The sequence below is a fragment of the Clostridium chromiireducens genome, from assembly GCF_003575225.1.
Classification (GTDB): Bacteria; Bacillota; Clostridia; order Clostridiales; family Clostridiaceae; genus Clostridium; species Clostridium chromiireducens.
On the sequence record NZ_QXDJ01000003.1, the window covers coordinates 809,850 to 925,192 of the forward strand.

105 protein-coding genes and 2 other annotated features (2 of these 107 cut by a window edge) are annotated in these 115,343 nt (G+C 29.2%); of the genes, 14 read left to right on the plus strand and 91 right to left on the minus strand.

Annotated elements, in window-relative coordinates; translation table 11 throughout:
- The 4 genes from D2A34_RS15270 to nifJ all read right to left on the minus strand — a co-directional run.
- Nucleotides 1-116, minus strand: partial view of a superoxide dismutase gene (locus tag D2A34_RS15270; protein WP_119367207.1) — the beginning only. The gene continues 499 nt to the left of window position 1, outside the view; 116 of the gene's 615 nt are visible here — the first part of the coding sequence; it begins with the start codon at nucleotides 114-116; the stop codon falls past the left edge of the window.
- Between the two features lie 284 nt (nucleotides 117-400).
- Nucleotides 401-2,389, minus strand: a complete 1,989-nt coding sequence (locus tag D2A34_RS15275; RefSeq protein WP_119367208.1) for a flagellar assembly protein A — start codon at nucleotides 2,387-2,389, stop codon at nucleotides 401-403.
- Between the two features lie 132 nt (nucleotides 2,390-2,521).
- Nucleotides 2,522-4,402, minus strand: coding sequence for a S8 family peptidase (locus D2A34_RS15280; RefSeq protein WP_079442234.1), 1,881 nt, complete (start codon nucleotides 4,400-4,402; stop codon nucleotides 2,522-2,524).
- 141 nt (nucleotides 4,403-4,543) lie between these two features.
- The gene (gene nifJ / locus D2A34_RS15285; protein WP_079442233.1) at nucleotides 4,544-8,056 is read right to left on the minus strand and encodes a pyruvate:ferredoxin (flavodoxin) oxidoreductase; all 3,513 of its coding nucleotides are present in this window, start codon (nucleotides 8,054-8,056) and stop codon (nucleotides 4,544-4,546) included.
- A gap of 187 nt (nucleotides 8,057-8,243) precedes the next feature.
- Here nifJ and D2A34_RS15290 point away from each other — a divergent pair, with 187 nt between their 5' ends.
- On the plus strand, nucleotides 8,244-8,567 hold the full coding sequence (locus D2A34_RS15290) for a hypothetical protein (protein WP_079442232.1): 324 nt from the start codon (nucleotides 8,244-8,246) through the stop codon (nucleotides 8,565-8,567).
- A gap of 83 nt (nucleotides 8,568-8,650) precedes the next feature.
- Here D2A34_RS15290 and D2A34_RS15295 read toward each other — a convergent pair whose 3' ends face one another.
- From D2A34_RS15295 to D2A34_RS15415, 25 genes are all read right to left on the minus strand, one after another.
- Nucleotides 8,651-9,199, minus strand: a complete 549-nt coding sequence (locus tag D2A34_RS15295) for a hemerythrin domain-containing protein (protein WP_119367210.1) — start codon at nucleotides 9,197-9,199, stop codon at nucleotides 8,651-8,653.
- Nucleotides 9,200-9,260: 61 nt separating this feature from the next.
- Nucleotides 9,261-9,899 carry a hypothetical protein gene (locus D2A34_RS15300; protein WP_119367211.1) on the minus strand — a complete coding sequence of 213 codons (639 nt, stop codon included), beginning with the start codon at nucleotides 9,897-9,899 and terminating at the stop codon, nucleotides 9,261-9,263.
- 192 nt (nucleotides 9,900-10,091) lie between these two features.
- Nucleotides 10,092-12,017, minus strand: a complete 1,926-nt coding sequence (locus D2A34_RS15305; protein WP_119367212.1) for a PTS fructose transporter subunit IIABC — start codon at nucleotides 12,015-12,017, stop codon at nucleotides 10,092-10,094.
- A 111-nt stretch (nucleotides 12,018-12,128) separates the two neighbouring features.
- The gene (gene pfkB, locus D2A34_RS15310) at nucleotides 12,129-13,034 is read right to left on the minus strand and encodes a 1-phosphofructokinase (protein ID WP_079441588.1); all 906 of its coding nucleotides are present in this window, start codon (nucleotides 13,032-13,034) and stop codon (nucleotides 12,129-12,131) included.
- The gene (locus tag D2A34_RS15315; protein ID WP_079441587.1) at nucleotides 13,027-13,782 is read right to left on the minus strand and encodes a DeoR/GlpR family DNA-binding transcription regulator; all 756 of its coding nucleotides are present in this window, start codon (nucleotides 13,780-13,782) and stop codon (nucleotides 13,027-13,029) included. Before D2A34_RS15315 ends, pfkB begins: the two co-directional genes overlap by 8 nt.
- 153 nt (nucleotides 13,783-13,935) lie before the next feature.
- Nucleotides 13,936-14,772 (minus strand): pyridoxamine kinase, encoded by an 837-nt coding sequence (locus D2A34_RS15320; protein ID WP_119367213.1) that lies wholly within the window; start codon nucleotides 14,770-14,772, stop codon nucleotides 13,936-13,938.
- Between the two features lie 291 nt (nucleotides 14,773-15,063).
- Nucleotides 15,064-15,555: a mannose/fructose/sorbose PTS transporter subunit IIB gene (locus D2A34_RS15325; protein ID WP_079441585.1), complete on the minus strand. Its 492-nt coding sequence runs from the start codon at nucleotides 15,553-15,555 to the stop codon at nucleotides 15,064-15,066.
- Between the two features lie 448 nt (nucleotides 15,556-16,003).
- The gene (locus D2A34_RS15330; RefSeq protein WP_119367214.1) at nucleotides 16,004-17,491 is read right to left on the minus strand and encodes a UxaA family hydrolase; all 1,488 of its coding nucleotides are present in this window, start codon (nucleotides 17,489-17,491) and stop codon (nucleotides 16,004-16,006) included.
- A 138-nt stretch (nucleotides 17,492-17,629) separates the two neighbouring features.
- Nucleotides 17,630-19,078, minus strand: coding sequence for a tagaturonate reductase (locus tag D2A34_RS15335; protein ID WP_079441583.1), 1,449 nt, complete (start codon nucleotides 19,076-19,078; stop codon nucleotides 17,630-17,632).
- A gap of 252 nt (nucleotides 19,079-19,330) precedes the next feature.
- Complete coding sequence (locus D2A34_RS15340) at nucleotides 19,331-20,281, minus strand: sugar kinase (protein WP_119367215.1); 951 nt, start codon at nucleotides 20,279-20,281, stop codon at nucleotides 19,331-19,333.
- Nucleotide 20,282: 1 nt separating this feature from the next.
- Nucleotides 20,283-20,441: a hypothetical protein gene (locus D2A34_RS15345; RefSeq protein ID WP_419258076.1), complete on the minus strand. Its 159-nt coding sequence runs from the start codon at nucleotides 20,439-20,441 to the stop codon at nucleotides 20,283-20,285.
- A gap of 572 nt (nucleotides 20,442-21,013) precedes the next feature.
- Complete coding sequence (locus D2A34_RS15350) at nucleotides 21,014-22,423, minus strand: glycoside-pentoside-hexuronide (GPH):cation symporter (RefSeq protein ID WP_079441581.1); 1,410 nt, start codon at nucleotides 22,421-22,423, stop codon at nucleotides 21,014-21,016.
- Nucleotides 22,424-22,474: 51 nt separating this feature from the next.
- On the minus strand, nucleotides 22,475-22,897 hold the full coding sequence (locus D2A34_RS15355; RefSeq protein WP_079441580.1) for an HIT family protein: 423 nt from the start codon (nucleotides 22,895-22,897) through the stop codon (nucleotides 22,475-22,477).
- 79 nt (nucleotides 22,898-22,976) lie between these two features.
- A complete protein-coding gene (locus tag D2A34_RS15360; RefSeq protein ID WP_119367216.1) occupies nucleotides 22,977-24,425 on the minus strand; it encodes a tagaturonate reductase in 1,449 nt (482 codons plus the stop codon).
- Between the two features lie 80 nt (nucleotides 24,426-24,505).
- Nucleotides 24,506-25,906 carry a glucuronate isomerase gene (gene uxaC, locus D2A34_RS15365; RefSeq protein ID WP_079441578.1) on the minus strand — a complete coding sequence of 467 codons (1,401 nt, stop codon included), beginning with the start codon at nucleotides 25,904-25,906 and terminating at the stop codon, nucleotides 24,506-24,508.
- A 192-nt stretch (nucleotides 25,907-26,098) separates the two neighbouring features.
- A complete protein-coding gene (locus D2A34_RS15370) occupies nucleotides 26,099-27,097 on the minus strand; it encodes a LacI family DNA-binding transcriptional regulator (protein ID WP_079441577.1) in 999 nt (332 codons plus the stop codon).
- A gap of 352 nt (nucleotides 27,098-27,449) precedes the next feature.
- On the minus strand, nucleotides 27,450-28,001 hold the full coding sequence (locus tag D2A34_RS15375) for a phosphoglycerate mutase family protein (protein WP_079441576.1): 552 nt from the start codon (nucleotides 27,999-28,001) through the stop codon (nucleotides 27,450-27,452).
- A gap of 50 nt (nucleotides 28,002-28,051) precedes the next feature.
- Nucleotides 28,052-29,833, minus strand: a complete 1,782-nt coding sequence (locus tag D2A34_RS15380; RefSeq protein ID WP_119367217.1) for a bifunctional homocysteine S-methyltransferase/methylenetetrahydrofolate reductase — start codon at nucleotides 29,831-29,833, stop codon at nucleotides 28,052-28,054.
- Nucleotides 29,834-30,023: 190 nt separating this feature from the next.
- Nucleotides 30,024-31,151: an anti-sigma-I factor RsgI family protein gene (locus tag D2A34_RS15385; RefSeq protein ID WP_119367218.1), complete on the minus strand. Its 1,128-nt coding sequence runs from the start codon at nucleotides 31,149-31,151 to the stop codon at nucleotides 30,024-30,026.
- Between the two features lie 9 nt (nucleotides 31,152-31,160).
- Nucleotides 31,161-31,826, minus strand: a complete 666-nt coding sequence (gene sigI, locus D2A34_RS15390) for an RNA polymerase sigma factor SigI (protein WP_119367219.1) — start codon at nucleotides 31,824-31,826, stop codon at nucleotides 31,161-31,163.
- A 475-nt stretch (nucleotides 31,827-32,301) separates the two neighbouring features.
- Complete coding sequence (locus tag D2A34_RS15395) at nucleotides 32,302-32,802, minus strand: J domain-containing protein (RefSeq protein ID WP_079441572.1); 501 nt, start codon at nucleotides 32,800-32,802, stop codon at nucleotides 32,302-32,304.
- Between the two features lie 142 nt (nucleotides 32,803-32,944).
- The gene (gene recQ, locus D2A34_RS15400) at nucleotides 32,945-35,395 is read right to left on the minus strand and encodes a DNA helicase RecQ (protein ID WP_119367220.1); all 2,451 of its coding nucleotides are present in this window, start codon (nucleotides 35,393-35,395) and stop codon (nucleotides 32,945-32,947) included.
- 213 nt (nucleotides 35,396-35,608) lie between these two features.
- Complete coding sequence (locus tag D2A34_RS15405; protein WP_119367221.1) at nucleotides 35,609-36,478, minus strand: methionyl aminopeptidase; 870 nt, start codon at nucleotides 36,476-36,478, stop codon at nucleotides 35,609-35,611.
- Between the two features lie 72 nt (nucleotides 36,479-36,550).
- Nucleotides 36,551-37,159 (minus strand): hypothetical protein, encoded by a 609-nt coding sequence (locus D2A34_RS15410; protein ID WP_119367222.1) that lies wholly within the window; start codon nucleotides 37,157-37,159, stop codon nucleotides 36,551-36,553.
- Nucleotides 37,160-37,241: 82 nt separating this feature from the next.
- Nucleotides 37,242-38,678 carry a DEAD/DEAH box helicase gene (locus tag D2A34_RS15415; protein ID WP_119367223.1) on the minus strand — a complete coding sequence of 479 codons (1,437 nt, stop codon included), beginning with the start codon at nucleotides 38,676-38,678 and terminating at the stop codon, nucleotides 37,242-37,244.
- A gap of 438 nt (nucleotides 38,679-39,116) precedes the next feature.
- Here D2A34_RS15415 and D2A34_RS15420 point away from each other — a divergent pair, with 438 nt between their 5' ends.
- Nucleotides 39,117-40,340, plus strand: coding sequence for a DEAD/DEAH box helicase (locus D2A34_RS15420; protein ID WP_079439661.1), 1,224 nt, complete (start codon nucleotides 39,117-39,119; stop codon nucleotides 40,338-40,340).
- 108 nt (nucleotides 40,341-40,448) lie between these two features.
- On the opposite strand, the gene D2A34_RS15425 is transcribed toward D2A34_RS15420, so the two are convergent.
- The 12 genes from D2A34_RS15425 to leuA form a co-directional block, all read right to left on the minus strand.
- Nucleotides 40,449-41,255 carry a Cof-type HAD-IIB family hydrolase gene (locus D2A34_RS15425; protein ID WP_119367224.1) on the minus strand — a complete coding sequence of 269 codons (807 nt, stop codon included), beginning with the start codon at nucleotides 41,253-41,255 and terminating at the stop codon, nucleotides 40,449-40,451.
- A 197-nt stretch (nucleotides 41,256-41,452) separates the two neighbouring features.
- A complete protein-coding gene (locus D2A34_RS15430) occupies nucleotides 41,453-42,241 on the minus strand; it encodes a TIGR03943 family putative permease subunit (protein WP_119367225.1) in 789 nt (262 codons plus the stop codon).
- 56 nt (nucleotides 42,242-42,297) lie between these two features.
- Nucleotides 42,298-43,293: a permease gene (locus tag D2A34_RS15435; protein WP_119367226.1), complete on the minus strand. Its 996-nt coding sequence runs from the start codon at nucleotides 43,291-43,293 to the stop codon at nucleotides 42,298-42,300.
- Nucleotides 43,294-43,331: 38 nt separating this feature from the next.
- On the minus strand, nucleotides 43,332-43,955 hold the full coding sequence (locus D2A34_RS15440) for a GTP-binding protein (RefSeq protein WP_119367227.1): 624 nt from the start codon (nucleotides 43,953-43,955) through the stop codon (nucleotides 43,332-43,334).
- 106 nt (nucleotides 43,956-44,061) lie between these two features.
- Nucleotides 44,062-45,003, minus strand: a complete 942-nt coding sequence (locus D2A34_RS15445; protein WP_079439656.1) for a GTP-binding protein — start codon at nucleotides 45,001-45,003, stop codon at nucleotides 44,062-44,064.
- Between the two features lie 264 nt (nucleotides 45,004-45,267).
- Nucleotides 45,268-46,746, minus strand: coding sequence for a leucine-rich repeat domain-containing protein (locus D2A34_RS15450; protein WP_079439655.1), 1,479 nt, complete (start codon nucleotides 46,744-46,746; stop codon nucleotides 45,268-45,270).
- Nucleotides 46,747-47,001: 255 nt separating this feature from the next.
- A complete protein-coding gene (locus D2A34_RS15455; RefSeq protein WP_119367228.1) occupies nucleotides 47,002-47,631 on the minus strand; it encodes an HAD family hydrolase in 630 nt (209 codons plus the stop codon).
- 219 nt (nucleotides 47,632-47,850) lie between these two features.
- A complete protein-coding gene (locus tag D2A34_RS15460) occupies nucleotides 47,851-48,093 on the minus strand; it encodes a hypothetical protein (protein ID WP_119367229.1) in 243 nt (80 codons plus the stop codon).
- Between the two features lie 245 nt (nucleotides 48,094-48,338).
- Entirely contained in the window at nucleotides 48,339-49,376 is a 1,038-nt protein-coding gene (locus D2A34_RS15465) for a M42 family metallopeptidase (protein ID WP_119367286.1), read from the minus strand.
- A 25-nt stretch (nucleotides 49,377-49,401) separates the two neighbouring features.
- Nucleotides 49,402-49,908, minus strand: a complete 507-nt coding sequence (locus tag D2A34_RS15470) for a GNAT family N-acetyltransferase (protein ID WP_079439651.1) — start codon at nucleotides 49,906-49,908, stop codon at nucleotides 49,402-49,404.
- A gap of 101 nt (nucleotides 49,909-50,009) precedes the next feature.
- On the minus strand, nucleotides 50,010-51,074 hold the full coding sequence (gene hisC / locus D2A34_RS15475; RefSeq protein WP_119367230.1) for a histidinol-phosphate transaminase: 1,065 nt from the start codon (nucleotides 51,072-51,074) through the stop codon (nucleotides 50,010-50,012).
- 248 nt (nucleotides 51,075-51,322) lie between these two features.
- On the minus strand, nucleotides 51,323-52,993 hold the full coding sequence (gene leuA, locus D2A34_RS15480) for a 2-isopropylmalate synthase (RefSeq protein ID WP_119367231.1): 1,671 nt from the start codon (nucleotides 52,991-52,993) through the stop codon (nucleotides 51,323-51,325).
- Nucleotides 52,994-53,315: 322 nt separating this feature from the next.
- Here leuA and D2A34_RS15485 point away from each other — a divergent pair, with 322 nt between their 5' ends.
- The gene (locus tag D2A34_RS15485) at nucleotides 53,316-53,939 is read left to right on the plus strand and encodes a manganese efflux pump (RefSeq protein ID WP_079439648.1); all 624 of its coding nucleotides are present in this window, start codon (nucleotides 53,316-53,318) and stop codon (nucleotides 53,937-53,939) included.
- A 105-nt stretch (nucleotides 53,940-54,044) separates the two neighbouring features.
- On the opposite strand, the gene D2A34_RS15490 is transcribed toward D2A34_RS15485, so the two are convergent.
- From D2A34_RS15490 to D2A34_RS15545, 12 genes are all read right to left on the minus strand, one after another.
- On the minus strand, nucleotides 54,045-55,532 hold the full coding sequence (locus tag D2A34_RS15490; protein ID WP_119367232.1) for an ABC transporter permease: 1,488 nt from the start codon (nucleotides 55,530-55,532) through the stop codon (nucleotides 54,045-54,047).
- Complete coding sequence (locus D2A34_RS15495; protein ID WP_079439646.1) at nucleotides 55,523-56,260, minus strand: ABC transporter ATP-binding protein; 738 nt, start codon at nucleotides 56,258-56,260, stop codon at nucleotides 55,523-55,525. The genes D2A34_RS15490 and D2A34_RS15495 overlap by 10 nt, the downstream gene beginning before the upstream one ends.
- Before the next feature lie 12 nt (nucleotides 56,261-56,272).
- Nucleotides 56,273-57,760 carry an HlyD family secretion protein gene (locus D2A34_RS15500; RefSeq protein WP_079439645.1) on the minus strand — a complete coding sequence of 496 codons (1,488 nt, stop codon included), beginning with the start codon at nucleotides 57,758-57,760 and terminating at the stop codon, nucleotides 56,273-56,275.
- A 1-nt stretch (nucleotide 57,761) separates the two neighbouring features.
- Complete coding sequence (locus D2A34_RS15505; protein ID WP_079439644.1) at nucleotides 57,762-58,916, minus strand: TolC family protein; 1,155 nt, start codon at nucleotides 58,914-58,916, stop codon at nucleotides 57,762-57,764.
- Nucleotides 58,917-59,122: 206 nt separating this feature from the next.
- Nucleotides 59,123-59,821 carry a response regulator transcription factor gene (locus tag D2A34_RS15510; RefSeq protein ID WP_079439643.1) on the minus strand — a complete coding sequence of 233 codons (699 nt, stop codon included), beginning with the start codon at nucleotides 59,819-59,821 and terminating at the stop codon, nucleotides 59,123-59,125.
- A gap of 109 nt (nucleotides 59,822-59,930) precedes the next feature.
- Nucleotides 59,931-61,391 (minus strand): sensor histidine kinase, encoded by a 1,461-nt coding sequence (locus D2A34_RS15515; RefSeq protein ID WP_119367233.1) that lies wholly within the window; start codon nucleotides 61,389-61,391, stop codon nucleotides 59,931-59,933.
- On the minus strand, nucleotides 61,388-61,717 hold the full coding sequence (locus D2A34_RS15520) for a hypothetical protein (protein ID WP_119367234.1): 330 nt from the start codon (nucleotides 61,715-61,717) through the stop codon (nucleotides 61,388-61,390). Before D2A34_RS15520 ends, D2A34_RS15515 begins: the two co-directional genes overlap by 4 nt.
- 129 nt (nucleotides 61,718-61,846) lie before the next feature.
- The gene (locus D2A34_RS15525) at nucleotides 61,847-62,704 is read right to left on the minus strand and encodes a pseudouridine synthase (RefSeq protein WP_119367235.1); all 858 of its coding nucleotides are present in this window, start codon (nucleotides 62,702-62,704) and stop codon (nucleotides 61,847-61,849) included.
- Between the two features lie 41 nt (nucleotides 62,705-62,745).
- Nucleotides 62,746-63,501, minus strand: coding sequence for a YdcF family protein (locus tag D2A34_RS15530; RefSeq protein WP_119367236.1), 756 nt, complete (start codon nucleotides 63,499-63,501; stop codon nucleotides 62,746-62,748).
- A gap of 146 nt (nucleotides 63,502-63,647) precedes the next feature.
- Nucleotides 63,648-64,532, minus strand: coding sequence for an Hsp33 family molecular chaperone HslO (hslO, locus tag D2A34_RS15535; protein WP_079439638.1), 885 nt, complete (start codon nucleotides 64,530-64,532; stop codon nucleotides 63,648-63,650).
- Between the two features lie 25 nt (nucleotides 64,533-64,557).
- Nucleotides 64,558-65,295, minus strand: coding sequence for a class I SAM-dependent DNA methyltransferase (locus D2A34_RS15540; RefSeq protein WP_119367237.1), 738 nt, complete (start codon nucleotides 65,293-65,295; stop codon nucleotides 64,558-64,560).
- A gap of 94 nt (nucleotides 65,296-65,389) precedes the next feature.
- Nucleotides 65,390-65,614, minus strand: coding sequence for an alpha/beta-type small acid-soluble spore protein (locus D2A34_RS15545; RefSeq protein WP_079439636.1), 225 nt, complete (start codon nucleotides 65,612-65,614; stop codon nucleotides 65,390-65,392).
- 429 nt (nucleotides 65,615-66,043) lie between these two features.
- Between D2A34_RS15545 and D2A34_RS15550 the strand changes: the two genes are divergently transcribed.
- The 3 genes from D2A34_RS15550 to dapB are packed head-to-tail and all read left to right on the plus strand — an operon-like array spanning nucleotide 66,044 to nucleotide 68,709.
- Entirely contained in the window at nucleotides 66,044-67,036 is a 993-nt protein-coding gene (locus D2A34_RS15550; protein ID WP_079439635.1) for an aspartate-semialdehyde dehydrogenase, read from the plus strand.
- 29 nt (nucleotides 67,037-67,065) lie between these two features.
- A complete protein-coding gene (gene dapA / locus D2A34_RS15555; RefSeq protein ID WP_119367238.1) occupies nucleotides 67,066-67,944 on the plus strand; it encodes a 4-hydroxy-tetrahydrodipicolinate synthase in 879 nt (292 codons plus the stop codon).
- Between the two features lie 9 nt (nucleotides 67,945-67,953).
- Entirely contained in the window at nucleotides 67,954-68,709 is a 756-nt protein-coding gene (dapB, locus tag D2A34_RS15560; protein WP_119367239.1) for a 4-hydroxy-tetrahydrodipicolinate reductase, read from the plus strand.
- Between the two features lie 221 nt (nucleotides 68,710-68,930).
- On the opposite strand, the gene D2A34_RS15565 is transcribed toward dapB, so the two are convergent.
- Nucleotides 68,931-69,266 carry a DUF6054 family protein gene (locus tag D2A34_RS15565; protein WP_079439632.1) on the minus strand — a complete coding sequence of 112 codons (336 nt, stop codon included), beginning with the start codon at nucleotides 69,264-69,266 and terminating at the stop codon, nucleotides 68,931-68,933.
- Between the two features lie 289 nt (nucleotides 69,267-69,555).
- On the opposite strand from D2A34_RS15565, the gene D2A34_RS15570 reads away from it, so the two are divergent.
- Nucleotides 69,556-69,936, plus strand: coding sequence for an RrF2 family transcriptional regulator (locus D2A34_RS15570; RefSeq protein WP_079439631.1), 381 nt, complete (start codon nucleotides 69,556-69,558; stop codon nucleotides 69,934-69,936).
- 165 nt (nucleotides 69,937-70,101) lie between these two features.
- Nucleotides 70,102-70,731 carry a class I SAM-dependent methyltransferase gene (locus tag D2A34_RS15575; RefSeq protein ID WP_079439630.1) on the plus strand — a complete coding sequence of 210 codons (630 nt, stop codon included), beginning with the start codon at nucleotides 70,102-70,104 and terminating at the stop codon, nucleotides 70,729-70,731.
- Nucleotides 70,732-71,050: 319 nt separating this feature from the next.
- Here the strand turns inward: D2A34_RS15575 and D2A34_RS15580 are convergent, their stop codons facing one another.
- From D2A34_RS15580 to D2A34_RS15595, 4 genes are all read right to left on the minus strand, one after another.
- Nucleotides 71,051-72,019: an alpha/beta fold hydrolase gene (locus D2A34_RS15580; RefSeq protein WP_079439629.1), complete on the minus strand. Its 969-nt coding sequence runs from the start codon at nucleotides 72,017-72,019 to the stop codon at nucleotides 71,051-71,053.
- A gap of 49 nt (nucleotides 72,020-72,068) precedes the next feature.
- Complete coding sequence (locus D2A34_RS15585) at nucleotides 72,069-72,503, minus strand: alpha/beta fold hydrolase (protein WP_119367240.1); 435 nt, start codon at nucleotides 72,501-72,503, stop codon at nucleotides 72,069-72,071.
- A gap of 92 nt (nucleotides 72,504-72,595) precedes the next feature.
- Nucleotides 72,596-74,503, minus strand: coding sequence for a threonine--tRNA ligase (thrS, locus tag D2A34_RS15590; protein WP_119367241.1), 1,908 nt, complete (start codon nucleotides 74,501-74,503; stop codon nucleotides 72,596-72,598).
- Between the two features lie 87 nt (nucleotides 74,504-74,590).
- Nucleotides 74,591-74,823: a binding site (T-box leader), on the minus strand.
- A 542-nt stretch (nucleotides 74,824-75,365) separates the two neighbouring features.
- Complete coding sequence (locus D2A34_RS15595) at nucleotides 75,366-76,358, minus strand: hypothetical protein (protein ID WP_119367242.1); 993 nt, start codon at nucleotides 76,356-76,358, stop codon at nucleotides 75,366-75,368.
- 338 nt (nucleotides 76,359-76,696) lie between these two features.
- Between D2A34_RS15595 and D2A34_RS15600 the strand changes: the two genes are divergently transcribed.
- Complete coding sequence (locus D2A34_RS15600) at nucleotides 76,697-77,518, plus strand: nitroreductase family protein (RefSeq protein ID WP_119367243.1); 822 nt, start codon at nucleotides 76,697-76,699, stop codon at nucleotides 77,516-77,518.
- Nucleotides 77,519-77,709: 191 nt separating this feature from the next.
- Here the strand turns inward: D2A34_RS15600 and D2A34_RS15605 are convergent, their stop codons facing one another.
- The 3 genes from D2A34_RS15605 to D2A34_RS15615 all read right to left on the minus strand — a co-directional run bounded on the left by D2A34_RS15605 (nucleotide 77,710) and on the right by D2A34_RS15615 (nucleotide 80,294).
- Nucleotides 77,710-78,300 (minus strand): TetR/AcrR family transcriptional regulator, encoded by a 591-nt coding sequence (locus D2A34_RS15605; RefSeq protein ID WP_243128350.1) that lies wholly within the window; start codon nucleotides 78,298-78,300, stop codon nucleotides 77,710-77,712.
- Nucleotides 78,301-78,750: 450 nt separating this feature from the next.
- A complete protein-coding gene (gene ppnP, locus D2A34_RS15610) occupies nucleotides 78,751-79,068 on the minus strand; it encodes a pyrimidine/purine nucleoside phosphorylase (protein WP_079439624.1) in 318 nt (105 codons plus the stop codon).
- 80 nt (nucleotides 79,069-79,148) lie between these two features.
- Nucleotides 79,149-80,294 (minus strand): pyridoxal phosphate-dependent aminotransferase, encoded by a 1,146-nt coding sequence (locus tag D2A34_RS15615; RefSeq protein WP_079439623.1) that lies wholly within the window; start codon nucleotides 80,292-80,294, stop codon nucleotides 79,149-79,151.
- A gap of 158 nt (nucleotides 80,295-80,452) precedes the next feature.
- Between D2A34_RS15615 and dapD the strand changes: the two genes are divergently transcribed.
- Nucleotides 80,453-81,163, plus strand: coding sequence for a 2,3,4,5-tetrahydropyridine-2,6-dicarboxylate N-acetyltransferase (gene dapD / locus D2A34_RS15620; protein ID WP_079439622.1), 711 nt, complete (start codon nucleotides 80,453-80,455; stop codon nucleotides 81,161-81,163).
- 143 nt (nucleotides 81,164-81,306) lie between these two features.
- Here dapD and D2A34_RS15625 read toward each other — a convergent pair whose 3' ends face one another.
- The gene (locus D2A34_RS15625; protein ID WP_079439621.1) at nucleotides 81,307-81,957 is read right to left on the minus strand and encodes a single-stranded DNA-binding protein; all 651 of its coding nucleotides are present in this window, start codon (nucleotides 81,955-81,957) and stop codon (nucleotides 81,307-81,309) included.
- Between the two features lie 232 nt (nucleotides 81,958-82,189).
- Nucleotides 82,190-82,954 (minus strand): polysaccharide deacetylase family protein, encoded by a 765-nt coding sequence (locus D2A34_RS15630; RefSeq protein ID WP_079439620.1) that lies wholly within the window; start codon nucleotides 82,952-82,954, stop codon nucleotides 82,190-82,192.
- 171 nt (nucleotides 82,955-83,125) lie between these two features.
- Between D2A34_RS15630 and D2A34_RS15635 the strand changes: the two genes are divergently transcribed.
- Nucleotides 83,126-83,650, plus strand: a complete 525-nt coding sequence (locus D2A34_RS15635) for a DUF4364 family protein (protein WP_079439619.1) — start codon at nucleotides 83,126-83,128, stop codon at nucleotides 83,648-83,650.
- On the opposite strand, the gene D2A34_RS15640 is transcribed toward D2A34_RS15635, so the two are convergent.
- On the minus strand, nucleotides 83,636-84,547 hold the full coding sequence (locus D2A34_RS15640) for a YncE family protein (RefSeq protein WP_119367245.1): 912 nt from the start codon (nucleotides 84,545-84,547) through the stop codon (nucleotides 83,636-83,638). The two genes, D2A34_RS15635 and D2A34_RS15640, sit on opposite strands and share 15 nt — an antisense overlap.
- A 178-nt stretch (nucleotides 84,548-84,725) precedes the next feature.
- On the opposite strand from D2A34_RS15640, the gene D2A34_RS15645 reads away from it, so the two are divergent.
- Nucleotides 84,726-84,977, plus strand: a complete 252-nt coding sequence (locus D2A34_RS15645; protein WP_079439617.1) for a TIGR03905 family TSCPD domain-containing protein — start codon at nucleotides 84,726-84,728, stop codon at nucleotides 84,975-84,977.
- Nucleotides 84,978-85,210: 233 nt separating this feature from the next.
- Here the strand turns inward: D2A34_RS15645 and D2A34_RS15650 are convergent, their stop codons facing one another.
- The 6 genes from D2A34_RS15650 to D2A34_RS15675 form a co-directional block, all read right to left on the minus strand.
- Nucleotides 85,211-87,193, minus strand: coding sequence for an HIRAN domain-containing protein (locus D2A34_RS15650; RefSeq protein WP_119367246.1), 1,983 nt, complete (start codon nucleotides 87,191-87,193; stop codon nucleotides 85,211-85,213).
- Between the two features lie 68 nt (nucleotides 87,194-87,261).
- On the minus strand, nucleotides 87,262-88,569 hold the full coding sequence (locus D2A34_RS15655; protein WP_119367247.1) for a bifunctional folylpolyglutamate synthase/dihydrofolate synthase: 1,308 nt from the start codon (nucleotides 88,567-88,569) through the stop codon (nucleotides 87,262-87,264).
- A gap of 194 nt (nucleotides 88,570-88,763) precedes the next feature.
- On the minus strand, nucleotides 88,764-89,603 hold the full coding sequence (locus tag D2A34_RS15660; RefSeq protein ID WP_079439614.1) for a TerC/Alx family metal homeostasis membrane protein: 840 nt from the start codon (nucleotides 89,601-89,603) through the stop codon (nucleotides 88,764-88,766).
- A gap of 207 nt (nucleotides 89,604-89,810) precedes the next feature.
- Nucleotides 89,811-92,456, minus strand: a complete 2,646-nt coding sequence (locus tag D2A34_RS15665) for a valine--tRNA ligase (RefSeq protein WP_119367248.1) — start codon at nucleotides 92,454-92,456, stop codon at nucleotides 89,811-89,813.
- Nucleotides 92,457-92,698: 242 nt separating this feature from the next.
- Nucleotides 92,699-92,997 (minus strand) — a binding site (T-box leader).
- 109 nt (nucleotides 92,998-93,106) lie between these two features.
- Nucleotides 93,107-94,585: an Lsa family ABC-F type ribosomal protection protein gene (locus D2A34_RS15670; protein WP_119367249.1), complete on the minus strand. Its 1,479-nt coding sequence runs from the start codon at nucleotides 94,583-94,585 to the stop codon at nucleotides 93,107-93,109.
- A gap of 478 nt (nucleotides 94,586-95,063) precedes the next feature.
- Nucleotides 95,064-96,254 carry a MalY/PatB family protein gene (locus tag D2A34_RS15675; protein WP_119367250.1) on the minus strand — a complete coding sequence of 397 codons (1,191 nt, stop codon included), beginning with the start codon at nucleotides 96,252-96,254 and terminating at the stop codon, nucleotides 95,064-95,066.
- 166 nt (nucleotides 96,255-96,420) lie between these two features.
- Between D2A34_RS15675 and gloA2 the strand changes: the two genes are divergently transcribed.
- A complete protein-coding gene (gene gloA2 / locus D2A34_RS15680) occupies nucleotides 96,421-96,801 on the plus strand; it encodes an SMU1112c/YaeR family gloxylase I-like metalloprotein (protein WP_119367251.1) in 381 nt (126 codons plus the stop codon).
- A 109-nt stretch (nucleotides 96,802-96,910) separates the two neighbouring features.
- Here gloA2 and D2A34_RS15685 read toward each other — a convergent pair whose 3' ends face one another.
- From D2A34_RS15685 to mntA, 11 genes are all read right to left on the minus strand, one after another.
- A complete protein-coding gene (locus D2A34_RS15685) occupies nucleotides 96,911-97,288 on the minus strand; it encodes a phage holin family protein (RefSeq protein WP_079439609.1) in 378 nt (125 codons plus the stop codon).
- Nucleotides 97,289-97,387: 99 nt separating this feature from the next.
- Nucleotides 97,388-98,233: a metallophosphoesterase gene (locus D2A34_RS15690; protein WP_079439608.1), complete on the minus strand. Its 846-nt coding sequence runs from the start codon at nucleotides 98,231-98,233 to the stop codon at nucleotides 97,388-97,390.
- Nucleotides 98,234-98,408: 175 nt separating this feature from the next.
- On the minus strand, nucleotides 98,409-99,608 hold the full coding sequence (locus D2A34_RS15695; protein WP_119367252.1) for an Mbeg1-like protein: 1,200 nt from the start codon (nucleotides 99,606-99,608) through the stop codon (nucleotides 98,409-98,411).
- A 263-nt stretch (nucleotides 99,609-99,871) separates the two neighbouring features.
- The gene (locus D2A34_RS15700) at nucleotides 99,872-100,870 is read right to left on the minus strand and encodes an inorganic phosphate transporter (protein WP_079439606.1); all 999 of its coding nucleotides are present in this window, start codon (nucleotides 100,868-100,870) and stop codon (nucleotides 99,872-99,874) included.
- Nucleotides 100,863-101,489, minus strand: a complete 627-nt coding sequence (locus D2A34_RS15705; RefSeq protein WP_079439605.1) for a DUF47 domain-containing protein — start codon at nucleotides 101,487-101,489, stop codon at nucleotides 100,863-100,865. Before D2A34_RS15705 ends, D2A34_RS15700 begins: the two co-directional genes overlap by 8 nt.
- 543 nt (nucleotides 101,490-102,032) lie before the next feature.
- Nucleotides 102,033-103,973 (minus strand): [FeFe] hydrogenase, group A, encoded by a 1,941-nt coding sequence (locus D2A34_RS15710; protein WP_119367253.1) that lies wholly within the window; start codon nucleotides 103,971-103,973, stop codon nucleotides 102,033-102,035.
- Between the two features lie 261 nt (nucleotides 103,974-104,234).
- Nucleotides 104,235-104,897 (minus strand): HAD family hydrolase, encoded by a 663-nt coding sequence (locus D2A34_RS15715; protein ID WP_119367254.1) that lies wholly within the window; start codon nucleotides 104,895-104,897, stop codon nucleotides 104,235-104,237.
- A 143-nt stretch (nucleotides 104,898-105,040) separates the two neighbouring features.
- Complete coding sequence (locus D2A34_RS15720; protein ID WP_119367255.1) at nucleotides 105,041-105,712, minus strand: nitrite/sulfite reductase domain-containing protein; 672 nt, start codon at nucleotides 105,710-105,712, stop codon at nucleotides 105,041-105,043.
- 333 nt (nucleotides 105,713-106,045) lie between these two features.
- Nucleotides 106,046-106,228 (minus strand): DUF1858 domain-containing protein, encoded by a 183-nt coding sequence (locus D2A34_RS15725; protein ID WP_079439601.1) that lies wholly within the window; start codon nucleotides 106,226-106,228, stop codon nucleotides 106,046-106,048.
- Nucleotides 106,229-106,434: 206 nt separating this feature from the next.
- Nucleotides 106,435-106,866: a HepT-like ribonuclease domain-containing protein gene (locus tag D2A34_RS15730; RefSeq protein WP_079439600.1), complete on the minus strand. Its 432-nt coding sequence runs from the start codon at nucleotides 106,864-106,866 to the stop codon at nucleotides 106,435-106,437.
- The gene (gene mntA / locus D2A34_RS15735) at nucleotides 106,863-107,282 is read right to left on the minus strand and encodes a type VII toxin-antitoxin system MntA family adenylyltransferase antitoxin (protein WP_079439599.1); all 420 of its coding nucleotides are present in this window, start codon (nucleotides 107,280-107,282) and stop codon (nucleotides 106,863-106,865) included. Before mntA ends, D2A34_RS15730 begins: the two co-directional genes overlap by 4 nt.
- Before the next feature lie 137 nt (nucleotides 107,283-107,419).
- On the opposite strand from mntA, the gene D2A34_RS27670 reads away from it, so the two are divergent.
- Nucleotides 107,420-107,494: a Spo0E family sporulation regulatory protein-aspartic acid phosphatase gene (locus D2A34_RS27670; protein WP_423243121.1), complete on the plus strand. Its 75-nt coding sequence runs from the start codon at nucleotides 107,420-107,422 to the stop codon at nucleotides 107,492-107,494.
- Nucleotides 107,495-107,637: 143 nt separating this feature from the next.
- Here the strand turns inward: D2A34_RS27670 and D2A34_RS15745 are convergent, their stop codons facing one another.
- The 10 genes from D2A34_RS15745 to D2A34_RS15790 all read right to left on the minus strand — a co-directional run.
- The gene (locus tag D2A34_RS15745) at nucleotides 107,638-108,117 is read right to left on the minus strand and encodes a rubrerythrin family protein (RefSeq protein ID WP_119367256.1); all 480 of its coding nucleotides are present in this window, start codon (nucleotides 108,115-108,117) and stop codon (nucleotides 107,638-107,640) included.
- 183 nt (nucleotides 108,118-108,300) lie between these two features.
- A complete protein-coding gene (locus D2A34_RS15750; RefSeq protein ID WP_119367257.1) occupies nucleotides 108,301-108,933 on the minus strand; it encodes a DUF4004 family protein in 633 nt (210 codons plus the stop codon).
- Complete coding sequence (locus D2A34_RS15755; RefSeq protein ID WP_079442238.1) at nucleotides 108,918-109,622, minus strand: hypothetical protein; 705 nt, start codon at nucleotides 109,620-109,622, stop codon at nucleotides 108,918-108,920. Before D2A34_RS15755 ends, D2A34_RS15750 begins: the two co-directional genes overlap by 16 nt.
- 80 nt (nucleotides 109,623-109,702) lie before the next feature.
- Nucleotides 109,703-110,311: a bactofilin family protein gene (locus tag D2A34_RS15760; protein WP_119367258.1), complete on the minus strand. Its 609-nt coding sequence runs from the start codon at nucleotides 110,309-110,311 to the stop codon at nucleotides 109,703-109,705.
- Nucleotides 110,312-110,529: 218 nt separating this feature from the next.
- A complete protein-coding gene (locus D2A34_RS15765) occupies nucleotides 110,530-110,901 on the minus strand; it encodes a zinc ribbon domain-containing protein (protein WP_079442240.1) in 372 nt (123 codons plus the stop codon).
- A 270-nt stretch (nucleotides 110,902-111,171) separates the two neighbouring features.
- Nucleotides 111,172-111,882 carry an ABC transporter ATP-binding protein gene (locus D2A34_RS15770; RefSeq protein WP_079442241.1) on the minus strand — a complete coding sequence of 237 codons (711 nt, stop codon included), beginning with the start codon at nucleotides 111,880-111,882 and terminating at the stop codon, nucleotides 111,172-111,174.
- Nucleotides 111,875-112,645: an ABC transporter ATP-binding protein gene (locus tag D2A34_RS15775; RefSeq protein WP_079442242.1), complete on the minus strand. Its 771-nt coding sequence runs from the start codon at nucleotides 112,643-112,645 to the stop codon at nucleotides 111,875-111,877. Before D2A34_RS15775 ends, D2A34_RS15770 begins: the two co-directional genes overlap by 8 nt.
- Nucleotides 112,645-113,703, minus strand: coding sequence for a branched-chain amino acid ABC transporter permease (locus D2A34_RS15780; protein ID WP_079442243.1), 1,059 nt, complete (start codon nucleotides 113,701-113,703; stop codon nucleotides 112,645-112,647). The genes D2A34_RS15775 and D2A34_RS15780 overlap by 1 nt, the downstream gene beginning before the upstream one ends.
- Nucleotides 113,704-113,706: 3 nt before the next feature.
- On the minus strand, nucleotides 113,707-114,600 hold the full coding sequence (locus D2A34_RS15785) for a branched-chain amino acid ABC transporter permease (RefSeq protein ID WP_079442244.1): 894 nt from the start codon (nucleotides 114,598-114,600) through the stop codon (nucleotides 113,707-113,709).
- Between the two features lie 10 nt (nucleotides 114,601-114,610).
- A protein-coding gene (locus tag D2A34_RS15790) for an ABC transporter substrate-binding protein (protein ID WP_079442245.1) crosses the window boundary here: on the minus strand, nucleotides 114,611-115,343 show its 3' portion. The gene runs 437 nt beyond the window's last position; 733 of the gene's 1,170 nt are visible here — the last part of the coding sequence; its start codon lies off the right edge, out of view; the stop codon is at nucleotides 114,611-114,613.

The following is a 115,343-nucleotide window of genomic DNA, read 5'->3' on the forward strand; positions in this document are numbered from 1 at the left end:
TTTAGTTTATTTACATATCCTTGAAGATGCTTTGTATAGTGTATTCTTACAGTTTCTTCGTCAATGTAAGGTTCTAAAGCATTATATGAATATGGTAGTTCAATTTTGTCATACATCATACATCCCCCCTCTCTACCGAACAAATAGTATTTACCTAAATAAAATATGATTATATATAAAAATTGTTACTATTTCAAAATGCATATTAATATAAAATTTAAATTTAATTTTAATCACTTTAATTTTTACCTAATAAAATAATTAACATTAATAATTTGTAATAAATTAATTTCCTATTAACCTTTTAATTATAAAAAAAGAGGAGATTAGTTCCCCTCAAAATTCATTATTTCTTTACACTAAATCCTTTAATATTTAGATGTAATTTAAATCTATATTATTATAATACAAACTTTTCAATAATTATTTCCCCATCCCTATCCATGTATGCCTTAACATTTTTACCTGAAACATCTAATATTTTTGATTTTTTTCCAAAGTAAAAAACAGTATTATTATAGGCAACCTTGGCTGTTATAATCCCAGTAGGTAACACTTCTAATTTAGTCACGACTCCAGAAGGACTACCAACTAGTCCAAGTTTAATGTTTCCTCTCGCAGATAAGACACCTCCTCTAGCTACAGAATCTTCTCGCATAAACACTATATCTTTTAATGCTATTAAATTAGATACGTATTGACCTTTACCAGTAATAATAATATTTCCTGTAGATTTAACTAAGCAATCTTGGCAATAACCAACGTAAATATCTGCATGTATAATCATATCATCCTCTAAAAAGTCAATTTCATTTTCTATCAATTCCTTAAATTTGTTTAAATCCCTTATAGATTCTATTTTTGATATATTCAATCCCATGATTTTACTTCTAATAAACTCAACTAATTCACTTTTCTCACTATCGTTACATATACTATGGGTTATAATACCAAGTGATAGTTTTGGTATATTTTTATATCTATTTTCTATTAGTATTTTAACTAGCTCGGATATCTTTTTAGTGCTATTACTCGATTCATTCAGTTTCTCGACAGCGTTGATTAGTTGGATTATATTTTCTTTATATTCATTCAATTGCTCTAAATACATCTTTTTTTCCATATCAATCTGACCTGTTAAAATTGTCGAATTAATTGCATTTCCCTTAATGTTAATTTCTCCTCCTGCAATAATTTTTGATATATCAACACTCTTTTCGATATAAAGAGAATTACCGGATTTAACTGTCATATTTTCTTTAACGTTTCCTATAATATTAACATCTCCTATGAAATTAATATTTCCAGACTTCATATCTACATCTTTTATCTTATAAATATTATTTACACTTAATACTCCATTTTTAGAAGACGGCCTTCCTGTTCTAGTAGCAATTATATTATTTCCTTCAATTCTACATCCTTCTCCTATTCTTATAGGTTTACTTTTTATTATTTTTCTTTTCAGAATTTCACTTATAACATTTTTTCCGTCTTTTCCAGTTTCACCGGGTATTATCTCGGCTAACACTTGACCTTCCTCAATATTTGAGATTGAATATAAATTTCTATAATCTATTTTTTCATTTGAAGATTCATCAATAATTTTCTTTTCTCCAAGATCAAATAAAATTTTAATCTCGCTGGGTATATCATCAATAGCAGGAACTCCCTTTGCTATTAAAACATTCTCATTTATGCCTGCTGCACAAGCTTCAATAAGGCTTTTATATATTATTCCTTCAGTAACCTTATTTTGTCTTAATATTTCTTTTATTTCTGTACCAGTATATTTTACAGGTAACTCACCTTGAATTTTCATTGCTTTAAGTGCTAAATTCATTAAGTTTGGTTTATCTTTAAGCTTATATATATACTCAGGAATATATTCAATGCATATATATGCTTCCATCTTATCTTTTGAAATTGTAATTTTTACATTTTTTGAAGCTTCTGTTTTTACACCCTTGTAACTAATTTTATCAAATTGTGTTACTTTATATGCCCTCTTCTCATTGCAAAGTTCTCCATTAATATAAAGCTTTATATTATCACAAGATTTTATTGTTATTTCTCCAAGATCATTATCTGTAACTATTATTTTTCCACTTTCGACTTTTGCACCATTTTCCACACTACTCCTAATTAATTGATTATCTAAAATGCTATTATGTTCTTTATTATTAGTTTTAATATCGCCTTTAAAGGAACTCTTAAAATTTGATGAGTCTAACTGAAATTCTTCAACTTGAATTTCGAACTTTTTACTAATCAATGAATGTTTTTCTTTTATTATCTTATATTTTATTTCTTCTTTTAAAAGATTCAATTCTTTAGAAGCATTATCTAAACATTCATCTAAAGATTTTCCTGAATAAATTAAACTCATTTTCATCATCCCCTAAAACCCTTTTATTTTATTATAACATTAATCGATTACATTTGATACTTTATTGCCTTTATTGTTTTATTCTACAAAAAAAGACTTATTCATTAATCAATTGAATAAATCTTTTTAATATTAATTTAGCTTTATTATATTAAGATTATTTCTTCTAATTATTCTTTTTGTTATCCCATCTGGAATTCTAACAAATAATTTATTAACATAATATTCATTAAACTCTCTTCTTCCGTTAATAAATTCTAAATCCGTTCTATAGCTTCTACTAATTATATTAAATGTGCCCAATAAATCAAAGAAACCATATCCAATTTCTCTATTGGGATACCTATAAATTGTATTACTCCTATCAGCTCCAAGTATTAAATATGCTATTACTTTAGTCGAAAACATTGTTCTATCATTCCCATTAATAATCCCCCATTGTAAAAGAAGGGCACAAGCACCAGCAATTATGGCTGCTGCTACAGAACTTCCGGATACAGTTACAGTTCCACCTAAAGGTTTAGTTGTTATAATGTCTACCCCTAAAGTAGCAATATCAGGATTAATAATATATTCATTTAAATTAGGTCCTTTTCCTGATGCAGCGATTAAAGCATTATTATTCCCATAATATGCTACAGTTGCAACATTTCTTCCTGTAGAAGGTACTGTTAGCGTTGTATATGGATTGGATTGAAGAAATCGTGTATTTTCCGGTAATGTTTTTTGGGGTGGTAACCATATATTATATCTTCCATCTGTTATATAATCTCCTCTTAATTGAAATGTCCATATACCTGCTTTTATATTATTAAAATTAATCGCTATTAGCTCATGCCCAGTAAAATGTTCTGGCATATAATATTTAATCACCATCTGTGTTCTAAAGAAAACAAAATTAATTGTTTCAACCTGTTTAGATTTAGCTTTAATAAAATTTGATGCTTCTCCGTTAGGTGAAATTACATTTAGCGATACAATATTAGGCTTCGTTATCCATATACCAAAAGAAAAATATTTAATCTCTCTAGGAATTCTTAATTCTACAGTTGATATTCCACCTACTTGTTGAATAATTCCAGATGCATGGCCATCTGATGCGCCTTCGTTTCCAACCCCATTTACAGGAATAAGTCCTCTTATCCTGCCAATTGAAGTGATATATCTTGATATTATATTATTTCCATCATGACTTCCTTCTGTAGTTCCAACTCCTATATAGATTACCATAGGCCTATTTACTGCTACAGAATAATTTTTCAAATAATCTATTGCTGCTAAGATCTCAGAAACATCATAAATTGGAGTATATGGTACACCATTCGCCTCAAGTTCATTTCTAAAACTTTTCGATTCCATTAATTTAACAATAACATACTCAGACCCAGGAGCAATTCCTTGAAAGTCTTGATTGAATCCTCTTGCGCCTATTATTCCTGCCATTTGTGTTCCATGCCCTATATCATCCTTTGTGGGGACAATGGAATATGGAACTTGATTATTTCTATATGCCTGAATCGCATTATTGATTTCAGCGTTTGAATATGTTTTTCCTATGTATACTGAAAGATCCGTGGTATCTTGAATAGTTTGATCCCATATGCTAACTATTCTTGAAGTGTCATCTTCTCTAATAAATTCATCATTGAGATAATCTATTCCCGTATCAACCATCCCAATTAGCACTCCTCTTCCAGTCAAATCCAAGTAAGGATTGATTTTGATAGCATTTATATTATCTACACTGGATGGAGAAACAGCTTGTAGCACATATTTACTTCTTGGATCAACATAAAGTATCGATGGAACATCTCTATATAATTGATCAATGTATTCAGTTGGAACTGATATTACACCGATTGTATCAGTTATTATATCTCCACAAGCATAAGAAACTCTATCTATTTCTTCTTTGAAATTTCCTCTATATGCAACCAAATAATTAGGTGCATCTCCATAATATAAACTGCATTTTCTTGGTACTGGCACATTTATCTCCTTAGTAGTACTCATATTTAATAATATTTACAATTGTTTCAAATTATTCATAAGGAAAGAATTAATAAAAGTAGCATACCAGCATTTTTATTCTTTTCTTTAACTGGTATGCTACATTTTTACTAAATATAATAAAGTTATTGATTTTACTACTTTCTATTGCGATGCTAATTTCTTATAGATTTCTAATCTTTCTTTCGCATCGTTCTCAGTTTTCTCAAATAATTTATCAGCTTCCTCTGGAAAAGCTTTAGCTAAAGATGCATATCTTACTTCTCCCATCAGGAAGTCCTTAAATTCACCTTTTGGCTCTTTTGAGTCTAATGTAAATGGATTTTTTTCTCCTTTTAATGTAGGATTGTATCTATAAAGATGCCAATATCCACAATCAACTGCTTTCTTTTCTTCATCTTGCGAATTAGACATTCCTACTTTAATACCATGACTAATACATGTTGAATATGCTATTATAAGTGATGGTCCATCATAAGCCTCAGCTTCTTTTATAGCTTTAATAGTTTGATTCTTATCTGCTCCCATGCAAATCTGAGCAACATAAACATATCCATAAGTCATTGCCATTCTTCCTAAATCTTTCTTCTTAGTTCTCTTACCAGATGCAGCAAATTTTGCTATGGCTGCTGTAGGAGTTGATTTTGATGATTGCCCACCAGTATTTGAATAAATTTCTGTATCAAATACCAACACATTTACATTTTCATTGCTTGCAAGTACTTGATCAAGTCCACCATATCCAATATCATAAGCCCAGCCATCTCCACCAAATATCCATTGAGATCTCTTAACAAAGAATTCTTTATCTTTTAATATTTCTTTAGCAATTTCACTATTATCATTTTTAAGAACTTCAGTTAATCTATTAGCTCTTTCTCTAGAACCTTCACCAATATCTTTATTGTCTAACCAATCTCGCAATACTGCTTTAGCTTCTTCTGTCATACCACTTTCAAGGGCAATTGAAACATTATTAGCTATTCGTTCTCTTATAGTTTTAACACCTAGATACATTCCGTATCCAAATTCAGCATTATCTTCAAATAATGAATTAGCCCAAGCTGGTCCATGACCTTGTTGATTTTTAGTATACGCAGTAGCTGGTGCTCCTGCTGCCCAAATAGAAGAACATCCAGTTGCATTTGCAATCATCATTCTATCACCAAATAATTGAGTGACTAACCTTGCATAAGGGGTTTCACCACATCCTGCACAAGCGCCATTATACTCAAGCAATGGTCTTTCAAATTGACTTCCTTTAAGCGTATACTTATCCATTGGATTTTTAGCAATTACTTTTTCTATTGTGTAATTCCAAGCTTCTATTTGTTCATGCTGGCTGTCTTGTGATTTCATTACTAATGCCTTGCCAGGTGCTGGACAAACTTGAGCACAATTTCCACATCCCGTACAATCAAGTGGAGTAACTCCAATTGAGAAATACAATTTCTCATCGCTTTTAATTCCTTTAACATCAAGTAATTTAACACTCTTCGGTGCTTTATCTTTTTCTCCTTCATTTAACAAAAATGCTCTAATTGTTGCATGTGGACATACAAATGAACATTGGTTACATTGTATACAATTCTCTGGTATCCATTCTGGAACAGTCACAGCTATTCCTCTCTTTTCATAAGCTGTTGTTCCGTGCATGAATGTACCATCTTCCATACCTGCATTTATAAAAGTTGAGACAGGCATAGCATCTCCTTCTAATCTGTTCATTGGCCTTGTAATTTCTTTTATAAATTCCGGAAAATCTTCATTATGTTCAAGTTTATCATCTTGTGTATTGCTCCAATCAAGTGGAACTTTAATTTTAACTATTCCATTAATACCTTCATCTATTGCACCATGGTTCATATTAACAACTTTTTCGCCCTTTTTGCCATATGAACTTACTACTGCATCCTTCAAATATTTGACTGCATCTTCTACTGGTATTATATTGGCTATTTTAAAGAAAGCCGCCTGCATTATCATGTTTATCCTGCCGCCAAGTCCAATGTCTTGAGCGATTTTAACAGCATTTATTGTATAAAATTCAATGTTATTTTGAGCAATATACCTTTTCATTGCTGCCGGCAATCGCTCTTCTACTTCTTCTGGTGACCAAATTGTATTTAATAAGAACTTACCATCTTTCTTTAATCCTCTAAGTACATGATATTTATATACATATGATTGATTATGGCATGCAATAAAGTCAGCTCTATCAATTAAATAACGAGACTTTATTGGCTTATTACCAAATCTTAAATGAGATACTGTTATACCTCCAGATTTTCTAGAATCATAATCAAAATATCCTTGAGCATACATGTCTGTATGATCTCCAATGATTTTAATTGCACTTTTATTGGCTCCAACTGTACCATCAGATCCCAAGCCCCAGAATTTACATGAAGTAATGCCTTCAGGTGTAGCATCTATATCATCAAGTGGTCTAAGAGAAGTATTTGTAACATCATCTATTATGCCAATTGTGAAATTATTTTTAGGTTCATCTAAAATTAGATTATCATAAACCGCAGCTATATGTACTGGAGTTGGGTCCTTTGAACCAAGTCCATATCTTCCTCCTACAATAGTCGGAGCATTTTCCTTACCAAAAAAGCTTCTTACTACATCTAAATATAAAGGCTCACCTACTGAACCTGGTTCCTTTGTTCTATCTAAAACCGCAATCTTAGTAACTGTTTTAGGAATAGCTTTCAGCAATTTTTCCATAGAAAATGGTCTATAAAGTCTAACTTTAACTAACCCTACCTTCTGTTTATTTGAATTTAAATAATCTACAGTTTCCTCTACAACATCATTAACAGCACCCATGGAAATTATAATTCTATCAGCATCATGTGCTCCATAGTAATCAAAGCAATGATACGTTCTACCTGTTAATTTTGTTATTTCACTCATATAATCCTCAACTATATCCGGGATCACATCATAATATTTATTTACAGCTTCTCTGGTTTGGAAATATATATCTGGATTTTGAGCTGTTCCCCTCGTAACAGGATGATCTGGATTTAAAGCTCTTTTTCTAAAATCGTCAAGTGCTTTATAATCTATTAATTTAGCAAGTTCTTCTTGTTCTATTACCTCTATTTTTTGTATTTCATGAGAAGTTCTAAATCCATCAAAAAAGTTCATAAATGGCATTTTTGCTTTTATAGTGGCTAAATGTGCAACTCCACTTAAATCCATGACTTCTTGAACAGATCCTTCTGCAAGCATTGCAAATCCAGTTTGCCTAGCTGCCATAACATCTTGATGATCGCCAAATATGTTTAATGATGATGTTGCGAGAGCTCTTGCTGCGACATGTATTACACATGGAAGCAACTCTCCTGCTATCTTATACATATTAGGTATCATAAGTAATAACCCTTGTGATGCTGTATAAGTAGTTGACAGTGCACCTGCTTGAAGGGATCCATGTAGTGCGCCTGCAGCTCCTGCTTCTGATTGCATTTCAACAACTTTTACTGGCTGATTAAATATATTTTTTTTACCTTGTGAAACCCACTCATCTACATGTTCAGCCATTGGAGATGATGGAGTTATTGGGAAAATTACTGCCACTTCAGAAAATCCATAGGATATATATGCTGCAGCAGTATTGCCATCCATAGTTTTCATCTTTCTCATTGCATTTACCTCGTTTTCTTTTCTTCTAAACTTTTAATTGTCATTCTAACTTTTTTATTATCTGCTAAGAATATCTTACTTATTCATTTACAGGATAAATTGTAACCCTAGAATAAATAATAGCTTTCAAATGTATGATTCTAAATGCTATGATTAGGATAGAATAATAAAAAAGGAGGCATTTTTTATGTTTAAATTAAGAAATTTATACTTATATCTTGTTTGCTTTGTTTCATTAATGATGGTTCTAGCCGGTATAATCTTCACTGTACAAAATATTACTGATTTAATGTTCCCCACAAATTATTACTATGAAGGGATATCGCCAGATAAATCAGGCAGTTTATCGGAGTATGACAAAAAAATTTATGAGGAGAATCAAATAAGATATGAACAAAACCGTAGTATTGAAAGTAAAAAAAATGTTGCAAAATCAGTAGCGGTTGTTGTAGTTGCTTTGCCGACCTTTCTATATCACTGGCGAAAGGTTGAAAAAGAGAAAAATATTTAATTAATAATCACAAAATATAAAAGCAGTACCTGATATTAAAAATCAGATACTGCTTTTATCCTTCACTCTTAAAACGTTATTTTCTATTTATATTTCTCTTCTAATTTCTCCAATATAGCTATATTTTCATCTTTTACATTTGTATTGGTACTTTCAAACTCACTACATTGTTCATCAATATTATTTAAAGTTTCTTTATTTAATTCTCTTTGTGCAAATTTATAAATAACCTTGTCTTCTTTATCAATATGTCTTTCTAACAAATGAGTATATGAAATAGCATTTGATATAACGTCTAAGACAGATTCTTCATTTCCTTTTTTCAAGTTATCTAAAGCATCACTTAAGCTAGTTATATATAATCGTCCAAAATCATGCTCAACTAGCATACCATACTTTACTATTTTTTCTGCTGTTTCGCCTATTTCATCAACCATTTTGTTAAAAAGCATTACTTCTTCTTTTTTATGATGATGTGAATCGGCATAATTCCTAATAAAAGCAATCATAGAATAAAAATCTTCATAGTTAATGTTATCACCTTTAAATACTCTAAAACAGGCCTTTCTTACAACTACTAACATACGTTTAATGTATTGATGCTCTTCCATCATTAAATCTATTGCATTCATACCTTCCCTCCTATACAAATTAATTTTTTATTAAATATAAGTATTTCTTATTCTTAATTATTTATTTTTTATTTATAGCTTTTATTTCATCGTCTCTTTCTATATATTCGAAATCTGTATTTACCTCACTTACAAAAGCCTTAATCCATAGGCTTCTTAACTTATAGAAATAGTCTACATCGCCCTCTTCCTTACTCCAAATATCTTTGTGAACACAAACTCTTCTTACCCACTCAATAGAGTTCTCCTCTGCTTTAACTATTTCATTTACTCTATCACATGGCATACCATCCAATATATAGTCATTTACACTATTAAAAATGTCCTCGGCTGTTGTTAGTTCAATCCCTTTTTCTTTAACTTCTTTTGCAGCTTTCACACCTTGATTTGTATAAATATCCTCCATTTTTGCTTTAACACTTGCATTGTTATCTATAATCTTAGTAGTCCAAGCTGCCATTCTTCCTTCAGCCGAATTAATTTTAGATTGTAACCATCCATGAATATTACTTGTATCTATCATTTCTTCTAGTGGAATATCTGGAGTTGGTTCTCCATATTTACTATTGATTTCTTTCGATAATTTATCTATATCTAACCCTTCCTCTTGAGCTAGCTCAATTATTTCTTTTTCTAATTTTTCAAACCATAAAATTTTACTAAATAACCAGTAATGTATTTTTCCTAAATATAGACTCATTGTATCTCCTCCTATAATTAAATCTATTAATAGTATTTTGCTTCTATAAATAAATAATACAGTATTTGTCGTACTTTTTCTGTAACATTTGATACAAGAGATGAAAAATCCACCAATTTTTTAATAATAAAAAAGTTATCTTCAAACTTACACATTCGAAGATAACTTTTTTATTTTACTAAATTTTAAATTCTATTGTTGAACTGGCTTCTTTAATATTCCTAATATTACTGCTCCAACGATAGATCCTGCAACTATTGCTGCTATATAAGCAAGTGGATTACTTACAATTGCGATAACGAATACTCCACCATGAGGTGCTCTTAATGCACATCCGAAAGCCATTGAAAGTGCTCCAGCTACTGCTGAACCTACAATGCATGATGGCAATACTCTTATTGGATCTGCTGCTGCAAAAGGTATTGCACCTTCTGATATGAATGACAGCCCCATTATATAGTTTACAAGTCCTGCTTGCCTGTCTTTTTCTGTAAATTTATTTCTAAAGAATGTAGTAGCTAATGCAATTACAAGTGGTGGGACCATACCACCAGCCATAACAGCTGCCATTATATCAAAGTTTCCACTTGCAAGTGATGCAGTTCCAAATAAATACGCTGCTTTATTAACCGGACCACCCATATCAACTGACATCATACCACCTAATACAATTCCTAAAAGAATCTTACTTGTACCACCCATTGAGTTAAGACCATTACTGATACCTGTATTGATAACTCCCATAACTGGATTTATGAATAAAATTATAACACCAATTAATAATGTTCCTAGTAAAGGATATAATAAAACTGGTTTAATACCTTCTAAACTATTAGGTAAATTTGCAAATAATTTTTTAAGACCAAGAACTATATAACCTGCGATAAAACCTGCAAGTAAAGCGCCTAAGAAACCAGAGCTAACTGCTGGAATCTTTGAATCAAATGCACTAGCAAAAGTAACTCCTGAACTAGCTAATGCTCCACCAACAAACCCTACCGCAAGACCTGGTCTATCCGCAATACTCATTGCAATAAATCCTGCTAGAACTGGTAACATGAATCCAAATGCACTACCACCAATTTTCATTAATACTGCAGCAAGTGGTGTTCCCGAACCAAATCCTCCTGGATTTGCTGGGTTAAATGTATCAAATAAGAATGCAAGTGCTATAAGTATACCTCCACCTATAACAAATGGTAACATATGTGATACACCATTCATAAGATGCTTATATATTTGACGTCCTACAGATTCATTTCCAGTATCAATACTTCCTTCATCAGCTTTTCCACTATGATGATATACAGGAGCATTTCCGCTAATAGCTTCATTAATTAAGTCTTTAGCTTTATGAATTCCATCTGAAACCTTTGTCTTAATTACTCTTTTGCCATCAAATCTAGCCATTTCAACATTTTTGTCAGCTGCAATGATTATGCAGTCCGCATTTGCAATTTCCTCTTTACTTAAAACATTTTTAGCTCCCCCAGAACCATTAGTTTCAACTTTTATTGAAACCCCTAACTCTTTAGCTTTGTTTTCTAAACTCTCTGCTGCCATATAAGTATGTGCAATTCCAGTTGGACATGCAGTAACAGCTAATACCTTATAACCTTTATTACTCATTTCTTTTCCCCCTATAACTTCATTTGGAAATTTCTCCATTTCCTTTTTATCTATTAATTTGAGGAATTCATCTTTATCAGAACAACTTAATAAATTATTCCTAAAAGTTTCATCCATCAAAATAGTTGACAATCTTGCTAAAACCTCTAAATGTAAATTATCACTATTATCAGGTACCGCAATCATAAAGAAAAGGTTTGCAGGAGCCCCATCAAGAGAATCATAATCAACACCTTCTTTTGAAATTGCTGCTGCTAAAGTTGCTTTTTTAACAGCTTTTGTTTTCCCGTGAGGAATTGCTATTCCATCACCAATACCTGTTGTACTTAACTCTTCTCTTGCAAGTATTGCTTTTTTGAATTCTTCTTTATTATTTAAATTCCCTGTCTTGTCCATTAAGTTAACTAATTCATTAATACATTGTTCTTTTGAGCCAGGATTAAAATTTAAATTCATACCCTGTTTGTGTAATAAATCAATAATTTTCATCTTTCACCCTCCGTTAATTTAAAAATATATTCCTTTTATTCTGTAATTTAATGAAAAGATATTAATATCTTTTCATTAAATTAATATAGTACTAAAAAATATTTCAACATTCTATACAATTTGTTTCAACAAATTATCTACTTCATCCTTGGTTGCTAGTTCTTCAGAAAATGCACTTGCGCTACCAGTAGCAATTCCCATCTTGAAAGCTTCATCTATATCTTTATTTCTTAGATAACCACACAAGAAACCTGCTACCATTGAATCTCCCGCACCAACTGAATTTTTAAGTTCACCTTTTGGCACTTCCCTTTTTATTGCTTCACTATTTTCTGGTAAAAGAATCGCACCATCACCAGCCATTGATATAAGCACATTTTTTGCTCCCATTTCTTGAAGCTTTCTACCATATTTTATTATGTCTTCATCACTTTTTAATTCAACATCGAACATTTCTGCTAATTCATGATGATTAGGCTTTATCAAAAATGGCTTAAACTTTAGCACTTTAAGAAGTAAGTCTTTTGTTGCATCTACAATAAATTCCACGCCTCTGTCAGCTAAGCTGCTCATAATACTTTCATAGATATCATCCGGCACACTATTTGGTATGCTTCCTGATAATATCAGAAAATCACCTTTTGTTAAATGTGAAAGCTTTTCGTATAAAATTTTAAGGTCTTCATTTTTAATATCTGGTCCAGACCCATTAATTTCTGTTTCACCATCACTTTTAAGTTTTACATTTATTCTTGAAAAACCTTCTTTTAATTTAATAAAATCACAAGTTACTCCATGACTTTCAATTTGACGTAGTATTTCATCCCCGGTAAAACCTGCAACATAACCAAGAGCAGTATTCGCTACACCTAAGTTTTTAAGTACTATAGATACATTAATTCCTTTACCACCTGCATATATCCTTTCTTCCGCAATTCTGTTCAAAGAATCAACTTTAAAAGAATCAACTTTAACTATATAATCCAAAGAAGGATTGAGCGTTATTGTGTTAATCAATTTTTATCACCTCTATTACGTTAGTATCATAACTAATATTATTTCTATCGATTTTAGTTGTTATTAATATTGAATCTGCTATTGCTCCAAAAGTTATAAAACTAACTTTTTCCAATTTAGATTGATCTGCTAATACATATGACTGTCTGCACATTTTTATTGCCTGAGCCTTAACCATAGCCTCATTTACATCAGGAGTAGTATATCCACTTTGATTGCTCACTCCATTAACACCAAAAAAGCCTTTTGAAAAATTATATTTTTTCAATTCTTCAACGGTAGTATTGCCAATAATAGCCTCTGTAATAGCTTTGACTTCACCTCCTAAAATAAAGGTTTTAAATCCTCTTTCTAAAAGTTTCTTAGCATGAACAATACCATTTGTAACAACTGTTATATTTTTAGCATCTATAAATTCAATAATAAGCTCAGTTGTTGTACCTGCATCTAAGTAAATTACATCTCCTTCTTCAATTAGAGAAGCTGCATATTTTGCTATTTCGTATTTTTCATCAACATTTAGAGATTGTCTAACATTTACTTTATAATCATGCTTTGATGTGCTTTCGCCAATTGCTATTGCTCCACCATGTATTTTCTTAAGTAGTCCTTCATTATCAAGTGCATTTAGATCTCTTCTTACTGTAGATTCGGAAGCATCTAGCAACTTCACTAGATCTGTAACAGATACTATTCCCTTAACTTTAAGTTCTTGAAGAATGATATTGAATCTTTCTTCTGTAAACATTATCACCACTCCTCTGATATTATAATAACTCATATCTTATAATAAATCAATCATTTTCTTTCAAAATAATTCATTTAAATTCACTTTCTTTTATTTTTTAATTGTTTTTGGTTTATTCTAAAAGTTTTTTTATTGTTTTTGCTCATTTTAAAGTTAATATAAATACTTTAACGCATATTCAAGCAAAAGACCTTCTTTTGTAGGGTAATCAAATCTCTTACTTTCAATAATTGCTTTTTCCACAAACTCACATGACATTTTAGCACTTTCTAATAGAGAGTTTCCTTTTAATAGCATTCCTAAAAGAACTGATGTAAATACATCTCCTGTTCCTGGATAAGACCTATCTAATCTATCTGAAACAATTATTTCTATAGAATCTTTTTTCCAATCATATATTGCAGTTCCAATTTTACTCCTATCAGGCATAGGGATACTTGTGATAACAATATCTTTACTTCCTAATTTGCGTAGTTTCCTACTAATCATTAATATGTCGTCTTTATTACCATCATTTTTTACATCTTCATCTGCTAAAATACATGCTTCTGTAAAGTTAGGTGTAATTATATCTGAATAGCACATTATTTCTTTTAATCTTTCAGCATAATTTTTATCAAAATTACTGTAATAATGTCCATCATCCCCAAAGATAGGGTCAAATATAATTAAAGGATTATCGTTATTTAAATATTCCAATGAAGTTATAACTTCATTAACACATGATTCATTTCCTAAGTAACCAATAAACACTCCTTCAAAAGTGATATCTATACTTCTATAGTGCTCAATTGCTTTATTTATATATCCATCTAATTTTAATATTCTTGGTGTGCCAAATCCTCCAGTGTGTGTCGATAAAATCATAGTTGGTACAGGGCAAACTTCTACTCCTAGTGTTGCTAGAACCGGAATTACATTAGTTAAAGCAGCTTTTCCGATTCCACATAAATCATGAATAGCTGCAACCCTTTTTATTGGTTTTTTCATTTTTCTCTCCTTTTCTAAATAAATTTCAATACTAACTTTTGTAATTAAAAATATAATTGTAGTATTTAGTAATTATATCCTATTTACATAAGAAGATTATAATATTAACAAAAACATCTAGCAATTAATTTATTCCAAAAATAATCATTTACGACAATAAAATATCACTTTTGAGTGTTTATAATTATTAATTCAAACATCAAAAGTGATTTTATATTTTATAATAGATTTTAATTTAGATATTATTACAATCTTTAAGTATCTCTTTTACTCAGACTGAATTATTATAAGTTATATAAGATTTAAATCTTTTAATCTATCTATCAAGTTAATTTTATGATCCTTGGCAACTTGCCTTATTTCTAATTCAATTCCCATTGAATGAAGTCTTTTAAATGCATCAATATCTGTATTACTAACAGATATTGCACCTGTTATTTGTTTTTTACCTTCTTTATAACACATTCCACCAACATTTACTGATTTTATATCAACCCCACCTTCAATCATTCTAAGCACGTCTAAGGGATTTGTTAACAAGAATAATGTTTTGAAACTTTCAAATTTAGGGTCATTATATGCTTCAATAGCCTTATCAATACTAATAACATAAGCTTTAATTCCCTTAAGAGCTACCTGAAGCAACAATTGCTTTCTAAGATCATCTTTTGCCACCTCATCGCTGCAGGCCATGATTCTATTGCATCCGCTTTCCTTAGACCAAATCGTAGCAATTTGTCCATGTATTAACCTATCATCAATTCTTACAAAACTAATTTCCATAACTTAAAAACCCCCTTATTTATTAGTCTTACCTATGCTTAAACATGCCAAAACGCTGCTTTTTTATAGCCTTATATAAATTAAAATATAATCATGTTAAATCCTTTTCATAGTGAGTATCGACATGACATAATACAAGCAAATCTATTATTGTATATATTAAGAATACTTATAGAAACTTTCAACTTGCATTAACAGCACTTTATTTGACACCAATTGTATCACAGAATGTACTCATTTTCAATCATATTCATTCATAAAAATCCACACTTAACCTATAATAATCGTTTTCTCATTTTATCTTCTATACTTATTTTTAGTATAATATCATCACTTAGCAACAAAAAGCATATTAAAACTTTATGTTTTAATATGCTTAAAATTTCGTATATTTACGTTATATTGTTAAATACCTATACAATAACAGTAATTCAATTATAATTTATTCTTATAGCGTAACCCCTTGCTTAAGAATAGATATTTCTTTAAACTTATTTATTTCATTGTTTACTAATTTTCCACTTGAAACTTCTATTATATATTTCAATAATTTTTCAGTTGTTTCTTCTAAATTTTTATCTTCAACTAAACATCCTGCATTAAAATCCATCCAATGAGGTTTCAAGTTATAAATTGCAGTGTTTGTTGATATCTTAATAGTTGGAACAAATGTTCCAAATGGTGTTCCTCTTCCTGTTGTAAATAAAACTATATGACAACCTGCTGCTGCAAGTGCTGATGCTGCAACTAAGTCATTTCCTGGTCCACTTAATAGATTTAATCCATTGACTTTCAATGTTTCCCCGTATTTTAGAACATCTACAACTGTTGCATTACCTGATTTTTGTGTACATCCTAAAGATTTATCTTCAAGAGTTGTGATTCCACCTGCTTTATTTCCTGGCGATGGATTTTCGTATATTGGTTGATCATATGCCATGAAATATTCTTTAAAATCATTGATTAAGTGTACAGTTTTATCAAAAGTTTCTTCGTCTTTAGCTCTATTCATTAGTATTGTCTCTGCTCCAAACATTTCTGGAACTTCAGTAAGAATAGTAGTACCACCTTGAGCTATTAATAAATCAGAAAAACTACCTACTAAAGGATTTGCTGTTATTCCTGATAGTCCATCTGAGCCTCCACACTTCAATCCTACCTTTAATTTAGATAATGGAATGGATTCTCTCTTATCGTTCTTCATGTTTTCATAAAGTTCTTTTAATATTTCAACTCCTATTTCCATTTCATTTGAAACTTCTTGTGTAACTAAGAACTTAATTCTTTTTTCATCAAAATCTCCTAATGATTTTTTGAAATCTTCCATTGTATTATTTTCACAGCCAAGTCCAAGCACTAACACACCGCCAGCATTTGGATGTTTCACTAAATTTCCAAGCATTGTTCTTGTATTAACATGATCATCTCCTAGCTGAGAGCAACCATAATTATGCTTAAATACTTCGAGACCATCTAACCCCACTGGTTGAACTTCTTCTCTAAACTTTTCAATTATTCTTTCTCCAATACCATTTACACAACCTACTGTTGGTACTATCCAAAGTTCATTTCTAATTCCTACATTTCCATTTTCTCTTTTATATCCTTCAAAATTAATATTTCTGTTATCTAATGAACTTTGTATTAATTCCTGATTGAAAGTATATTCCATTATCCCATTTAAATTAGTTTTTATATTATGTGTATGTACCCAATCTCCAATTTCAATATTTTTTGTCGCATGTCCTATTGGATACCCATACTTAATTACATTTTCTTCTTCTTTAATATTTCCAATTGCTATCTTATGACCTCTCTTTATGTCCTCTTTTACTTCTATTTTATTATCTTCTACTTCAATAATCTCATTTTTTAGAATATCTCTAAGTGCTACAACAACATTATCTTTTTCATTTATTTTAATAATTTCTTTCATTAATTCTTTACCTACTTCCATTAAATTTTTATTTTGAATCTAACAGTTATTAGTTATTTATAAGTGGTTTTAGTATTATATATTAAAACCACTTATAAATTTTATATAGATTTAATTATAGGGCTTTACTTATAACCTTTATAGAACTTCTTTGATAGCTTCTTTCATTCCTAATGTTTCAATAAGTATTAAGTATTTTGTAATTTCTTCTGTTAGGTTTGGTATTCCATTTAGGTCCATCCCCCAGTTTTTTTCATACGCTAATACCGAAGTTACTATTGTCTTTAATCCTTCATTACTTCCATCAAAATTTGACCATAATTCCTTATAAAGTTCTAGAATATCTTCATCATCAGCTAATTGAATAACTTCTTCTCCTCTTTTTCCTTTGTAGAATTCAATTAATGCTGCAAGAGAGAATACTAATTTTTTAGGAAGGACTCCTTTTCTATTTAAATATTCAGTTAAGCTTGGTAAATCTCTTGTCTTATACTTAGACATTGAGTTTAAAGCTATACTCATTAAATAGTGTTTAACATAAGGATTTTGGAATCTTTCAATTATTGCATCTGCAAATTCAACTAATTCTTCATGTGGTAAATCTAACGTTTCAACTATCTCTTCATAAATTACATCATGAACAAATTCTCCAATCACTTCATGTTCTACAGATTCTCCTACAGTTTCTAATCCGTAAAGATAAGCTACTGGAACCATTGCTGTATGAGGACCATTAAGTATTCTAACCTTTCTAGTTCTATATGGTGTCATATCATCAACAACTTTTATATTTAATCCTGCTTTTTCAATTGGCAGTTCCTCTTTTATTGATTGTGGTCCTTCGATAACCCATAGATGGAATATCTCACCAACATCAACAAGATCATCATCATATCCAAGTTCTAATCTAACTTCATCAATTGTATCTCTTGGATATCCTGGAACTATTCTATCAACTAGACTACAACAAAATGTATTTCCATTATGTAACCAGTCTATAAAAGGTTGTCCAAGATTCCAAATCTCAGCATACTTCAATATTATTTCTTTAAGTTTTTCACCATTTCTATCTATAAGTTCACAAGGTATTATTATAAAACCTTTACTATTATCTCCATTAAATATTCTAAATCTTTCATATAAGAAAGCAGTCAGTTTACCCGGAAAACTTTTTTGACAGCCTTCATTCAATTTATCATTCTCATCAAAAGCAATTCCAGCTTCAGTTGTATTAGATACGATGAATCTTAACTCTGGATTCTCAGCGACCTTTAAATATTCATCATAATTCTTATATGGATTGATACCTCTGCTGATACTATTTATAATTTTGTGTGTTTTTATCGCTTTTACATTCTGAACACCTTGAAGATATAGTGTAAATAGACAATCCTGCTCATTTAATTTATGAACTAACCCGCCTTCTTGTGGTTGAATAACTACAACACTACCATTGAAGTTTGCTTCTTCATTCATTTTATCAATTTGCCAATCAACAAAAGCTCTTAGAAAATTCCCTTCACCAAATTGTAAAACTCTCTCTGGGTATGTTTTAAATTCTTTGTACAATTCTTTACTTAATTTCATTAATTATTCCTCCTAAGTAGTGCAATACTTTTTTTAACATACTAATTCAATACACAATTCACAATGCAAAGCCTCTCAAAATGTTATACTGTACATTGTCAATTATTCATTGATATATTCTTGTCCAATATTTTTGAGGGTAAGTAAAAGCCTATTTCCAAAGTTATTTTAAAGTTTATTTTTAGAGATAGAATACACTTAAAATTTCATTATTTAAAATAGCCTTCTTACTTACCCACATTGATTAATATATTATCTTTCAATTCCTTGCTTTTTACCTATAAATTCCATAAGTTGATCAAAATAAGGATACCCCTCCATATCACCTTGAACTAATGTAGCCATAGCTCCAACCCCATTAGCATATTGTCCTATTTCGTTTAATGGTAATTTTTCTAGATATCCGGCTAAGAACCCAGCTGCAAAACCATCGCCTGCTCCAGCTGTATCTTGAATTAAATCAGAAACATTATAACCGTGAACCTTTACTCCTTCTTTTCTATCTTTTATGTAACATCCTTCTGCCCCTAATTTTATTGCAACAATTTTCGCTTCCTTACTTAAGAAATAATCTGCAACTTCATCTTTATCTGTTAATCCTAAAAGAATTTCGGCTTCATCTAATCCCGGCATAACTATATCAGCTCTACACGCTATATCTACTAATACCTTCGTTGCTTCCTCAACTGGCCATAGTTTTAACCTTATATTTGGATCAAAAGATACTAATATGTTATTTTCTTTTGCTATCTCTATTGCTCTGTATACAGTTTTTCTGCAGCTTTCTGATAAAGCTGGAGTTATTCCTGTTAAATGAAGAATTTTGGTTTGCTTTATGTATCCTTCATCCAAGTCTTCTGGTGATAGGCTACTTGCCGCTGAATCTTTTCTATAATAATAAACATTTGGATTACTTCTTTGATAACGTTCTTTAAAAAGAATACCTGTATTTCTATTTTTATCTACTACTACTCTTGACGTATCTACTCCTTCAGCTTTAATTGCATTAATTACAAATCTTCCAAACTCATCATCAGATACTTTTGAAAACCAACCTACACTATGATTTAATTTTGCAATAGCAGTAGCAACATTTGATTCTGCTCCACCAAGTGATTTAGTAAAAGTATGAACATGTCTTATTGGTCCATTGTTATTAGGGCTAAATACAACCATTGACTCTCCAAAAGTTAAAACATCCATATTACCTATTCTCCTCCGCTTTTCTATGAGCATAAACAAATTCTTTAGCTATTTTTTCGACTAAATCATAATCGCCAGTTTTAGCACCTTTAGTTAAATCTCCACCAGTTCCAACAGCAACAGCTTCCTTAACACTCCTTGATACTTCTTCACATCTCATTTTTATACCTCGATTACTTTTATATAATATATATATGAAATTATTATTTTCTAGTTTAATTATGCTCTTTATTAATAATTAAATGCACAGTTCTCAAAAGGTTAACTTAAAATATTTTTAATAAATTATAGTATGAAAATTATGTGTTTGAAGAAATTCTCCATTATGGTTAAGTATATGTTTGGTCGTTTTTTATTGAGAACTGTGCTATATATAAAATAAGTTATTAACTTATTTACATATCAAAATATTGTTTTCTTATCAAACTTTTAAACCTTTTATTAAATTTTTATGGTGTATATATCTTTGTATAAATTCAAATTAATTAGCCTGTTTATTAATTGTTAACGTGAACAATTTGCAACAGAACGCATTAACTGGTTAAGTTTATTATAATACTATTTTAAAAATCATGCAACACTTTTTTGTGAACGTTAACAACTTTTTTTCTTAACTTATTTAATGTTATAAGTTAAGCACCACGGATTCTAAATGGATCCATGATGCTTAACATTTTTATATTCATTTAGGTAGATGACTTAAGTATCAACTAGTGAATAATATATTTAATATTATTCTAATATACCATTTTCCCATCTTCCTTCTTGTAAATCTTGTGCCACTTTTCTATATTTATCATCTGGTAAGTTGTGTAATACACCTACTACAATAGCAGCTATAGCTAGTGCAACTGCTGGATATAATGTCATTGCACCTTTGATTCCTAGTAGAGTTTCTGCACTTTGTTGTGCATTTGCAACATATCCAGTCATACCTAATACCGCTGCACTTACAAGAGCAGCCATAGATTGTGCGATTTTTCTTGAGAAGTTAAAAGCCGCATAAGTTACGCCTTCTTTTCTTATTCCTGTATGCCAGTGACCATAGTCAATCGCATCTGTTACGAATGCCCAAGTAACTCCGTTTGGAATAGCTAGAGCTACATATCCAACAGTAACAAGAACTGTGAAAGTTGTAGGATTTGTTGGTATGATAAAGTTTAATCCATTAGCTATAATTCCGATTATTAATCCTGTAATTGCAGTTTTCTTTTTACCAAATTTCTTTACTAAGAATGGAATAGCGAATATACCAATTACAGAACATCCGATCATTATACCATTAACTTTTGGTTGAAGTTTAATATCTCCTAAATTATATTGACAGAAGAATATCATCATTTGGTTATTAGTATTCATAGCTGATATTGTAAATAATTGCATAAGAATTAAGCATAATAGCGGTCTATTTGTAAATACAACTTTGAAATAATCTTTAGCACTAGCTTTTTCTGATTTACCTTCTCTGTTAACAACTACGTGCTCTTTACAATTAACAAAACAAATATAGAATGAAATAACTCCTATAACAGCCATAACTGCTGCTGCAACTGGATAACCAACTTTTTTATCACTAAACATCATTAAAATAGGTACAAAAGCTACACCTGTTATTAATTGTGCTCCTAATGAACCCGCTTGTCTAAATGTAGCCAATTGACTTCTGTCTTCTACATCTCTTGTCATAACAGATGCCATTGATCCATAAGGAACATTAGTAAATGAATACACAAGTCCCCAAGCCATGTAAGTTGCATAACCATATATTATCCTAGTTGAAAGTGATACATCCGGCATTGTAAATGTGATAACTGTAAGTATTGCGAGAATTATACTTGAAATCATCATTACTGGTCTAAACTTACCTTGTTTACCTGCTTTTCTACGATCTATTGTTGATCCTGCTAATGGATCCATAAATGCATCAAATATCTTCGTAAATGCGAATATACCTCCAACTGCTCCTGCACTCATTCCACATGTATCAATAAAGAATTTTGTAAGATATGATTGACCTAAGTCAAACATAAAACCATTCCCAAAATCTCCAAAACCGTAAGAAATTTTTTCTTTTAAACTTAATTTAACGTTTCCATCTTTAGTAGAATTAGTTGATGCGTTGTTTTTAACAGAATTTTGCATTCCTTTTCCTCCGTATCTTTAATTTTATTTCTTATAAATAAATTGCAAATTTTATAGATTACTATTAATTTTCTCTATTAGATTTAGGTATTCTTCATCACTTAAGTATACTTTTTGTGGATTCATCTCAAAAGTTTTCCCCCAAGTTGTACCACCTTCATATTTAGGGACTATATGAAGATGAAGATGTTTCATTGTGTCAGCAAATGCTCCATAATTTACTTTATCAGGATTAAAGGCTTTATGAATAGCCTTCGCTACTTTACGAGCATCATTTATGAACGCTGCTGCTTCTTCTTCAGTTAAATCTGAAATCTCACTTTTGTGTTCCTTATAAACCACATTACATCTTCCGCTGTAAGTTTGTTCTTTAAATAAGTATACTGTTGATACATCTAAATCACAAATCTTAATCATTAAAGAATCTAAATCTTGATTCTTTGAGCAATAAAAACAGTTTGCATCAAAACTCATGTTTTTTCCTCCTTATTAATTATTTATATTTATTTATCATACAATTAAGCAATGCTTAATTGTATAATAATAAATTTCATTATAGAACTTCTTTAACAGCTTCTTTCATACCTACTTTTTCAATTATTTCTAAGTATCTTGAAACTTCATCAGTTAAGTTAGGGATATCATTTAAATCGCTTCCCCAATTCTTTTCATATGCAAGAACAGAAGTCACAATTTTATTTAAACCTTCTTTTGTTCCATCATAATTTGACCATAATCCCTTGAATAATTCTAAAATATCTTCATCATCAGCTAATTGAATATCTTCTTTTCCTCTTTTTCCTTTATAGAATTCAATTAATGCGGCAAGCGAGAACACCAATTTTTTAGGCAGTACACCTTTTCTTTTTAAATATTCAGTTAAACTTGGTAAATCTCTTGTTTTATATTTTGACATTGAATTTAATGATATACTCATTAAAAAGTGTTTTACATAAGGATTTTGGAATCTCTCAATGATTGCATCTGCAAATTCTACTAATTCTTCATGTGGTAAATCTAATGTTTCTATTATTTCATCATATATAACATCATGCACATACTTTCCTATTACTTCATGATCCACAGATTCTCCTACAGTTTCTAATCCATAAAGATAAGCTACTGGAACCATTGCTGTATGAGGTCCATTTAAAATTCTAACTTTTCTTGTTCTATATGGTGTCATATCATCTACAACTTTAATATTTAATCCTGCTTCTTCTATTGGTAATTCATTTTTTATAGATTGCGGACCTTCAATTACCCATAGATGGAACATTTCTCCTACGTCTACAAGATTATCATCATATCCAAGTTCTTCTCTAACTTCATCTATTGAATCTCTTGGATATCCTGGGACTATTCTATCAACTAAGCTACAGCAAAAAGTATTAGCATTATCTATCCAATCCGCAAATGCTTGTCCTAAATTCCATTTTTCTGCATACTTTAATATTATTTCTCTTAGTTTTTCACCATTTCTATCAATTAATTCGCATGGAATTATTATAAACCCTTTACTATTATCTCCTTTAAAGAAGTTAAATCTATGATATAAAAGTGCAGTTAATTTTCCTGGATAACTTTTTTGACATCCTCCGTCTAATGTATCGTTTTCATCAAATGCAATACCTGCTTCTGTTGTATTAGATACTATAAATCTTAATTCTGGATTTTCTGCAACTTGTAAATATTCATTATAATCTCTATAAGGGTTAATTCCTCTGCTTATGCTGTTAATTACTTTATGAGTCTTTGACGCTTGGCCATTTTGAATACCTTGTAAATATAGAGTGTATAAGCAATCTTGATCATTAAGCATATCTATAAGACCATTTTCTAACGGTTGTACGACTACAATACTTCCATTAAAACCTGCTTCATCATTCATTTTATCTATTTGCCAGTCAACAAATGCTCTTAAGAAGTTACCTTCTCCAAATTGCAACACTTTTTCTGGGTATGTTTTAAATTCTTTATATAATTCCTTATTTAATTTCACAGTGATTCCTCCCTAGCTTATGATTTGTTTTATCTTTGCGTATGAAAATAAGTTATTCACCTATTTTCATACATATAAAATTACATATTGAAATATTTATCTGCGTTATTATAACTAATATCAGCTACAATTTGTCCTAAATGTTCGATGTCATTAGGTAATTCACCATTTTCTACCCATTCACCAATTACATTGCAAAGGATTCTTCTAAAATATTCATGTCTTGTGTACGATAAGAAGCTTCTAGAATCTGTTAACATTCCAACAAATGTACTTAACATTCCTAAGTTAGCTAGAGTTCTAATTTGATCTTGCATACCAATCTTATGATCATTAAACCACCATGCTGATCCAAATTGGATTTTACCTTTTATTCCATCGCCTTGGAAACATCCAAGTAATGTTCCTATTGTAGAATTATCATTTGGATTTAAACTATATATAATGGTCTTAGGTAAAGCTTTTTCACTATTTAATGCATCTAATAATCTTGATAGCGGAATTGCAACTTCTGTATCATTCAGCGAGTCAAATCCTGTATCAGGGCCTAATTTTTCGAACATCACTTTGTTATTATCTCTAACACAATTCATGTGAAATTGCATTACCCATCCTAAATCATGATATAATTTTCCAAAGAACTTTAATATATATACTCTTAATTTATTTTCATCTTCAAAAGATACTTGTCCATCTTTAAGTACATTAGCAAAAATTTCTCTAACTTCTTCTAATGACGAATTTCCTACTGGAACAAAATCTAATGCATTATCTGATACTCTGCATCCAACTTCATGGAAATATTCTACTCTCTTTTTTAACGCTTCTAAATATTCATCAAAGTTTGAAATTTTAGAACCAACTACTTCTTCTAGCTTGTTAAACCAATCTTTAAATGTATCTTTATTAACTCCTAGAGCTTTATCAGGTCTAAAAGCTGGTAATACTTTTACATCAAAACTTTTATCTTCTTTAATTGCTAAATGATATTCTAATGAATCTATTGGATCATCAGTTGTGCATATTGCTTTTACATTTGATTTTTTAATAAGATTTCTTACCGTAAAGTCATCGCTGCTTAACATCTTATTAACTTTTTCCCAAATAGCTGGAGCACTTTTTTCATTTAAAACTTCATCTACACCAAAGAATCTTTTAAGCTCTAAGTGCGTCCAATGATAAAGTGGATTTCCTATTGCAAATGATATAGTCTTTGCCCAAGCTAAGAACTTTTCATAATCACTTCCATCTCCTGTGATATATTTTTCATCTATGCCAAAAGTTCTCATTTGTCTCCATTTATAATGATCACCATAAAGCCATACTTGAGTTATGTTCTCAAACTTCTTATCATCTAATATTTCCTTCGGATTAATGTGACAGTGATAATCAATAATTGGCATTTTCGCTGAATAATCATGATATAGTTTTTCTGCTGTTTCATTACTTAAAATAAAATTTTCATCCATAAACTTTTTCATATCAAATCCTCTTTCCTTCTTGTTCACGTTAACAAAAACATCAGCCAAACTCTGTTAACGTGAACAATTTAATAGTATCTACTCGATGTCTTTATTATAATATCATATTATAAATAATGCAATACTTTTTTGTTAACGTTAACAAGTTTTTTTTAAATAATTAGCGATATTTTACCACTAATTATTTATTTATCAAAGTTTTTTCACAGATTTTCTTACAACAAGTTTTGATTGTATATATAACTTTTCTTTGCTAACTTCTTTATTTTTTATAATATTTAACAGATTTATTCCTCCATATTGACTCATAGTTAAAGAATCTTTTTTTACGCTAGTTAATGGCGGAGTTACATAATTACAAAAATTACTATCATCAAATCCTATAATTGAAACATCATCAGGCACTCTTAATCCTTCTTCAGCGATAGCCTTCATAGCACCGACCCCTATATCATCATTAGAACAAAATACAGCTGTTGGTCTATCTTCTAATCCTAATAGCTTTTTCATATTCTCATATCCGCTTTGTAAGTTATATCTACCACTTATAATATAATCTTCATTAATAGGAATATTATTCTCTTCTAATGCTTTTATATATCCTTTTTTTCTATAAAAACTTGATTCGAATTCCTTGTTTCCTTCTAGTAATGCTATTTTTCTATGGTTATTTTCAATAAAATATGTAACCGCATCATAAGCACCCTTAGTATCATCAGACATTATGTTTACTAATCCTTCATTGTCTATGTATCTATTAATTACAACAGTTGGGATATTCTTTTCAAGAATAGTATGTATAAATTTATCATCATTTTTGCTTTGACTTACCACAATTATTCCATCAAAATTTTTATTATCTATAGGATGAGAATATTCACAATCGTCAATTCCTCTAATAACTAAGTTATACTCTTTATCAATAACCTTGTTTATTCCTTTAACAATCTCATGGAAAAATGTATCTGAAGTCCCTTCACTAATTGATGAAAAGAATACACCTATTACATATGATTTTAATAATACTAGACTTTTCGCACTATAATTTGGTACATAATTTAATTCTTTTGCTAATGCTTTTATTTTAATTTTAGTCTCTTCATTAATATATGGACTATTATTAAGAGCCCTCGACACCGTTGTATGTGAAACATTGGCAATCTTTGCGATATCTTTTATAGTAACACTCATTTTTTCTTTACACTCCTTATTTATGTAAATCTCTATCAATATATATTTATACTGTGTAAAAAATTACTTTCTTTATTCTATATAATATTTTAATAATTTATATCCATTTTTGCAATAATGTACATTTAAAACACCTTTTAACTTATCTATTTATAATTATATTTATTTATATATTTCAATTTATCTCATAATTGAATAATTTATTATTTTGTTCACAATAGTTATACTAACTTAAATTATGTATTATTTCAATAATTTATAGCAAAATATGCTACCTTTTTATTTAAAAAAGGTAGCATATTTCAATAATTTTCATATAAATTATATATTTTTTCATAATATGCTATATCTTTTAATTGATTTTATTATACATATATAATAACCCATTTTTAGGACTATAAATTAACTTGCCAACAAATTTTCTTTTTCTAAGTTCTTTTTGAAGACTATACATAAAGAAACCATGTGTAACTATAAGAATATTATTGTTCCCTTCTTTTATTGCTTCATCTAACAACATGTCAACAAATTGTCTGGCCTTTTCAATTGTTATTTTTTTATTTTCCTCTTGTGATTTATGGTTAAAATACCAAGCAAGTCTTCCGCTAACTGCCCAAAACCAATAAGGAAGTTTTATATCACTGTGAAATATAGGGTCTATTATAGTCTCTCTAATAAGATCATTATGTACAATATTTTCCTTATAAACATGCTGTGCTGTTATCATTGCTCTTATTAACGTGCTAGAATAACATTTATCCCACATTACCCCCATAAGTTCCACATCTTTTATAATAACATCACTATTATTATAATTTTCTTCCCATTCTTTAAACTCTTTCGATGTCATAAATAATTTCTTTTGATAATTAACTTTAAAATGCCTTATAAGACCTATTATCATAAAAATCCCCCCGGTCTCTAATTGTAAAATTTAACCATCACAAAACGTTTTTAGCCTTTAATCTGCTTAATTATCTCAACAAGCATATTGACCCTATTAAATGGAGTTATAAAATATAATCCGTCACAGAAGTCTTTTAGCTTTTTCCCAATTTCAACTGTTATTTTCACTCCTACTTCCTGTGCTTCTTCTTTAGTCATGTCCTCATTAAACATCTTTATGTATTTATCAGGAATTGTAACACCTGGAAGTTCGTTGTTTAAAAAAACAGCATTTCTATAGCTAACTACAGGAAGAAGCCCAGCAAGAATTTTTATATCTGTTCTTTCTTTAATTTTCTTTAAAAATTCAATTGCATCATCATCATATATAGGTTGAGTTAGAAAGAATTTCGCTCCTTTTTCTATTTTCTTTAACATACGGTTATATTCCACTTCTTTATTCCGAACATTTAAATTTAAAGCTCCACCTACTAATATATTTTCTTCTTTAAAAAATTCTTCATTCATATCCTGAATTAATTCCATTAGTCTAAATGAATTCAAGTTAAATACGCTCTTTGTCTCAACTTTACTTGCGTCAGAAATAGGGTCGCCAGTAATTGCTAATACATTTCTTACATTTTCAATATGTGAAGCAATTAAGCTCGATCTTATTGCATTTGTATTCTTATCTCTACAGCAAATATGTGGCATTGCTTCAATTCCTATTTCTCTTTTAATTTTCGCAGCTATAATCGTTGAATCTGCTCTAACTTTTGACATTGGTGAGTCAGGAACTGTTACTAAATCAATATTATTTTCTTTACAAATCTTAGCTCCAACAATAAGCTTTGATATGTCTATATCTATTGGTGCAGATAACTCTATAGCAACAACAAACTCATTATTATCTAACTTATTTTTAAAAGCATTTTCAGTTTTATTTTCATATTTTTTAATCTCTTCTTCATTTTTAACAATGTTTTTAATTTTTTTTGATTTGTCATCAATTAAGGAAGCTAATTGTCTAATGTAATTTGGATTTGTTCCACAACATCCTCCAACAATAGATACTCCTAATGATTTAATTTCATTGACCTTTTTAGCAAAATATGCTGGGTTATTAGGATAAACGGTTCTTTCATGAATGATTTCAGGATATCCAGCATTAGGCAGAGCTGAAACAATATCGCTTCCTATATTTATTTTTTTTATTATTTCAGAAATATAGTTAGGTCCAGAACCACAATTAAATCCATAAGCATCTAGATACTGTATATTCTTTATTAGTTTTATTATTTTTCCTACGCTTAATCCATCTCTTGTAAATCCATCTGGTTTAACAGCAAATTGCGTTAAAATAAAGCTGCTTGAATCTTTGCTTTTAATGTATTCACTAATTTCTTTTAAATAATTACAATTACTAAAGGTTTCAAATATAAACACGTTTATTTTACTGCTCAAAAAGCAATCAACAATAAATTTATATTCATCTAAAATACTACTGTGAGATTCATCTAAATTAAGTTCCTTTATAGGCCCAATACTTGCTCCTATAAAAACATCATTCCCAATTGCTGCTTCTTTAGCTATATCTACTCCTGATTTAATTATATCCTTTAATCTTTCAAAGGATACTCCTAAATCATACGTGTTAGCAGAAAAAGTATTAGTTCTAATTAACTTAGCCCCTGCTTTAATATAATCAGTATGTATTCTTTTGATAGTATCTTTATCATTTAAATTACCAAATTCGCAATAAGATGCATCATTTCCGGTTAACTCTGAATAATACGTTCCCATTGCTCCATCTGATATCAATACATTGTTCTGTAAATATTTTTTTATCATTTTAATCTCCCCAACTTCTTTTAATAATACTTAATAGTAAGTATACTATAAAATTTTAATCTAGTCCTCAATTTTTATGTTTAAAATGTTTATTGTTAATTAACATTTTTTTATTCACCTATTTTTCTTCAAAAAAAATAGGCTTACCTTTTTTCAGATAATCCTATTTTATACAATCAAAGTTGTTTTATTATTTCACAACTTTGTCTATTACACTTTGTTGATTTTTTGATGGTTCAAGTTGTGTTGTATTAGGAGATTCATCAATCTTTCCCGAAGTTTGATTGTTTTGAATAACACCACCATTATTAGGTTCAATATTTATGACATCATCCTTTTTAGGCGGAGTAGAAGTTCCATCTTTATCAGTTTGAGCTGGTACTTCTGGATCTAATTCTAAAACATCATTGTTCTTTTCAGGTTTAGAATTTCCTTCACTTCCTTTATTTGCATCAGTATTAGTATCTTTATTATCACTTGGTGCATTAATTACTGGTTTATCTGTCGAAGGTTTTTCAGTTATCGCATCAGAACTTGGCTTTGTAACTGGAGTTAATTTAACATCCTTCTCATCTTTTGCATCCCACTGAGTAACATTATCCTTATCTTTTATACTTGCAGTTATCTCTTTTACTGGTGCTACATCTATCTTTTTCTTAGTTTCATCATCAACTTTTAATGATGCTTCATATCTTCCTAAGCTTATTCCTTTTGTCTTCGCCTCATCAACTGCTTCCTTATCACCCTTAACATATGTTAAGGTAACATCTTCTGTACTAAAAGTCGATTGAATAGCAACCTTTAAGTTCTCTTCATAATTACTATTGTCTCCATTTTGTACAAATGCAATGCCAACTAATACATCCTTATTCGTTTCCAAATATTTTTTTTCAATAAGCTTTTCTTTTATTTTTTTTATTCCATCATCTAGAGTCATATCCTTCATATCAGTAAAGTCTATATTCTTACCATCTGTATTAACCCCTTCAACTTTGATAATCTTCAAATTACTATCAGCCTCTATTTGTATACTAGGATTAATATCTAAACTTACAACTGCATACGCAGTTTCAGATTTCATTGTATGAAAGAAGGTGAATACTATTAAAAATAATGCAGCAATTGATCCAATTGCTTTCATAAAACTATTATACCTGCTAATATTGCTTGTTGTTGCTTTTATAATATCATCATCAAAATAAAAAATCTTCTGTCCAACCCTCATATTCTGCTTTGATGCTATTTTATCCATTATGCCTTCATCACTTAATGCGATAGCATAATTTCTTTTAATTTCCATTATTATTCCCTTATTCATTCTTTTCACCTACTTCCTGATCCAATTCTTCAAAGCACTAAGATTTTTATCAATTATTATAACTACAGAAATTATGAATTTTTTACTTCTTTTAATTACTTTTTCAGTAACTAAAAATTTTAATACAATCCTTTTGATAGGTAATCTCTTCTTCAAATACATAAAGGATAGAAATTCCTCTTCTTTACTAATCTCTTCTGATAGCATAATTGCATTTTTTCTTGTTGCTTGTTGTTTGGGAGCTTCATTAACTAAATCTTCCAAAGTAAAACCAAATGAACTTATTTCAGATTTCAATCTATTGATCTCTTCGACCAATATACTATTATCTTCTTTTTGTTCTAAATACTCATCTTTAATTTCTAACCCCTTGTCCACTAATTCTTCAAAGGATGAATGCTGATGCTTATTTTCACCTTTTAAATAATTTTTAATTCTACTTGATATAACAAGTTTCGCAAAAGACATGAAATGACCTTTTTCATTATCATATCTTTCAATAGCTTCATGAAACCCAAGCAATCCAACGCTTAGTTCCTCATCATTTTCACATGATACATATCTACCTGTTACATCTGAAATACTTTTTATTATAAAAGGCATATGATTTTCTATAAGTTCATTAATATTTGTGTTCTTGTCAACATTTAAATCTATTAAAACACATTCGAGCATTCCATACGCTCCCTTCCCCGGTCATTATAATATACAAAAAAAACAATAAGTTTTGGTACTTTTTATTAAATAAATGAAAAACTTTTATGTTAAGTTTTATTTTAACATTTTTGACTGTTTTCCTAAATTTATAAACCACATTTTTTTCAATACTAGATTTCGGTACAAATTTATAATCACTATTCTTTATTATAGCATGTATTAAAAGTTTTTTTAATTGCATTAATTGAAAAATATTTATTATATCATGTAATTTTTCTGTTGATTTTCTAAATTTATAACTTATTAATTAATATATCTCTAAAATAATCAAATTTTAATTCACTAATCAATTAATTATAGTCAAAAAAAAGGAGCTTAGAGACCGGCGAAGGACACTCTAAGCTCCACATTAGCACTTTACGTACCAACTGCTCTTTTATAATAACATAATTATTCTTCAATATCAACATTAATAATAAATAAAAAGTTATTGCTAACACATTCCCCCATTTCCACCAGAATCATTTCCGCCACACGCATTCATATTATTACTGTTAGGTTTAACATCCTTATTCGAATATTTTTTCATGTAATCAATAACTCGTGATTGTAATTTATTCAAACTATCTAGATATTCATTATTATTGGGTTCTAATTCTACAGATTTCTTTAAATAATTTAGTCCACTATCAAACCAGCCCTTCTGCACTGATATAAATCCTTGAAGATAGTTCCATTCAGCAGAATTTGCATTATTAATTAAATTCAATTTTGCTTCAGCTTCCACAAATTTTTTATTATCGATTAGATTCCTAATTTCTTTATATAGATTTCCATTAATAATACGTTCATAGGCTGCGCTAATAACTAGTACTTTTTGTCGTGTATTTTGATCCTGATTTTGTGAGTATTCTTCAAGCATTGACTTAAATTTATTTTTAATTTCATCTTCTGAAGCAGTTTCATCAATATCTAAAACTTCATATGGATTCAATATAGTTACACCTCTTTATAATACTTTTATTCCATTATTATTTATATTTTTAAAAGTCACTAATATTCTTATATAATAACTTAAATTTAATATTTTTATATACATAATAATTAGAGGTTATTACTATATGTCTGAAAAATAGTTACAAATAATACTTTATTAATATTACTGCTCTTATACTTTCATATTTAATATACGATGGTAGTTCTTTTTTCAAAATATTTATCTTATCATACCCACGCTTTTCACATGCGCTAATAATTAATTCTTCTTCTTCTTCGTTATAAAATTCTTCTAATTTTATATCAAATATATTTTCTCCAAATTCCTTTATATATTCAGTTACATATCCTAAGATAGTTGAAACTGAAAGTTCTATCTTTTCAGAAATCTCATGAATATTAACTTTTTCTTTGAGCATATCTAAAACTATTTGATTACTGTCTCTATATTCACCATCAATTATAACTTTTTTTCTTTTCCTTTCAACCCATTCAACATTCTTATCATTCTCTAGTAAATAATCATTTACTATCTTTACTATGACTTCACCATAATCGCTTATCTTTTTAGGCCCCATCCCACTAATATCTTTTAACTTATCTAAACTATCTGGATATCTACCACTTATTTCTTTTAATGTATTCATTGTTAAAACTGCTTGAGGTAATATCCTTTCCTTCTTCGCAAAATCTTTTCTTACTTTATTTAGCTTTTCATATAGTTCTAAATCGGTAGTTACTTCCAACCTAAAGTCTTCATCGGTTCTTTCACGATTCTTAGTTTCTGATAAAGGTTCTATAATAGCTGGCACTTCAATATTATTATCTTCTACAAAAAGCTTAATTGCCTCTTCAAATGCCTTACCATATTTATTATATTTAACTTCTCCAACCCCTGAAATTCTAAGCATTGCATCTTTTGATATTGGATAATTTACTGTCATCTCTTTCAATGTAACATCACCAAAAATGATGTACGGCGGAACCCCGTTGTTTTTTGCTAATTCTTGTCTTACCCCTCTAAGAATCTCAAATAATTCATTATTTTCCTTAGCCTTCTTTTCTACCTTGAATTCTTTTAATTCAACTTTCTCTTGGGATGTCAATACCATTCTTGATTTCTCATTTAAATTCAAAACTGGGTAAGTACCTTCTAAAACATTAATATAACCATGAGAAATTAGTGTATTAATAAATGTTTTAAGTTCTTCAGCCGAATATTCCTTCATTAATCCATAAGTGGATAGTTTATCAAAATCAAATTGAATTACTTTCTTATTCTTAGATCCTCTTAGCACATCCACAAGCATTCCAATTCCAAATTTATGTTTCATTCTATATATGCATGATAAAACCTTTTGAGCTTCTATAGTTTTATCAACAAATTCACCCTCACTTAAGCAATTGCTGCAATTATCACATTGTGAATTGTATTCCTCTCCAAAATACTCAAGTATGTATTTTCTATAGCAATCATTACTATATACAAAATCCATCATTTGTTGGAGTTTTCTGTATTGATTATTTTTTCTTTCAATATCTTCTATGGAATTTTCAATTAAATACTTTTGTACCTGAACATCTTGAGGCGAAAATAATAAAACACATTCACTTTTTTCTCCGTCTCTTCCTGCTCTACCAATCTCTTGATAATAACTTTCTATATTTCTTGGCATATTATAGTGCATCACGTATCTCACATTAGGTTTGTCTATTCCCATTCCAAAAGCATTAGTTGCCACCATTATATTATCTCTATCATATATGAAACTCTCTTGATTTTCTCTTCTATTTTTCTCAGGCAGCCCAGCATGATAATACGTTACATTATGCCCCCTAGATAGCAAATCCTCATATATATTATCTACTTCTTTTCTTGTTGCACCGTATATAATACCGGAAACTTCCTTGTTATTTTCAATATAACTATGTAAGTATTCTTTTTTACTTCCACTTTTAATAACATTTATAATTAAATTTTCTCTATCAAACCCGGTAATAAACACCTTTGGGGTTCTTAGCTTAAGGAGCTTAATAATATCGTCGCGCACTTCCTCAGAGGCTGTTGCTGTGAACGCTGTTATTATAGGACGCTTTTGTAATAAACTAATAAAATGAGAAATCTTCCTATAACTACCCCTAAAATCATGTCCCCACTGTGAGATACAATGTGCTTCATCAACTGCTATTTGAGAAATATTACATTTAGAGATCATATTAATAAATTCAAAAGATTCAAGTCTTTCTGGAGCTATATAGAGAATTTTAATTTCTCCTCTCTCAAGATTATTTATTACTTCATTTTCCTGAGCCGCAGTTAAGGTACTATTAATTATTGCACCTTGAATTCCCATATCCTTTAATGTATCAACTTGATCTTTCATTAATGATATAAGTGGAGATATTACTATAGTAATTCCCTCTAACACAAGTGCTGGAATCTGATAGCAGATTGACTTTCCTCCACCAGTTGGCATTATAGCAAGTACATCTTCACCGTTTATTATTTTTACTATTATATCCTCCTGACCTTTTCTAAAAGTTTTATATCCATAATATTTTTCTAAAACATTACGAGCTAAACTAGTCATTAATTCTTACTCCTTATATCAATCAATTCTTTAACTTATTTAATCTTAATACATTATATAATAATATCATATTTAATTATTGACTTAATTCTTTATTATTTAATCATTTAAGTTTAATACTTGAAAATAAAGTAGGATTGATATTTCATTTATAATGTATCAATCCTACTTTAAATTTAATTCAACAATTCTAATAATAAAAATTTAATTATTTTACTTAGCTAAGATTTCAACTCCAGTTTCAGTAATTAATACTGTATGCTCCCATTGCGCTGACAACTTATCATCTGCTGTATAAATAGTCCATTCATTTACTTCATCCACAAAAACATCGTAAGTTCCTTCATTAACCATTGGTTCTACTGTTAGAACCATACCCGGAACCAAAAGCATTCCGGTTCCTTTTTCACCTATGTGTGGAACAAAAGGGTCTTCATGAAATTGCCTTCCGATTCCATGGCCGCCTAATGCTCTAACTATAGTATATCCATGCTTATGGGCATGTTCAGCACATGCTGCACCTATATCTCCTAAAAATCCCCATGGTTTTATGGCTTCAATGCCTTTTATCATACATTCTCTAGCCACTGTCACAAGTTTTTTCGCTTGTTCATTAACTTCACCTATCATAAACATCCTTGACGCATCCGAATAGTATCCATTTAAAATTGTTGAAACATCAACATTTACAATGTCCCCATCTTTAAGAATAATACTTTCATCTGGTATCCCATGACAAACTTCATTATTGATCGATGTACACACACTCTTTGGAAATCCTTCAAAATTTAGTGGTGCCGGAATTCCTCCCTGCTCTACAGTATAGTTATATACTAGTTTATCAATATCATCTGTACTCATACCAGCTTTGATTTTAGAAGCAACTAAATCTAACACACCATCATTAATTCTAGCGCTTTTTTTAATTCCTTCAATATCCTCTGAATTTTTGATAATATCTCTTTGTGGTACCAGATGACCTTTTCGTCTGAAACTTTCTAACTTTTCATCAAATTCCAAATGACACTTTTTATACTTTACTCCACTACCACACCAACATTTCTCATTTCTATCTAAAACCATTATTGTTATAACACCTCTTTAAAATCATATTATCTTTATTATTTAAATTTAGAATATATTAATTATAATACTCTAAACCAACTTAAATGCTCTTCCAATTAACTCTTCTTCATCAACAATCGGATATTTTAAACCTAATTTTCTCATAAAATCTACTGCTTGCCAATTCATTCCATATGTAAATTCATCATTTGAATATGCTTTTTCTTGGCTTTTTATAAGTTTTTCAGTCCAAGGTTTATAATACTCTCTTATTTCATCAAATTGAATAGCTTCTAAAAATTTGCATACTATTTTAGGATTTCCCTTATACAACTTTATTTCTTCTATTTCGATGTCTTCTATATATCGAGGTAAAGGACAAAATCTATCAATAATTTTACCATCACAAAATAATTCATACATCCATAAATCAACATCATAAATGTAGAAATTAAAAATTGGACTATCCAATTTCTTTCCTAAATATAACGCAACCTCATTAATCTCAGAAAATAATTCTGGATATAAAATAACAGAACTATTATTACTCTCACTCAAAAGAAATAATTTATATATTTCTGTGTTTAATGCAGTTTCTTTTAACACTTTAGAATTTTTATTAAAATATGAGTTTAATACTCCTAACACCTCATCTTGGCTTTTCCCAACAATACCAGACATTGATATTAATGCTCTCATATTAACCTCTCCCCCATAATAGTTACTTCGTATAACATTATATATTAAACTTGATTTATTGTAACTATGTAATTCCCAAAAATTATTTATTTCTTGCCTTTTCTACGCTTAACTTTTTACCCTTTATTGTCATGTTATTTAATTCTTCAATAACTTTCTTACCTTTTCCATTTAGTATATCAACATATGATACAGAGTCTTGAACATCAATAATTCCAATATCATCTGAATTTATACCTTCTATCTTACATATCGCACCAACAATATCACCTGGACGAATTTTCTTTTTCTTTCCTCCATTTAGATAAACTTTGGTGATGTTGGTGTTTATAACCGTAGATTTATCTTTTTTCCTTTTTGGCTTACATTTTAGTAGCTGTATACTTTCATTACTTACTAATTCATTAATAGGAATATTACTTACTGGAATTTTAAATCCTATATATTCTTCAATATCTTTAAGGAGTTTATCTTTCTCGTTCATACAAAAACTTATTGCTTTTCCTTCCGCTCCTGCTCTTCCCGTTCTACCAATCCTATGAACATAAGCCTCTTTCTCTACAGGTAAATCATAGTTTATTACATGAGTAATTCCTTCAATATCAATTCCTCGTGATGCTACATCAGTTGCTACTAACACCCTAAAGTCCCCCTGTCTAAAACTTTCCATAGTGTTTAGTCTTTCTTTTTGAAGCAGTCCTCCATGTATCTTATTAACTGAATATCCTTTAGAATTTAAATATTCAAAAACTTCATCCACTGTTTCTTTAGTCTTTCCAAATATTACAGCTGTTTCTGGCTTTTCAAATAATAATATTTTATTTAAATTTTCAAGTTTATCTGCATAATCTACATAATATAAATTGTGTTCAATATTATCAGTAATAAGTTTTTGATTTTTAATGCTAATATCAACTGGTCTATCCATATATTTTTCACATAAAACTTTTACTTCTTCCGGAATTGTTGCAGAAAATAACATTGTAGTTTTTTTCTTTGGGATTCTTCTAATAACACCTTCAACTTGACCTATAAATCCCATATTAAGCATCTCATCTGCTTCATCAATAACAAAATATTTTATTTTTGATATATTAAAACTTCCCCTATCTATAAGGTCTAAAACCCTTCCCGGAGTCCCAACTACCATGTGAGTTTTTTGCTTTAATTTTCTTTCCTGCTCCGAAATCGGTTCTTTACCAAAAACAGAAACCGCCTTTATTCTTTTAAATCTTCCAATATTAGATATATCTTCACTTACCTGCACTGCTAATTCTCTTGTTGGAGTTAAAACCAAAACTTGTGGACTATTTTCATCCCAGTCTACTTTTTCACACAAAGGAATACCGAAAGCTGCTGTTTTTCCACTTCCTGTTTGCGATTTTACTATTACATCCTTATTTAAAAGAATCTCCGGAATTACTTTTTCCTGAACCTCAGAAGGTTTATCGTATCCTAAACCTTCGATGGATTTTAAAATTTCATCACTTAACTTAAATTTAGTGAATTTGTTATTCATAAATTATATTTTCACCTCAATTAATACTATTAATTTATTTTCATTCGTTGATATATAAATCTTTCTTATTATACCATTCTTATCTATTATTCAAACACAATCTTTATATAATTTAAAAAATAGTTCTTTATATAGCTTATTTTTCTTCCTTAATCTCTGTAATTTTCAAAAATTCCTCTTACTTTGATTTTGATTTCTATCAATACCACATTTTCAGTAATCAAAATTCATGAAAAACTTAGATATTATACTCCAAATAAATCATCTTCATATATTATATTCAATAACATATTGCACATTATTTATTCTATCTTCATAATAACTAAAGAGGAACATGTAACTTTAGCTAGAAAAATGAACATAATAAGGATATAATTAATTGTCAATATAGAGAGTAATCTATAATATTAAAAATGATAACTATAAAAGGAGAAATAAATGAGTATTTTATTTAGTGATCTTAATTTGAATTCAAATATAATCGAAGGGCTTAAAATTCAGGGTATAACTGAACCAACAGCCATACAATCAACATCAATTATACCCGCTCTTGAAAATAAGGATATAATTGGTGAAGCTTATACTGGAAGTGGAAAAACCTTAGCTTACCTTCTTCCCTTATTCCACAAAATTGATGTTTCAAAACGAGAAATGCAAGGACTAATATTAGTACCAACTCATGAACTTGCCATACAGGTTGAAAATCAGATCAAGCTTCTTGCTGAGAATTCATCAATTCCAGTTACTTCTCTATCAATTATTGGAGAGGTTAATATAAATAATCAAATAAAAAAACTTAAAGATGTTAAACCTCATATAATTGTTGGTTCTACAGGTAGAATTCTTGACTTAATAAAAAAGAAAAAAATCACTGCACATACCATTAAAACCATAGTAATCGATGAAGGAGATAATTTGCTTGATCCTAAGAGAGCTAGTATAACAAAGGATATAATAAAGACAACTATGAAAGACAGGCAACTTATGTTATTTTCAGCTTCTATTAAAACCGAAACTTTGGAAACTGCTAAATCATTAATGAAGGAACCTGTGATTTTAAAGACTGAAACAAAACCTACAATAAATCCAAATATTGAGCATATGTTTATGGTTTGTGAAAGACGAGATAAATTCGAAACTTTAAGAAAACTTCTTGTTGCTGTCAAACCAGAGAAAGCAATTATTTTTGTCAATGATAATGAAGATATCGAAATAACTACAGCTAAACTAAATTATCATAGTAAAGATTGCTTTGCCATGACAGGAAAGCTATCTAAAGAAGATAGAAAACTTGCTATTGAGAGTTTCAAAAATGGGAATATAAAGATACTTGTTTCCTCTGATGTTACTGCTAGAGGGTTAGATGTAGAAGGGATAACTCATGTCTTACATTTGGATTTACCTTTGAAATTAAATGAATATTTACATAGATCAGGTAGAACTGCACGAGGAAATGCACATGGTGCTTCTATTTGCTTAGTTACAGTTAAACAGCTTAGCATAGTAAAAAAATACGAAAAAGAGTTTAACATTAAATTTATTCAAAAGAAAGTATTTGGTGGAATTTTAGAAGATTATAACTTTTCTACTGAGAATAATGAATTAAAAATCAGAAGTAAATCACATAATAATAAAATAAACAAATCAACGTTCCATAATTAAATTTAATGCTAGCTTAAAAACTAATTTTAAGCTAGCATTCTAAAATACAAAATAAAATTATCTTAGCAAAACATTAAATGTAACAAAATATGTGTAGAAAAACCTCCACTAATTAATTTTAGATTCAAGCCACTCTACTATGTGGTATATCATATGATTATCATTACTTGGTCCTATAAAATCCGCATATTCCTTTAATTCCCTTGAACTATTTTCTGGACAGAAAGAAATAGTTGATTCTTGTAACAGTTCTAAATCATTCATATTATCACCAACGCATATTATCTTTTTAGATTCCAAATTACACATTTCAATTATTCTCTTCAAAGCTTGTCCTTTAGATTCCCCTATTGGCAGTAACTCATAAGAGGTCTTTCCACTTCGTGTTCCATTAATTTTATATTTATCATAAAAATTATTTTCAATATTATCAATTATATCACTTTCACCAACTACTAGAATCTTGTGCCATTGCCTTGAAGATAATTCTTCTTTTACTTCATATATTATATCAAGCATTTCTGTTGCAGATCTTTTTGAATGTCCTGAGTCTTTAAGAACATATAATTTTCTATCGGCATATATTTCTATACCAATATTTTCAAAGTCTTCATTTAGCCTATTTACTATCTCCTTTTGCTTTTCATCAACAAAACTTTCACTAATAATTTTATTATTCTTATAATCATAAATAACTCCACCATTATAAACTATTATAGGTAGATTGATTTTAATATTTTCTAAATATCCAACCGTTGCTTCAATAACTCTTCCTGTAGCCACAGAGAACCTTCCGCCATTATCAGTAAAATAATTAATTGCTTGTAAATTTTCCTTTGATATCTCTTTATTATTATTTAATAATGTTCCATCTAAATCTGAAATAATAACATAATCACTAAACTTGTCTTTCATACTTCTTCATCTCCTTAACAATAAGTACTTATCCCCTTTTTAATTTGTTTTTATAGTTATGTAAACAGTAAATACAATTAATTTTACCATGAATCATATTTATAAAATATAGTTGAATATTGACTAATAAGTTTCTAATCAAACTGGAAAAACGAAGATAAAGCACATATCAAACTTTAATCGATATGTGCCTTATCTTATTTTTCTATTTCTATCTTTTCAACTTTTACTACAGGTATTCTATGAATTACATTGTTCTCATCTTTTATTGTTGAAGTACTTAAGGTGCCTAAGATCTTTACATTTTCACTTTCACTTAAATTTTCTATCTGATCATATTCTCCAACTAAACCAACAGCTTTAGAATCTGCGGCACAGCAATTCATGATTATTTTTCCTATAATGAATTGATTTTTATTTAAATATGTTTCCTTGCATATAAAACCATGAATCTCTAATTTTCTACCTATATATTTTTCTGGCTTTATTCTTATATCCTCTATGGTCATAGGATTATTATCATCAATTATAATTGTTTCTTGTTTATTGCCATTTATATCGCTTTCTTGATTTCTTTTGTAGTCTTTATTCACATTACCTTTGTTTTTATTAAAAGTATAATTGAATTCATGCTCATACAAAGATCGTCTATCTATTTTACTTGTCCTATTTTCTCTTATGTCTTCATCTAATTCAGAGTGCCTAAATGTTTGCAGATTATTAACAGAAATTATACCTAATATAATAGTTAATATAATCGGTATTAATTTCATTTTAATATTACCGTTTCCTTTACTTGTAAATATATTTTTTATTTGTGCTACTGTAATAATACTTATCATAATTATAGTAATATACATATATTTAATTAAACTATTTCCTATATAAGAACTTATCTTCCCCGTATAAACCAAATAAATCACTGATAAATCGAGTAAAATAAGCGTTATAAACCATAAGAATTCTTCAAAATTAAATTTTTTCATCTATTATACTGCCTCCTTTCACGCATCTAATAATCTTTCATTTATTATATAATGTGTTATAATCCACACAGCATAAATAAAAAAGCTATTAAAAATACAACTCCTAGTGTACTTATACATAACTTAAGTACAAAACTCTTCTTGAAGGCTCCCATAATCATAAAAAGATTCTTTAAATCCAGCATCGGGCCAAGGATTAGAAATGCTAAAACACCACTATATGAGTAATTAACTAAAAAACTTCTTCCAACAAATGCATCAACTTCAGAGCAAAGCGATAGCAGGAATCCTAGCAGCATCATAATAATTATTCCTAATAATTTATTATTAGAAATATAATTAAATCCACCATGAGATACAAAAACCTGAAATATACTAGATATAAATGCTCCAAAAATCAGATAACCCATTATTTCTAAAAACTCTTTATTTGTATGCTCAATTATAGCAATATACCTATTTTCACTCTCAATATAAGAACTACACCCACAACTGCAATAACCCTCGACTTCTACATAATCTTCAATTAACGAGTTTTTGTTTTTTTCAATTGCATTAACTATCATTCCAATTAAAATTGATGCTACAAACCCTCCTACTACCCTAAGTAGTACCATAATTTGTTTATCGTAAAACGCATAATACGTAGACATTATAACAACAGGATTTATTATTGGAACGGCGAGCATAAAGGTAACGCCAAATCCAATCGGTACTCCTTTTTTTATAAGCCTCCTTGTTATTGGGACAATCGCACATTCACATACTGGAAATATCATTCCTATTAGAGCTGCTCCTACGTAGCCAAATACGCTAGCCCTTGGTATAATTTTTGCTATAAATTTCTCCGAAATACAAGTTTGAATTATTGCAGAAATTAGAGAACCTAAAATTATAAAAGGCATTGCCTCAAGGACTATGCTCGTAAATATACTAGCAACATCCCCGACTTCATGAATATACAGATTGGGTATATACTTTTTACCTATATACCCAATCACAATTGTACTTATAACCAAGAAAGTTACAACTCTGTTTTTCCAACGATTCATAGTACTTCCTCATTTCAAACGTATTTTGGTATGTTCTATTAATATCTTTTATAATTTGATATTTTAATTCTCAGTTTCTTAATATATCCATTATCTATAACCTTTGACTCTCTAAGGGCTGTTCTCAGTATATATTTATTATTTACCTTTAATATATAAGCTTTAGGATTAATCTGTCTAACGCTGTTTACTCCTTCTACCAAATTATCTTTGCTACAGTAATCTATATTATTTATAATCACCATGTTAGCAGATTGTATAAATGGAATCATAAAACTTCCAATATTATCAATATATTGTCTGAGATTTTTTCCATCAGCTACAAAAAATATAGTAGTAATTTTACAACATTCTCTATAAATCTTTTGATTTAGTATATCTATTAATTCCTTCAAGTCAGAGGTACCATTATATTCAATTATTATTCTATTGGGATTGTACTCATCTATTGAATAAATCATTTCTTCATTTAAATCACGTACATCGTTAACCGCCTGTACTATAATTGAATTATTAAATTCTGAAATTCTCATCTTTCCTTGTTCAAGTTGAAAAATTAAAACTTTTTCACCTTCCACTTGACTTTCATTTAACAGTGAATTTATAAAAGTAGTTTTTCCTGAACTTAAAAAACCTGTTACAATCTCAATATTTATTTTCATTTTTACACCACCTATCTATATATAGCATTTAATATGCCACTAATTTCAAATCAGAACTAACTAATATTTTAGTAAATACTATAAAAATACATCGTCTACAGATTATTTACTTAAATAACTGTAGTAACTCATGTTTGTTCAATTTACTCCCAATAATTGAAACAACTTTTTTATTAGACCACCTAATTTTTCTACTTTTAAATTCATTTGGAACATAGTCAAATTGATAGTATAGACCATCTAATCCTTTTAAAATTCCCTTTGCTCTTAGTATATTACCAAACTTTTCATTATTAGCAATAAACTCGAATTTTTTCTGAAGCTCTTGAATACTCGTACTTTCAATAAGCTCAATTGGATAGCTTTCAAAAATTTCTTTAGCATCATGTTCTTTCTCACGTCTCAAAAATTTATTTGTATTAGATTTAGTTAATTCTAAACTTAACTTACTTTCAATGTTTCCTGCCAAAAAGAAATCTTTTGCTTTTAAATTTTCCCATGGCTTAAATATTATTTCGGCTTTGGAATTAAGGTTTCTTAAGGATTCAATTGTAGTCTTTATCTTTTCACTATCAACGAATTGACTTCGACTTAATACTATTGTGTTTGCTTTCCTTATTTGGTTCTCGTAAAATTCTTTAAAATTCTTTAAATACGTATCATAATTCCGAATATCAATTAAAGTAAAAATATATCTTACCTCTATCTTATGCTGAAACTTTATTCCTTGTAGAATGTTCAAAACTTCACTTAATTTTGCTACTCCTGATGGCTCGATAATTATGTTGTCTGGATTATATTTATTTATGACCTCAAAAACCGCTTCTCCGAAGTTACCCGACACCTGACAACATATACATCCTGAATTGATTTCCTTTATTTCAACATTACTTTCTTTTAATATATCTCCATCAATTCCTACCTCACCGAACTCATTTTCAATTATTATTGTATTTTTTCCATACGCTTTTTCACTTAATAACTTCTTAATTAGCATGGTTTTTCCGGCTCCTAAAAAACCCGAAAATATATCAACATTAATTTTCATAAGAACTCACCTTTCATTCCTTCAATTATACTCATATTTTTATTTATACTATGTTACTTATATATATATGATTAAAAATCTTTACAATATTTTTTAATAAAAAAACATCCACGATTAATAGTTTCCTATCAATCATGAACGTCTCAAATTATTGTCTAAAATTTCTTTAATACATATTAAAATATGTTATTACAATGTATCTAGTATAATTCTTTTAAAACATATGAAATATTTACTTAGATTAATCATTAATTAACAATAAACTTAATATGGATAATAGAAGAAGTGAGTTGCTCTATCAGTGGTTGCCGTATCTTCAAGTACTTTCCTTCTATGAAGAACTGAATTACCAAAGCTTGCCCCTTGATTATCTACAATATAAGCATACCCATCTTTATCCCAGCACATAAATATATATACATGTGAATAATTATTTGTGAAAACAATATCTCCTGGTTTTATTTGTGAAAAATCATAACTATATGCAAAACCCATACTCTTTAATATATTTTCTAGTTGATATGTATTTGATGCAGATACTGGAATATTAACGCCTATTCTTCTTAATGCTTCCGAACTAAAATATACACAATTATTGCTTGTTATTCCTCCATGTAAAGCTATTGCTTTGCTATCAACACTCCACTGATTATTTACATCAGTCATATATTTAAATAATTGATAGTTTGTATTAGAATGTGAATAATTATAGTATGTGTTTACTGTTTCACCGTTAGCTTGTACATATGTGTAATTATCTAACCATACATTTTTTATTAATGAACCATCACTATTAAACTTATATTTTTTGCCATTAATAACTCGATCCCCTGTTACCATAACCCCTGTACTTTCATCTAGATAAAATACTTTATCACTTAGATTTAACCAACCATACTGCATTCCACCAGTACTACAAAAATAATAATTGTTATTGTTTATTTTCTGCCAGCCAGTAACCATAGCTCCACTATCGCTTAAATAATATTTTACACCTTTTATTACTTGAGATCCTTTTTGCATTATTCCATCTTCATTAAAGTAATACCATTTTCCAGAAACTAACTTCCAGTCATTTTTTATGAGTCCATTTATTCTATCATAATAATACCAATTTTTATCCTTATCGCTTTCCCAACCTTCTCTTACATTACCTTCTTCATTAAATTCATAAAACTTTCCATTTATCCTTATGCTTGTCCCTTTAATTCTACTTCCATTTCTATCTAAATAACACCATTTTCCCTTTAGAAAATACCAACCTTCATCAAGTCTGAATTTATTTCCTTCTACATCGCAATATGTATAATTACCATTAATTATTTTTTGCTTAACTACATCTGGTAATTCTTCAATCTTATTATCTCCTAAATCTAAATAAGTTAACTTAGGTAAATCTCCTAACGCTTCAGGAACTTTTCCTTCTATCTTTGAGTAATTTAAATCTAAGTATTCCAAATTCTTCAATAACTTTATTTCTTGTGGAATCACATCGTCATATTTTTCGTATTTCAAGTCAATTTTAGTAATACTTAAAAAATCCAATTCTGTAAGATCACTAACTTTCTTTTTTAATTGATTAGCAACTTCCTTTGTTAACCAATTTTCTTCAATTATAACTTTACTTTGTTCAGCTATTTCCCCATTAATTCTTGCATCCTTTGCATAAGTAACCACTGGAACACTGCTAATGCATAAAAATACAGCTAATACTACTAATTTTTTCAACTTATTATGTCGCATCTAATCGTCTCCTTTTCATTTTTACATATAAATTATACCATTTAAGATATATAATCTCAAATAATTATAAAACATTCTATCTTTATACATCTTCTAGCAAATAATTTACATAAAAACATACAATTATTTTACCAATTTTAGGGCCTTTTACAAAGTAAAACTACATATTTTTTCAATTTCAATCTAATATCCATTAACCAATAAAATTAGGCAGAATTTTTAACAATAAAAAATTCTGCCTATATCATTAATAAACTAAAAATTCACTTCAGTAATTGAATGAACAATAACATCAGCATTAGATAAATCTTGATTACCTGAATTTACATTTTGAAAACCAATGCATTTCATCCCTGCTGCTTTAGCTGCTAAGACACCATTTCTAGAGTCTTCAATAACAATACATTCCTCTGGAGACACTCTTAATTTTTTAGCAGTCTCAATGTAAATATCCGGATCAGGTTTCCCATGCTTAACTTCTTCACCACTTATAATATACTCAATGTAATTTTCAAGCTTAAATTTTGATACAACCAATTCAATAAAATCTCTAGGCGATGATGAGGCTATCGCTGTATTAATATTTTTGTTTTTTAATTCTTTTAATAACTCTCTAATTCCTTCAATAGGTTCTAAATCTAATTCAATTATTTTCTTTTTAGTAAGTTCTACTTTATAATGTATTATTTCTTCCAGTGATTTACTGATATTAAATTTATTTTTAATATCTGTATACATATATTCATTAGTTGTTCCAACATATTTTTCTAAATCTTCTTTTGAAATATCACCTCCTAATTCACTTATTGTTTGTAAATCTACATCAAAATGTATTGGTTCACTATCAATAATTACTCCATCCATATCAAAAATAACTGCTTTCATAAATCTTTCTCCTTTATTTATTTATAATTTCTAATATTTCATAATTCGTATAATTTAAGTAATTACTTTAATTAATTACTTAAATTATATTTTCTCATAATATTAATTATTTATTTTGTTCACTTAATAAATAATTAATATTATATACAACTATAATTAAAAAAGGTAAAAGCTGTTTTATTAATGTAAACAAAAAAATAGCTCTAGATTTTTCTAAAGCTATTGATTCATAAGTTTTAAAAAGCTGTCTTTTTTCATTAGTAATGAAACATATGCACTTGATATTGCAAAAAATATGTTTAATATTGGTACAATACATACTATTAATAATGTTATTAATAATTTAAGTTTATCTTTACTGTTATCAATGTTTATTCTTTTCATATTCATAAATAATCTAACTAAAATTAGTGCTAACGATAAGTAACTTAATTTTACTGATATCAAATATACATATAACATTTTATTCACCTCTTTTAAGTGTAAATCTTTTATACTTGCCCCCCTATTATTTTAGTATACTCCATGGCAAAAATATACATTTTATTTCTATCTTTTTTCTCACTTTTTTGACACTTTTTATAAACAATTATCATCTTTTTAACAAACTTTCATGTACTTAATTAAAATATTCTATTTCACTATTACAAGATCATTTTAAATATATGACAATTTATCCTTATTAAGAATCTAACTATATTTCTTCATTATTCATTTAAATATAGATATAGAAGCTTAATTGTATTTTCAAGTGCACTATAATGAGTTCTTTCCATTCCATGAGATGCATGTACTCCTGGCCCTATTAACGCTCCTCTTATATCATTCCCACCTCTTAAAGCAGCACCAACATCTGAACCATACATTGGGTAAATATCAACCACATATTTTAAATTATTATCCTTTGCTAAATTTACCAATTTAGTTACCATGTTGTAATCATACGGTCCACCAGAATCTTTCGCACAAATTGAAACATCGTATTCAGTACAACTTAAATCATCACCAATACACCCCATATCAACTGCTATCATTTCACTTATATCACTTGGAATATACGAAGATCCATGACCTACTTCTTCATATGTTGAAATCAAAATTTTAATTGTGTATTTAGGTATAATTTTTTCTCTATTAAATAATTCTAGCAATCCTAGAAGGCAGGAAACACTTCCTTTATCATCTATAAACCTTGATTTAATAAATCCGCTTTCTGTAACTGTTGTTTTAGGATCAATAAATATGAAATCACCTGGACATATACCGAGCTTTAAGGTGTCATCCTTCGAGAATACATTCTCATCAATCCTTATTTCCATATTTTTAGGTTCTCTTATTTTACTTGAACTATCTTCATATACATGCGCCGCCGGGCTAGTGCTTAAAAACGTTCCTGTGTACTTCTTTCCTTCTCTAGTTCTTATAGTACAATACTCTCCATCTAGCGTCGGAACAATTGGCCCTCCAAGTAAAGAAAATTTTAATTTCCCATCAGAAGTTATTGATCTGACCATGGCACCTAAAGTATCAACATGAGCAGATAATCCTATAACTCTTTCATTAGACACTCCATTTACCGTTATTATCCCACAACCTTTATTGGTCAGCTCAAAACTATACCCAAAACTCCCTACAATGTTTCTTATCTTTTCAATTATTTCAAAGCAGAAGCCTGTTGGGCTATCAAACTCTAAAATTTCTTTAGCTGTTGATAAAATAAATTCTTTATTAATACTTAGTTCCATAAACAATCACATCTCTCTTTCAAATTCAAAATTCATTAGCAAGTTTGGATAGTTCTAAATCATCAACTCTATAAACAGTCCATTCATCCATTGGTTTAGCTCCCATCCTTTTGTAAAATTCTATTGACGGTTCGTTCCAATCTATACACCACCATTCAAGTCTACCGCAATTACGCTCGACTGCAAGCTTTCCAAGAAATGATAGCATAACTTTTCCAAGCCCTAATCCCCTCATTTCAGGTTTTATGTACAAATCCTCAAGATATATTCCTGGTCTTCCAAGAAAGGTTGAGAAATTATGAAAGAATAATGCAAATCCAACTGGCTTATCTTCATACTCTCCAATAATAACTTCTGCTTTTTTTCTAACAAAAAGTGAATCGTAAAGAATTTCTTCTGTTGCTACAACTTCATTTAGCAATTTTTCATAATCTGCCAACTCTTTTATTAAGGCTAATACTAATCCTGTATCTTTTTCCTCAGCAAATCTAAGCTTAAAATTACTTACTTTCGTATCTATAGTTTTCCTCATACTTATTCTCCATTTCCACAAAGAAATTAGCTACATATCCTATACTTTCTCCTAGGACATATAACTAATATTCTAATTACTATCTTTATTAAATTTTAATTCTAGATTTCACCTAATATTAAGTTAAGCTTTTCAACTAGTATACTCATTTCTTCATCAGTTCCTATTGTAATTCTTAAAAAATTATCAATTCTTTCTTTATTGAAGTATCTAACTAATACCCCATTATCTTTCAACTTTTCATAAATAAGTTTCCCCGAAACTCTATTATGACTAGCAAATACAAAATTTGATTTTGATTCTAATACTCTAAAATCTAGTTTTTCTAAATCACTTACTACTTTTTCTCTTGTATTTATTATTTTCTTTGTTATTTCTTTAAAATATTCATTATCTTGAATTGCAGCTTTTGCACCTGCAAGTGCTACTCTATCAATCGTATATGAATTTATACTATTTTTAACTCTGTTTAATCCTTCAATTAAATCTTTATGCCCCAATGCAAATCCAACTCTAAGACCTGCTAGTGATCGTGATTTAGATAAAGTTTGAATAACTAAAAGATTTTCATAATCTTTTATAAACTTAACCATTGATTCTCCGCCAAAATCTACATACGCTTCGTCTATTATAACAACACTATCTTTGTTTGCTTCGACTAATTTTTTTAGTTCCTCTACAGCAATATATTTTCCTGTTGGTGCATTAGGATTTGGTATTATAACTCCACCATTTGGCTTTTTTAAAACATCTAGCGGTATATCAAAATTATCATCCAATTTTACTAACTCGTAATTTAAATCAAAAAGCTCTGCATAAACTACATAAAAAGAATAGCTTATATCAGGAAATAGGATTTTTCTATCCTTTGAAAAATAGGTCATAAATGAAAATGCTAGAACTTCATCGGATCCATTTCCAATAAATATTTGATCTTTATCCAAATCATAATAATTTGCTATTTCATTTATAAGATCACTACAAGTTGGATCTGGATAAAGTTTCAAGTCATCATTAACAGCAATTTTCATGGCCTCTATAACTTTATCAGATGGTGGGTATGGATTTTCATTTGTATTTAATTTTATGTACTTTTTATCCTTAGGCTGTTCCCCAGGCACATAAGGTTCTATTTCTTTAACTTTATCATTCCAATATTTACTCATTCACTTGCCCCCTAGTATAATTTGCTTTTTAGTATATTATACCTTAAATTTATTATATCTTCTATTCCTTAACTACTTTAAATATTATTTTCAATAATAAAAAGTATTACAACTGCCATGAATTTAATATTTATTTATGATATAAATATAGAATTCTTTAGATCTACATAAAAAATAACTGTCAACATGTTCCTGAACATACTTGACAGTTATTTTTTATACTGTAATTATTTATATCTCATAATAAATTACTTAGAATATAGACGATTAATTGCACTTATCATTGATTTAATTGATGCTCTGGTAATATTACTATCAACACCAACCCCAAAAGTCTTTATTCCTATATCGTTTCTTTCCATGTATACATAAGCTGCTGCTTTCGCTTCAGAACCAGTACTTAATGCATGCTCAGTATAATCAATAATTCTAACATTAATTAGGCTGCTGCCAGATAATGCTGATTTGAATGCATCAATTGGTCCATTTCCGATACCTTCTAACTCTTTAGATAGTCCATTATATACTATTGTAACATTAACTCTAGTATCTCCATTACTATTCTCATCAGAAATATCAGAAATTGTACACTTAACCAATTTGAAAGGTATTTCTAAATTTAAATATTCCCTTTCAAAAGCTTCCATAACTTCTACTGGAGATACTTCTCCTTTTCCCTCTGATATCCTTTGGATTATATCTGCAAATTCTTTCTGCATTGTTTTTGGAAGCTTAAATCCATAGCAATGATCCATAACAAATGCAATTCCACCTTTACCTGATTGACTGTTAATTCTAACTAAAGCTTCATATTCCCTACCTAGATCACTTGGATCAATTGGTAAATACGGTACTTGCCATATCTTATCATGTCTTTCTTCATATCTCTTCATACCTTTATTAATAGCATCTTGATGAGAACCTGAAAATGCCGTAAACACAAGATTTCCTGCATAAGGGTGTCTAACATGAACTGGTATTTTAACACACCTTTCATAAACTTCTATTATCTCATCAATATTTTCAAGGTTTAACTCAGGATTTACTCCATGAGAAAACATATTATATGCAATAGTTAAGATATCTACATTTCCTGTTCTTTCACCATTACCAAACAATGTTCCTTCAACTCTGTCAGCACCAGCGAGCATTGCAAGCTCTGCATCTCCAACTCCTGTTCCTCTATCGTTATGTGGATGAACACTTACAATAACTCTTTCTCTATCCTTAAAGTTTCTACACATCCATTCTATTTGATCTGCATATACGTTTGGAGTATCCATTTGCACTGTCGATGGAAGATTAATAATTACTTTGTTTTCCTTACTTGCTCCCCATGTATCTAAAACTGCATCACAAATCTCTACTGCATATTCAACTTCTGTTCCTGTAAAACTTTCAGGAGAATATTCAAGTAATATTTCACCTTTAAAATCACTTGCATATTCTTTCACTAGTTTAGTTCCTTCTACTGCAATCTCTTTTATCTCATTCTTACTCATATTAAATACAACATCCCTTTGTAACACTGACGTTGAATTATATATATGAACAATGGCTTTCTTAACATCCTTCAAAGCTTCAAAAGTCCTCTGTATTAGGTGCGGTCTAGCTTGTGTTAATACTTGTATAACAACATCATCTGGAATGTGTTTTTCATCAACTAGCTTTCTTAAAAAGTCATATTCTATTTGCGACGCTGAAGGAAATCCAATTTCGATTTCTTTAAATCCAAGTTTGACAAGAAGGTTAAAAAATTCTACTTTTTCCTCAACAGTCATCGGATTTATAAGTGATTGATTTCCATCCCTTAAATCAACGCTACACCAAATAGGTGCCTTTATAATTTCATTATCTGGCCATCTTCTGTCCTTTAATTTTATTGTTTCAAATCTTTTGTATTTTTTATAATTTAACATTTTTATATGCCCCCCAAATATATTTATTATAAATTTAGCTTCCAATTTATATTAATTCAGATACAATATATCAAATATATCTCCGCCTTCATAATAAATACAATTTACTTATCTACTTTGCTTATTAACCCCAACCAAATTATCTCTTTATCTTTTTAAACATTAAAAGTATTTTACCACACGACTTATTATATGTAAATATTTCAAGCTATTTTCAAATAAACGCTTAATTTTTTTGATATTTTCTTATAAATTTATCAATTTTTAACCTTTTTTATGTTCTTCGAATATATTATATTAAAATAATTTTTAGGAGTTCCATATGATTTTTTTATCACCATTTTTATTCTCTATTTCTTCTAATACTGACAATTTATCTGTAGCTTTATCTTATGGAATCAAAAAAATAAATTTGCCTAAATCAAGTATGATTTTGCTTTCAATTCTGACATCAATTAGTACATTTATTTCAATGTATATTGGTAGATTAATTCAACCTTTATTTGGTTTTCGATTAGATAATATATTTGGAGGAGTTCTTTTAAGTTTTATAGGTGTATCTTTCATTGTTGAATACATTAAAATCGTGCAAAATCGCTCTGGATATGATATTTCTTACTTCTATCAAAGTCCTTTTGAATATAAAAATATATTAGATAATCCTATAATTATTGATTCAGATAAATCTAATCATATTGATATTAAAAAATGTATACGTCTTTCTTTAGCTATTGCAATCAATAATTTTTGCACCTCTTTTGCTGCAAGTATTACTGGCATTAATATCCCTCTTAGCGTATTTTTCTACTTCACGATATCAATATTGATGATTTATTTAGGCTACTATTACAATAATACAAGTTTAGGCAAATACTTAAAAAATCATGCATATTTAATTTCTGGAATAATATTAATTGTTTTGGGAATATATGAATCAATTATATAGTTAAAATAAGTCATAGATAGATCAAAAATTTTAATCTATCTATGACTTATATAATTATCTAAGTTTATTTAGATAAAAGTACTACTTAAATTATTAATTTATTTATTATTCATATCTTAGTGCTTCAATTGGATCAAGTTCCGCTGCTTTCTTTGCAGGATAGTATCCAAAGAAAACACCAATAAACATTGAAAATGAGAAACTAATTAAGATAACTACAGGTGACACCGTTGTTGCATATCCCATAGTTTTTGAAGCTAGAGTTCCTGCTCCTAAACCAAGCAATATTCCTAATATACCACCAATGGAACATATTATAATAGATTCAACAATAAATTGCATTTTTATATGGCCGCTTTTTGCTCCAAGCGCTTTTCTAGTTCCTATTTCTCTTGTTCTTTCAGTAACAGATACAAGCATTATATTCATTACACCAATTCCACCGACTACAAGTGAAATTCCTGCAATAGCAGATATAGCCAAAGCAACTGTCGTCATCATTGATGTCATAGATTCAAGCATACTTTCCATATTACTTGCTTGAGCTTCAAACTTTGGATTCTTCACATAAAGCTTAGATAAATAATCAGATACCTCACTTGTAAATGTTTGTACATTAACACCATCCTTAGCTTTTATTTGGAATGTCTGATAATTTTTATTTGTTGATGTTTTCTTCGTAACAGTTACTGGAACATATAACTCAGTAGTTAGATTATCATCAGATGAAGTTCTATTACCACCTTGGGCTTTATATTTATAAACGCCAATAATTGTATATGTGTGAATTGCATTTGATGTATAGACTTTTATGTTCTGGTTTATTGGATCTACATTGCTTCCAAAGATTTTTGTAACCAATTTATCAGAAACAACTGCTACATCTTTTGCTCCATCAATATCATTTTGTGAAATATATCTTCCTTCTGAAATTTCAATATTTTTAACATCTTTATATCCAATATTAGTACCTATTGTACTTATATTTGAATATGTTGTATCATTTTTCACTTTTCCAGAACTACCGTTTTCAGACACACTTAGAGAACTAATCTTATCACTAAAATTTTCTTCTAATTCATTTATCTGTTGCATAGTCATTAGATCTGTATCCTTTGTACTACTACTTGATTTTCCTTGTCTACCAGAACCGCCAGGCATGCCACCGCCACTTGCTGCTCTCATGGCACCTCCTGCTGGTATACCACCACCGCCTTGTGGTGCACCTCCGCCAGGCTGTCCGCCTTGTCCACTGATTTGGTTTCCATTTTGTCCATTCTTTGAGTTATTACCACTTGTATTATTTGAATTTGTTCCGTTATTTTTATTATTACCTGTACTGTTATTCTTGTTATTTGTACCGTTATAAGTTGAATTACTTGTTGAACTTCTTTCTTGGACATTAACCGTAATATTAGTAGCACCCATTGACGCCATATTACTTGTCAAAGAAGATGTCATAGCATTTCCCACCGAAACAACACCTATTACTGATGCTATTCCTATTATTATACCGAGCATTGTAAGTAATGCTCGCATTTTATTAGCTCTAAGGCCTGCTACTGCAAGCAATATATTCTCCTTTATAAACATAACTCTTCCTCTTCTCGGAATCTTCTATAATATTTTTTATTTTCTTCTTCTGCTACTATGTTACCATCTTTTAGAGTAATAATTCTTTGAGTCTCATCTGCAAGTTCGTTATTGTGGGTTATTAGTACTATTGTTTTTCCCTCTTTTTCATGAATTTTATGAAATAGATCCATAACCATCCTTCCCGTTGCAGAGTCAAGTGCTCCTGTTGGCTCATCTGCAAGTATTATGCTCGGATCATTAACAAGAGCTCTGGCAATCGCTACTCTTTGTTTTTGTCCACCTGAAAGTTCATTAGGTTGATGAGACATTCTATCTTTCATTCCAACAAGTTCCAGTAATTGTTCTGCACGCTCTTTTCTCTCTTTTTTGCCCATTCCAGAATAGAGCATTGGTAATTCAACATTTTTCAAAGCCGAACTTCTCGGTATTAAATTATAAGTTTGAAATACAAATCCTATTTGCTTATTTCTAACTTCTGATAATCCATTGTCTGATATTTCATCAATATTTGTTCCATCTAATACATAATTACCTGAGGTTGCTCTATCAAGTGCACCAATAATATTCATCAAAGTACTTTTACCAGACCCTGATGTTCCAATAATAGACACAAATTCGCCTTCCTGTACTGTAATATCAATACCTTTTAATATATTTAATTCATTAGGAGTTCCGACGTAAAAGCTTTTCTTAATATTTTTCATTTCAATTATATTTTTCCCCACAAAACTCACCTCCTATTTATTTGTTTTTCGATTATACCCTTCTGTATTAATTGTTATAATGTCACCAACATGGTAAGATGCTGGATCAGTAAGTATAAACATTCCATCCGAAAGATCTGAACCATCAATTTCAACATTAGTAGCTGATTCTATACCTTTTGTAACTGATATTTCTTTAACAACATATTGTTTGTCTTGTTGTACTGCTACATATACTACATCTTGTCCTTTACTCTTTGTTACAGCTCCATATGGTACTGAATATACATCTTCCTTTTCATCTGTGATAATATTTACTACAGAATTCATACCAACTTTAACCTTATCGTTATGATCAGTTAATTGCACTTTGACATTAAATGATACATCGCTACTTGTCGAATTACTTGTTGTACTTGTAGATGTACTTGATTTGCCGCCACTTGTACTGGTACTGCTTGTACTTGCACTTGCAGTACTAGAAACAGGTTCTACACTAACAACTTTTCCAGCGATAATATCACTTCCTGACGCATCTGTTGTTATTTCAACTCTTTGCCCAACTTTAACTTTTGCTACATCTGTTTCATCAACGCTTGCATTTACTATTAAATTGTCTAGATTCTGTATTACAAATAATGCTCCTGAAGCTTGTACTCCAACTACAGAATTAACATTAGTTACAGTTCCATCAACAGTCGCAACTACTTGAGCATCTTGTAATTTCTTTTTCTTATCTTCATATGAAAGTCTACTACTTTTATCATTAGCACTTGCTTGAGCAGATTCATATGATGTTTTAGCCTCAGCTAATGATTGTTCAGAATTAACCTTTGCAGCTTCTAATGCTACGGAAGCTTTATCGTAAGCACCTTTAGCATTTTCATAATTAGTTTGTGCCGTATTTAAATCTTCTTTTGAAATTTCACCATTCTGAAACATTACCTTATCATATTCATAAGTTCTGCTTTTACTCTCCATATCAAGTTTTGCGCTATCAACAGATTTTTCTGCATTTATAACATCACTTTGTAAATTATTATCATGTAAATATTTTAGGTTTTCATATTTCTGCTTTGCACTAGCTAGTGATAATTGATTTTTTTGTTCATTTGCAGCAAGAGTTTGTTCAGATTCAGAAAGCTGTTCTTGTAAAGTAGACGTATCTATTGTTGCAAGAACATCGCCTTTTTTTACAACATCACCAATTTCAACGTTAATTGAAGAAACATTATATTCTAAATTTGAATAAATATTTGTAGAGTCTCCACTTTTTATCGCCCCTGATGAACCAATTGATGATGATATATTAGTTTTTTTAAGCACCATATATTTAACATTGCTTTGGTTTGTATTTGTTTTAGCAAACTTGACCTTATATATGGTAACACCTAATATTATCACTAGCACTAATGAGATAATACTTATAATATTTTTTTTAGTAAGGAACCTTTTCTTCATTATTCCTTTTTCTTGTATTTCATTATTTCCTAAACTTTTCTTATCAAATAATAACTTCAATTTAGTAACCCTCTTTCATTTCAATATACTTTAGATACTTTAGATAGCATTCATTTCTCTTATTAATAAAATCTGCATTATCATTATCTAAAGTTAATTTAGCAGCATCCATATCATTTTTTGAAACAAAACCATAATCATATTTTGTTTGAGTTATTTCATATTCTACTTGCTTTTGATTAATTACATCATAGCTGCTTTTCACTGAATTATATGAAGTTATAAGATCATTATATTTTGATTTAAAACCTGTTTCTGTATCATTGATCAGTTTTTTTAGTTCCATATTTGCATTGTCAACTTGATAATCGTAAACATCAGTATCGTCATCTTTATCATCTAAATCACTAATTTCATCATTTTGCACTTGTATTTCAATATTATTATCAAGCATTTTTTTCAAATCATCTTCATAATTTATCTTTGATATAACTTGAAAGTCTTGAGTTATATCTGTATTAAATATCACTTTTTCTTCTGGACTAATTCCTAAAGTATTGCACAGTTTAATTCTATCAAGCTCTACAGTATCCTTTGACGAAGCCGCATCATTAGTAGATGTGTTTCCTTGTAATAGAGAAGTGTATTTATTTTTCGATATAAATCCACTGTCATATTGAATTTTATATATCTGATCTTTTCTTTCATTTTGGTTTTTGGTCTCTTCTAATATGTTTTTTTGGGATAAGTCATATAAATAAGTAATATATGCTTGTTGGGCTGAGTAAACTTGATCTTCTACACCCTTATCATAATTATTCCTAGCTGTCTTTAAGTCATTTTTATATGATTCATATTTATCCTTATATGAATCATACTCATCCTTAGCCTTTTTATAGGCTACAGTATCGTCATTACCATTAACATCCTTATAATCTTCTTGTTTAGGCTCAGTCTTTGATGTATAGCTAGATTTAGCATCATCATAATTTTCTTTAGCAATTTTCAGCTTATTATCTAGAATCTTAATATCCAAATTATTTTCTGTCATAATATCCCTTATATTTTCTAAAGATACTTTAATAGTGCTGTCGTCTAATGTTTCTGCTGAACTGGTGTTAGCTGAATCAGCATATACCTTCTGTGTATTGAATGCTGAAATGCAACTTGATGCTATCAAAGTCATTATTAGAAAACTAATCAATGTTTTTTTCAATCTTGTCTCCTCCTCAATTTGTCATTATAAAATTTTGAATTATAATTTATTCCATTATAGTTGAAAATTCTAACTTTCACGTAACACATATCTAAACAAAGTATAAACCTATGTTAAATTTATGTTAAATTTGTTTAAAAAAATACTTATAACTAGCTTTAGCAAAACTTCAAGCCATCTAGTCATAAGCATAATTATCAAATTGTTTATATGTTGAATCTGTATCCAGCTCCCCAGACTGTTTCTATATATTCAGGGTTACTACTGTCTAATTCAATTTTTTCTCTTATTCTATTAATATGCACAGTAACTGTAGAGCTATCTCCTAGAGATTCTTCTCCCCAAATTCTATCTAATAAAGTATCCTTTGAAAATACAATATTGGGATTTGAAGCTAAAAAAACTAATAACTCAAATTCTTTATTTGCAAATTTAACTTCTTCCTCCCCAACATAGACTCTTCTCGCTTTCAATAGTATCTTAATTCTTCCAATTATAATTGAGCTTTTATCATTATCATTACTCTTTTCAACTGTTGTTAAACGTTCATACCTTGAAATATGAGCGTTAACTCTTGCAACAAGCTCGCTAGGACTAAAAGGCTTTACTATATAATCATCTGCTCCAATTCCAAGTCCCTGTATCTTGTAAATTTCTTCTTTTTTTGCAGTAACTAATAATATTGGAATCTCCTTAACTTCCCTTATTTCTTGGCAAATCTTAAAACCATCTTTACCAGGCAGCATAACATCAAGGAGAATTAAGTCAAATTCTTTATTTAATGCAAGCTCTAATCCTTTATATCCATCTTGAGCTATCTCTGTTTTAAACCCTGTTATTTCAAGATAATCTCTTTCTAATTCTGCTATGCTTTCATCATCTTCTATAATTAATATTGTTTTCACTATAATCACTCCAATTATCCCTTTTATAAAGTCATAAATTTCCAATCATTACTTAATTCAAAATTGTGATATACGCTATATAATAAAATTGGCTTAAAAATTAATTATTCTAGCCAATTTTATTATAATTTTTAGGAAGTGTTATTTTGATAGTTAGTCCCTGCATGTTATATGCTGATATTTCACCATCATGTGCTTCAACAATGTGCTTTGCAATAGCTAGTCCCAGTCCACTTCCTTCATTGGGTTTTGTACGAGAAACATCCCCTCTATAAAAACTTGTAAATAGCTTTACAAGCTCCTCCTCCTGAACGCCTCTACCATTATCACTAATTTCTATTACAACAAAATCTTCTTTCTCACAAAGTCTAATTCTAATAAAAGCTTTATTTTCCGCTTTATACTTCATACTATTATCCAATATATTAAGGAGAACCCTATTCATTTCTTTTTGATCAAGTTTTACCATAATTGAATTATTACAATTACTTTCAAATATAATTTCTACATCTTTGCCGTAAAATTCATTTTTTGCACATTCGTAAAAATTTAAAAGATAATTTTTAATACTTATAATATCAAACTTAAATGGGAATCTTCCTGTATCTAATTTTGAAAATAGAAATAAACTATCTACTAGTGCATCCATATCACAAGCTTTAGTATAAATAGTATTTAGATATTTTCTTTGCCTTTCAGGAGTATTTGCTACTCCATCTCGTAATCCTTCCACATACCCCTTTATAGCTGTTAATGGAGTACGCAAATCATGAGAGATTCCTACTACTAACTGCTTCCTGTTCTCTTCATATTTGAGCTGCATTTCAATTGAATCTTTTAAACGTAATCTCATTTCATCAAAATCACTGCATACTTGTTTAAATTCATCATCACCACCATAATACATTTCAAAATCAAGATTTCCATTCTTAATTTGTTCAGCCCCATAGCTTAAAAGTTCGAGAGGCACTACTAACTTTTTATAAAGTTTACTAGATAAAATGGCATTTGTCACAGTAACAACAATAAAAGATATAATAAAAACTATTACTATATAACTAATTACAAACATAGACATTTCATTTTTCATGTCAAATTTTAAAGGTTTGTAAGAAGAATTAATAGCAATTATATTTACGATTTTATTATCCTTCTTAAAGCTATTTTTAACTAAAGATGTTGTATTCATCTCTAAAACTAAAGAATGGGATTGAAAAAGTATATCATCTCCAATTATTGAAATAGCTTCTTTATCTTTATCCGTGATATTTGAAGATATTATTTCTCCGTCATAAGTTATTATCAAATTATATCCTCTTGGTTTAAGAAATTTTTGTAAATCTTCAGGTAACTGTGCAAAATCATCTTTATCTTTAAAATTTTTCATATCCGGTCTCAAATTCCCTTGGATCAGATATGCATTAGGGTCTCGTTCTCTCTCACTTGCAAATTTATTTTCATAAGCCTTTGAAAATGGCACGCTCATTATTAAAGCGATGATAAGAACAATCACCACTGGAATTATCAGCATAAGTATATTCGATATTGTAAGCCTTTTTTTTATTCTCATAAAAATTCCTCAATCAACTTTTTGCTTACAACTAAGCTTGATAAATCGATTTTACTTGGATTCTCAAGCAAAGAATAATCTTTTATCCATATATTCCCATCAACTATTTTATTTTCATGAATTACTTCAGTCGGATTTTCATCATAGACTTCCTCTAAATCCTTGCTTTTTGTAAGAACAACAATTCTTCTACATGGTTCTTCGGACTCATCATATATGTTAAAAAAACTATTGTATGAATCAAAACTTTTAACCGAAGTTACAATCTTTAAAAACAAATTATATTTTCCTGCTGCATCTTTTGCGTTAATATAAACTTTATCCATTATTCTTCTCTCCCAATTCATTAATATGTTAAATTATCTCATAGGGTAGTATTGTTTTCAATATGGATAATTCTATTATCTAGTATTTAAATAGTTATATTTTTCAAATGTTAACAAAGTTATTATTTGCTACTTAATTTCTTCTAAATTAAAATTTAATTTTCTTTTTAAATCTTCTATTTCATCTTTACTAAGATATCTCCACTCTCCAACGTCTATATTCTCAATATTTATATTAAGAATTCTGATTCTCTCTAATTTTGTTACTTTAAATCCAAAAGCTCCACACATCTTCCTTATTTGTCTGTTTAGTCCTTGAGTTAATATTATTTTAAATGAATTACTACTTATTCTGTTAACTTTACATTCTCTTGTTCTAATAAAATCTTTTTTGTTTTTTACATTTATATCTTTTAAATTAACTGCATTTATATTCCACAAATCATCGCTAGATAGTAACGTATTTTTATTAAATTCATCTTTACAAACACCTAGATTATCACTTATTCTTCTAATTCCCGAACTTACATTACTTAAAATATCAACCCCTTGAGATAATTCAGCAATAAATTCATCATTAAAGTCTCTATCCACCTCAACTATATATTCTTTTTCATGCATGTTCTCACATTCTAGAAGTTCATTAGCAAGTTTACCATCATTCGTTAAAATAATAAGTCCTTGAGAATCTTTATCTAATCTGCCAACCGGAAATATATATTGTGGATATTTCATGAAATGAATTATATTATCTTTATCGTTATTTTCAGCTGTACAAGTTATTCCAACTGGCTTATTTAGTGCGATATACACCTTTTCTTTCATTAGGATAGGCCTGTCATCAAGCAAGATTTCATCTGCATCTTCTACCCATTGGCCTAAAACACATAATTTCCCATTTACCTTAACTCGTTTTTCTTCAATTAATTTATTCGTTTCCTTTCTTGAGCAAATTCCGTAATTACTAAATAATTTATTAATTCTCATTTTATAAGCTTATCCTCTCAATATGAATTACTCATTTATCATTAATCAAATAATATGCTTTTAACTATAGCAAATGCTTCCCTAGTATAAGTAACAGGGATTAAATACCAAACAGTTGAACTTGAGTAGTTACTATAATAAACAAATCCATTTTTTTTAGCTAAGATACTACTTCTCAATGCATGAAAATCAGTTGTAATAATCTTAACATTTATTTGATCCATGTTTTTTTTACTGTAACCTTCTATTTTTTCTTTTGAATACTTGAAATTTTCATTTGTATCTCTAGATTTATCTTCAATTATTATTTTTGACTTGTCTACTCCTTTTTCCTGCAAATACTTACTCATAGCATGGGATTCAGGTATATTTTCATCCGAACCTCTTCCACCGGATAATACTATAATTGCACTGTTATTATCTTTTAAATAATCCAATGCTGCATCTAACCTGCCTTTAAGTATTGTGCTTGGAGTTGTTTTATTAGCTAGCCCTGCACCCAATACAATAATATAATCTGATTTTCTATCATCATTCTTAGGATAAGTAATTATTGCAGCCTCTATTCCCAAAAAGAATATTAAACCAATGTACATAAGAATCTTTGCAATTTTTAAATACTTACTCCAAAAGATGCTCTTTTGATTTTTTATTCTAAGAAAATGAAATAAAATCAATAAAATACCTAAGATTAAAATTGGGAAACTAAATGCGACTTTTGCATCACTAATAAGGTTAATACTAATTATGTATGAAATCAGAAATACGCCTAATACTGCATCCAAATATTTTTTCATTGTTGCCTCCTGCTTAGAACTCGTTATACATACATACATACATACATACATACATACATTCATAAATAAATATGTACATTAAAATAGGGAATAAGTTAGCATTTGAACCATACAATCTTATTCCCTATTAATATGTTTATAATTTTTTATTTTTTACTATTATTTAATAATTCCCCTATTTCTTCATTGGTGAATTCATATTTTGTGTTACAGAAATTACAAACAATTTCTTCTGTCTTTTTATCGTCATATATTTCTTGAAGGGTTTCTTTTCCTATAGAAATTAATGCTTTTTCTACTCTGTCTTTTGAACAATCGCATTTATACTCTGGATTAATTGAATCTAAGATTTTTAGATCCATATCTTCAAAAATATATTCTAATACTTCTTCAATAGACTTTCCTTCACTAATTAGTGAAGTTATTGGAGGAATTTCTTCTAATCTATATGTAATTACGTCTGCAAGAAGTTCATCTGCTCCTGGCATCATCTGCACAATAAATCCACCTGCTGCTTTTATTGATAAATCCCTGTCAACTAATACACCAAGAGATACTGCAGATGGTGTTTGTTCTGATACAGTAAAATAATATGCAAAATCCTCAGCAATTTCTCCTGTTTGTATTGGCACTTGTCCTATATAAGGATCCTTAAGACCTAAATCTTTTATTACATATAAAAGACCATCAGTTCCAACAGCACCTCCAACGTCCAATTTTCCTTTATCATTAAGAGGTCTATCAATATACGGATTACCTATAAAACCTTTTACAGATGCATCATTGTGACCTGTAACAGTTATTCCATTCACTTCACCATTTCCATTTATTTTTAATGTAATAACCTCTTTATCATTTTTTAGAGTAGTTCCCATTAGTGCTCCAGCCGTTAACATTCTTCCAAAAGCGGCCGCAGCTACCGGTGTACACTCATGTAATTTACTTCCCTCATTTACCAATTCAGTTGTAATTCCTGCAATTATTCTAACCATTCCATTTTTAGCAGTTGCCCTAACTATTTTATCTTGCATTGTTATTTCATCTCCTATTTATATATTATTTGCTTAAGACATAAAGTATTCTTTCACTATTTTTTTTAACTTCATTATTAGAGTATCCTTCAAATTTAGAAAGGACTTTAAATTTACACTCTTTCAAAATTTGCTCGATATAATGTTCAGTATATGCTCTTTCAAAATGTTCTTCTTCGAATTTTTCATATAAACCTGTTTCATTCCTAACAAAAAATGTTAAAAACATGTTTAATATATCTTCTTCAAAAGAATTCTCCCATGTATAAAAAATTTCTTCTGAACTATATGTATATATATTATTTCCAAGAACTGTAGATAATTTATAATATGAATTAACATCAAAAATAAACAATCCATTATCTTTTAAATGTTCATATACATTAGAAAAGTAGCTAAATAACTCTTCATCTTCAGTTATATAATTTGTGCTGTCAAGAACAGATGTTATAAGATCAAATTTCTTATTTAAATTTAACTCGCACATATCCTGACATATTACTTTAGCTTTAATCTTATTTCGTTTAAATTTATCAAAAGCTATGTTTAGCATATCATTTGATAAATCTACTGCATATATATTCTTAAAGAATTTAGCTACATTTATTGCAACATTACCTGTTCCACATGCTAAATCTAAATAGTCTTCAAAATATAAATTATTTTCATTGCACAATTCTATAATCTTTTCTGCAACTTTTTCATAATTAATATCTTCATATATTAATTCATCATATATATTTGCAAACTCTTTATATGCCATATAATTTATCACACCCTTAATAAAGTATACTAATTCATCTAGTATATTATATCGTAATTATTTACTTAGTCAAATTAGCCACTCTTTCCAGGTTTTATTTTGTATTCTTTTTCTTTCTTTTGGCCATAATTCCACCTATCCTTCCTGTTTCCACAGAGGATAAACCTCCCCATCCTTCACTTTTAACTTTATCAGTTAATCCTAGTTCCTCAGCTATTTCATATTTGATTTTTTCTCTCATCTTTTCATCTGCTGTTAACTCTTTATTAGCTTTAATTTTTGCTTTTATTATTTTTTTTACAGATTTGTTATTACTCATATTCAATCCCTACCATTCTTAGTAATTTTATGCTTCTACAACTTTTTAGTTAATCTTTTGTTTTAAATAACATTTTCTCTTCACTAACTCAAACTTATCAGCTTAACTTAAAATTCACTTTAAGAGTCAAACTATATTAATTTATTATTTCCCTATGCTTTGGTACTATTCTTAATAAAAAGATTTCCTTTAAAATTTCTATATTTTAATTATTTTTAATTACAGATTCGGTATTACTATTCAATTTTATGGTATAAATATGCACAATCATGTGCTATTGACACCCATTTTGCCAATTAGTGGCATATTATTCAATTTTGAATAGTTTTTTTCAACTTATTTTGCTCATTCACTTGATATTTATTCAATATTTAACTATAGTATTTGTATATATAAAAATTATTATAAATAAATTTAGGAGGGATTATTGTGTATAATGTTGCAATAGTTGGGGCTACTGGAAATGTAGGAAGAAAGTTTTTAGAAATCTTAGAAGAAAGAAATTTTCCAGTAAATAATTTATATCTTTTCGCATCAAAAAGATCAGAAGGAATTACTTTACCATTTAAAGGAAAGGACTATGTGGTTGAAGAAACTTGTGAAAAGAATATAAAAAATAAAAAAATAGATTATGCACTATTTTCAGCAGGTGGAGAGGCTAGTAAAGTATTTGCACCTATTTTTGCACAGTATGGGGCTGTAGTAATTGATAATAGTAGTACTTGGAGAATGGATCCTGAGGTACCACTTGTAGTGCCTGAAGTTAATCCAGAAGATATTAAGCTTCATAAAGGAATAATTGCAAATCCAAATTGTTCAACAATTCAAGCAATGCCTATAATGAAAGCATTAAATGATAAATACGGAATTAAGAGAATAGTTTATTCTACATATCAAGCTGTATCTGGTGCTGGTGTCCAAGGTATCAAGGATTTAGAAGATGGCGTTAAAGGAATTGCACCTAAGAAATTCCCTTACCCAATAGCTGGTAATGTATTACCTCATATAGATGTTTTCTTAGAAGATGGCTATACTAAAGAAGAAGAAAAAATGATTAAAGAAACAAGAAAAATACTTCATGAGCCAAATTTAAGAGTAACTGCGACAACTGCTAGAGTTGCTGTACTTAATGCTCACAGTGAAAGTATCAATGTTGAACTTAATTCAGAATTTGATATAAAAGATATCTTTGAATTATTAGGAAACACTCAAGGTGTAACTGTATATGATAATGTTAAGGAATTAAAATATCCAACAGCTCTTGAAATGTCTGGTAAAGATGATGTTTACGTTGGAAGAATCAGAAGAGACTTCAGTGTAGATAACGGATTAAACTTATGGGTTGTTGCTGATAACATAAGAAAAGGAGCAGCTCTTAACGCTATTCAAATCGCAGAAATAATGATTAAAGACAACAAATAGTTTGTAGTAATTAAGTTGGAGGAATCTAAATGTCAATATTTCAAGGCTCAGCTGTAGCTATAGTTACCCCATTTGATGAAAATGGGGTCAATTATGAAAAACTAAGATCACTATTAGAATGGCACGTTCAAGAAGGAACTGATGCTATTGTAATTTGTGGTACTACAGGTGAAGCAACTACAATGACAGAAAAAGAGAAAAAAGAAACTATTAAATTTACAGTTGATGTAATAAATAAGAGGATACCTGTAATCGCAGGTACTGGATCGAATAACACTTCTTCTGCCATATCTATGAGCGAATATGCAGAAAGTGTTGGAGTTTCAGGACTTCTTGTTATTACTCCATATTATAATAAAACATCTCAAAATGGTTTAATAAAGCATTTTAAATCTATAAATGATGCAGTGAAAACTCCTATCGTACTATACAATGTACCAAGTAGGACAGGAGTTAATATTACTCCAGCTACTCTAGTTAAACTTGCTGAATTAAGTAATGTTGTTGCAATAAAAGAAGCTAGTGGAAACATTAGTCAAGTTGCACAAATGAAAGCATTATGCAGAGATACCATAGATATTTATTCTGGGAATGATGATCAAATCATTCCAATAATGTCTCTTGGTGGAATAGGAGTGATATCTGTTTTAGCTAATATAATGCCAAAAAAAGTTCATGATATAGTTTTAAATTGTTTAAATGGTAATTTTAAAAAAGCTTTGGATATTCAATTAGATACTTTATCTTTAGCTAATACTTTGTTTATAGAACCAAATCCAATCCCAGTTAAAACAGCCATGAATCTTATAGGACTAGATGTTGGTCCTTTAAGACTTCCTCTTTGTGAGATGGAACATCACAATGAAGAAATACTAAAAGCTGCTTTGATAGATAATAAATTGATGTAAGGTGATAAGATGATTAAAATAGTATTAAATGGTTGCTCAGGTAAAATGGGTAAGATGATTACAGAGTGCGCTGATAAATTTAAGAACTTAGAGATAGTTGCTGGAATTGATAAATTCCAAACTAATGCTCCGTATCCTATTCTTGAAAGCGTTCAAGATTTAAACATCGAATATGATGTTTTATTAGATTTTTCAAGATCCGATGCTCTTCATAGTCTTTTAGAAATAACAGAAAAAACTAACAAACCATTAGTAATATGTTCAACTGGTTTTACACAAGAAGATTTAGCCCTAATAGATGAAAAGAGTAATACTCTTAAGCTATTTAGATCAGGCAACATGTCTTTTGGTATTAATTTAATTAATTCTCTTTTAAAGAAAGTAACTCCTCTACTCTATGGAAACTATGATATAGAAATAATAGAAAAGCATCATAATCAAAAAGTGGATGCTCCAAGTGGAACTGCAATTATGCTTGCTGATTCCATAAAAAACTCTATAGAAGATACAACAAAGTATATCTATGGAAGAGAAGGAAATTCCAAAAGAGAAGAAAATGAAATTGGTATACATGCAGTTAGAGGCGGCGGTATCATTGGAGACCACGATGTTATTTTTGCCGGAACTGGTGAAGTAATAGAATTAACTCATAAAGCAATTTCAAGAGAAGTTTTTGCAGTTGGTGCTCTAAAAGCATGTGAATTTATGGCTTCTGTGACTAATCCAGGTTTATATGACATGAATGACGTTATAGGAATTGAATAAATTAGTTACTAACCAAAACAAATAACTGTATTCTTGTTTCTAGGAATTTAGATGGCTGATTCAATAATAATGACCATCTAAATTCCACTGAAACACACTACTCAATATATCACTTATTTTTAGTATCTAAGTATTTACATACCATCTCTGTCTATTATTAAATATTCTAATCTGCTATTTATTTTTACTACGAAGATTGTGACTGAATTGTTTAATACGTATTATACCATTCGTTCTACACTTTTTTCTACTATAGCCACCATATCACTTTCAGCTCCGAGACTGAAGTTAAAAAGAATACCTTGTCCTCCTCCAGAACCAATTGCAGAAACAAAAATATCCCTACCGTTCCCTACTACCGTTAGGCTTAGACTTGCTCTATTGCCATTTCTCATAAAATATTTATCATATACCCTAACTGCTACATTGGTATCTCCAGAAGTGTAGTTGCTTTTATCCACTAAATTCATAGTTATTCCACTACCAGCAATATCATTTTCTAAACGATAAAGTACTTTCTCAAATTGACCGCTAATAGTCTTTTCATACTTTGCCATAATGACTCCTCCATAATATTAGTTTAATATTTTACTACCATAATTAATTATAGCATATTTTAAAATATCACATTACTCAACTTTCAAAGAACATTTTTATAATTTACTGCACAAAATCTTCATTTCATGCACATTATCAGATCAATTGGTATATTTTAATAACGTTTAATAGATTATCATATGAAGTATATTTCCTTATCGCTAATAAGTATTGACTAAAAATATGAATAAGTGTATTATAGATAAATACAGTCTGTAATATCTTATTAATAGTACATGGAGGATTAGTATGAAATATACCAAAGCTACTAATTATGCATTACATATAGTTGCATATATGATTAAGTATGATAAAAGAGATAATTTAAGTTTGCAGCCTTTGGCAACCCATTTAAATATTGCGCCGAGTTATTTGTCAAAGATTCTAACACAGTTAGTAAAAGCTGATATAATTCAATCTACTCCTGGTGCAAATGGTGGTTATGTTTTACGTAAAAGCAAAGAAGATATTTCACTTTTAGATGTAATTAGGGCAACAGAAGGAAGTAGCCCTATGTTTACGTGTGAAATGGATGAAAATCATGAATGCAAAATCCAAAAAGCAATGGAAGAAGCAGAGAATATGATGGAAACTTATCTTAAAAATAAGAAACTATTTGAAATTATATAAAAACACCTTAATTTCATAAGTGTTCTTATACTTTAATTATAGATAAATACACTCTGTAATGTATTTGATTGAAGTATTTATATTTTGATTATAAATAGTTTATCACTAATGTTTAATCTAAAATATGATTTATACTAATAATAAAATTATAAAGGAGATGTTTATATGTCAGAATTCTGGGAAAAAAGTTTTGCAGAAAAACAAGCAATGTGGGGCTTTGAGCCATCAAGCACTGCAATTATAGTAGCAGATTACTTTGCTCAAAATAATCTAAAGGATATCTTAATACCAGGTATTGGATATGGAAGAAATGTAAAACCATTTATTGATAATAACATGGAGGTTACAGGAATCGAAATTTCTCAAACGGCAATTAATATAGCAAGGCAAAATGGAATTAATAATAAAATTTATCATGGATCAGTATCAGATATGCCTTTTGAAAATAAACTCTATGATGGTGTAGTTAGCTTTGCACTTATTCATTTGTTAAATGAATATGAAAGAAAAAAGTTTATTAATGATTGCTATAACCATTTAAAACCAGGTGGATATATGATTTTTACGGCTGTTTCAGAAAAAGCTCCAATGTATGGTAATGGTACGAAGCTTGCTGAAAATTATTATGAAACAACATATGGGGTAAAACTGTTTTTCTATAATTCTAAGTCAATACAGAAAGAGTTTGGAAATTATGGTCTTGTAGATTTTGTAGAGATTGATGACATATATAAGGATAATCCAGATAAACCTCCAGTAAACTTTTTAATGATAAAATGCAGAAAAAAGATATAAAGCTGATAAAGTTCTGAGATAAAATCATAGAATATAGATAAAACCTATTATAGGATAATCATATAAGAAAATAAAAAAATAGAACAAATGTTGTTCTATTTTTTTATTCTAAATCTATCCGCTAAATTATAATTTATCTTTAAATTAATCCTTATAACATATTTTTAAAACATCATACTACTCAATTCTCAAAGAACAAGCTTTATTTACCGTTCCCAATCTCAGCTTCACATTATTAGCCTAATTAGAATCATTACAACATGTCCAATTATATAAATAACGAGAAGTCATCTCTTACTTGTACAACTGATAATTGTATTTATTCAGCTATAAGTCCCTTTATTTTTTCGACTATATAATCAGTATTAGTCCAATGAATATAATGACTAGAATTATGCAATGTTTCCTGAGAACTATAGTTTGACCAATTTAATAGTTGTTGCTGAGTTTCTTCCCAACTTTCTCCACTATCGGAGGATATCATAACTAATGGAATATTATAAAGATGCCCATTCTCCACTACTTCCCTAGCATTTTCATTTATATTTTTAATATATTCTAAATTGCTTGTATTGCCCAGATATTTATAATACATAGCTATATCTATCTTCTTTATATCACCTGACAGCGCATTATAACGTAAATTCTCACCAAGCAAAGGAAGTTTAATACCTAAATTTCCAAGTGCTCTTGCGATTCCTATTACTCTTAATCCAGCACTAAATCGATTTAATATATATGATTTTATCTCAGAGTCATTTGCATAAAATTCTGGACTTCCTCCATCTAGCAAAACAATTCCTTTAACTTCAGCAGGGTATTTTTGTGCAAAGCTGATTACTTCCAAAGAAGCCAACGAATGTCCCACTAATATATAAGGTGATGATTGTCCTGATTTTTCAAGCAGTTCATGTAGCTCCTCAGTTAATACATCGATTGTTCTAGGTACATCAGTTTTTTCACTCCATCCAAATCCTGCCTTGTCAAAACTTATCGTTCTTACATACGGCTGCAGTTTCATTTGTATTCCATAAAAATCCGTAAACGAACTTGGTGTTCCAGATCCTGCTACAAAAACAACTGTATTGCTACCACTTCCTGTAGAATGTATATACATATTATGATTGTTAATATCAAATACTTCTCCATGAGGTGATAGTATATTTGTTTCTTTTTCAACCATTATTCTCTGCCAGACCGCTCCAATTAAGAGAATCATTATGATAAAGATGATAACTTTTTTTATTCTTAATTTTCTTTTACTTATACTTTTTTCAACTCCATCCATATTGTTCTCCTTTGATAAAAATTGAACTATAACATTTGTTAATTGTTTTTCATATCTTATTTGAAATATTCAACAATAAATCGCAGAACTTATCATTTTCGGTATGCTGAGGAAAATGCGCTGAATTCTCAAACCAAATAAATTCTTTATATGGAGCTTCTAATATCTCATAGTATTTTCTTACCAAAACTGATGGGGTAGTATAATCATATCTTCCAGCACAAAAATAAACCGGGATATCTACTTTTCTTACATCGTTAAATAAATTGAACTCATTATTTGTTCCCCATAATTTTTCTGCTGAAAGCTTATTTCCAAACGCATATTTTATTGCATCTAATCCATTGGATTCAGGTGAGAGTAATGATCCTTTAATTACATCATTTATCACATTAACATCATGTTTAAATGGAGAGTATTTCTTTATAATATTTTCCTGCTTTAATGTAGAATTTATAACATCTCTATATGGTGGACTCCCCATACTTTCTAAATCATTTAATGCACTATTATCTAGAAATCTTTATTTCGATTGTAAAATTTCCATTACACATATATTTATTCACCCTATCTACATTAAAGCTCTTTGTTTGTCACTTCCTCATGAATTCTTTGTATTAGTTCTTCTAATTCTAAAATTCCTTCATCACCATTTTTTCTGCTTCGCATAGATATTTTATTCTCAGCTTCTTCCTTTTCTCCAACAACTACGATATAAGGAATTCTTTCATTTCTAGCTTCTCTTATTTTGTAACCTATCTTCTCACTTCTAAAATCTATTTCAACTCTTATTCCAGCTGCACTTAATTCATTCTTAACTTTTACTGAATAATCGCTGTATTTATCTGATATAGGTAATACTTTAACCTGTACTGGTGAAAGCCATGTTGGAAACTTGCCAGCAAAATGTTCTATTAGTATTCCAATAAACCTTTCTATACTTCCAAATACAACTCTATGAATTACTATTGGCCTATGCTTTTCTCCATCACTTCCAATGTACTCTAATTCGAATCTTTGAGGAAGTTGAAAATCTAATTGAATTGTTCCACACTGCCATGTTCTTCCTATACTATCTTCAAGATGGAAATCTATCTTAGGTCCATAAAAAGCTCCATCACCTTCATTTATTTTGTAATCCAAATTTAATTCGTCTAAAGCACCTTTTAATGAACTCTCAGCAAGTTCCCAATCTTCATCACTTCCCATTGAATCTTCTGGTCTTGTAGAAAGTTCAAGATTATATTTAAATCCGAACTTTGAATATACCTTATCAATAAGGTCTATAACGCCTTTAATTTCTGATTTAATTTGACTTGGAAGCATAAATATATGAGCATCATCTTGTGTAAATGCTCTTACTCTCATAAGTCCATGCAATGCCCCTGAAAGTTCATGTCTATGCACTCTTCCAAGCTCACCAACTCTCATTGGGAAATCTCTATATGAGTGAGGCTCAGATTTATATATAAGCATTCCACCTGGACAGTTCATTGGCTTTAGAGCAAATTCTTCTTCATCAATCATTGAAGTATACATATTTTCTTTATAATGATACCAATGGCCTGAAGTTTCCCATAACTTTTTATTAAGCATTATTGGTGTTTCTATTTCTACATAACCTGCTGCATAATGAAGATCTCTCCAAAAATCAATTAAAGTATTTTTTAGGACTACTCCTTTAGGAAGCATAAATGGAAACCCTGGTCCTTCATCTGCAAAAGTGAATAATTTTAATTCTTTTCCTAATTTTCTATGATCTCTCTTTTTAGCTTCTTCTAAATTATGCAGATGAGTTTCTAATAAAGTTTTATTTGAAAATGCCACTCCATATACCCTTTGAAGCATCTTATTTTTTTCATTTCCTCTCCAATACGCACCTGCAACACTTATTAATTTAAAAGCTTTTACATATTTTGTAGAAGGAATATGAGGCCCTCTGCAAAGGTCAGTATAATCTCCCTGTTTATATAAAGTTATTTTTTCACCTTCTGGAAGATCTGAGATTAACTCTACTTTATATCTTTCTCCTTTTTCCTCCATTAGCCTTATTGCTTCTTCTCTTGAAACATCCATTCTCTCAAAACTTAAATTTTCACTTATTATTTTGTTCATTTCTGCTTCTATTTTAACTAAGTCTTCTGCTGTTAAAGAATTTTCCATATCAAAATCATAATAAAAACCATTTTCTATTGATGGGCCTATAGCAAGTGTTGCATTTTTATAAAGTCTTTTTACTGCTTGAGCCATAATATGAGAAGTAGAATGTCTTATTACTTCAATTGCTTTTTCATCATCATATGTTAAAATATTCACCTCATCATTATCTTTTAGTTTGGAGCTTAAATCCACTATGGTTCCATTTACTTCCCCCACTATAGCAGCTTTAACTAAATTTTTGCTGATTAATCCTGCAAGGTCATAAATGCTAGAGTCTTCAGGAATTTCTTTTATTAATCCATCTTTAAGTCTTATATTTATCATAACTTTTTACCTCCTTTTTTCTAAACCAATTTGCGTTTCTAAATAAATATTCTTAATTTTTTGTACAAAAAAAGCACTCCTCCCAAGCCTTGGGACGAATGCATAATATCCGTGGTTCCACCCAAATTGAATTTATAATAACTCAATTCATCTCAATAATTTTTAACGATTTTCACCGATGGCATTTCACAAAATTTTGCTAATAAGCCATAGCTCCAGGGTAGTTTTTCTTATAGTCATATTTAGGAATGCTTACAATCGGTGACACTCCCTCCCTGAAAACTGTAGTCTATAATACTTTTCCCTTTCATTGCCCATCTAATATTTATTTTTTTAAAAGTTACGTGCACTTTACTCTTATTAAGAATAAATATTACCACTTTTTTATCCTTTTGTAAATATCTTTATTTTATTTCAATTTCATGGGCTCGTTATCTTTTATTTCTGTAATTTTTTAATTTGTTCTTTAGGCCAATAAATTATATATGCAGCCATTTATCATTATTCCACTAAATTTATCGTTATCCCTTGGTAAATCATAATGCGACTGCCAATATAAAACTATTATATTTTTAAAGAAGATAATATTTATTAATCACTGCATCAAAAAATTATATTAAGCAGATTATAGACATAATCCCACTTCAAAATTATCAAATTAATCTCCAACAATACAAAAAATAAATATTATTCTAAAATATTCCATCATTATTGTACCATATGATTTACAAATTTTACATTATTAAACCACAACATTTATAATCCTTACTAATTTAAAATAATACCCATGAATCCCTCATACAAAATTCTCAAAATTAAAACACAGATTAAAAAATTGTTTGATGCTTCTATTTGGTTTTATTCATATACCTAATTCTTGTATTAATCTTTTAAATGTATCATAAGCTGGTTTTGGTGAATAATCATCACGCATGATTCCGTATTGATGGAAAAGATCTTCTTTAGAACTATCTGCATCTCTAAGCCCGAAGAGTTCATAATGAGAAATATTAAGTTCATTTCGTAGATTATAGACTGTGCTAATAATTGTTTCAAGAGCCTCAGTTTGACGCTCATAAGTTCTTTCTATGTTCGCAACGGGATTCTTTCCTGTAGGCCATCCGTTTTCTGTAACTCGTATAGGGACTGAAGTAGGTATCCCTGCTGTAATAAGATTTTTTTCTCTTAAATTGCGGAGTATTTTTTCTACAGCTAAAGGTATCTCATTTAAATCTAGAGGTTTATCTTCAAATACGTCTACATAAAAGTTGTGTCCAACAAAATCAACTGAATCACTAAATTTCTTTCCTCCAGCCTTTGCGAGATTTTCCCAAAAAATATCAACCGCTGCAGGACCTTCAGGTACAGATCCGAATCCAATTCTTATTGGCAAATTTCTTTTTTGTGCTTCTTTTTTTGCTGTAATTACTCCTTTTGCTAGAGCTTCTATTATATAAGGTTTTGAGCCTTCCATAAACGACAAATTAGGTTCATTTGTGATTTGAATTGAAGCTAAATACGAACCATATCTGTCAATAACTTTTCTAATAAATCCAAGCCAATTCTCAAACTCTATTTCAATTTCTTTCTGCTGAGTCCAATCCCCACACCCTATAACCAAATCTCCTAATAAACCATTATCACGATAATAGTCAGCATTTGATAACATTTTTGATTCCCATTCCTTTGTATAAATCAAATAACTTCTAGTAAATAACTTTTTAGATTCGCCTCGAAGATCTCTGAGAGCAATTTCAATTTTTTCGTAATTATCTTTAGGCCCGACAGCCAAACCAAAAGGCGTACCTGCCACACTTAGTGGATAAATTCCAAATATTAATCCTGATAAAATCATATAAGTCACCTCTTCTTTTCTATTTTCAATATAAATTATATACTCATCACTATAGTTTCCATCAATGATTAATTTATTTATAACTTTCTATTTTATCTTATTGTCTTATAACTACTGTTATTATTCAAAATACTGCGGCACCAGTAATTTTATAACTATAATATAAATCATAAATGTCACAGATTTCAAATCACAAAGAATAGATTTTTATAATAAGTTACAAATTTAATAACTTGTAATTAGATATGTCCTATGATACAATAAGGCTACAAATTACAAAAAGTAATTTTTGTAACCAAATGAATTACATAATTATCATAAGAGGAGGAAATATAAATATGGAAAAGATTAGAGATTTAATACAGGTTGATCTAACTAAGTGTACTATGTGTGGTAGTTGTTCCAAAGTCTGTCCAACTGGTGTTATAGGTATAGACGAAAATGGACCGAAAGTAGTAGGACAATTTTGTATTTCGTGTGGTCACTGTGCAGCACTTGATAATATAAAAACCCCTTTAGCAAATCAAGTAGCACTAGAAAAAACACCGGTTCTTGACGAAGATACTGCTGCACGCTTTCTTCGCAGCAGACGTTCTATTAGAGAGTTTCAAAATAAACCAATTCCTAGAGAAAAGATTGAAAAGCTTTTAGATATGGCAATATTTGCGCCAACAAGTGGTAATTCACAAGGTATTTCTTATCATGTCATCGATAATGTGGACACGCTCCGTAAAATCACATCAGTTGCTATTGATTGGTTGGAAGAGGCATTGAAAAATCCACCTTATGCCGGCTCACCATATGAGGCACCATTTTCTGCGCATGTAACCCACTATCGTGAAACTGGTGAGGATGTTGTATTACGTAATGCTCCTTGTTTAGTAATACCAATAGTTAATAAAAATGCTTCACCAACTGCTCATGACAGCACGCTCTTTTCACTAGCTTATACTGAGCTTTACGCGACTTCAATGGAGCTTGGAACTTGCATTACCGGATTTTTTGACGCTTGTGCTGCTTCTGGCTATAAACCATTGCTTGACATTTTGAATTTGCCAGAAGATATGAAAGTTACAGGAGGATTGATGGTTGGTTTTCCGAAGTACACGTATAAACGTTTAGTAGATAGAAATCCATTGAAAGTTACTTGGGGGAAATAATACAAGCTACATTGCTTTATAATTTTATATATATGTTACAATGCGCAATGATCAATCTAATTAAAATTCTTACAGAATTTTTCACATTAATAACGAAGAGTTATTTTTGCACAATATATATTTTTACTGTGATTTAGATAATTATATACGAAATGGCCGACTTATTGTCGGCCATTTCTTGTGTAAAGTATTTATTTATTAGTATTCTTGAGTCCCTTTATTAGAAGATTTACAACGGATTTTATGTTTTGTTTTCGGTCAGGATCTTCGAATGAGTTTGGATGAATGAAAACACTGGTTGCAAGATATACAGCTTTCGCCTCTTGATAAGGAGATCCTGTAAAAAATATACCTTCTGTAATTCCTTGTACGATAATCTTCTCAATACTATTAATACCCTCTTCTATGCCCTTTTCTATTACCTCCATTGAGCTCTTAGCTAGTTTTATATAATTTGCAAACATTTCTGGCTCATTAATGGCACTGCGATGTTTAGCTTCAACAAAGCTTTCGAGTAATTTACTAAGTTTAACATCTGCAGGACTATCTTCTTTTAATATATCATTTGACGGAGCATGCAAATGCGTAAGCCAACGCTCGGTAACAGCATTCAATAAAGCTGTTTTTCCATTATAATATCTATAAATAGCAGCGTGGCTTACTTTTAATGATTTTGCCACGTCAGTGATATTCGCTTTATCTGGTCCGAAACGGCGAATTACTTCTTCTGTTGCATTAAGGATCATTTCTTTATCTAACGATATTTTTTCCAAATTTATCACCGCTTTCTTATTTTATTTTTAATTATATCATTTAGGTCTTTATGTTTCAACTTACATCAATTGTAACTAAATTGCTCCGATACTGATCGTAATGCCATTGAATCACTAGACTCTGCGCTTTCAGGAACTAATAAAACATTAGTAATTACATTTAAAACTAATTCATAATCTTGCCAAATAGTAGAACTTTACAAATCAAAATCTTATCACCCCCTGCTATTTCCTATAAATATTTACATATGTTTATATTTTTCTTTTTACATAGTTTTCTATAAAAATAAATTTTTAAATATATATTCATTTAAAAATTTATTTCTATAAACAAAGTTACATATAAATGTTTAAACCTATTTTAATTTGTAAATATACTTAAAGAAAAATATGAAAGCACCCGCTAAAATGAGCAGATGCTTTCATTTCCATATCTGTACAATTATTTTTTAACCTTAATTATTCTTTAATATAAGAGCAACAGTAATCTGCTACTTCTTTTATTACTAAACTAAATTTAGAATTGGCTGGTACTGTAAAAGTATCGCCTTCTTTATATGTAACAAATTTATCTGAGTCAGGTAATTTGACATCCATTGATCCACCAAGAATCTCCATGATTTCTTTATCACCGGTGCCAAATTCATAATCCCCTGGTAACATTATACCTAAAGTTTTTCTTTCACCATCTTCAAATATAATTGTTCTGCTAGTTACCTTTCCTTCAAAATATACATTTGCTTTTTTAACTGCTGTCACGTTTTTAAATTCACTCATTTTTATGCCCCCTGTTTATTGTATTTATATTTAAAATATCTTTAAGGATAAAATATTTTATTAACGTAAAGATATTCTAATTAACAACATTTGAATTTCGTTTTTAAAAAATTTTCTAACCTATCAAATGCTTCCTTAAGAATTTCATCACTATAACAATATGATATTCTCATATAGCCTTCTCCTAATTCTCCAAAAGCTGTTCCAGGTACACAAGCCAGTTTCCCTTCATTTAATAATTTTTCACAGAATTCCTCTGATGACATATTAAACTTCTTTATTGATGGAAAAATGTAAAACGCTCCTTTTGGTTCTGCAACTTCTAAATTAAGTGCCTTTAGCCTACTCATGCAATAATCTTTTCTTCTTTCAAAAGTTTTTCGCATCTCTTCAACATCATCCAAAGATTTTTGCAGACCTTCTAATACTCCATATTGAGCTATTGATGGAGCGCATGAAACGCCATATTGATGAACCTTCATAATTTCTTTCATATACTTTTCCGGACATGCTACATAACCAATTCTAAGGCCTGTCATCGAAAATATTTTAGAAAACCCGCTTACATAAATGACCTTATCTTTTATCTCCTTATCTTGTGCTACAGAATAGTATTCATCAAAAATAATAGCTGAGTACATTTCATCAGTAACTACTATAATATCCTTTTCCTTAATAAGCTCTATAAGAGAATCTCTTTCCTCTTTAGACAAAATTGCTCCTGTAGGGTTTGAAGGAAAAGATAGCATTAAGACTTTTATATTTTCCGTTTCTAGCTTATTTCTAATTGCATCTATATCTAAACTAAAATCATCTTTTAACGGATAAGTTATGATATCCCCTTTTATCATTATAGAAATATTTTCATAAGCAGGATACGCAGGTCCTGGCAATAATATTTTATCTCCTTGATTCATTATAGCAAATAATACTGAATATAAACCTTCACTGCCACCAACTGTTATACATATTTCATCTTTATCATAATCTATATCAAAGTTCTTTAAATATCTGCATATTTCTTCTCTAAGTTCATCTACACCTGCATTTGATGTATAAACTGTCTTATTTGTATTTATAGCATTAATCATCGCTTCTGATATGTGCTTTGGCACCGGAAAGTCAGGCTGACCAATAGTAAGTGAAATTGCACCCTCTACCTTTTTAACCTTTTCAGCAAATCTCCTTATTCCGGAAATCTGAATTTTTTCAACTTGTTTATTCATAATTAATAAGCCCCCTATTATTTGCAATATACACTTATTTTACAACAATACCTAAGTTGTTTCAAACTATTTGTATTTTTTTGATTATTACTCTTTTAATTGGGTTAAATCTTTATTATAATAAGGATGATTGCGAAAATAATGGAAAGGGTGATATAATGTCATATAATTTAACAGATCCTTATGAAATTGCAAGATTTATTAAGGAATCAAAAAAATCAACTCCAGTAAAAGTTTATGTAAATGGAGATTTGAGCAATGCTGAAATGAATGATGTAGAATGGTATGGTTCTAACGGATTTTATATACTAATGGGAGAATCTGATTCTATAACTAAAATAGTATTAGATAATAAACATCTTATTAAACACTTTAGAATAGAAAATGATAGAAGAAATTCTGCTATTCCAATGCTAGATTTACTTGAAGTAGATGCTAGAATTGAACCAGGCGCTATTATCAGAGATAAGGTTACTATCGGTAAGAATGCTGTTATTATGATGGGAGCAGTAATTAATATTGGTGCTGAAATTGGCGATGGAACTATGGTTGATATGAATGCTGTAGTTGGAGCTCGTGGACAATTAGGTAAAAACGTTCATTTAGGTGCTGGCGCTGTTGTTGCTGGTGTTTTAGAACCACCAAGTAAAGATCCTTGCATGATAGGTGATAATGCTTTAATTGGAGCAAATGCAGTAATTCTTGAAGGAGTTAAAATAGGTGCAGGTAGTGTTGTTGCTGCTGGTTCAGTAGTTACTCAAGATGTTCCTGCTAATGTTGTTGTTGCTGGTTCACCTGCTAAAATAATTAAAGAAGTAGATGATAAGACAAAAGATAAAACTCAGATTTTGGATGACTTAAGAAAATAAATTTTATCAATTTGACTTACATACAAAAATACTAACAGCAAAAAAGGTTTCAATAAGTTTTATCTTATTGGAACCTTTAACTTTATTTTTAATTCTAAAATAATAATGTAATAAATAATCTCAAATATTAATATTTCTTAAGATTAAACTGCACCTTCTTCTCCGGTGATTTCTTCTTTATGTGCTCTTTCCATTTTGGAGATTGACACTTCGTATGCAACCTTTTTTACAACTTCACTATCTGATACTTTTTTTTGATATTCTCTGCTTTGAAGTCTTCCCCAAACTTTAATATTATCCCCAACATTTAAAGTTTGACAGAATCTTGAGTTTCTTCCCCATGCAATTGTTGGAATATAATCTGATTTGTTATATGCTCTATTTACAGCTAATAGCACATCAGCAATTTCACGGCCAAAAGGTGTTGTTCTATAAATAGGTTCCTTACAAATATATCCATCTAAGAAGATTTCATTAGGATTTTTACTTCTCTCTAAGCATGGTTCAATATTTCTCGCAAATACAGTAAGTATAAGTTTATTAGATCCATCTATAAATTTATTATAAGATCTAAGTTGTCCTTCTACAATTACGTCAGTACCCACTTCTAATTTTACATCGCTTAATAATCTTTCTGAAACAGTAATATTTAATGTATCCACTGAATCACTTAATCTCATTACATCTAAATCAAAAGTGTAGAACCCCTCCCCATACATTTCATGGCTAAACTCTAATCCAGATGTTACCTTGCCCTCAAGGTAAATTTTGTTATTTAACATTAAATTATCCATTGTAATCCCTCTCTCCATCGGAAATTATTTTATTTTGTGTAATATATGCTCCCATTAGCATATATTACCATTATAATACAGAAACTAGTTATTTTTCAATAAATATTAATTTTTTTTATCCTATTACTAACTGCCTCTAATAAATCACCATCTTAAATATAGTGGTAAGTGGCACTAAGTTCCTGGATATTGCGCCTAGCGGGTATAAGTCCAACTAAGATTCAGCTCTAGCCTAATCAAGTTTCACTTTATGTTGAATCCCTTGATTGTCCACTGTATAGTTATCAGAATAAATCATTTCACCTACACTTTTAAATTCATAACCTTTATCTTTTAATTCTTTTATAATCCTATCTAAATTTTCAGGGGTATTTTTTGCATTATGAAATAGAACAATTGAACCTGGCTTAACACCTTTAATTACCCTGTTATACTCCGTTTCAGCTGATAGCTCCTTCCAATCAACAGAATCAACATTCCATTGGATAGCCATATATCCTAAGTTTCTCACCTTAGCAAAAGCATCTTTATTGTAATCCCCACTTGGGAATCTAAATAATTTAGGTCTTTCGCCTGTATATTTCTCAATAATATCATTAGTTTTATCTATTTCTGTCTTCATCCTATCTACCCCTATTTTTATAAAACTAGGATGAATATAACTATGATTGCCTATTTCATGCCCCCCTTCTTTTATTGCTTTTAATTTATTTATATTATCTTCACTGGTATTAACCCATCCTCCCATTATGAAGAATGTTCCTTTTACATTATATTTTTTTAATATGTCTAATATTACATTAACATTATCTTTTTCAACCCAATTTATATCAAATGTCAAGCTAACTACCTTCTCATCAGTGTCAACACAATAAATAGGTGACTCCTCTTGAGTTTTTGCCATGACATGTGTATCTTTATTGATTCCAATTGATATAAAAACCAAAAAAATAATTAATATTATATCAATTCCTATTCTCTTCTTCTTCCATACCACTTTCCTAACCCCTTTAACTTTATATTTCTTATATAAACTATTTTATTCAGATTTTACTCATTTATACCACTACATAGATTTACATTTATAAATTATCTTTGACTTTTTTATTCACTTAAAAATTTTTTGTGTTATAATAAAAATATATTTTCAGAGGTTATGGAGGTAATTATGTACGAAAGTTCATCAGAATTAGCAGAAAATAAATTACTTATGTTATATGTTTTAAAGTCGATAAAAAATCCAATATCAAATAATCAGCTTACTGAAATAATTCTTGAAAATAACTTTATCAATTATTTTACATTTCAACAATATTTATCTGAGCTTGAAGAATCAAATTTCGTAGAATATCATGAAGTTAACGATAAGAAATTATTGATATTAACAAAAAAAGGAGATAATGTTCTCTCTTTGTTTAAAGACAGAATATCCCCTTCAAAAATTTCAATAACAAATGAGTATATTAAAGAAAAAATAGAATCAATTAAAAGAGAACTAACTATACATGCAGATTATACTCTTGGTTCCAATGATAGCTTTATAGTCGACTTAAAAGCAATTGAAAACGAATCTTTATTAATGGAATTAAAATTGTCAGTTCCTTCAAAAAATCAAGCCACTTTAATTTGCAATAGGTGGAAGGAAAATCCTTCAGATATCTATACTAATATAATTAATTTACTTATTAGTTAATTGTGATAGTATACTATCATGCGACAAAGTCATACTATTAGGTTCAGACCCTATAGGTATGGCTTTTACATTTTTACTCTTGAGATTTATTATATTCAATAGTCCATTTAGATAGTCTCCTACGAATAAATTATCTCCATCTTTAACAATACCCCTTGGCATTCCTCCAACAATTAATCTATTTTCTTCTTTTAGATCAACTAAATTAACAATACTAATAGACCCACCACATAAATTTGAAACATAAAGATAATTTCCTTCCTCGAATAAATCTACTGGTGAGAATCCTACTGTAACTTTATTAATTAATTCTAAAGTTTTCAATTCTATAATACCTATACTTCCGTTTTTATCGTGACCAAGATAACTCATGCATACATATAAGTATTTCCTATTTTTTGATATGTTTATTTTTATTGGTGTACTCTCTACTCGGATTCTTTTTATTTCTTTATTATTTATATAATCAATTACAGAAATGCTGTCATCCCCCATATTACTAACAAAAATAATACTTTTTTCTTTAATTAATGTAACATTATGTGGAAACCTACCTGTAGGAATCTCGAAATTAACTCTTTCATTCATTAAATCATATGTTATGAGCGAATTTGATTCTCCACATGAAACATATGCTATATCATCATGGGCAGCTACATCATTTGGGTGAGCGCCTATATATAGATTATTTTCTTCTTTGAACGCATTATAATCAACTAATGAAATGCTATTATTATAGTTGTTAGCTACCAAGATTTTATCTTTATATAGTGATAATCCATGAGGACCAAATGGACTTTCACCAATAGATAAAACCATACTTTGAGTTTTTAAATTCTCAGTATTTATCTTGTTTAAACTATCTGAACCAGTGCTACATAAAATAAGATAACTCATTCCATTTTCCTCCTTATAAGATAATCACTCTGTTACCTCTAATATATTCTAGAAGTACATTATTGGCACAACTAATTAATTGTAATCTCTTTATTTCTTGACAGATTTCTTGTATAATAAAGCAAACTCGACTCATAGTATACAAGTCGTGCAAAAAAATAATAAAGGAGTGTTTCTAATGTTTTCATATAAGACATCAGGTGTTTGTTCAAGTACAATTAATCTTGAAATTAAAAATAATATTGTTGAGGATGTAGAATTTATCGGCGGATGTTCAGGGAATCTTCTAGGTATAGGCCATCTAGTAAAGGGTATGCCAGTTGATGACGTGATCGAAAAATTAAAAGGAATTGATTGTAGGAACAGAGGTACATCTTGTCCTGATCAGTTATCTAAAGCTCTATTGTCTTGGAAAGAAAAAAGTATATAAATAAACTATATAATAATTTATTTATAAAAAAGGTTGTAACAATTGTTTAGCCCTATAATTCTTAGGACTAAACAATTTGGTACAACCTTTATTAATAATATAATTATAGTTATACTTTGCAATAAATGCCATACCAGAACTAAGCAACATACTTTTGTTCCAGTCGAGATATTTTTCAAAGTTTAAGTTTAAGTTTAAGTCTTAATTGGTTTATCTATATAAAAATATACACTCTATTGTAGATAGTATTCTCTCTCTCCTGATAACAGCGATAAAGTATTTGTCACCTCTTCTATAACATCTTTGTAGCTCAAATAAATATTAATATTTATATTATTATAATCTTCACTTAGTTCATTTATTTTTCCATATAAATATTTCCCTTTATCCATGAGATTTTTCATTATAGTACTATTATCTCTAGGAACATACCCTATAACATACCCTTCTGTAGTTATAACCTGTATATCATTTTGATCATGCTGATTATTATATTCTCTAGTTAAATGGAAATAAACAATATCCTCTTCAAGTAATTTATTATAAATTTCACTCATATCCACATATATAGTTCCAGCAATATTTAAATTAATTAAATATATATCTTTAACATGAATATCTATGTGCATATTTTCATTTACCCCAACATATCTCTTTTCTTTTTCACTACTTTCAATTAACAGTGAATTAAGAGATCTTCTTACATGTGCAACCATCTCTGAGCTGATTGCATCGTTTATAATTTCTTTATCATCAGAATCAAATTCACTTCTAAATCTTTGAAGATTTACTGCAGCCTGTATTCTTGTTTCAATTAACGGCGACCTTAATGCTTGAAGATTTAATTCCTTATACTTTTCTGGAAATTCTTCGTATTGCGAATATTTTATTATAATAAATACACATATCTGGGCTATATCATCATAAGCCAAAGTCTCTATTTTTAATTCATCCTGTCCTCTGAAAATTTGATCCATAGGCAATTTTTGTAGTGCTAAGTCAAATGCACATTTTTTTATTGCTTTACTTCCAACTGAAAATGCATATTTATATAATAATGCATTCGTACAATCTCTTTTTAAGATTATTTCATATTCCCTTTTTTTCAACCTGTATTTTGTCTTTTCAGCACAACTGATTAGGACACTGCTTTCTATTTCTATATTTGATACTTCGCTTGCTATTATTTCATGCCATATATTTTTCTTACAAATTCTTTTACATTTTTCAATTATACTTTTATAATCATTATTAAATTTATAGGAAATAGCTTCTTTTTTATTTTTATATTCGTCAATAATTATTGCTTCAATAGAATAAAGAATTGAAATCACAGCATATAATGAATATATTTTCCCATTAATACTATCAATAATTTCTAGAAGTTTATTACAAACTTTTATTGAATTTTTTATATCATCTATCCCATAATCAGATAACAAAACACTAAATGATTTTGAGAAAATATCTAATTTTTCTTTATTTAATCCAATATCCTCTAAGTATTTTATTAAATCTAGTGATAACATAGTATATGATAGCAGTTCAGATACTCCTACATTATTTTCACATCCATATTCTATCAGCCATTTTCTAATCTCATCGTTTGTTGGACTAAGGTTCATCACACAAAATACTTTTCCATATCCTCTAGATATTTTTGATATCTGAAATACTTTATCATTACATTCGCCCATATATTCATAAGCATAAATTACATAAAAAAGATAATCGTTATGAATAGAAAAAACGCTTAGTATACTCTCAATATTTTCAATATTACAAACTGTGGAGAGTACTATGGCAAGTTTTATTTCTTCACCATTGCTGCTATTTTTAAGAATTTTACTTATGACTTCTCTCATTTTATCTAAAAGGCCTTCGTTACTATATATTGAGGCCCTAAAAAGCTTAACCAAACTTTCATAATAGTTTATAATTGGATTCAAAGTAATAAAGCCATTTATATTTACAATTTTTTCTTCAAAATTAAGATCATTATATAAAATATCTAGTAGTTCATTTGCCAACCTATTTTTTTCAAAAATTTCCAGAGGACGTATTTTATTAGTAATACTTTTATACTCTCTTATGCCAGCTATTTCGAAGTCTTGATAGCTATATAGTATACCAGGATTTCTATCATGAAACTCTTTTAAATCATAATAGATTGAATTCTTATTCAAAACAAGATCATATACATTTTTCTTAACCATATAACGCTCATTACTCCTTTTCTCTAAATAAATTCAAATTTTATTCTTAAAAATTAATTACATCAGTTTTATATTAATTTTGAAGTTATTATTCTTCTCATATCTCCAATCATATATAAAGATCCACTTATTAAGATCAAGTCTTGTTCTCCTGCTTCTTTAAGTACAATAGAAAATGCCTCTTCATAGTTCTCAATCGCAATAGTATTAGGATTATAATTTAATATCTCTTTTTTTAAATCTTCACTAAGTTCTGCTCTTTCACTATGAGGTGTTAGTGCATAAACTTTCTCTGCAATCGGGGTTATTACCTCTATCATCTCTTTAACTTGCTTATCAGCTAAAATTCCTAACAGTAAATATATTTTATTGAATTTAAAATATTTACTAATATTTTTTCTAAGTGCTTTAATTCCATCTATATTATGCGCTCCGTCAATTACAATCGAAGGCTTTTTACTTAGTACTTCAAGTCGTCCTATCCATTTAACATCTTCAAGTGATTTTTCAATTATATTTCTATCTATTTCTATTTTTTCTTCATCACATAATACTTCTATGGTATTTATAGCTACTGCTAAATTTAATATTTGATGTTCACCAAGTAGTGGAAAATTAATATTATAAGTATTTCTTTCTGTTTTAACTTCCACAATTTGATTGAAATCTTCATAATTTATATCTATTAACTTTCCACTTTCTTTAATAACATTAAACACTTTAGAGTTTTTTTCCCTCGCTACTCTAGAAACTACTTCTTCTACTTCTTGTTCTTGAGGATATAGTATTACAGGCTTATTCTCTTTAATTATTCCAGCCTTTTCTTTGGCTATATCCTTTAAATTATTCCCTAATATATTTGTATGATCAAAACTTATTGAGGTTATTACAGATACTATCGGAGTTAATACATTAGTTGAATCGAGACGACCACCAAGACCTACCTCAATTACACCATAATCAACTTCTTCTTTATAAAAATGTAAAAACATAAGTGCAGTAATTATTTCAAATTCTGTTGGATGCTCATAACCTTCTTCAACAACTTTATCTATAGCTCTTTTAACTTCTTCTAATAATTTTACTAAGACACTTTTATTAATATTCTCTCCATTAATCTGAATTCTTTCCTCAAATTCTTGTAAATAAGGTGATGTATACATTCCGACCTTATATCCAAACCCTCTAAGCATTTTGCTTATCATTGCAGTTGTAGATCCTTTACCATTAGTTCCTGCTATATGTATTAGCTTTAGTTTTTTTTGGGGATTTCCAAGTAATTCAAGAATTCTCAAGGTTCTTTCTAGTCCATAATTCGAACCAAACCTTCCAACACTTGTTATGTAATTCATTGCTTCATTATACGTCATACTCATTTCTATTACCTCTTCGTCTTTTCTATACTGTTTTAAATCAAGTTTATACAATTATTATGTATTACTTTACATTATATATCAATTATAGGTAAAAAACTAATAATAAAAAATTTAAGTAGGAACTCTAAGATAAAGCTCCCACCTAATTTTTAATTATGAACGCTGATATTATTCTTTTTATATAATTATAGTATTTAAGATCGATTCTTAAGTTTACTAATCTCTCCACACACTAAAGATACTAGAATGCTACTTAATAAAATTGATATTATTATCAATACGGAATTCGTAACTGAAATCTCAATTTCCCAAAATAGTAGTAGAAGCTTTAATCCTGTAAACATTAAAATGCATCCAACTCCATATTTCATAAACTTAAACATATTATTCATTCTTTCTAATATATAGTACATGCTTCTTAGTCCTAATATAGCAAAAATATTAGATGTGTAAACTATAAAAGTATCTGTAGTTATTGAAAAGATAGCTGGTATTGAATCTATTGCAAATATAATATCTGAAAACTCTATTATTAATAGTACTACAAGTAGAGGGGTTGCATGAAGAGTTCTATTTTGCTTTACGAAAAATTTGTTCCCATGTAAAGTATTTGTTATTGGAATTACTTTCCTCAAAATTTTCACAGCAAAGTTATCGTGAAATTGTATGTTTTCATCTTCTCTTATAAATATTTTTATCCCACTAAGTAATAATATTATACCAAATACAGAAAGCAAGAAGCTAAATTTACTAACAATTGCTACACCAAGTAAAATAAATAACAGCCTTAATACCATTGCTCCGATAACACCATATAGCAGTACCCGTTCTTGATATTCTGGTCTTATCCTAAAGCTTGAAAATATCATTAAAAATAAAAATAAATTATCTAAACTTAACGACATTTCTACTATGTAACCCCCAAAATATTCAATAGCAGATTTCTCACCTCGTGTATAATATACAATAATATTAAATAATATAGATAAGGATATCCAAAAAATCAAGTTAACTAAGTGCTTTTTATCTTTCAATTCTAAACCCTCCACATAATATTTATAAATTATATATATTAATTTTTATTCTGTTATATCCGTAATAATTATAAATTTAAAAATTATTTTTTTTTGTGAATCTTAGGCTGATATTAATGGATAAGTGTTGTATTTGTTTAATGTTTAAACAAATAACAAAAAAAGATACCGCCAAATATAATATTTGGCAATACCTCTAATTATCTCTTAATCTAAAGCTTTTATTCTTGCTTCAACAGCTTCTAACATTTCTACATATTTTACTCTCTTTTCTTTTTCTGCATCTATTACTGCTGCTGGTGCTTTTGCAACAAATCCTTGATTTCCTAGCTTTTTATCTATTCTATCAATTTCGCCTTCTAATTTCTTTAACTCTTTATTTAATCTATCTAATTCTTTTTCTTTATCAACTAAGTCAAGTAACGGCATAAATAATTCTCCACCCTTAACAACTAGAGATACAGCATTTGCTGGAACATTAGCTTTGTCCGCTATAAATTCAACTTCTGAAGCTGACGCTAATTTTTCAATATATGCAGAACCTGCATTAAATGCTTTCTTAGCATCTTCTGCTATATAGCAGATTACTTTAGCTTTTCTTGAAGGTGGTACATTCATTTCAGCTCTTACATTTCTTAAGCCTTTTATAGCTTCAATTACAAAAGCCATATCATTTTCAGCTTCTTTATTAACTAACGCTTCATCAAATACAGGCCAAGCTGAAGTTGTTATTGTTTCTTCATCACTTAAGTGAGTGAATATTTCTTCTGTTATAAATGGCATAGCTGGGTGTAATAATTTTAATCCTGTAATTAAAACAGTGTTTAATACATTATAAACTATTCCCTTAGCTTTTTCATCATCACCATAGAATACTGGCTTAACAAGTTCTATATACCAATCACAGAATTCAGTCCACATGAAATCATAAACCTTCTGCATTGCAATTCCAAGTTCATATTTTTCCATATTTTCTGTAACTTCTTTAATTAAAGTATTCATCTCTGATAATATCCACTTATCTGCTAAAGAATATTCCTTGCAGTCTTTGTATTTGTTCATTACATCCTTATCAAGATTCATCATGACAAATCTTGAAGCATTCCAAATTTTATTAGCAAAGTTTCTTGAAGATTCAACTCTTTCTGGATAATATCTCATGTCATTACCAGGAGCATTACCAGTTGCTATCATAAATCTTAAGGCATCAGCTCCATAAGTGTCTATAACTTCTAATGGATCAACACCATTTCCTAAAGATTTACTCATTTTTCTTCCTTGTGAATCTCTTATAAGACCATGAATAAGAACAGTATCAAATGGAGTTTCACCCATACAATGAATTCCTGAGAATATCATTCTTGCAACCCAGAAGAATATAATATCATGCCCAGTAACTAGTGTACTTGTTGGATAGAAATATTCTAAGTCTTCTGTATTATTTGGCCAGCCAAGTGTTGAAAATGGCCATAATGCAGAAGAAAACCATGTATCAAGAACATCATTATCTTGCTTTAAATTAGTACTTCCACATTTTGTACATGCTTTTGGTGCATCCTCAAGTACCATCATTTCACCGCAATCTTGACAGTAATAAACAGGAATTCTATGTCCCCACCATAATTGTCTTGATATACACCAATCTTGAATGTTTTCCATCCAATTGTAATATATCTTATCAAATCTTTCAGGAACAAACTTAGTTTTTCCATTCTTAACTACTTCTATCGCTGGCTTAGCCAGATCTTCCATCTTAACATACCATTGCTTAGATATTATTGGTTCTACAGTAGTTCCACATCTATCGTGTGTACCAACGTTATGAGCATGATCTTTAACCTTAACTAAAAGTCCTAACTCTTCTAAATCTTTAACAATAGCTTTTCTCGCTTCATATCTATCTAATCCTTGGTATTTTCCACCAAAGTGATTTATGATACCTTGATCATCCATAACTCTTATAATTTCAAGGTTATGTCTTTTTCCAACTTCAAAGTCATTAGGATCATGTGCAGGAGTCATTTTAACAGCACCAGTTCCAAATTCTAAATCAACATAGTCATCTCCAACTATAGGAATTTCTCTATTTACTAATGGTAATATTACTGTTTTACCAATAAGATGCTTATATCTTTCATCATTAGGATTTACAGCCACACCGCTATCTCCAAGTAATGTTTCAGGTCTTGTTGTAGCAATTTCAAGGAAACCACTGCCATCAGCTAATGGGTAGTTAATGTGCCAGAAGTGCCCTGCTTGTTCCTCATATTCAATTTCTGCATCTGATAACGCAGTTTGACAATGAGTACACCAGTTAGTAATTCTATTTCCTTGATAAATTAAGCCTTCATTATATAACTTAACAAATACATGCTTTACAGCTGCACTAAGATTTTCATCCATTGTAAATGCTTCCCTTGTAAAGTCAGCTGATACCCCAAGTCTTTTAACTTGATTTCTTATGGTAGCTCTATACTTATCGCTCCATTCCCAAACTTTTTCAAGGAATGCTTCTCTTCCCATTTCTTTTTTATCGTAGCCTTGTTCAGCTAGCATGTTCGCAACCCTAACTTCAGTTGCAATAGATGCATGGTCTTCACCTGGCAGCCATAATGCTGCATAACCTTGCATTCTCTTAAATCTTATAAGCATATCTTGAAGCGTGTCATCAAAGGCATGCCCTAAGTGAAGCTGACCTGTTATATTTGGTGGTGGCATAACTATTGTATATGGCTTTTTACTTTTATCAACTAGTGGTGTAAAGTAGCCTTTTTCTTCCCAATTCTTATAAATCCTATCTTCAAATTCTTTAGGATCATAGGTTGTTGATATATTTTTCATTTCTTCTGACATTTTCATTCCTCCAAACTTAGTTCAGTTAACATTTGTAAAAATATCTCCAAGGAGTTTAAATTAAACTTTCCTTTTTAGGTTTATTAATTTTACTTTTGAAATATGGAAACCCGACTCACATTCATTCGCTGGGGCTTTCGAATAACCAAATCAAAGATGCCCACAGGGAAAGTTCGAAGAACAAAATATAAAATTTTGATTCTCACTTTTGAATTCTCAATGCAAAAAAAGCCTTCGTCACAAAAAAGGACGAAAGCTCGCGGTACCACCTTTATTTCCACAAAAACAATTATAACATGTCTTAATGGACTCTTAATTCAAATAACGATTCAGATAAACCGTCTTTAGCTACTACTATTTCACTAAAGAAGCTCAAAAGCTACCTTCAAAATTTCTTGCATAAGGGTTTTCAGCTACTCCCTCTCTCTTGCTAGTCTTTTCTAAATCTATGATTTAGCTAAAGAACTGTACTCCTCAATTTTATTTTCTGAGTTTCCTTTAATGCCTTAAAATTTTTACTCCTCTTTTTCAATGCTTTTATATATTAATTTACTTATCATGATATATTATTGTATAAATTTTGTCAATAATAGTTTTTAGATAAATTCTATTATATAATTTATTTACTATTTTATCCGTAAACAGACCAGCTAAAACTCAAAGGACTTTGTTGCAACATTTTTGCAAAATTCGCTGTCATGCTCCACAAATAATAATGTCGGTGAATATTCAAGCAGTAACTGTTCTATCTGCATACGAGAGATAATATCAATAAAATTAAGCGGTTCATCCCAAATATGCAAATGAACTTTCTCACAAAGACTTTTTGCGATTAACACTTTCTTCTTTTGACCGCCACTAAAAGATGACATATCTTTTTCAAATTGAATTCTTGTAAAATCAAGTTTCCTTAAAATTGCTTTAAAAAGACTTTCATCAATATTGTTTTCAAAAGCGTAATCAGTTAAGTTGCCTTTAAGATGCGATGTATCTTGCGATACATACGATATTTTAAGCTCACTTCCTTTTCTGAAAGTACCTGTATATTTTATATCCTCACCACAAATAAGCTTGATAATACTTGACTTGCCTGAACCATTTTTACCTTTAATTGAAATCCTATCCCCTTGCTCAATATTAAAACTAACATCTTTGCAAACAAGGATATTACCATAATAAATTGAAATATTTTCTAGTTCCGCAAGTTTATTTTTATGATAAGCAAGTTGGGAAATTTTTAGGCTGTCGGAGCTTTCAATATTTTTAAGGAGCTTAGACTTCTCTTCAATAGAAGCTTGCTGCCTGTTTTCGATTGACTTGGAACGTTTCATCATTTTAGCAGCCTTGTGACCAACATAACCTTTATCAATCTTAGAGCCTGAATTTGTTGTTCCTTTTTTTGATTTTTCCACTTCATTTGACCAACTGTTTGTTCTCTTGGCAGACTCCGATAAACGATTAATATCTCTTTTAAGTTTTTCATTTTCTGCTAGCTCATATCCATCCTGCCTTTTTTTATTTTCCCACCAACTTGAAAAATTACCTTTTTGTATTTCTATATTTGTCTTATTTATAGAAAGAACATGATCAATGCAATTGTCCAAAAAATATCTATCATGGGAAATCAGAATAAAACCTTTCTTTTTTCTCAAATAATTACTAAGTTTTTTTCTAGCATCAGCATCCAAATGATTTGTGGGCTCATCAATAAGTAGGAATGAATTCTCCTTCAAAAACATAGCAGCAAGCATAGCTTTAGTCTGCTCTCCTTTTGATAGAGTATAAAATTGTCTATATAGAACATCATCGTCTACATCCAAGAATGATAATTCCTTAATTATTTCCCAATCCATTGAATTTGGACTGATTTCTTTTATTATATCTATAGTGAGATTTTCTTGTTCCTGTACCTCATAAGGAAAATATTCAAAAGTTACATTAGCTGAAATATTTCCCCTATATTCATACTTTCCAAGTAAAAGGTTAAGAAATGTAGTTTTTCCTCGTCCATTTCTTCCGGTAAATCCCAATTTCCAATCTGTATCGATTTGAAAACTAACATTTTCAAAAATAGTATCGTAACTGCCTTCATAGGAGAAGGTCAGGTTTGTAACATTTATTAAAGACATATTTTTGTCCTCCTTTGTAATTAATTAATAGTTAAGGTAACAAAGTCGGAACAATAGGTGACTTGTCTTACTCCATATAAAGGTCACCTGAAGTTTCCGGCTCTATATGGAGCTTATCATGCGCTAGCGACGTATCTGTATTTTCCATTATATAACAATCCTCCCTATTTCCCTTATTTGTAAAAAAATAAAAGCCGTAAGATATTATCATTCTTACAGCTCATAAATATACATAGTTAAACTAATCATCATAGTATAACATAAGATATACATTAAGAGAAAAAATAATAACTTTCTTGCATAAGTACACACAAAATAAACAGAAAACATCCATTTATCTTTTTGTTATATTGCACTTTAAAAACTAGCAAGAAAATCTAATCATCATTTCACCTCAAATTTCAAATTTATTATATTGTATCACTAAGCATCAAAAAAATCAATATTGATTGAATTATCTAATTTTAACCTACCTAGTTTATCTATAGCACTTTTTCACTGCCTCAAGCAACCTATATAAAGCTCCTTGAAGTATTTTGGTCGGGCACGCTAAATTAATTCTCTCAAAACCTCTTCCTTCATCACCAAATATATAACCTTCATCTAAAAACAACATAGCCTCTGCTGTCATAAACTTTTCTAATGCCTTATGGTCTTTCTCTAAAACCCTAAAATCTATCCATTGAAGATATGTTCCCTCTAAATTTATTACTTTAACTTCTGGGATATTCAGCTTCATAAAGTTTTCCACTAATGCTTTATTTGTATTTAATACCTGTATTAATTCATTTAGCCATTCTTCACATTGGTTATAGGCTATTTCACATGCCTTATATCCAAAAATATTTAAGCCTGAATTTCCAATGACTGCTCTACGCTCACTTAAGATCCTATCTCTTATTTTCTTGTTAGGAATAATTATATTTGAAGTTTGAAGGCCTGCTAAATTAAAAGTTTTACTTGGCGCAGTACAAATAACTGAATTCTGTTCAAATTCTTCTGAAATATTAGCAAAAACTGTATGTCTATATTCAGGCATTATTAAATCAAAGTGAATCTCATCTGACACAATAAGCACATTATTATCTAAACATATTTTTCCTATTTTAATTAGTTCTTCTTCTCTCCAAACTCTACCAACAGGATTGTGAGGATTACATAAAATCATCAATTTTGTACTTTCTAATTTTGCCTTTTCTTCGAGATCCTTAAAATCAATTTCATAATGATCCTCACAAAGAATTAATTCGCTTTTTACTATTCTTCTATTGTTAGCTGAAATTGATTTATAAAAAGGATAATACACTGGGGTCATTACAAGTACACCATCTTCCTCCTTCGTCAGCGCCCTAACTATTGTATATAAGGCAGGAACTACTCCTGAAAATTCAGTAATCCATTCCTTTTTAATTTTCCAATGGTGTCTTCTTTCCATCCAACTAGAAACTGCATCGTAATAATCTTCCGTAGCTTCGGTGTATCCGAAAACACTAGAATCCATGTATCTTTTTAATCCTTCTATTATTTCTGGCGGATTTTTAAACTCCATATCTGCTACAGAAAATGGTATTATATTCTTACTAGTATCAACATTATATTTTTCCATCAAGTTCCACTTACTCGAACCCACGTTTTTTCTAGAAACTAAAGTTTCAAAATCATATTTCATTAATATTCCCTCCTTGCATATTATATTACTTTCTTAATAAATAATTATCAACAATTCATATTGAGTTTTTTATAAAAAATCTTCTTAAAATGATATATAATATCTAATGATAGATTTTTTAATTGAAATCATGAACTTTTATACTATGTTAAAAAGGAGAAATATTATGAACTTAGATTCCATGCACCACATTGCTATTATTGCATCAAATTATGAAGTTTCAAAAAACTTTTACGTAAACATTCTTGGTCTAGAAGTTATACGTGAAAATTATAGGGAAGAGAGAGATTCCTATAAACTAGATTTAAAATTTGGTCATAGTGAAATAGAGCTTTTTTCTATACCTAAGGCTCCTAAAAGACCATCATATCCTGAAGCTTGTGGCCTAAGACATTTGGCTTTTCGCATAGATAATATTGAAGATGCTATAGCTGAATTAAATGCTAATGGCATTCCTACCGAACCTATTAGAATTGATGAATACACTGGCAGAAAATTTACTTTCTTCAGTGATCCAGATGGTTTACCATTAGAACTTCACGAGTAATTTATTAATACCTATATTTTTATGAGTTATAGTATTATTGAATTTAAAATGTTATTTCAACGCAAAAAATTATAGGGATGCTTACTCAGCCATCCCTATAATTTATTTATTACATTACTTTACCTGGCAATATTGCATCTAATATACCAATTGCTAAAGCTGCTAATATTGCACCTAATATTGATACGCTCATAGCTGGAACGAAAAATTGAGTTAAATATAATATTATAGCTGCTATTAAAAATCCCTTTATGCCTCTACCAAAGGGTGATGCACTTGCTCCCATAAATCGTTCTACTATATAATCTAATACACTAATTACGATTGCAGCTAATATATATGACCATATTCCATTAATACTAAAACCTGGTGTAAAGAATGATGTTATTCCTAAAATAACTATTGTTAATACCAATCTTCCTATCCAGCCTAAGATACTTGTACTTCCAGATGACTCTCTTTTTGAATGTTCATTATCATTTGCCATAAATAACTACCTCCTTAAAAATCAATTTTTTATGGGTGTATAGTTATTGTTCCCATTCTCAAAAAATATATAACTTTTTTATAAGAAACGGTTAAATAATTATGAATTCAGTAAAGTTATGCTTACTATTTCCGGCATATTGCACACTCTTACTCCAGGTTTACTATGTCCAATACCTTTGCTTACAATGAGCTTTTTCTTATTTATTTCATAAAGACCACCACTGTATTTCGGGAAAAACTTCCTTTCCGGCGAAAGTACACCGCCAATAAAAGGTATCCTTATCATTCCACCATGAACGTGGCCTGCTAATATTAGATCAACATTATGTTTAGAATATGTCTCGAAAAATAATGGATTATGTGTTAATAAAATGTTATATTCATCCATATTACACCTGTTCAGTACTGCATCAACAACTGTTGTTATATTAGTAGGTCTATTTCTAACTTTATAAAATTCAAGTGGTATATCTAATCCATAAATATTTATTACTTTGTTCCTTCTTGATATAATTACTTTACTATTATTGTTGATAACATTGACATTAGATAGATTTAATTCATTTATTATTAAATCCAAATCATCTTTTTTTAATTTTTTTTCATGATTTCCTATGATATAATAAATTTTATACCTTTGACTAAGCTTTCTAACTAATTCTAAAAATTGGTTAAATTTCGTATCATATTTATTAACCATATCTCCAGTCATCACAATAATATCTGGATTTTCAATACTAATTTTTTTAATTACCATTGTATTTTCTTTATTGAAAACATAATTGTGAAAATCCGACAAATGAATTATCTTGAATTCATTGAATTCCTTTGGAATCTTTTCACTCCTAATATTATATTTTGTTACCTTTAAAAGCTTATTATCTAAGTATACTGCCGATGATAATAAAGAAAAACCCAACAATATCGATAAATGTTTAATCATAAAATTTCCTCACTATTTATGTATATTTTATATATTACAATCTGATATAAAATTCTATAATCTTATACTTTACTTTATTATACACATACTTTTTATAGAAAAGTATATATATAATATTCTTCACAAAAACGGACATAAAAATAACCTAACAATTTTGTTAGGTCTTTATAAATTATTATATTTCCTTTTCAAGCCTCTCTGTTAACTCATGAATCGCTTTTGAAAGTTTATCAATTAAATTAATTTGAGTCTTATCGATTAATTTTAATTTTATTATTTTACTTTCTCCAATAGCAATTATTTTATTGATAATATCTTTGATAACATCTTTTGATTTAGTTTCCTCAGCTAATATTAAATCGCTCCAAAATAGCAATGGTAAAATTAGTACTTCAGCTATAACAAAACTAATACTGAATATTTCTTTATACTCTACAGAACTCTCATAACACTCCATCAGCAAATACTTACCCATTTCCTGAAATATATTACCACCATTCTCATCCCGGCACAAAACCATTTCTACTATATCTATAACTCTATCAACAACAAGTTTGCTTACATCTTTGGGTAAATCTGAAATTATATATGTGGAAAATTTATTTATTATATTTGATATTATTGCTTCATCAGTTTCAGGTCTTAATCCTCCAGTTGGGTCAAGTAATATATGAGCCTTATGGTAATCAAAAGGATTTGTTTGTATTAGTGTTTTTAAATAATGACATTCATTCGAAATATTATTAAATAAACAACTGACATAATCATATTTAGCATTTATAGAAATTATTTTCTCTTCATTTCTCGAAATTTCAAACGAATATTTATTTATAAACTCATTTGAAAATCCTTGTCCATTTATTGAAATACATTTGGTTACTTTAGGAGATAATACCGCTGTGTATTGAGCTTTATTCCCGCCTTTCGAATGACCTGTAACAGTAATTTTTTCGTAATTAAGACCATTTATAAAATTAAGGGCATCAATCTGCTCTTTAGTCTCATATTCATAAGCACCTTGACCATTATCTTCCCATTCTTCTGTTGTAGCTGTGCCCCTAAATACTACTATGGCATTATTTTCTTGATTCACTAAACAAACATACTTCATTCCATTTTTATAGTATTCATCAACATTTTTTATTCTTAAATCAATTAACCTTTGATTACTTAAAATCTTTTCTAGTACAAATAACCAGTCACTTTTAAGCATTTTAATTGTACAATCTCCAATTTCATCCATCAAATAATTATAATTTCCATTCCTTATTAAATCTTTAACTATATCAATAAGTTTTTCATCCTCATAAGCATTCCAGTCTAAGTTAATTAAAATATCTAGAAGTATTAACTCTTCAAAATATGAATTATACATGCTTCCTCCACTAAATTAATGCGGTAACTCATTTTATAAGTTATTCACGTACATTGTAAAAAGTCCCTAAATTAAATAATTTTCATACGGAAATCACATAGACAATTAGTTATTTTATATGACTAATTGTCAACCTCATAAATATGTTTTTGATTATACTCTGATTACATGGTGTAAAAATAATCAAAAGATAAAACCTGTAGACAATTTATTGTCTACAGGTTTTATCTTTTGATTATATAATAACTAAAATAAGTATTTAATTACATAAATATTTTCATTATATATATGATTATCGCCGAAAGAACTGCTGTTATTGGTATTGTTAAAATCCAAGCCCAAACTATATTTTGAGCAACTCCCCATTTAACTGACTTAATTCTCTTAGATGCACCCACTCCCATAACTGTTGTTGATATTATGTGGGTTGTGCTTACTGGAGCATGGAATAAAGTTGCTAAGAATATTACTGCCGCACCACCTGTTTGGGCTGTAAACCCATTTACTGGTGTTAATTTCGCCATTCCACTTCCCATAGTTTTGATAATTTTTTTTCCTCCTGCAGCTGTCCCTAACGCCATAGCTAAAGCGCATGCTATTATAACCCAAGTTGGAACATTAAATGAACTTATAAATCCTCCACTTAATAATGCCATTGTTATCATTCCCATGGACTTTTGAGCATCATTTCCACCATGCTCAAATGCCATAAATGCACCAGCAACAACTTGAAGTTTTAAAAACAATTTATTTATAAATTGGATTTTAAATGGTTTTAAAATCCAGTTCAAAGCTATCATTAATATATATCCGGCAGCAAAACCTATAACTGGAGCAATAAATATCCACATAATTACACTATTAAAAAGATTATACCAATTTACCACGTTAAAACTTCCAGTATAGGCAATTCCTCCACCAACAAGTGCTCCTATTAATGCATGAGAAGAACTACTTGGTATACCAAAATACCATGTGATTAAGTTCCATATAATTGCTGATATTAACATCCCAAGTATAACCCATTGCTTAATATTTGATTGATCTACAATATTTGCACCTACAGTTTTAGCAACTGCTGTTCCACTAAATGCACCCATAAAATTAAATATAGCACATAGTATTATAGCAGCTTTTGGAGTAAGTGCTCTTGTTGTAATAGATGTAGCAACTGCTACAGCTGTATCATGAAATCCATTTATAAAATCAAATGCCAGTACCATTATTACTATTAATACTGTTATGGTCATAGTGCTAAGCATTTTTAATGACAACTCCCTCTATAATATTTGCTATTTTCTCACATTTATCAATGGTGTTTTCTAGTATTTGATATATTTCTTTCCATTTTATAATTTCAATTGGATCTTTTTCATTTCTAAATAAATCACCCACTGTTGTTCTAAATAAACGATCCACTTCACTTTCTATTTGATTTATTGTAATAATTTTTTCACTTATAGAATTTTTACCTCCTATTAAGTGAAGCTCACTAATTAGTTCTACAATTAGCTTTGTACATTTAATTATCATATCTGCAAGATATTTAGATGCATCTGTACTTTCTGTAACATTAAACATTACAAATCTATGTATTGTTGAATTAATTAAATCTAATATATCATCCAATCTTTTACTTAATAAATACATATCTTCTCTATCAAATGGAGTAATAAATGAATCATTTAGCTCTTTAACCATAGTATTTACTAATCTGTCTCCATTATGTTCTAATTCTTCAATCTTACTTACATTAAGATCAATATTAGTAGATAATGAATCTAAACTTTTTCTTAAAACCGATGCAGCCTCATCAACGTTTTGAGCTGCTTCTATAAACATTTTATAGAACTTATCTTCTTTTGGATTTAAATTAAACATACTATCACATCTCCCTGTAAAATATAAAATTCGACATATTTATTGAAAATTACAATCCTGTACCAGTATATTCTATTTTAAAATAAATTTAAACTATTTTTAATAAAACTTAACCTAAATTTAATATTAAAACGTTTTTATCATGACACCAACTTTATTTAGTTGAAAATATTGGTTATATAATTAGGTAAAATGGTAAATATTATTGGATATAATACCTATGTTATGCCTCCAGTATTAAACGCCATTTAAAATAAAGATTAATAGTAATCAAATAGATAAAGTCATTTTCTAATGCAATTTGATATAGCCTTTTAATAAGCTTAGTATTAACAATTATTAACATAAGTATAACATATTATTAACTAATTTAATAAAACTTTATCCATCATTATAATATTTAAAATATATAATTTAATAAAATATTAAATTTATACTTTACATTTTATTTATATAACTATTAATCACATAAATATCTTATAATTTTTCAACAAAAACCCCCTGAATTTGCATCCAGGGAGTTCACTTCTTTACTTATGTCCTTTATTCATTATTTTTCTTAATTCTTGGAAAATAAGTTGTATGAAGTAATTCATGAGCTTTATGACTTAATGGATGATTTAAATATTTATCATAAATAGCAAGCACCTCTGGATTTTCATTAGATCTTCTAAGAGTCTTAGATCTATCTATATCATTTAGCCCTTCTGCTCTTTTTTGTAATGCTGCTTGTTTATTTCCCTTTATTTTAGGTTGACCGCCTCCACCTACGCATCCACCTACACAAGCCATAATTTCTATTGCATGGAAGAATTCTTCACCTGATCTTATTTTATCAAGCATTTTAGCAGCTTCTCTAAGACCATGTGCAACCCCGATTCTAAGCTTTATATCTCCTGCTTCAAGCTCGCAAACTCTGAAACCATCCCATCCTCTAAGTCCTTCGAATTCTATATTGTCAAATCTTTTACCAGTCATTTTTTCTAGTGCCGTTCTTGTAGCCGCTTCTATTACTCCACCAGTTCTTCCAAAAATGATACCAGCACCTGTATATTCACCCATGACTGTATCTATTTCTTCATCTTCAATATTCTTCAAATCTATTGCCGAATTTTCAAAGATTTTAATAAGTTCTCTGGTTGTAATAACATAATCAACGTCATAATTCATATCAACTGAAAATTCTGATCTTGATGCTTCATATTTCTTTGCTATACATGGCATTATTGCAACAGATGTTACCTCATCACGTGAAAGTCCTTTTTCCTTTGCCCATATTTCTTTAGCTACTATAGCAAACATCTCCATTGGTGACTTTGCAGAAGATGGTACATCTAGCATATCTCCATAATTCTGTTCTATAAATTTTATCCATGAAGGACAACATGATGTAAGGATTGGAAGTTTTACATTTTCATCTCCAGCTAAATGTTTTTCAAGTCTTTCTTGAAGTTCCGCTGCTTCTTCCATTATAGTTAAATCTGCACCCCAGCTAGTATCAAATACATAATCTACACCTAATTTTCTAAGACCTGCAGCTATCTTTTTCTCTACATTTTCTCCTGGTTCAAACCCAAATGCTTCACCTATTGCAACTCTTACTGCTGGCGCCATTTGAGTAATAACTATTTTATTTGGTGTAGCTAAATCTCTAAGGAATAACATAGTATTATCACCAGCTGTAATAGCATCAACCGGACATGCAGATACACACGCTCCACAATGAGTACATCTGTTGTAATCTATATTATGTTGCTTCTTTAATTCCCCATCTATACAATCTACAGGACATGCTCTTTTACAAGCTCCACATCCAATACATTTTTTTGTAATCGTTAACTTGATAAGATGATTACATTGTGAAGTATAACATTTCTTTTCTTCAATATGTTCTTCTATTTCGTGGTAAAACTTTTCAATTATCTCTTCCATTATATTGTGTTTTTGATGCATTTTACTTTTTACAGTTACCGCAAGATTTCTTAAGATATAAATCTCACGCATATTTGATACACCTTTGCTTATTCTATTTAAAATATTAAACATTTCTGTTATATCATCTTTAACTATTTCATAATTCTTATAAGAACCATCCTTGATTTTGGCTAATAAGTACTCAATATAGAATTTTTCAAACTGGATTATACAATCTTCTTGTGATAATATAATTATTGTTCTAGCAATATTTTCATAAAATAATCCAAAATCAAATTCTTTATCTAAGCTATCTTCTGTTAAAAATCCACCGAAAGGTAACCCAATTTGAGCCGCCTTAAAATTACTCTTATTAATAAGGCCTCCACATTGCTCTATTATATCATTAAGTGTAGCTCCCTCTGGAACTTCAATTATTCCAGGTTTATTAACTTTTCCGCAGATAGCTATCTTTCTACCATCTGATAATTCTTTTAGTTCTTCTGGGCTAAAAATAGAAAAAACAGAACCTAGTGCACTTTGTATAAAAGATGTTTTCTTATCTCCCATAATATTCACTCCTTAATTTTCTTGCGTTATTTTCAAAATTTTGCTTTATACATCTATATATATTATTAAATATTGAAAAAGTGATTTTATATAGATTTTTAAATCGTGTATCCTATAGCAATATTAATTATATTTTCTGCCACTATAATTGTAAAGTTATATTTTATATTTTATCATTTATTGCAATATTTAATCACTAATATGATAATTATAAGTTTTGGCAAAAAATAAAAAAAGAAATCCTATATATATTTTAAATAGTTAAATTTCTAAATTATTAAAATATTCTTGAATCTCTAATAAATTTTTGAAGCTCTTATAGCAGTAATTTAGTATTTCCTCATCCGCTTTCTTTAAATCCTCTACATGAATACCTGTCATTTTCGCATTAAATGCTGCTTTTATACCTGCTGGTGAATCTTCTATAACAAGGCACTTTCCTGGATCTACACAAAGCCTTTGAGCTGCTTTCAAGAATATTTCCGGATTTGGTTTGCCAAATTTTATATCATCTCCGCAAACTATATCATCAAAAATATCTATCATATCCGCCATTTTTAATTGCCTTGCTACTCTATCTCTTTTTGCAGAGGTTGCAAGTGCAATTTTATAGTTCTTCTGTTTAAAGTAGTTTAAAATTTCTTTTGCTCCTTGTTTTGTTGGTACTAATCCATTTTTTATAACTTCTTCTAACTTTGTATCTTTTTCTATATACATCTCTCCTATAGGTAGGTCTTCGCCGTATATTTCCAGAAATGTTTTTATTACATTTTTACGACCTGTCCCCATAACTGAAATGTAGACATCTAAAGTCATTGTATATCCATATTTCTCAAATACCTTTCTCCAAATATCTAAATATACATTTTCCGTATCAAATATAACTCCATCCATATCAAACAATACTGCATCAATTTTCTTCATTTTTCTCTCCTTAATTCAGGCTCAGCCCCTCTCTAACTGTATTTTTTTCTGAGCCAATAAGCATTATTACTATATAACATAATAGAAAATAAGTTAGTTGATATAAAAAAATACCTTCTAACTTATTTCGCTAGTTAAACATTCTATTCTTTTGCTGAATCTTCTATCCCTTTTAAAACTTCATGTTTAAATTTTTCTAGTCCAATTCTATCGATGAAAAATCCAAGTTTTTCTCCATCTTCCGCATTTTCTTTATAATAATCAAAAATACTATCTACTAAATTTAGAGCTTGTTTTTCATTTATATCCACTGCTATAATATCTGACATTCTTGGATTATATCCACCAGATCCGCCAGCAGTTACTATAAATCCTGTCTTATCAGCTATAACTCCAACATCTTTACTATAAACACTACCACATGCATTTCTACAACCTGCTACTCCTATTTTAGTTCTGCATGGCACCTCCATCCATTGGTATTTTTTAGAAAGCTTCATTCCAGTACCAATTGTATTAAATTTTGATCTTTTACAATATCCAGCGGGACACATTTCAACATTCTTAACTGAATTTTGTGTTCTAACTGCTGGCTCCATACCAAGCTCTTTCCATATGATAAGCAAATCTTCTTGCTTCAAATTAGTAATTAATATACGTTGTCCAGAAGTAATTTTTAATACTCCATCATATTTTTTTGCCACATCAACAATTTTTTGCATTATATCTGTTGTTATAAATCCACCTGGAATATGAGGTGTAATTCCAAATGTTCTTTTTCCGTCTCTAATTTTCTGTAAATTCCCAAAGCTCATCTTCTGTCCTCCTACTATTTACGCTATTTTCCAATGCCTATAAATATAACTGTACAAATTTCACAATCTAATTTGCATTCTTTTATCAATATTACTTATTATAACATGATTTAATATAAATAATAAGTGATTCTCGATGTAACCTATAATTAGGTTTATATTAACTCATGAAACTAATTAATATTTTTATATCTACTTATTAAAAAAAGGATATTCTTTTTAGAATCATTGTTAAGAATAAAAATTGCAGTCATATTCTTTAACATTGAATCAAAAGAGTATCCTTTAATTTGGCTATTTTCTATAAAAATATGTTACGTTCCTTTGTATGTTTTACTTATTTAATGCTGCTAATAATTCATCAAGGTTTAATCCATGAACCATTGCCGCATCTTCAAGACTTTCAGCTTGTGCTGATGGGCATCCAACACATCCCATTCCAAAGCTCATTAAAATTTGTGGTGCATCCTCTTTCATTTGTATTATTTGAGCTAATGTCATATCTCTAGTTATCATAATAATTCCTCCTAATATCTTTCATTATATTTACTATTTTAAATCTCTTTCTTAAGTACATTATACTTTTTTATTTCATCATGGTATGTAACAAGTGTTACTATCTTATATAATTACTTCAGCTATTATCTTTATATTAACTAGATAACCTCTAAAAATTTCAAACATTATAAAAAAAGATGCCTCTAATAGACACCTTTTCCTTACTATTTATAATCTAAATATTTCTTTGCTATCGTAAATATTTTCTCAAAATTTTCCTTGTGTTCAACAATATGTTCATACAATTCTTCATGAGTTGGTTCTTTATATCTATGAGAAATTCTATTTCTAAGTAATCTGGATTTCTCCAAAAAAGAAAATAATTGACCATCTATAATATGTTCATCATTTAATATCACTAAACTATCGTATAATGAAATTCCTATTTTATATTTTTTTATTTCCTTTAAAATTAAAGAACACAGCTCTTCAAGTATCGTATGAAAACTTACAAATAACTGCCTTAAACTTGACTTAGCAAGCTTTATCATAATTTTATTATCTTTGTTATTGCTTAATATAGACACACATTCTTCTATATCAGAAGTACATTCTTGTAGGTCTTCAATTATTTTCATAAGTCTTTCTTGATTCATGATAGCACATCCTTCTTCCTAAAATATATGAAATTTTCATTTTCTCTATATATCCTGTCTAGTTTTTCTTCAAATTTTTGTAGACAACAGTTATTATCATCTGTATAAATTATTTTACCCTCATTTAAAATTCCTATTTTAAGAAACAAATCTAAGTTTTCACTTCTCAAATCTATTACATCTATTTCCCTGTTCAGTAGGCTTTCTAAATACATTTCAAGCTCTAAAATAGGTCCTAGTTCTATCTTATTATCCCCTATTATTGCGATATCCACATCTGATTCTTCATTGAAATCATCAGTGTTTATGCTCCCAAAAGTGATTACGCTGCTTAAGTTGTACTTATTAAAAAAATCACCTACTTCTTTAGATCCAAGAATTGAATTTATTTTCTCCTTTGGATATATACTTTTCATATATTCACCTACTTATATATTATGTTTAACATTTATATTATTTAGTATTATCATTTTATACTATTCTATAAATAAAAACTAAGTTTAAACAATTATTTTATTTCTTATTTTAAATAATAACAAACTCTAAAGAAAAAATAAATAGTAGTGAATTGCTTGAAGTCAGTCAGATATTAGATGAACTTATAAATGCATATATAAAATTAACATAACATTTTAAGTATCAAAATAATTATTTCCCAATTATTTAAAATTATATTAGATAAAAAAAGCCTAAATAGCAAATGAAACTATTTAAAGCTCTTTAGGTTTAATAATCTAATTATCAATAAATTTATAATCACTATTATCGAAATTATTTTTTGTGAACTACTAATTGTTCAAACATTTTCTCATGTTTTTCTTCTTCTTTTATAATTCTAGACATAACTTTATAAATATTATTATTAATATCATCTAACTTTTCTAATAAGCGTCCTTGAACATCAATAAGAAGACTTATAATGTTCTTTTTCAATTCAACGATATATTCAATTAAATCTTGAACATTATCGATTTTAGGAACTAAAAGATGTGACCTAAATTCATAAATAAGTTTTGATACCTTATCATATAAATAAAAATCAATAACTTCATTAAGATCGCCTTGTAATTCTTCTTTCAACCTTTCATAATAACCAATATGCGCTTGTTCTTCTTTTTCAATAGCTCTAGCAATTATTCCAACTACTTTAGGCTTATTCTCAAACATACATTGTATTTCTTTATATATTTCTAATATATCTCTTTCTATATCAATTATTTTTTGTATTAAGTCAGAAATCATGTAATTCATTTATATCCTCCCAGGCTACAACACATAATATGTCTATTATACTATACTTTTCTGCTCAATATTATTGTATAACATTTACATATAACTGTATATATGGGAAAAAGTGTTTTTATGCATTTTGGTAACTTTTTAATTAGGTTATTTTAATATATTATGCAATAAAACCTACAACTCTAATCTTTCTTATATATTTAATTTAAACTTTTGTATTTTTTCTAGAATATTTCTAAAATTAACTCTGGATATTTCTATAGCTTTTTCATCAAGCAATATCTCCGGTTCATTATTTAGTATATAATAAAAAAGTACACCTAATTTTCTTTTTATGATTAGTACCTTATTTTCATCACATAATAACTTATAATTCCTAGAAATTGATTCTGTTATTTCATTGACTTCCTCTAAACTTAAAAAACCGATTCCTATCAAATTTTCATATATGAATAATGTAAATAATCTAAGTTCATCGTATATATTATTATCGACATTTATTACCGACTCGAACCTTTCCATAATACCTAATGGTACAATCTCATTCTTAACTAAGTAGTCCCTCACTATTTTTATATCTTTCACGTTATAAGAAAATTGATTAGCCAAATCATCTAAAGAAACGTCGTCCTTTAGCTCCAATATTTTATTTATTCTTGTAATTATCTTCTGTTTCGGAAAAAAAGTTTCTTGTCCCGTTGATACGCTCTTCTTTATAAACCACTCTTCAGGAATCAATTTTTTTCTTTTCCATCTGTATAATTGTCCGTAAGATATTTGCAATTCCTCTAATAGCTCTTTTTTTGATATTAATTCTTCAAGCATTTTTCTTCACCTACTATGCTCCTATTATCTACACTCAGTGTACCTGTGTATTCAACCTTACCTATTCTACAATTAGCCAAAATTCTTATATTATGACCACGAACAATCTCACACTCAGTATTTTCTAATTCTATATAATCGCCTTCAATTGTATTAGATATTACTTTTGATTCTCCAAAAGAAAATAATCCTTTTCTTCTGATTATAATTTTGCTTCCACCGATTTCGCTAATTGTACTTATTCCATTTGGATTTATATCTATGTTTTCTGCTGATAATAATCCATTAATTTTTAGTTTTCCTCTACTATTAAATAAGTTTCCTTCACAATCTTTATAAACTTCCAATTTTCCAAGTATATCTGTTTCCTCAAAAAATAAATTCTCTTCAAATCTCGCTTCCCCAAGTACTTTAATTTTATTAACTTTATAATCTTTCAACGCTCTTAATTCGCCTAGAATCTCTAATTCTGACTCAGTTATTCCTCTCTCCTCACATAACATTTCACCTAGAATTTTAACTCTTCTTGCAATAACTTCATCTTTTAAAATGCAGTTTCCAACAACCTTTAAATAGTTACATTTAAAACTATCTAGCGCTATTGCTTCTCCTAGTATAGATACCTTTTCATATTCACCATTTGTTATAATACCATTTCCAATAATCTTAATAGAATTTATATCATTCATTTCTACACACCCTCATTTTTCATTATATCTGTGAGATTCAATTACTTCTGATTCATATAATATCACTATTTAAAACATCGCTATATTTTCACAATACTTTCTACTTTTGATCTTTCATCTATATGAATTTCATCCTCATATTCTATTTTTCTAATTTTACAAATGCCTTTAATCGTAACATTTTTTCCTCTAACTATATCGCAATCTGTATTTTCCAATATAATCGTATCACCTTCAATAGATTCACTTATTAATTTATTAGGCATTATGAGTCCAGTAACTAAGCTCTTTTTCTCTTGCAAAATAATTATTTCTTCTCCACCTATTTCTTTAATCTTATTTCTCCCTAAAAATAAAATTTTTATTTTGTCACCCGATAATAAGCCCTTTACTTCAAGCTTTCCGTCAACATTAACTTCACGTCCCTGAATATTTTCATCTATTTTTGAATATCCATTTATTCTTATTACATCATTTGCTTCAATGCTGCCTTTACAGTTAAACGTTCCTTCTATAGCCGCATCCCTACAGTTTATATTTCCAATTACTTTACTAACACCTTCTAAAATAATACTTTCACAGGTAATATCATTTAATATGGTCCCGACACCAGTCATTTTAATATTTCTGTAGCTCCCCCCATTTATGCTTCCAATACCATCTAAATTTATATCATGTAATTTATTCATGCATTCTCTCCTTATGGCGTAACATTGTTTCGCCTAATAATATATTTTCGCTTCAAATCATTCTTATATTTTTATATTAGCGTAACATTGTTTCATTGTAAAGAGTTTTTAATAAAAAGTTTTCAGGTACATCTTAAGTTATTTTAGTAAGCCTTTGATTTTTAAAGATATACCTCTTATCTTTTTACTGAGTTATCTTAAATTTAATAATATTTTAATTAGATTTTTTCACCACAATGAGGACAATATTTATAATTTGCTTCTATTCTATTGCCACAATTACCACATACTCTGTAATGATAATTCTCATGATTTTCTTGTAAATCCCAATAAGTCACCTCAATATTTTCACCATGTTCAATAGATTTGCCTTTTTCCTTAGAGATAAGAAATAGTGACCCACACTGATTACATGTTACATAGTATTTTTCATCCCACTTAAAAATTGGAATAAAAAACACATGAAAATAATTATAATTTTTAATTAGTTCTCCTGTTGTCGTTCCGTTGCATTTCTTACAGCCTAAATTTGTAAGTTCTTTGATTTTTTTGTCCTTATTTTCCATTCCAAATATTCCAATAAAAAACATACTTATCTGCCCTCTACATATTAATAATTATTTATTTTTAGTTTTCTGCAATTTAAATAATATACATATTAATTAAAATTTTTATTATATACATTTATTATAACATAGAATTATCATAACCTAGTGAATATCTAATAATCTATCTATATAAAAGATCATAATAAAAAACAAGCTAGTATTCTATACTAACTTGTTTTTATACGCTTTTGCTTACTCATAAGACAATATAAACTATACAAAATCGTTAATTAATTTGATATGATTCTTGCATTAAAGTGATTCTCCAAGGTAAGCTTTCTTTATCTCATCATTATTAAGTAATTCTTGACCTGATCCACTTAATGTAATTTTACCTGTTTCCATTATATAACCTATATCAGCTATCTTTAATGCTGCATTAGCATTTTGCTCAATTAATAAAACTGTCATACCATCTTCATTAATCTTCTTAATTATTCCAAATAATTCCTTTACAATTATTGGAGCGAGTCCTAACGAAGGTTCATCCATCATTATCAGTTTTGGTCTTGACATGAGCGCTCTACCTATAGCAAGCATTTGTTGTTCACCACCTGACAATGTACCAGCTGTCTGCCATGTTCTTTCTTTAAGTCTAGGGAAAAGTGAGTATACTTTTTCTAAATCTTCTGCTATTCCAGATTTATCAGTTCTTGAATAAGCACCAATCTTTAAGTTTTCTAGTACTGTAAGATCAGCAAAAACTTTTCTACCTTCTGGAACTAATGCTATTCCTTTTTTAACCATAAGTTCAGTATTAAGTTTTGTTAAATCTGTACCTTCATAATCTATATTACCACTCTTAGGTTTTACAAGACCCACTATAGATTTTAATGTAGTACTTTTACCTGCTCCATTAGCTCCAACTAAAGTTACTATTTTTCCACTCGGCACCTCTAAGCTTACGCCTTTTAAAGCTTCAATTCCACCATAAGATACTATTAAATTATCTATTTTAATCATCTTCAGATACCCCCAAATATGCGTCTATAACCTTTTTGTCATTTTGTATTTCAGAAGGCGTACCTTCAGCTATAGTAATTCCATATTCAAAAACCTGTATTCTATCTGATAAACTCATAACCATATTCATATGATGCTCTATCATAAATATAGATAAATTGAACTTTTCTTTAATTTCTTTAATAAAAGCTGTAAGTTCATCTGTTTCAGTAGGATTCATTCCCGCTGCTGGTTCATCAAGAAGAAGTAATTTCGGATTAGTCGCAAGAGCTCTTGCTATTTCAAGCTTTCTTTGTTTACCATAAGGAAGGGAACTAGCCTTTTCATCTTTTAAATCTTCTAGTCCTAATTCCTTTAAAAGAGAAAGTGATTTATCTATCATTTCTTTTTCTTCTCTTCTATACTTTGGAAGCTTTAGTGTTGCTTCAATAAAGTTCGATTTAATATGAACATGGTTTGCAATTAATACATTTTCAAGAACGCTTAAATCTTTAAAAAGTCTTATATTCTGGAAAGTTCTTGCTATACCAGTTTGAGTTATAAGATCTTGTCTCATTCCAGTAACATCTATGTCATTAAAAATCACTTTACCTTTTGTAGGCGTATAAACATTTGTTATCATATTAAAAGCTGTAGTTTTTCCAGCTCCATTAGGCCCAATTAAAGAAACTATTTCACCTTCATTAATTTCAAGGTTAAAATCGCTAACTGCAGTAAGACCTCCAAATTGCATTGTTGCATTTTTTACATTTAATAATGCCATTACTTATTTCCTCCTTTTTCTAGAGGTTTTTTATTTGAATATTTAAATAATGATTTCCATGAAAATTCTTTTGTTCCCATTATTCCTTGCCTAAAGAACAATACAATAATCATAAGTAATATCGAAAAAACAACCATTCTAAGTCCTGGTATCCCAGTAAAACTTAAAATTCCTAAATCAAATTGTTTTTCCATATCTAAAAATCTTAATGCTTCTCCAAGTATTGTAACGATAAATGCCGAAATTACTGTACCAGTAACACTTCCCATACCTCCAATAACAATTATAAGAAGTATATTAAATGTAAGAGCAAATTTAAACATATTAGGATCGATAGTTCCCATTAAGTTTCCAAGTAGTCCGCCACCTACACCTGCAAAGAAAGCACCTATAGTAAATCCTATAACCTTATGTTTAAATAAACTTATTCCCATGCTTTCTGCTGCAATTTCATCTTCTCTAATAGCTTTTAAAGCTCTTCCGTATGAACTATTTATAAGAGACACAAGAATTATTATTGTAAAAATTGCTATTCCAAAGCTCCAATATAAACTTGTCGTACGTGGAATACCTCTAAGTCCTAAAGCACCATTAGTTAAACTTTGCATATTGGTAATAACTATTCTTATGATTTCTGCAAAACCTAAAGTTGCAATAGCTAAATAATCTCCCTTAAGTCTTAAAGCAGGAGCACCTATTAAAAATGCTATAAATGCTGATACAAGACCAGCAACAATTAATGCTGGCAAAAATGGCATTGATATATGATTAAATGGTGCTATTAATGGTTCCATGAAGAAATTTTGATTCTTAACTTTTTCAGACATTGTTAAGAGTGCTGTTGTATAAGCACCTATTGCAATAAAACCAGCATGTCCTAATGAAAATAATCCAGTAAAACCATTAATTAAATTCATACTAAGCCCAAGAACCGCATAGATGGCACATAAATTCAAAATTCTGATCTTATAAGAGTCTAAGCTATTATTTGCAACAAATAAGAGTAAAAATACAATTGCAATAAGAGCTATATTTAAAACTTTATTTTTATTGTTCATATTTTACACCTTCTCTGCTAAATTTTTGCCCATGATTCCTGTAGGCTTAAATAATAATATCACTATTAAAAGTATAAATGCTAAAGCATCTCTATATCCAGTTAATCCTGGTAAGAAACCAATTATCATGATTTCACTTATACCTAAGATGAAACCTCCGATAACTGCACCTTTGATATCACCTATTCCACCTATTACTGCTGCTATAAAACATTTAAGTCCAGGAATAATTCCCATGGTAGCAATTATTTGTGGGTATTTAACAGACCACATCATAGAACCTACGGCTGCTAAAGCTGATCCAATTGCAAATGTAAATGAAATTATTTTATTTACGCTAATCCCCATAAGTCTAGCTGTTTCAACATCCTTAGAAACTGCTCTCATAGCCATACCAACATTTGTCTTGTTCACTAAGTATAGTAAAGCAAATAATAATATAACTGTTACGATAGGAATTATAAATGTAACGTTTTGAATAGAAACGCCTCCTATGACAACTACATCTGTAAAAATCTTTGGAGTTGGGAAGGCTTTTGGTCTTCCTCCAAATAAAACAACTGCTAAATTTTCAAGTAAGAATGAAACACCAATCGCAGAAATTAAGATTGATATTTTTGGTGCGCTTCTAAGTGGTCTATATGCTGTAAACTCAATTAGCATTCCCAGTACAGCTGTTATAACTATAGCTATTATAAAAGCAAAATACCAAGGAAGACCGAAGGTAGCTACTCCGAAGAAAGCGAAGTAAGCAGCCATCATAAATATATCTCCATGAGCAAAGTTTATAAGTTTTAATATTCCGTAAACCATTGTATAACCAATAGCTATAAGTGCATATAAACTTCCAAGTGAAATTCCGTTAGTTAAATATTGCATAAAAATACTTAATGTCATATCCTCACCCCTAATTTTCTTCTGGTTTTATTGTATCAAGATAAGCAAATTTACCATCTTTGATAACTTTTAAAACCGCATCTTTTACTGCATTATTATTTTCATCAATTGTAATTACTCCCGCAGCACCAGGGAAATTTTTAGTTTTTGCAATTTCATCTCTTATTTTAACTGAATCAGTTGAATTAGATCTTTTTATAGCATCTAATATTACTAAATATGCATCATAAGATAACGCTGAAACTGCAGCTGGTTCCTTATTATATTCTTTTCTGTATGCATCAAGGAAAGTCTTTGACTCAGAAGTTATAGGAGTTTCGCTAGCAAAGAAAGTTGAAAAAACAGTCCCTTCTACTGCATCTTGTCCGATATCTATAAATTCTGGTGTTTCCCAAGTATCTCCTCCAATAATAGGCGTTGTAATTCCAAGTTGTCTTGCTTGTTTTATTATCATAGCTCCTTCGGTAAAGTTACCTGGAGCAAATATTACATCCGGATTTTTACTTTTTATATTTGTAAGTTGGGCTGTAAAATCTTGATCGCCTGTATTGTAGTTAGCTTTAACAACAATGGCATCCTTATCTCCTGTAATCTTTATAAATTCATCACTAAAAAACTTACTTATACCAACTGAATAATCACTAGAAACCTCTTGAAGAAGAGCTACCTTCTTAGCTTGTAATTTATTAGCTGCATATTTAGCCATAACAGTCCCTTGAAACGGATCAATAAAGCAAACTCTA

Excerpts from the sequence above, each read along its gene's own strand:
- D2A34_RS15275 (WP_119367208.1), bottom strand. The coding sequence starts at position 2,389 with ATGAGTTTAATTTATTCAGGAAAATCTTTAGATGAATGTTTAGATAAT.
- D2A34_RS15280 (WP_079442234.1), bottom strand. The coding sequence starts at position 4,402 with ATGAGTACTACTAAGGAGATAAATGTGCCAGTACCAAGAAAATGCAGT.
- nifJ (WP_079442233.1), bottom strand. The coding sequence starts at position 8,056 with ATGAGAAAGATGAAAACTATGGATGGCAATACTGCTGCAGCATATATA.
- D2A34_RS15290 (WP_079442232.1), top strand. The coding sequence starts at position 8,244 with ATGTTTAAATTAAGAAATTTATACTTATATCTTGTTTGCTTTGTTTCA.
- D2A34_RS15295 (WP_119367210.1), bottom strand. The coding sequence starts at position 9,199 with ATGAATGCAATAGATTTAATGATGGAAGAGCATCAATACATTAAACGT.
- D2A34_RS15300 (WP_119367211.1), bottom strand. The coding sequence starts at position 9,899 with ATGAGTCTATATTTAGGAAAAATACATTACTGGTTATTTAGTAAAATT.
- D2A34_RS15305 (WP_119367212.1), bottom strand. The coding sequence starts at position 12,017 with ATGAAAATTATTGATTTATTACACAAACAGGGTATGAATTTAAATTTT.
- D2A34_RS15315 (WP_079441587.1), bottom strand. The coding sequence starts at position 13,782 with ATGTTTACAGAAGAAAGATTCAATATCATTCTTCAAGAACTTAAAGTT.
- D2A34_RS15320 (WP_119367213.1), bottom strand. The coding sequence starts at position 14,772 with ATGAAAAAACCAATAAAAAGGGTTGCAGCTATTCATGATTTATGTGGA.
- D2A34_RS15325 (WP_079441585.1), bottom strand. The coding sequence starts at position 15,555 with ATGGAAATTAGTTTTGTAAGAATTGATGATAGGTTAATACATGGACAA.
- D2A34_RS15330 (WP_119367214.1), bottom strand. The coding sequence starts at position 17,491 with ATGAAAGAAATTATTAAAATAAATGAAAAAGATAATGTTGTTGTAGCA.
- D2A34_RS15335 (WP_079441583.1), bottom strand. The coding sequence starts at position 19,078 with ATGAAATTAAGTAAAGAATTGTACAAAGAATTTAAAACATACCCAGAG.
- D2A34_RS15340 (WP_119367215.1), bottom strand. The coding sequence starts at position 20,281 with ATGGATGTTTTAACTTTTGGAGAGTCAATGGTTGTATTTAGCCCTAAT.
- D2A34_RS15345 (WP_419258076.1), bottom strand. The coding sequence starts at position 20,441 with ATGAGATGTGAAGAAGTATCAAGGAGTGTTAAGGAAGCTGTTGCTGTT.
- D2A34_RS15350 (WP_079441581.1), bottom strand. The coding sequence starts at position 22,423 with ATGCAAAATTCTGTTAAAAACAACGCATCAACTAATTCTACTAAAGAT.
- D2A34_RS15355 (WP_079441580.1), bottom strand. The coding sequence starts at position 22,897 with ATGAGTTTTGATGCAAACTGTTTTTATTGCTCAAAGAATCAAGATTTA.
- uxaC (WP_079441578.1), bottom strand. The coding sequence starts at position 25,906 with ATGAAAAAGTTTATGGATGAAAATTTTATTTTAAGTAATGAAACAGCA.
- D2A34_RS15370 (WP_079441577.1), bottom strand. The coding sequence starts at position 27,097 with ATGAGTGTTACTATAAAAGATATCGCAAAGATTGCCAATGTTTCACAT.
- D2A34_RS15375 (WP_079441576.1), bottom strand. The coding sequence starts at position 28,001 with ATGATAATAGGTCTTATAAGGCATTTTAAAGTTAATTATCAAAAGAAA.
- D2A34_RS15380 (WP_119367217.1), bottom strand. The coding sequence starts at position 29,833 with ATGATAAAAAAATATTTACAGAACAATGTATTGATATCAGATGGAGCA.
- D2A34_RS15385 (WP_119367218.1), bottom strand. The coding sequence starts at position 31,151 with ATGAATAAGGGAATAATAATGGAAATTAAAAGAAATTATGCTATCGCA.
- sigI (WP_119367219.1), bottom strand. The coding sequence starts at position 31,826 with ATGCTCGAATGTGTTTTAATAGATTTAAATGTTGACAAGAACACAAAT.
- recQ (WP_119367220.1), bottom strand. The coding sequence starts at position 35,395 with ATGACTAGTTTAGCTCGTAATGTTTTAGAAAAATATTATGGATATAAA.
- D2A34_RS15405 (WP_119367221.1), bottom strand. The coding sequence starts at position 36,478 with ATGGTTTTAGATAGAAATGAGAAATGTTGGTGTGGTAGTGGAGTAAAG.
- D2A34_RS15410 (WP_119367222.1), bottom strand. The coding sequence starts at position 37,159 with ATGAGAGCATTAATATCAATGTCTGGTATTGTTGGGAAAAGCCAAGAT.
- D2A34_RS15415 (WP_119367223.1), bottom strand. The coding sequence starts at position 38,678 with ATGAATAACAAATTCACTAAATTTAAGTTAAGTGATGAAATTTTAAAA.
- D2A34_RS15420 (WP_079439661.1), top strand. The coding sequence starts at position 39,117 with ATGAGTATTTTATTTAGTGATCTTAATTTGAATTCAAATATAATCGAA.
- D2A34_RS15425 (WP_119367224.1), bottom strand. The coding sequence starts at position 41,255 with ATGAAAGACAAGTTTAGTGATTATGTTATTATTTCAGATTTAGATGGA.
- D2A34_RS15430 (WP_119367225.1), bottom strand. The coding sequence starts at position 42,241 with ATGAAAAAATTTAATTTTGAAGAATTCTTATGGTTTATAACGCTTATT.
- D2A34_RS15435 (WP_119367226.1), bottom strand. The coding sequence starts at position 43,293 with ATGAATCGTTGGAAAAACAGAGTTGTAACTTTCTTGGTTATAAGTACA.
- D2A34_RS15440 (WP_119367227.1), bottom strand. The coding sequence starts at position 43,955 with ATGAAAATAAATATTGAGATTGTAACAGGTTTTTTAAGTTCAGGAAAA.
- D2A34_RS15445 (WP_079439656.1), bottom strand. The coding sequence starts at position 45,003 with ATGAAAATTAATGTTGATATATTTTCGGGTTTTTTAGGAGCCGGAAAA.
- D2A34_RS15450 (WP_079439655.1), bottom strand. The coding sequence starts at position 46,746 with ATGCGACATAATAAGTTGAAAAAATTAGTAGTATTAGCTGTATTTTTA.
- D2A34_RS15455 (WP_119367228.1), bottom strand. The coding sequence starts at position 47,631 with ATGAAAGCAGTTATTTTTGATATGGATGGAGTAATTATTGATAGTGAA.
- D2A34_RS15460 (WP_119367229.1), bottom strand. The coding sequence starts at position 48,093 with ATGTTATATGTATATTTGATATCAGTAAAATTAAGTTACTTATCGTTA.
- D2A34_RS15465 (WP_119367286.1), bottom strand. The coding sequence starts at position 49,376 with ATGGAACTAAGTATTAATAAAGAATTTATTTTATCAACAGCTAAAGAA.
- D2A34_RS15470 (WP_079439651.1), bottom strand. The coding sequence starts at position 49,908 with ATGAGGAAAACTATAGATACGAAAGTAAGTAATTTTAAGCTTAGATTT.
- hisC (WP_119367230.1), bottom strand. The coding sequence starts at position 51,074 with ATGAGTAAATATTGGAATGATAAAGTTAAAGAAATAGAACCTTATGTG.
- leuA (WP_119367231.1), bottom strand. The coding sequence starts at position 52,993 with ATGTTAAATTATAAAAAATACAAAAGATTTGAAACAATAAAATTAAAG.
- D2A34_RS15485 (WP_079439648.1), top strand. The coding sequence starts at position 53,316 with ATGATTTTTTTATCACCATTTTTATTCTCTATTTCTTCTAATACTGAC.
- D2A34_RS15490 (WP_119367232.1), bottom strand. The coding sequence starts at position 55,532 with ATGTTTATAAAGGAGAATATATTGCTTGCAGTAGCAGGCCTTAGAGCT.
- D2A34_RS15515 (WP_119367233.1), bottom strand. The coding sequence starts at position 61,391 with ATGAGAATAAAAAAAAGGCTTACAATATCGAATATACTTATGCTGATA.
- D2A34_RS15520 (WP_119367234.1), bottom strand. The coding sequence starts at position 61,717 with ATGGATAAAGTTTATATTAACGCAAAAGATGCAGCAGGAAAATATAAT.
- D2A34_RS15525 (WP_119367235.1), bottom strand. The coding sequence starts at position 62,704 with ATGAGAATTAATAAATTATTTAGTAATTACGGAATTTGCTCAAGAAAG.
- D2A34_RS15530 (WP_119367236.1), bottom strand. The coding sequence starts at position 63,501 with ATGAAAAAATATTTGGATGCAGTATTAGGCGTATTTCTGATTTCATAC.
- hslO (WP_079439638.1), bottom strand. The coding sequence starts at position 64,532 with ATGCAAGATAAAATAGTTAGGGCAACTGCTAAAAATGGAATGGTTAGA.
- D2A34_RS15540 (WP_119367237.1), bottom strand. The coding sequence starts at position 65,295 with ATGGCATATAAAGAGTTTGCAAATATATATGATGAATTAATATATGAA.
- D2A34_RS15545 (WP_079439636.1), bottom strand. The coding sequence starts at position 65,614 with ATGAGTAATAACAAATCTGTAAAAAAAATAATAAAAGCAAAAATTAAA.
- dapA (WP_119367238.1), top strand. The coding sequence starts at position 67,066 with ATGTCAATATTTCAAGGCTCAGCTGTAGCTATAGTTACCCCATTTGAT.
- dapB (WP_119367239.1), top strand. The coding sequence starts at position 67,954 with ATGATTAAAATAGTATTAAATGGTTGCTCAGGTAAAATGGGTAAGATG.
- D2A34_RS15565 (WP_079439632.1), bottom strand. The coding sequence starts at position 69,266 with ATGGCAAAGTATGAAAAGACTATTAGCGGTCAATTTGAGAAAGTACTT.
- D2A34_RS15570 (WP_079439631.1), top strand. The coding sequence starts at position 69,556 with ATGAAATATACCAAAGCTACTAATTATGCATTACATATAGTTGCATAT.
- D2A34_RS15575 (WP_079439630.1), top strand. The coding sequence starts at position 70,102 with ATGTCAGAATTCTGGGAAAAAAGTTTTGCAGAAAAACAAGCAATGTGG.
- D2A34_RS15580 (WP_079439629.1), bottom strand. The coding sequence starts at position 72,019 with ATGGATGGAGTTGAAAAAAGTATAAGTAAAAGAAAATTAAGAATAAAA.
- D2A34_RS15585 (WP_119367240.1), bottom strand. The coding sequence starts at position 72,503 with ATGGGGAGTCCACCATATAGAGATGTTATAAATTCTACATTAAAGCAG.
- thrS (WP_119367241.1), bottom strand. The coding sequence starts at position 74,503 with ATGATAAATATAAGACTTAAAGATGGATTAATAAAAGAAATTCCTGAA.
- D2A34_RS15595 (WP_119367242.1), bottom strand. The coding sequence starts at position 76,358 with ATGATTTTATCAGGATTAATATTTGGAATTTATCCACTAAGTGTGGCA.
- D2A34_RS15600 (WP_119367243.1), top strand. The coding sequence starts at position 76,697 with ATGGAAAAGATTAGAGATTTAATACAGGTTGATCTAACTAAGTGTACT.
- ppnP (WP_079439624.1), bottom strand. The coding sequence starts at position 79,068 with ATGAGTGAATTTAAAAACGTGACAGCAGTTAAAAAAGCAAATGTATAT.
- D2A34_RS15615 (WP_079439623.1), bottom strand. The coding sequence starts at position 80,294 with ATGAATAAACAAGTTGAAAAAATTCAGATTTCCGGAATAAGGAGATTT.
- dapD (WP_079439622.1), top strand. The coding sequence starts at position 80,453 with ATGTCATATAATTTAACAGATCCTTATGAAATTGCAAGATTTATTAAG.
- D2A34_RS15625 (WP_079439621.1), bottom strand. The coding sequence starts at position 81,957 with ATGGATAATTTAATGTTAAATAACAAAATTTACCTTGAGGGCAAGGTA.
- D2A34_RS15635 (WP_079439619.1), top strand. The coding sequence starts at position 83,126 with ATGTACGAAAGTTCATCAGAATTAGCAGAAAATAAATTACTTATGTTA.
- D2A34_RS15640 (WP_119367245.1), bottom strand. The coding sequence starts at position 84,547 with ATGAGTTATCTTATTTTATGTAGCACTGGTTCAGATAGTTTAAACAAG.
- D2A34_RS15645 (WP_079439617.1), top strand. The coding sequence starts at position 84,726 with ATGTTTTCATATAAGACATCAGGTGTTTGTTCAAGTACAATTAATCTT.
- D2A34_RS15650 (WP_119367246.1), bottom strand. The coding sequence starts at position 87,193 with ATGGTTAAGAAAAATGTATATGATCTTGTTTTGAATAAGAATTCAATC.
- D2A34_RS15655 (WP_119367247.1), bottom strand. The coding sequence starts at position 88,569 with ATGAGTATGACGTATAATGAAGCAATGAATTACATAACAAGTGTTGGA.
- D2A34_RS15665 (WP_119367248.1), bottom strand. The coding sequence starts at position 92,456 with ATGTCAGAAGAAATGAAAAATATATCAACAACCTATGATCCTAAAGAA.
- D2A34_RS15670 (WP_119367249.1), bottom strand. The coding sequence starts at position 94,585 with ATGTCTTTAATAAATGTTACAAACCTGACCTTCTCCTATGAAGGCAGT.
- D2A34_RS15675 (WP_119367250.1), bottom strand. The coding sequence starts at position 96,254 with ATGAAATATGATTTTGAAACTTTAGTTTCTAGAAAAAACGTGGGTTCG.
- gloA2 (WP_119367251.1), top strand. The coding sequence starts at position 96,421 with ATGAACTTAGATTCCATGCACCACATTGCTATTATTGCATCAAATTAT.
- D2A34_RS15685 (WP_079439609.1), bottom strand. The coding sequence starts at position 97,288 with ATGGCAAATGATAATGAACATTCAAAAAGAGAGTCATCTGGAAGTACA.
- D2A34_RS15690 (WP_079439608.1), bottom strand. The coding sequence starts at position 98,233 with ATGATTAAACATTTATCGATATTGTTGGGTTTTTCTTTATTATCATCG.
- D2A34_RS15695 (WP_119367252.1), bottom strand. The coding sequence starts at position 99,608 with ATGTATAATTCATATTTTGAAGAGTTAATACTTCTAGATATTTTAATT.
- D2A34_RS15700 (WP_079439606.1), bottom strand. The coding sequence starts at position 100,870 with ATGCTTAGCACTATGACCATAACAGTATTAATAGTAATAATGGTACTG.
- D2A34_RS15705 (WP_079439605.1), bottom strand. The coding sequence starts at position 101,489 with ATGTTTAATTTAAATCCAAAAGAAGATAAGTTCTATAAAATGTTTATA.
- D2A34_RS15710 (WP_119367253.1), bottom strand. The coding sequence starts at position 103,973 with ATGGGAGATAAGAAAACATCTTTTATACAAAGTGCACTAGGTTCTGTT.
- D2A34_RS15715 (WP_119367254.1), bottom strand. The coding sequence starts at position 104,897 with ATGAAGAAAATTGATGCAGTATTGTTTGATATGGATGGAGTTATATTT.
- D2A34_RS15720 (WP_119367255.1), bottom strand. The coding sequence starts at position 105,712 with ATGAGCTTTGGGAATTTACAGAAAATTAGAGACGGAAAAAGAACATTT.
- D2A34_RS15725 (WP_079439601.1), bottom strand. The coding sequence starts at position 106,228 with ATGATAACTAGAGATATGACATTAGCTCAAATAATACAAATGAAAGAG.
- D2A34_RS15730 (WP_079439600.1), bottom strand. The coding sequence starts at position 106,866 with ATGAATCAAGAAAGACTTATGAAAATAATTGAAGACCTACAAGAATGT.
- mntA (WP_079439599.1), bottom strand. The coding sequence starts at position 107,282 with ATGAAAAGTATATATCCAAAGGAGAAAATAAATTCAATTCTTGGATCT.
- D2A34_RS15745 (WP_119367256.1), bottom strand. The coding sequence starts at position 108,117 with ATGAATTACATGATTTCTGACTTAATACAAAAAATAATTGATATAGAA.
- D2A34_RS15750 (WP_119367257.1), bottom strand. The coding sequence starts at position 108,933 with ATGCTTGAAGAATTAATATCAAAAAAAGAGCTATTAGAGGAATTGCAA.
- D2A34_RS15755 (WP_079442238.1), bottom strand. The coding sequence starts at position 109,622 with ATGAATGATATAAATTCTATTAAGATTATTGGAAATGGTATTATAACA.
- D2A34_RS15760 (WP_119367258.1), bottom strand. The coding sequence starts at position 110,311 with ATGAATAAATTACATGATATAAATTTAGATGGTATTGGAAGCATAAAT.
- D2A34_RS15765 (WP_079442240.1), bottom strand. The coding sequence starts at position 110,901 with ATGTTTTTTATTGGAATATTTGGAATGGAAAATAAGGACAAAAAAATC.
- D2A34_RS15770 (WP_079442241.1), bottom strand. The coding sequence starts at position 111,882 with ATGATTAAAATAGATAATTTAATAGTATCTTATGGTGGAATTGAAGCT.
- D2A34_RS15775 (WP_079442242.1), bottom strand. The coding sequence starts at position 112,645 with ATGGCATTATTAAATGTAAAAAATGCAACAATGCAATTTGGAGGTCTT.
- D2A34_RS15780 (WP_079442243.1), bottom strand. The coding sequence starts at position 113,703 with ATGAACAATAAAAATAAAGTTTTAAATATAGCTCTTATTGCAATTGTA.
- D2A34_RS15785 (WP_079442244.1), bottom strand. The coding sequence starts at position 114,600 with ATGACATTAAGTATTTTTATGCAATATTTAACTAACGGAATTTCACTT.